General features: G+C 70.1%; 106 protein-coding genes and 2 pseudogenes (2 of these 108 cut by a window edge). 62 read left to right on the top strand and 46 right to left on the bottom strand.

The annotated features are described in order from the left end of the window. The 3 genes from ACIBK4_RS14520 to ACIBK4_RS14510 form a co-directional block, all read right to left on the bottom strand. A protein-coding gene (locus ACIBK4_RS14520; protein ID WP_398995061.1) for a DUF4142 domain-containing protein crosses the window boundary here: on the bottom strand, positions 1-222 show its start. Its footprint begins 468 nt before the window's first position; the window shows 222 of its 690 coding nt (coding positions 1-222); its start codon is at positions 220-222; its stop codon lies off the left edge, out of view. 206 nt (positions 223-428) lie between these two features. Beyond that, positions 429-788 (bottom strand): metalloregulator ArsR/SmtB family transcription factor, encoded by a 360-nt coding sequence (locus ACIBK4_RS14515; protein ID WP_124003527.1) that lies wholly within the window; start codon positions 786-788, stop codon positions 429-431. A gap of 207 nt (positions 789-995) precedes the next feature. Next, positions 996-1,370, bottom strand: coding sequence for a hypothetical protein (locus tag ACIBK4_RS14510; protein WP_398994971.1), 375 nt, complete (start codon positions 1,368-1,370; stop codon positions 996-998). 459 nt (positions 1,371-1,829) lie between these two features. Between ACIBK4_RS14510 and ACIBK4_RS14505 the strand changes: the two genes are divergently transcribed. The 6 genes and pseudogenes from ACIBK4_RS14505 (at position 1,830) to ACIBK4_RS14480 (ending at position 8,376) form a co-directional block, all read left to right on the top strand. Next, positions 1,830-3,233 carry an APC family permease gene (locus ACIBK4_RS14505; RefSeq protein WP_398995060.1) on the top strand — a complete coding sequence of 468 codons (1,404 nt, stop codon included), beginning with the start codon at positions 1,830-1,832 and terminating at the stop codon, positions 3,231-3,233. A gap of 49 nt (positions 3,234-3,282) precedes the next feature. Further along, positions 3,283-4,503 carry an arginine deiminase gene (locus ACIBK4_RS14500; protein WP_398994970.1) on the top strand — a complete coding sequence of 407 codons (1,221 nt, stop codon included), beginning with the start codon at positions 3,283-3,285 and terminating at the stop codon, positions 4,501-4,503. 46 nt (positions 4,504-4,549) lie between these two features. After that, a complete protein-coding gene (gene argF, locus ACIBK4_RS14495) occupies positions 4,550-5,551 on the top strand; it encodes an ornithine carbamoyltransferase (RefSeq protein ID WP_398994969.1) in 1,002 nt (333 codons plus the stop codon). A 3-nt stretch (positions 5,552-5,554) separates the two neighbouring features. Beyond that, positions 5,555-6,478, top strand: a complete 924-nt coding sequence (locus tag ACIBK4_RS14490; protein WP_398994968.1) for a carbamate kinase — start codon at positions 5,555-5,557, stop codon at positions 6,476-6,478. Between the two features lie 148 nt (positions 6,479-6,626). Further along, positions 6,627-7,955 (top strand): annotated as a pseudogene (locus ACIBK4_RS14485) (pyruvate formate lyase family protein); the annotation flags it as partial. Positions 7,956-8,241: 286 nt separating this feature from the next. After that, entirely contained in the window at positions 8,242-8,376 is a 135-nt protein-coding gene (locus tag ACIBK4_RS14480; RefSeq protein WP_398994967.1) for a hypothetical protein, read from the top strand. 484 nt (positions 8,377-8,860) lie between these two features. On the opposite strand, the gene ACIBK4_RS14475 is transcribed toward ACIBK4_RS14480, so the two are convergent. From ACIBK4_RS14475 to ACIBK4_RS14445, 7 genes are all read right to left on the bottom strand, one after another. Further along, positions 8,861-11,650: an AAA family ATPase gene (locus ACIBK4_RS14475; RefSeq protein WP_398994966.1), complete on the bottom strand. Its 2,790-nt coding sequence runs from the start codon at positions 11,648-11,650 to the stop codon at positions 8,861-8,863. 71 nt (positions 11,651-11,721) lie between these two features. Then, the gene (locus ACIBK4_RS14470; RefSeq protein WP_398994965.1) at positions 11,722-12,549 is read right to left on the bottom strand and encodes an esterase/lipase family protein; all 828 of its coding nucleotides are present in this window, start codon (positions 12,547-12,549) and stop codon (positions 11,722-11,724) included. A gap of 220 nt (positions 12,550-12,769) precedes the next feature. Next, positions 12,770-13,639: an aldo/keto reductase gene (locus ACIBK4_RS14465; RefSeq protein ID WP_398994964.1), complete on the bottom strand. Its 870-nt coding sequence runs from the start codon at positions 13,637-13,639 to the stop codon at positions 12,770-12,772. 87 nt (positions 13,640-13,726) lie between these two features. Beyond that, entirely contained in the window at positions 13,727-14,005 is a 279-nt protein-coding gene (locus ACIBK4_RS14460) for a WhiB family transcriptional regulator (RefSeq protein ID WP_398994962.1), read from the bottom strand. Positions 14,006-14,102: 97 nt separating this feature from the next. Continuing rightward, positions 14,103-14,936 (bottom strand): alpha/beta fold hydrolase, encoded by an 834-nt coding sequence (locus ACIBK4_RS14455; RefSeq protein WP_398994961.1) that lies wholly within the window; start codon positions 14,934-14,936, stop codon positions 14,103-14,105. 67 nt (positions 14,937-15,003) lie between these two features. Then, positions 15,004-15,438, bottom strand: a complete 435-nt coding sequence (locus tag ACIBK4_RS14450) for a heme-binding protein (RefSeq protein ID WP_398994960.1) — start codon at positions 15,436-15,438, stop codon at positions 15,004-15,006. Positions 15,439-15,485: 47 nt separating this feature from the next. After that, entirely contained in the window at positions 15,486-15,788 is a 303-nt protein-coding gene (locus ACIBK4_RS14445; protein WP_019064730.1) for a tautomerase family protein, read from the bottom strand. 344 nt (positions 15,789-16,132) lie between these two features. Between ACIBK4_RS14445 and ACIBK4_RS14440 the strand changes: the two genes are divergently transcribed. From ACIBK4_RS14440 to ACIBK4_RS14430, 3 genes are all read left to right on the top strand, one after another. Next, complete coding sequence (locus ACIBK4_RS14440; protein WP_398994959.1) at positions 16,133-16,540, top strand: nuclear transport factor 2 family protein; 408 nt, start codon at positions 16,133-16,135, stop codon at positions 16,538-16,540. Positions 16,541-16,593: 53 nt separating this feature from the next. Beyond that, complete coding sequence (locus ACIBK4_RS14435) at positions 16,594-16,884, top strand: YciI family protein (RefSeq protein ID WP_398994958.1); 291 nt, start codon at positions 16,594-16,596, stop codon at positions 16,882-16,884. A gap of 217 nt (positions 16,885-17,101) precedes the next feature. Then, positions 17,102-18,088 carry a zinc-dependent alcohol dehydrogenase family protein gene (locus ACIBK4_RS14430; RefSeq protein ID WP_398994957.1) on the top strand — a complete coding sequence of 329 codons (987 nt, stop codon included), beginning with the start codon at positions 17,102-17,104 and terminating at the stop codon, positions 18,086-18,088. 64 nt (positions 18,089-18,152) lie between these two features. Here ACIBK4_RS14430 and ACIBK4_RS14425 read toward each other — a convergent pair whose 3' ends face one another. Next, positions 18,153-20,942: an AAA family ATPase gene (locus tag ACIBK4_RS14425; RefSeq protein WP_398994956.1), complete on the bottom strand. Its 2,790-nt coding sequence runs from the start codon at positions 20,940-20,942 to the stop codon at positions 18,153-18,155. Positions 20,943-22,335: 1,393 nt separating this feature from the next. Next, positions 22,336-23,481, bottom strand: coding sequence for a tyrosine-type recombinase/integrase (locus ACIBK4_RS14420; protein WP_398994955.1), 1,146 nt, complete (start codon positions 23,479-23,481; stop codon positions 22,336-22,338). Positions 23,482-24,148: 667 nt separating this feature from the next. Between ACIBK4_RS14420 and ACIBK4_RS14415 the strand changes: the two genes are divergently transcribed. From ACIBK4_RS14415 to ACIBK4_RS14380, 8 genes are all read left to right on the top strand, one after another. After that, positions 24,149-25,171 carry a LacI family DNA-binding transcriptional regulator gene (locus ACIBK4_RS14415; RefSeq protein ID WP_398994954.1) on the top strand — a complete coding sequence of 341 codons (1,023 nt, stop codon included), beginning with the start codon at positions 24,149-24,151 and terminating at the stop codon, positions 25,169-25,171. A 74-nt stretch (positions 25,172-25,245) separates the two neighbouring features. Continuing rightward, positions 25,246-26,928 (top strand): ABC transporter substrate-binding protein, encoded by a 1,683-nt coding sequence (locus ACIBK4_RS14410; protein ID WP_398994953.1) that lies wholly within the window; start codon positions 25,246-25,248, stop codon positions 26,926-26,928. 94 nt (positions 26,929-27,022) lie between these two features. Continuing rightward, positions 27,023-28,000 carry an ABC transporter permease gene (locus tag ACIBK4_RS14405; RefSeq protein WP_366430385.1) on the top strand — a complete coding sequence of 326 codons (978 nt, stop codon included), beginning with the start codon at positions 27,023-27,025 and terminating at the stop codon, positions 27,998-28,000. 11 nt (positions 28,001-28,011) lie between these two features. Further along, a complete protein-coding gene (locus tag ACIBK4_RS14400) occupies positions 28,012-28,941 on the top strand; it encodes an ABC transporter permease (RefSeq protein ID WP_398994952.1) in 930 nt (309 codons plus the stop codon). Between the two features lie 3 nt (positions 28,942-28,944). Next, positions 28,945-29,934: an ABC transporter ATP-binding protein gene (locus ACIBK4_RS14395; RefSeq protein ID WP_398994951.1), complete on the top strand. Its 990-nt coding sequence runs from the start codon at positions 28,945-28,947 to the stop codon at positions 29,932-29,934. Beyond that, positions 29,931-30,983, top strand: coding sequence for an ABC transporter ATP-binding protein (locus ACIBK4_RS14390; protein WP_398994950.1), 1,053 nt, complete (start codon positions 29,931-29,933; stop codon positions 30,981-30,983). Before ACIBK4_RS14395 ends, ACIBK4_RS14390 begins: the two co-directional genes overlap by 4 nt. After that, positions 30,980-32,539: a glycoside hydrolase family 32 protein gene (locus ACIBK4_RS14385; RefSeq protein WP_398994949.1), complete on the top strand. Its 1,560-nt coding sequence runs from the start codon at positions 30,980-30,982 to the stop codon at positions 32,537-32,539. The genes ACIBK4_RS14390 and ACIBK4_RS14385 overlap by 4 nt, the downstream gene beginning before the upstream one ends. Before the next feature lie 306 nt (positions 32,540-32,845). Next, positions 32,846-33,910, top strand: coding sequence for a LacI family DNA-binding transcriptional regulator (locus ACIBK4_RS14380; RefSeq protein ID WP_398994948.1), 1,065 nt, complete (start codon positions 32,846-32,848; stop codon positions 33,908-33,910). A gap of 36 nt (positions 33,911-33,946) precedes the next feature. On the opposite strand, the gene ACIBK4_RS14375 is transcribed toward ACIBK4_RS14380, so the two are convergent. Genes ACIBK4_RS14375 through ACIBK4_RS14360 form a run of 4 tightly spaced genes read right to left on the bottom strand, consistent with a single transcriptional unit; the run spans position 33,947 to position 38,601 of the window. Then, positions 33,947-35,338 carry a glycoside hydrolase family 32 protein gene (locus ACIBK4_RS14375; RefSeq protein WP_398994947.1) on the bottom strand — a complete coding sequence of 464 codons (1,392 nt, stop codon included), beginning with the start codon at positions 35,336-35,338 and terminating at the stop codon, positions 33,947-33,949. Next, entirely contained in the window at positions 35,335-36,216 is an 882-nt protein-coding gene (locus tag ACIBK4_RS14370; protein ID WP_398994946.1) for a carbohydrate ABC transporter permease, read from the bottom strand. Before ACIBK4_RS14370 ends, ACIBK4_RS14375 begins: the two co-directional genes overlap by 4 nt. Before the next feature lie 13 nt (positions 36,217-36,229). Next, on the bottom strand, positions 36,230-37,195 hold the full coding sequence (locus tag ACIBK4_RS14365; RefSeq protein WP_398994945.1) for a carbohydrate ABC transporter permease: 966 nt from the start codon (positions 37,193-37,195) through the stop codon (positions 36,230-36,232). After that, entirely contained in the window at positions 37,192-38,601 is a 1,410-nt protein-coding gene (locus tag ACIBK4_RS14360) for an extracellular solute-binding protein (RefSeq protein ID WP_398994944.1), read from the bottom strand. The genes ACIBK4_RS14365 and ACIBK4_RS14360 overlap by 4 nt, the downstream gene beginning before the upstream one ends. 186 nt (positions 38,602-38,787) lie before the next feature. Here ACIBK4_RS14360 and ACIBK4_RS14355 point away from each other — a divergent pair, with 186 nt between their 5' ends. After that, positions 38,788-40,377: a glycoside hydrolase family 32 protein gene (locus ACIBK4_RS14355; RefSeq protein WP_398994943.1), complete on the top strand. Its 1,590-nt coding sequence runs from the start codon at positions 38,788-38,790 to the stop codon at positions 40,375-40,377. A 165-nt stretch (positions 40,378-40,542) separates the two neighbouring features. Here ACIBK4_RS14355 and ACIBK4_RS14350 read toward each other — a convergent pair whose 3' ends face one another. Next, positions 40,543-40,989, bottom strand: coding sequence for a MarR family winged helix-turn-helix transcriptional regulator (locus tag ACIBK4_RS14350; protein WP_398994942.1), 447 nt, complete (start codon positions 40,987-40,989; stop codon positions 40,543-40,545). 179 nt (positions 40,990-41,168) lie between these two features. Between ACIBK4_RS14350 and ACIBK4_RS14345 the strand changes: the two genes are divergently transcribed. Next, the gene (locus tag ACIBK4_RS14345; RefSeq protein WP_398994941.1) at positions 41,169-42,143 is read left to right on the top strand and encodes an amidohydrolase family protein; all 975 of its coding nucleotides are present in this window, start codon (positions 41,169-41,171) and stop codon (positions 42,141-42,143) included. Positions 42,144-42,205: 62 nt separating this feature from the next. On the opposite strand, the gene ACIBK4_RS14340 is transcribed toward ACIBK4_RS14345, so the two are convergent. The 4 genes from ACIBK4_RS14340 to ACIBK4_RS14325 form a co-directional block, all read right to left on the bottom strand. Further along, positions 42,206-42,619, bottom strand: a complete 414-nt coding sequence (locus ACIBK4_RS14340) for a VOC family protein (protein ID WP_398994940.1) — start codon at positions 42,617-42,619, stop codon at positions 42,206-42,208. Then, positions 42,616-43,206: a dihydrofolate reductase family protein gene (locus ACIBK4_RS14335; RefSeq protein WP_398994939.1), complete on the bottom strand. Its 591-nt coding sequence runs from the start codon at positions 43,204-43,206 to the stop codon at positions 42,616-42,618. Before ACIBK4_RS14335 ends, ACIBK4_RS14340 begins: the two co-directional genes overlap by 4 nt. Positions 43,207-43,289: 83 nt before the next feature. Continuing rightward, positions 43,290-43,415 (bottom strand): hypothetical protein, encoded by a 126-nt coding sequence (locus tag ACIBK4_RS14330; RefSeq protein ID WP_398994938.1) that lies wholly within the window; start codon positions 43,413-43,415, stop codon positions 43,290-43,292. Positions 43,416-43,555: 140 nt separating this feature from the next. Beyond that, positions 43,556-46,303, bottom strand: coding sequence for a helix-turn-helix transcriptional regulator (locus tag ACIBK4_RS14325; protein ID WP_398994937.1), 2,748 nt, complete (start codon positions 46,301-46,303; stop codon positions 43,556-43,558). Between the two features lie 67 nt (positions 46,304-46,370). Here ACIBK4_RS14325 and ACIBK4_RS14320 point away from each other — a divergent pair, with 67 nt between their 5' ends. From ACIBK4_RS14320 to ACIBK4_RS14295, 6 genes are all read left to right on the top strand, one after another. Continuing rightward, complete coding sequence (locus tag ACIBK4_RS14320) at positions 46,371-47,594, top strand: GNAT family N-acetyltransferase (RefSeq protein ID WP_398994936.1); 1,224 nt, start codon at positions 46,371-46,373, stop codon at positions 47,592-47,594. Positions 47,595-47,703: 109 nt separating this feature from the next. Further along, positions 47,704-48,693, top strand: a complete 990-nt coding sequence (locus tag ACIBK4_RS14315) for an aldo/keto reductase (RefSeq protein ID WP_398994935.1) — start codon at positions 47,704-47,706, stop codon at positions 48,691-48,693. Positions 48,694-48,795: 102 nt separating this feature from the next. Beyond that, complete coding sequence (locus tag ACIBK4_RS14310) at positions 48,796-49,743, top strand: helix-turn-helix transcriptional regulator (protein ID WP_398994934.1); 948 nt, start codon at positions 48,796-48,798, stop codon at positions 49,741-49,743. Between the two features lie 209 nt (positions 49,744-49,952). Further along, on the top strand, positions 49,953-50,930 hold the full coding sequence (locus ACIBK4_RS14305) for a hypothetical protein (protein ID WP_398994933.1): 978 nt from the start codon (positions 49,953-49,955) through the stop codon (positions 50,928-50,930). Between the two features lie 43 nt (positions 50,931-50,973). Continuing rightward, entirely contained in the window at positions 50,974-51,885 is a 912-nt protein-coding gene (locus ACIBK4_RS14300) for an MBL fold metallo-hydrolase (RefSeq protein WP_398994932.1), read from the top strand. Continuing rightward, positions 51,882-53,354, top strand: coding sequence for a carboxylesterase/lipase family protein (locus tag ACIBK4_RS14295; RefSeq protein ID WP_398994931.1), 1,473 nt, complete (start codon positions 51,882-51,884; stop codon positions 53,352-53,354). The genes ACIBK4_RS14300 and ACIBK4_RS14295 overlap by 4 nt, the downstream gene beginning before the upstream one ends. A gap of 38 nt (positions 53,355-53,392) precedes the next feature. On the opposite strand, the gene hydA is transcribed toward ACIBK4_RS14295, so the two are convergent. Genes hydA through ACIBK4_RS14250 form a run of 9 tightly spaced genes read right to left on the bottom strand, consistent with a single transcriptional unit; the run spans position 53,393 to position 61,419 of the window. Further along, the gene (gene hydA, locus ACIBK4_RS14290) at positions 53,393-54,814 is read right to left on the bottom strand and encodes a dihydropyrimidinase (protein ID WP_398994930.1); all 1,422 of its coding nucleotides are present in this window, start codon (positions 54,812-54,814) and stop codon (positions 53,393-53,395) included. Positions 54,815-54,845: 31 nt separating this feature from the next. Further along, a complete protein-coding gene (locus ACIBK4_RS14285; RefSeq protein ID WP_398994929.1) occupies positions 54,846-55,226 on the bottom strand; it encodes a gamma-glutamylcyclotransferase in 381 nt (126 codons plus the stop codon). Positions 55,227-55,239: 13 nt separating this feature from the next. Then, positions 55,240-56,403 carry an NAD(P)/FAD-dependent oxidoreductase gene (locus ACIBK4_RS14280; RefSeq protein ID WP_398994928.1) on the bottom strand — a complete coding sequence of 388 codons (1,164 nt, stop codon included), beginning with the start codon at positions 56,401-56,403 and terminating at the stop codon, positions 55,240-55,242. Then, entirely contained in the window at positions 56,400-57,761 is a 1,362-nt protein-coding gene (locus ACIBK4_RS14275) for an FAD-dependent oxidoreductase (RefSeq protein ID WP_398994927.1), read from the bottom strand. Before ACIBK4_RS14275 ends, ACIBK4_RS14280 begins: the two co-directional genes overlap by 4 nt. Positions 57,762-57,765: 4 nt before the next feature. After that, positions 57,766-58,059, bottom strand: coding sequence for a (2Fe-2S)-binding protein (locus tag ACIBK4_RS14270; protein ID WP_398994926.1), 294 nt, complete (start codon positions 58,057-58,059; stop codon positions 57,766-57,768). A gap of 35 nt (positions 58,060-58,094) precedes the next feature. Then, entirely contained in the window at positions 58,095-58,850 is a 756-nt protein-coding gene (locus ACIBK4_RS14265) for an amino acid ABC transporter ATP-binding protein (RefSeq protein ID WP_398994925.1), read from the bottom strand. Continuing rightward, entirely contained in the window at positions 58,847-59,566 is a 720-nt protein-coding gene (locus tag ACIBK4_RS14260; protein ID WP_398994924.1) for an amino acid ABC transporter permease, read from the bottom strand. Before ACIBK4_RS14260 ends, ACIBK4_RS14265 begins: the two co-directional genes overlap by 4 nt. A gap of 19 nt (positions 59,567-59,585) precedes the next feature. Continuing rightward, positions 59,586-60,461 carry an ABC transporter substrate-binding protein gene (locus ACIBK4_RS14255; protein WP_398994923.1) on the bottom strand — a complete coding sequence of 292 codons (876 nt, stop codon included), beginning with the start codon at positions 60,459-60,461 and terminating at the stop codon, positions 59,586-59,588. Positions 60,462-60,468: 7 nt separating this feature from the next. Then, a complete protein-coding gene (locus ACIBK4_RS14250; protein WP_398994922.1) occupies positions 60,469-61,419 on the bottom strand; it encodes a dihydrodipicolinate synthase family protein in 951 nt (316 codons plus the stop codon). 241 nt (positions 61,420-61,660) lie between these two features. On the opposite strand from ACIBK4_RS14250, the gene ACIBK4_RS14245 reads away from it, so the two are divergent. Next, positions 61,661-62,698 carry a LacI family DNA-binding transcriptional regulator gene (locus ACIBK4_RS14245; protein WP_398994921.1) on the top strand — a complete coding sequence of 346 codons (1,038 nt, stop codon included), beginning with the start codon at positions 61,661-61,663 and terminating at the stop codon, positions 62,696-62,698. A gap of 16 nt (positions 62,699-62,714) precedes the next feature. Here ACIBK4_RS14245 and ACIBK4_RS14240 read toward each other — a convergent pair whose 3' ends face one another. After that, on the bottom strand, positions 62,715-63,761 hold the full coding sequence (locus ACIBK4_RS14240; protein ID WP_398994920.1) for a LysR family transcriptional regulator: 1,047 nt from the start codon (positions 63,759-63,761) through the stop codon (positions 62,715-62,717). An 82-nt stretch (positions 63,762-63,843) separates the two neighbouring features. Here ACIBK4_RS14240 and ACIBK4_RS14235 point away from each other — a divergent pair, with 82 nt between their 5' ends. The 8 genes from ACIBK4_RS14235 to ACIBK4_RS14200 all read left to right on the top strand — a co-directional run bounded on the left by ACIBK4_RS14235 (position 63,844) and on the right by ACIBK4_RS14200 (position 71,573). After that, the gene (locus ACIBK4_RS14235) at positions 63,844-64,584 is read left to right on the top strand and encodes an amino acid ABC transporter ATP-binding protein (protein ID WP_398994919.1); all 741 of its coding nucleotides are present in this window, start codon (positions 63,844-63,846) and stop codon (positions 64,582-64,584) included. A gap of 154 nt (positions 64,585-64,738) precedes the next feature. Then, positions 64,739-65,695, top strand: coding sequence for a glutamate ABC transporter substrate-binding protein (locus ACIBK4_RS14230; protein ID WP_398994918.1), 957 nt, complete (start codon positions 64,739-64,741; stop codon positions 65,693-65,695). 8 nt (positions 65,696-65,703) lie between these two features. Beyond that, positions 65,704-66,351 carry an amino acid ABC transporter permease gene (locus ACIBK4_RS14225; RefSeq protein WP_398994917.1) on the top strand — a complete coding sequence of 216 codons (648 nt, stop codon included), beginning with the start codon at positions 65,704-65,706 and terminating at the stop codon, positions 66,349-66,351. Further along, positions 66,348-67,169 (top strand): amino acid ABC transporter permease, encoded by an 822-nt coding sequence (locus tag ACIBK4_RS14220; RefSeq protein WP_398994916.1) that lies wholly within the window; start codon positions 66,348-66,350, stop codon positions 67,167-67,169. Before ACIBK4_RS14225 ends, ACIBK4_RS14220 begins: the two co-directional genes overlap by 4 nt. An 83-nt stretch (positions 67,170-67,252) precedes the next feature. After that, positions 67,253-68,059, top strand: coding sequence for a class II glutamine amidotransferase (locus tag ACIBK4_RS14215; RefSeq protein WP_398994915.1), 807 nt, complete (start codon positions 67,253-67,255; stop codon positions 68,057-68,059). Between the two features lie 22 nt (positions 68,060-68,081). After that, complete coding sequence (locus ACIBK4_RS14210; RefSeq protein WP_398994914.1) at positions 68,082-68,435, top strand: ArsR/SmtB family transcription factor; 354 nt, start codon at positions 68,082-68,084, stop codon at positions 68,433-68,435. 12 nt (positions 68,436-68,447) lie between these two features. Next, a complete protein-coding gene (locus ACIBK4_RS14205; RefSeq protein WP_398994913.1) occupies positions 68,448-69,920 on the top strand; it encodes a substrate-binding protein in 1,473 nt (490 codons plus the stop codon). A 129-nt stretch (positions 69,921-70,049) separates the two neighbouring features. After that, on the top strand, positions 70,050-71,573 hold the full coding sequence (locus ACIBK4_RS14200) for an amidase (RefSeq protein WP_398994912.1): 1,524 nt from the start codon (positions 70,050-70,052) through the stop codon (positions 71,571-71,573). A 299-nt stretch (positions 71,574-71,872) separates the two neighbouring features. Here ACIBK4_RS14200 and ACIBK4_RS14195 read toward each other — a convergent pair whose 3' ends face one another. Further along, positions 71,873-72,373, bottom strand: coding sequence for an SDR family oxidoreductase (locus tag ACIBK4_RS14195; RefSeq protein ID WP_398994911.1), 501 nt, complete (start codon positions 72,371-72,373; stop codon positions 71,873-71,875). Positions 72,374-72,739: 366 nt separating this feature from the next. Here ACIBK4_RS14195 and ACIBK4_RS14190 point away from each other — a divergent pair, with 366 nt between their 5' ends. Then, positions 72,740-74,206, top strand: coding sequence for a WGR domain-containing protein (locus ACIBK4_RS14190; protein ID WP_398994910.1), 1,467 nt, complete (start codon positions 72,740-72,742; stop codon positions 74,204-74,206). A 424-nt stretch (positions 74,207-74,630) separates the two neighbouring features. On the opposite strand, the gene ACIBK4_RS14185 is transcribed toward ACIBK4_RS14190, so the two are convergent. Further along, a complete protein-coding gene (locus ACIBK4_RS14185) occupies positions 74,631-75,302 on the bottom strand; it encodes a TetR/AcrR family transcriptional regulator (RefSeq protein WP_398994909.1) in 672 nt (223 codons plus the stop codon). Between the two features lie 337 nt (positions 75,303-75,639). On the opposite strand from ACIBK4_RS14185, the gene ACIBK4_RS14180 reads away from it, so the two are divergent. Together ACIBK4_RS14180 and ACIBK4_RS14175 are read left to right on the top strand one after the other, a co-directional pair. Continuing rightward, positions 75,640-76,785, top strand: coding sequence for an FAD-dependent oxidoreductase (locus tag ACIBK4_RS14180; RefSeq protein ID WP_398994908.1), 1,146 nt, complete (start codon positions 75,640-75,642; stop codon positions 76,783-76,785). Positions 76,786-77,204: 419 nt separating this feature from the next. Further along, positions 77,205-77,387: a hypothetical protein gene (locus ACIBK4_RS14175; RefSeq protein WP_398994907.1), complete on the top strand. Its 183-nt coding sequence runs from the start codon at positions 77,205-77,207 to the stop codon at positions 77,385-77,387. Positions 77,388-77,571: 184 nt separating this feature from the next. On the opposite strand, the gene ACIBK4_RS14170 is transcribed toward ACIBK4_RS14175, so the two are convergent. Together ACIBK4_RS14170 and ACIBK4_RS14165 are read right to left on the bottom strand one after the other, a co-directional pair. After that, positions 77,572-78,504, bottom strand: a complete 933-nt coding sequence (locus ACIBK4_RS14170; protein WP_398994906.1) for a M56 family metallopeptidase — start codon at positions 78,502-78,504, stop codon at positions 77,572-77,574. 6 nt (positions 78,505-78,510) lie between these two features. Next, positions 78,511-78,900: a BlaI/MecI/CopY family transcriptional regulator gene (locus ACIBK4_RS14165; RefSeq protein ID WP_398994905.1), complete on the bottom strand. Its 390-nt coding sequence runs from the start codon at positions 78,898-78,900 to the stop codon at positions 78,511-78,513. Between the two features lie 215 nt (positions 78,901-79,115). Here ACIBK4_RS14165 and ACIBK4_RS14160 point away from each other — a divergent pair, with 215 nt between their 5' ends. The 3 genes from ACIBK4_RS14160 (at position 79,116) to ACIBK4_RS14150 (ending at position 80,674) form a co-directional block, all read left to right on the top strand. After that, positions 79,116-79,691 carry a TerD family protein gene (locus ACIBK4_RS14160; RefSeq protein ID WP_398994904.1) on the top strand — a complete coding sequence of 192 codons (576 nt, stop codon included), beginning with the start codon at positions 79,116-79,118 and terminating at the stop codon, positions 79,689-79,691. A gap of 25 nt (positions 79,692-79,716) precedes the next feature. Then, a complete protein-coding gene (locus ACIBK4_RS14155; RefSeq protein WP_398994903.1) occupies positions 79,717-80,301 on the top strand; it encodes a TerD family protein in 585 nt (194 codons plus the stop codon). Between the two features lie 181 nt (positions 80,302-80,482). Then, on the top strand, positions 80,483-80,674 hold the full coding sequence (locus ACIBK4_RS14150) for a hypothetical protein (RefSeq protein ID WP_398995059.1): 192 nt from the start codon (positions 80,483-80,485) through the stop codon (positions 80,672-80,674). A 20-nt stretch (positions 80,675-80,694) separates the two neighbouring features. On the opposite strand, the gene ACIBK4_RS14145 is transcribed toward ACIBK4_RS14150, so the two are convergent. After that, positions 80,695-80,853, bottom strand: a complete 159-nt coding sequence (locus ACIBK4_RS14145) for a twin-arginine translocase TatA/TatE family subunit (RefSeq protein WP_366430446.1) — start codon at positions 80,851-80,853, stop codon at positions 80,695-80,697. A gap of 204 nt (positions 80,854-81,057) precedes the next feature. On the opposite strand from ACIBK4_RS14145, the gene ACIBK4_RS14140 reads away from it, so the two are divergent. Beyond that, a complete protein-coding gene (locus ACIBK4_RS14140) occupies positions 81,058-82,080 on the top strand; it encodes an LLM class flavin-dependent oxidoreductase (RefSeq protein WP_398994902.1) in 1,023 nt (340 codons plus the stop codon). 133 nt (positions 82,081-82,213) lie between these two features. Here ACIBK4_RS14140 and ACIBK4_RS14135 read toward each other — a convergent pair whose 3' ends face one another. After that, the gene (locus tag ACIBK4_RS14135) at positions 82,214-82,588 is read right to left on the bottom strand and encodes a YybH family protein (RefSeq protein WP_398994901.1); all 375 of its coding nucleotides are present in this window, start codon (positions 82,586-82,588) and stop codon (positions 82,214-82,216) included. A gap of 59 nt (positions 82,589-82,647) precedes the next feature. Between ACIBK4_RS14135 and ACIBK4_RS14130 the strand changes: the two genes are divergently transcribed. The 6 genes from ACIBK4_RS14130 to ACIBK4_RS14105 all read left to right on the top strand — a co-directional run bounded on the left by ACIBK4_RS14130 (position 82,648) and on the right by ACIBK4_RS14105 (position 88,917). Then, positions 82,648-83,247, top strand: coding sequence for a YdcF family protein (locus ACIBK4_RS14130; protein ID WP_398994900.1), 600 nt, complete (start codon positions 82,648-82,650; stop codon positions 83,245-83,247). A gap of 284 nt (positions 83,248-83,531) precedes the next feature. Then, complete coding sequence (locus ACIBK4_RS14125) at positions 83,532-84,857, top strand: aminotransferase class I/II-fold pyridoxal phosphate-dependent enzyme (protein ID WP_398994899.1); 1,326 nt, start codon at positions 83,532-83,534, stop codon at positions 84,855-84,857. Between the two features lie 42 nt (positions 84,858-84,899). Beyond that, positions 84,900-85,793 (top strand): dihydrodipicolinate synthase family protein, encoded by an 894-nt coding sequence (locus ACIBK4_RS14120; RefSeq protein ID WP_398994898.1) that lies wholly within the window; start codon positions 84,900-84,902, stop codon positions 85,791-85,793. A gap of 12 nt (positions 85,794-85,805) precedes the next feature. Beyond that, positions 85,806-87,071 (top strand): MFS transporter, encoded by a 1,266-nt coding sequence (locus tag ACIBK4_RS14115; RefSeq protein WP_398994897.1) that lies wholly within the window; start codon positions 85,806-85,808, stop codon positions 87,069-87,071. A gap of 88 nt (positions 87,072-87,159) precedes the next feature. Beyond that, positions 87,160-88,494 (top strand): cytochrome P450, encoded by a 1,335-nt coding sequence (locus ACIBK4_RS14110; RefSeq protein WP_398994896.1) that lies wholly within the window; start codon positions 87,160-87,162, stop codon positions 88,492-88,494. Between the two features lie 144 nt (positions 88,495-88,638). Beyond that, complete coding sequence (locus ACIBK4_RS14105) at positions 88,639-88,917, top strand: hypothetical protein (RefSeq protein ID WP_398994895.1); 279 nt, start codon at positions 88,639-88,641, stop codon at positions 88,915-88,917. Between the two features lie 38 nt (positions 88,918-88,955). On the opposite strand, the gene ACIBK4_RS14100 is transcribed toward ACIBK4_RS14105, so the two are convergent. Both ACIBK4_RS14100 and ACIBK4_RS14095 read right to left on the bottom strand, forming a co-directional pair. Continuing rightward, positions 88,956-89,591 carry an HAD family hydrolase gene (locus tag ACIBK4_RS14100; protein WP_398994894.1) on the bottom strand — a complete coding sequence of 212 codons (636 nt, stop codon included), beginning with the start codon at positions 89,589-89,591 and terminating at the stop codon, positions 88,956-88,958. Between the two features lie 82 nt (positions 89,592-89,673). Further along, complete coding sequence (locus tag ACIBK4_RS14095) at positions 89,674-90,876, bottom strand: MFS transporter (RefSeq protein WP_398994893.1); 1,203 nt, start codon at positions 90,874-90,876, stop codon at positions 89,674-89,676. A gap of 89 nt (positions 90,877-90,965) precedes the next feature. Between ACIBK4_RS14095 and ACIBK4_RS14090 the strand changes: the two genes are divergently transcribed. Then, positions 90,966-91,730, top strand: coding sequence for a DeoR/GlpR family DNA-binding transcription regulator (locus tag ACIBK4_RS14090; protein WP_398994892.1), 765 nt, complete (start codon positions 90,966-90,968; stop codon positions 91,728-91,730). 24 nt (positions 91,731-91,754) lie between these two features. On the opposite strand, the gene ACIBK4_RS14085 is transcribed toward ACIBK4_RS14090, so the two are convergent. The 3 genes and pseudogenes from ACIBK4_RS14085 to ACIBK4_RS14075 all read right to left on the bottom strand — a co-directional run. Continuing rightward, positions 91,755-92,030, bottom strand: a complete 276-nt coding sequence (locus ACIBK4_RS14085) for a hypothetical protein (RefSeq protein ID WP_398994891.1) — start codon at positions 92,028-92,030, stop codon at positions 91,755-91,757. Between the two features lie 111 nt (positions 92,031-92,141). After that, positions 92,142-92,975: a PIG-L family deacetylase gene (locus tag ACIBK4_RS14080; protein ID WP_398994890.1), complete on the bottom strand. Its 834-nt coding sequence runs from the start codon at positions 92,973-92,975 to the stop codon at positions 92,142-92,144. A 189-nt stretch (positions 92,976-93,164) separates the two neighbouring features. Next, positions 93,165-93,584: pseudogene (locus ACIBK4_RS14075) on the bottom strand (alkene reductase); the annotation flags it as partial. A gap of 93 nt (positions 93,585-93,677) precedes the next feature. On the opposite strand from ACIBK4_RS14075, the gene ACIBK4_RS14070 reads away from it, so the two are divergent. The 9 genes from ACIBK4_RS14070 to ACIBK4_RS14030 all read left to right on the top strand — a co-directional run bounded on the left by ACIBK4_RS14070 (position 93,678) and on the right by ACIBK4_RS14030 (position 103,658). Beyond that, positions 93,678-93,884 carry a hypothetical protein gene (locus ACIBK4_RS14070; protein ID WP_398994889.1) on the top strand — a complete coding sequence of 69 codons (207 nt, stop codon included), beginning with the start codon at positions 93,678-93,680 and terminating at the stop codon, positions 93,882-93,884. Positions 93,885-94,206: 322 nt separating this feature from the next. Further along, a complete protein-coding gene (locus ACIBK4_RS14065; protein WP_398994888.1) occupies positions 94,207-96,066 on the top strand; it encodes a beta-ketoacyl-ACP synthase 3 in 1,860 nt (619 codons plus the stop codon). 89 nt (positions 96,067-96,155) lie between these two features. Beyond that, positions 96,156-97,004 carry an SDR family NAD(P)-dependent oxidoreductase gene (locus tag ACIBK4_RS14060; protein WP_398995058.1) on the top strand — a complete coding sequence of 283 codons (849 nt, stop codon included), beginning with the start codon at positions 96,156-96,158 and terminating at the stop codon, positions 97,002-97,004. 52 nt (positions 97,005-97,056) lie between these two features. Further along, a complete protein-coding gene (locus tag ACIBK4_RS14055; RefSeq protein WP_398994887.1) occupies positions 97,057-97,833 on the top strand; it encodes an AfsA-related hotdog domain-containing protein in 777 nt (258 codons plus the stop codon). Next, on the top strand, positions 97,830-99,695 hold the full coding sequence (locus ACIBK4_RS14050; protein ID WP_398994886.1) for an acyl-CoA dehydrogenase: 1,866 nt from the start codon (positions 97,830-97,832) through the stop codon (positions 99,693-99,695). The genes ACIBK4_RS14055 and ACIBK4_RS14050 overlap by 4 nt, the downstream gene beginning before the upstream one ends. 5 nt (positions 99,696-99,700) lie before the next feature. Further along, on the top strand, positions 99,701-100,765 hold the full coding sequence (locus tag ACIBK4_RS14045) for a beta-ketoacyl-ACP synthase 3 (RefSeq protein WP_398995057.1): 1,065 nt from the start codon (positions 99,701-99,703) through the stop codon (positions 100,763-100,765). Beyond that, positions 100,738-100,977 (top strand): acyl carrier protein, encoded by a 240-nt coding sequence (locus ACIBK4_RS14040; protein WP_398994885.1) that lies wholly within the window; start codon positions 100,738-100,740, stop codon positions 100,975-100,977. The genes ACIBK4_RS14045 and ACIBK4_RS14040 overlap by 28 nt, the downstream gene beginning before the upstream one ends. Further along, complete coding sequence (locus tag ACIBK4_RS14035) at positions 100,974-102,209, top strand: beta-ketoacyl-[acyl-carrier-protein] synthase family protein (RefSeq protein WP_398994884.1); 1,236 nt, start codon at positions 100,974-100,976, stop codon at positions 102,207-102,209. The genes ACIBK4_RS14040 and ACIBK4_RS14035 overlap by 4 nt, the downstream gene beginning before the upstream one ends. 183 nt (positions 102,210-102,392) lie before the next feature. Next, a complete protein-coding gene (locus tag ACIBK4_RS14030; RefSeq protein WP_398994883.1) occupies positions 102,393-103,658 on the top strand; it encodes a hypothetical protein in 1,266 nt (421 codons plus the stop codon). Here the strand turns inward: ACIBK4_RS14030 and ACIBK4_RS14025 are convergent. Next, positions 103,648-104,754, bottom strand: a complete 1,107-nt coding sequence (locus tag ACIBK4_RS14025) for an FAD-dependent oxidoreductase (RefSeq protein ID WP_398994882.1) — start codon at positions 104,752-104,754, stop codon at positions 103,648-103,650. The two genes, ACIBK4_RS14030 and ACIBK4_RS14025, sit on opposite strands and share 11 nt — an antisense overlap. A gap of 106 nt (positions 104,755-104,860) precedes the next feature. Here ACIBK4_RS14025 and ACIBK4_RS14020 point away from each other — a divergent pair, with 106 nt between their 5' ends. Beyond that, positions 104,861-105,481: a TetR/AcrR family transcriptional regulator gene (locus tag ACIBK4_RS14020; RefSeq protein WP_398994881.1), complete on the top strand. Its 621-nt coding sequence runs from the start codon at positions 104,861-104,863 to the stop codon at positions 105,479-105,481. A gap of 52 nt (positions 105,482-105,533) precedes the next feature. Here the strand turns inward: ACIBK4_RS14020 and ACIBK4_RS14015 are convergent, their stop codons facing one another. Beyond that, on the bottom strand, positions 105,534-106,646 hold the full coding sequence (locus ACIBK4_RS14015; protein WP_398994880.1) for a hypothetical protein: 1,113 nt from the start codon (positions 106,644-106,646) through the stop codon (positions 105,534-105,536). Between the two features lie 210 nt (positions 106,647-106,856). On the opposite strand from ACIBK4_RS14015, the gene ACIBK4_RS14010 reads away from it, so the two are divergent. After that, positions 106,857-107,999, top strand: coding sequence for an NAD(P)/FAD-dependent oxidoreductase (locus ACIBK4_RS14010; RefSeq protein ID WP_398994879.1), 1,143 nt, complete (start codon positions 106,857-106,859; stop codon positions 107,997-107,999). Between the two features lie 940 nt (positions 108,000-108,939). Further along, a complete protein-coding gene (locus ACIBK4_RS14005) occupies positions 108,940-109,938 on the top strand; it encodes an Ig-like domain-containing protein (protein WP_398994878.1) in 999 nt (332 codons plus the stop codon). Between the two features lie 70 nt (positions 109,939-110,008). Here ACIBK4_RS14005 and ACIBK4_RS14000 read toward each other — a convergent pair whose 3' ends face one another. Together ACIBK4_RS14000 and dacB are read right to left on the bottom strand one after the other, a co-directional pair. Next, on the bottom strand, positions 110,009-110,296 hold the full coding sequence (locus ACIBK4_RS14000) for a DUF6355 family natural product biosynthesis protein (protein ID WP_398994877.1): 288 nt from the start codon (positions 110,294-110,296) through the stop codon (positions 110,009-110,011). A gap of 223 nt (positions 110,297-110,519) precedes the next feature. Then, positions 110,520-111,854 (bottom strand): D-alanyl-D-alanine carboxypeptidase/D-alanyl-D-alanine-endopeptidase, encoded by a 1,335-nt coding sequence (dacB, locus tag ACIBK4_RS13995; RefSeq protein WP_398995056.1) that lies wholly within the window; start codon positions 111,852-111,854, stop codon positions 110,520-110,522. Between the two features lie 210 nt (positions 111,855-112,064). Between dacB and ACIBK4_RS13990 the strand changes: the two genes are divergently transcribed. Both ACIBK4_RS13990 and ACIBK4_RS13985 read left to right on the top strand, forming a co-directional pair. Beyond that, positions 112,065-112,919, top strand: coding sequence for a DUF1206 domain-containing protein (locus ACIBK4_RS13990; RefSeq protein ID WP_398994876.1), 855 nt, complete (start codon positions 112,065-112,067; stop codon positions 112,917-112,919). A gap of 206 nt (positions 112,920-113,125) precedes the next feature. After that, positions 113,126-113,548 carry the 5' portion of an RNA polymerase sigma factor SigF gene (locus ACIBK4_RS13985; RefSeq protein WP_398994875.1) on the top strand. 450 nt of this gene lie beyond the right edge of the window, so the window shows 423 of its 873 coding nt (coding positions 1-423); the start codon lies at positions 113,126-113,128; its stop codon lies off the right edge, out of view.

The raw sequence follows: 113,548 nt of genomic DNA, 5'->3' as shown, positions 1-113,548 counted from the left end.
CCTGACGGCTTTCGTCGTGCCCTTCCTCAACGCCATCCGACCGACGGGGTACTCCCACAGTCCGGCGGAGCGCACCTCGACCACGAAATCCCGGTCGGCTTCGGTCAGCGGTCCGGTCGCCGGGGTGGCGATGACCCGCTCGGGCGCGCTGCGGACCTTCTGGACTCCGAGCATGGCGGGGTAGAGGAGCGACCCGAGGGTGAGGCTGAGCGCACCACCCACGAAGAGAGTTCCCGCCGCTTTGCGTGAAACGAGCACGATGTCTCCTGTCCGGTTCGGAAACCGCACGTACAGGAGTACGGATGCGGGGTGCCGCGGAGCCTCTCGGGCTCGCAACGGGTTCGTAAAGCCGATCGGCGTTCGGCATCCCGGCTGAAGGGCGCGCGGAACCTTGCCCCGCGGCCTTGGACTCGCCGGTGCCGCGGACGTCACCGAGGTGTGGGCAGCGGTTGCTCCGGGGTGTCCGCCTGCTGGAGTTCGGCGAGGATCTGGTTCTGTCCGGTGAGGAGTTCGGTGAGGATGCGGCGCGCGGCGCGCAGGAGGTCGGCGACGTCTCCGCCGGCGAGCGCGTAGCGGACCGTGGACCCCTCCCGCATGGACACGACGATGCCGGAGCGGCGCAGGACGGCCAGTTGCTGCGACAGGCTGGACGGCTCGATCTCGATGTCGGCGAGCAGGTCCCGCACGGACACCGGCCCGTGCTGGAGGAGTTCCAGCACCCTGATGCGTACGGGGTGCCCGAGCATGCGGAAGAAGTCCGCCTTGACCTGGTAGAGGGGGACCTGCATGGATGCTCGCTCCTTGCCGGGTGGGTGGGAATGCGGCTCGCGGGACGTGGCGGCTTCCGGGGGCGGCGTCACACCACAGTCCGCCCTCGGAAGCCGATCCTTCACGCCCCTGGCCCTGCACGGGCGCACCTTGTGACCATGCTGATGTGATGAGTTGAAGAAGTCTTCACATCAAGGGCAGGCGTGGTCCCCGCACGTCAGGGCGGGCTAGATCTCGATCGCCTCCTCCACGCGCTTGAGTTGGTGGCGGGCCATCGCCAGGTTCGAGCGGGCCTTGTCGAGCACGAGGTACAGGAACAGGCCGTTGCCGTTGCGGCCGGTGACCAGGCGGATCAGGTGGTACTGGCTGTCCAGCGTGATCAGGATGTCCTCGATCTGGCCCTTGAGGCCCAGTTGCTCCATGGTGCGCACCTTGGACCGGATCACATCCGTGTTCCCGGCGGCGGCGACCGTCAGGTCCAGGCTCTTGCTGCCGCCCAGCGTGCCCAGCGCCATCCCGCTGGTGTAGTCGACGACCGCGGCCCCCAATGCCCCCTCGGTCCCGGCCATCATTTCCTTCAGCGACACTTCCACATTCGCCACTGCGCCACCCCTTGTGTTCCGTCGGCTACGGCGGACCGGTGCCGATCCGCCTCGGTGCCGGGACCGTACGCAGGTGGCTCTCGCGTCCGGGGAGTCTCTTCGGGACTGATCTGCGACGACCGGACAACGCCACGACGGGACCTGTTGATGGTCCACAACTGGTCCGACCGGTAAGGAAGTTGACGCCTTTTCCGGCGCGAGCGGAACACCGGTTGCACATTCTGGGGCCCGTCCACGAGGCGAGTCGGTGGGCCGATCGGGACCTGACAGCCGGGACCAATGGCCCCGGGTGGGGATATTCGGCCACTGACCACGCTCACCGCCGCCGAGAAGGATCAGGCACAGATCGATTCCCCCGCAGCCACGCGCACAAGGAGCACCACGATGCCCAGGACCCCAGGAAGCAGTGAAGGGGCGGTTCCCAAGGCGGCACTCGGCCTTTCCGGTGCGACAGCGCTCGTGGTCGGCACCATCATCGGGACCGGGGTGTTCGCGCTCCCCTCGGCCTTGGCGCCGTACGGGCCGATCGCGCTCGTGGCGTTCGGGGTCGTCACCCTGGGTGCCCTCGCGCTGGCGGTGACCTTCGGGGCGCTGTCGAAGCGCGTTCCGGGGAGCGGCGGACCGTACGTCTACGCCCGTGAGGCGTTCGGTGAGTTCGCCGGATTCCTCAACGCCTGGTCGTACTGGATCACCGCCTGGGCGGGGAACGCCGCGATCGTGGTGGCCTGGGTCGGCTACGTGGAGGTGTTCGTCAACAGCGGCCACAAGACGGCGATTTCGATAGGCATTGCGCTGATCGGGCTGTGGATACCCGCCGCGATCAACCTCACCGGCGTACGGAACATGGGCGCCTTCCAGGTGTTCACCACGGTGCTGAAGTTCCTCCCGCTGCTCTTCATGGCCACCATCGGGCTGCTGTTCGTCGACCCGCACAACTTCGGTGCGTTCAACGCCAGCGGCCAGTCGGCGATGGGCGCGATCTCCGCCGCCGCACCCATCGCCCTGTTCAGCTACATCGGTCTGGAGGCGGCCTCGGTGGTCGCAGGCCGCGTCCGCGAGCCGGGCCGCAACGTGCCGCGCGCCACCGTGTACGGCACCCTCGCCTGCGCCGTCATCTACATCCTGGGCACCCTCGCCGTCTTCGGCACCGTCTCGCACGGTCAACTCGGTGTCTCCACCGCGCCGTTCACCGACGCCGCCAACAACATCCTCGGCGGCACCTGGGCCGGCGACACGGTCGCCGTCGCCGCGATCGTCTCCGGCATCGGCGCCCTCAACGGCTGGACCATGCTCTGCGCCGAGATGCCCTACGCCGCCGCCCGCGACGGACTCTTCCCCGGTGCCTTCGCCAAACTGCGCGGAGAGAACGGCGTCCCGGTGTTCGGCATCATCGCCTCGACCGTCCTCGCCTCCCTGATCACGGTCTTCAGCTACACGCGCTTCGACGACGTCTTCACCAAGATCGTGCTGCTGAGCGTGCTCACAGCTGTGATCCCGTACCTGTTCTCCGCCGCCGCCCAGCTGTACTGGCTGCTGGTGCGAGGACGCGAGAGCATCGCCGGCCGACGGCTGGCCCGCGACATCACGGTCTCCGTCCTGGCGATGGTCTTCTCGTACTGGGCGATCCTGGGCAGCGGCTACCAGACCGTGTACTACGGCCTGTTCGTCCTGCTGCTCGGCATCCCGGTGTACGTGTGGCTGAAGCGAAACCAAGGGGTCTACGGCGAGGAGCCGGCCCCCGAGCCCGTCGGCAAGGGCAGGACCCCCGAGATCGCGGCCCCGCCGGCCAAGCGGATCTCCCGCGCGCTTCCCACCAGCCGCGCCGGGGCCTTCCTGCGGAACCGCCGCCGCAACCACCGCTGACCGTGCGCCTCAGCCCTCGCACCCGTACGACCAGAGGAGCAGCCCCGCCATGAACGCCACCACCTTCCACGTCGACTCCGAGGTCGGCCGCCTCCGCCAGGTGATCCTGCACCGCCCCGGCCTCGAACTCTCCCGGCTGACCCCGCGCAACGTCGACGCCCTGCTCTTCGACGACATCCTGTGGGCCAAGCGCGCCCGCGAGGAGCACGACGCCTTCGCCCAGGTCCTGCGCGACCACGGGGCCCGCGTCCACTACTTCGCCGACCTGCTCGCCCAGACCCTCGCCGATCCCGAAGCCCGCGACTGGCTCCTGGAGCGGATCGTCACCCCGGCCACCGTCGGCCCGGCACTGATCGACCCCCTGCGCGAGCTGTGCGTCGACCTCGACGGGGAGACGCTCGCCGGCCACCTCATCGGCGGCATCCTCAAGAGCGACCTGACGCTCCCCACCCCGCACAGCCTGGTCTGGAACACCCTCGACGCCGAGGACTTCGCGCTCACACCGCTGCCCAACCACCTCTTCCCGCGCGACAACTCCTGCTGGATGTACGGCCGTCTGTCGGTCAACCCGATGGCCAAGCTCGCCCGGCGCCGCGAGAGCCTGCACGCCGAGGCCATCTACCGTTTCCACCCGATGTTCGCCGGCACCGTCACCACGCCACTCCTGGACGGCGCGGTCGGCACCCTGGAGGGCGGCGACGTCCACGTCCTCGGCAACGGTGCCGTCATGGTCGGCATGGGGGAGCGCACCACCGCCCAGGCCGTGGAGAACCTGGCCGCCCGGCTCTTCGCCACCGGCACGGCGAACCGACTGCTGGCCGTCCAACTCCCCGCCGCCCGGGCCTACATGCACCTCGACACCGTGCTCACCATGGTCGACCGCGACGCCTTCACCGTCTACCCGGGCCTCGCGGACTCCCTGCGCTCGTGGACGCTCACGCCCAGCGACGCCCGCGAGACCGGCTTTGAGGTCACCCTCAACTCCGACCTGGCCGGCGCCCTGGCAGAGGCCCTCGACCTGGACAAGGTCCGGATGCTGTCCGCGCCGCAGGACATCCGGAGTGCCGAGCGCGAGCAGTGGGACGACGGCAGCAACTTCCTCGCCCTCGCCCCCGGCGTGGTCGTCGGCTACGAGCGCAACGTCACCACCAACACCTACCTCCGCAAGCAGGGCATCGAGATCGTCACCATCGCCGGCGCCGAACTCGGCCGCGGCCGGGGCGGACCGCGCTGCATGAGCTGCCCCATCGAACGCGACCCGGCTACCTGAGCCGGCAACGCGACCCGGCCGCCTGACCCAGCAAGGGGACTTCACCATGACCGTCGACCTGCGAGGCCGCTCCTACCTGAGCGAACTCGACTTCACAGCAACCGAGATCCACCACCTCCTCGACCTCGCCACCGACCTCAAGGCCGCCAAGCGCACCGGCACCGAACAGCCCCGGCTGACCGGCAAGAACCTCGCGTTGATCTTCGAGAAGACCTCCACCCGCACTCGCTGCGCCTTCGAGGTCGCCGCCGCCGACCAGGGCGCCCACACCACCTACCTCGGCCCCGGCGACACCCACATCGGCGCCAAGGAGTCCATCGCCGACACCGCCCGAGTGCTGGGCCGCATGTTCGACGCCATCGAGTACAGAGGCTCCGACCAGGCCCTCGTCACCGAACTCGCCGCCCACTCCGGCGTCCCCGTCTACAACGGCCTGACCGACACCGCACACCCCACCCAGAGCCTGTGCGATGTCCTCACCATGCACGAACACAGCTCCAAGCCCCTGCCCGATATCGCCTACTGCTACCTCGGCGACGCCCGCAACAACATGGGCAACTCGCTGCTGTCGATGGGTGCCCTGCTCGGCATGGACGTACGGATCGCGGCACCGAAGGCACTGTGGCCGGCGGCCGAACTCGTCGCCGCCTGCCAGGTGTTGGGCGAGAACAGCGGAGCCCGGATCACCCTCACCGAGGACGTCGAAACCGCCGTGCACGGTGCCGACTTCCTGCACACCGACGTGTGGGTCTCCATGGGCGAGCCCGCCGACTCCTGGCGGAAGCGGATCGAACTGCTCCTCCCGTACCAGGTGAACGACAAGACGCTGGCCGCCACCGGAAACCCGGACGTCAAGTTCATGCACTGCCTGCCGGCGCTGCACGACCGCCGCACCCACCTCGGCCAGGACCTCTTCGACACCTACGGGCTGGACGGCCTGGAGGTCACCGACGACGTGTTCTCGTCCCCCGCCTCGATCGTCTTCGACCAGGCGGAGAACCGCCTGCACACCATCAAGGCCGTACTCGTCGCCACCCTGGAGGACTGAACCATGCGCATCGTCATCGCGCTGGGCGGCAACGCTCTGCTGCGCCGCGGCGATCGCCCCGACGCGGCCGTGCAGGAGGCGAACATCGACCGGGTGACCACCGCGATCGCCGCCCTCGCCCACGACCACGAGATCGTCATCACCCACGGCAACGGCCCCCAGATCGGCCTGCTCGCCGTGGAGAGCGCCGCCGACCCCGCCCTGAGCGCCCCCTACCCGCTCGACCTGCTCGGCGCCCAGACCCAGGGCATGATCGGCTCCCTGCTGGCGCGCACCCTGCACGACGCCCTGCCCGGCCGTCGTATCGCCGCCCTGGTCACCCACACCCTCGTGCGGGCCGACGACCCGGCCTTCGAGCACCCCACGAAGTTCGTCGGTCAGGTGTACTCCCACGACGTCGCGTCTGCGCTCGCCCGCCGACGAGGCTGGCTCATCGGCGCCGACAGCACCGGCTGGCGCCGCGTGGTTCCCTCCCCGGCACCCGAACGGATCCTGGAGACGGACACGATCCACGACCTGCTGGGCTGCGGCACGCTCGTCATCTGCGCGGGCGGTGGTGGCGTTCCTGTCACCGCGGACTACGACACCGGGGCGCTCACCGGGGCGGAAGCCGTCATCGACAAGGACCTCACGGCAGCCCTGCTCGCCGAGCACCTGAAGGCCGACTTCCTCCTGATCCTCACGGACGTGCCCTGCGTCTACTCCGGCTACGGCACCCCCGACCAGCAGCCCGTCCTCGGCGCCACCCCCGCGCAACTGCGCGGCGGCGACTTCCCGGACGGCTCCATGGGACCGAAGACCGAGGCCGCCGCCCGGTTCGTCGAGCGCACCGGGGGACTGGCCGCGATCGGCGCCCTGGACGCGGCGTACGAGATCGTCCACGGCCGGTCGGGCACCCTCGTCCGCCCCGACCTGCCCGTCGTATGAGCGTCCGCAGTGGGGAGGGCCGTTCGGCCCTCCCCATGGGTCGGACGGCCAAGGTCAGGGCCCTGACCGGCCCTCCCGACGACCGGAGCATCGGACCAGCATGGAGTCAGGGAGACATCCCCGTGCGGAGCAAGGGAGAGAACCGGCGATGACAACGACAGCGGTAGTCGGAACACGCGCATCCGAGGCATGGCGCGGCTTCGCCGGCACGTCTTGGCGCGAGCGCGTCGAGGTGCGCGACTTCATCCAGGCCAACTACACGCCGTACGAAGGCGAGGCCGGCTTCTTGACCGGTCCCACAGACCGCACGCGAGCCGTGTGGGAGAAGGTCAGCGCCCTGTTCCCGGAGGAGCGCAGCCGGGGCGTCCTCGACGTCGACGCCGCCACCCCTTCCACGATCACCTCGCACGCGCCCGGATACATCGACCGGGAACGGGAGTTGATCGTCGGCCTGCAGACCGACGCCCCGCTGAAGCGCGCGATCATGCCCAACGGCGGCCTGCGCATGGTCGAGAACAGCCTGAAGGCGTACGGCTATGAGCCCGACCCGTTCGTCACGCGGGTCTTCGGTACCTACCGCAAGACCCACAACGACGGTGTCTTCGACGCGTACACGCCCGAAATGCGGGCGGCCCGCAAGGCCGGCATCATCACCGGACTGCCCGATGCCTACGGCCGCGGCCGGATCATCGGCGACTACCGGCGCGTGGCGCTGTACGGCACGGACCGCCTGATCGAGGCCAAGAAGGCCGAGCGGGCCATCCTCGACGCCTGTGCGTCCTCCACCGAGGTCATCCGCGACCGGGAGGAACTCGCCGAACAGACAAGGGCGTTGGGCGAACTGACGCGAATGGCGGCGACGTACGGCTGCGACGTCTCGCGCCCCGCCGCCACCGCCCACGAGGCCGTGCAGTGGCTCTACCTCGGCTACCTGGCCGCCGTGAAGGAGCAGAACGGCGCGGCGATGTCGCTGGGCCGCACCTCCACCTTCCTGGACGTCTATCTCCAACGGGACCTGGACGAAGGCGTGTTGGACGAGTCCCGGGCCCAGGAACTGATCGACGACTTCGTGATCAAGCTGCGGATCGTACGGTTCCTGCGCACCCCCGAGTACGACGCCCTGTTCTCCGGCGACCCGACCTGGGTGACAGAGTCCATCGGCGGCATGGGCGAGGACGGACGCACCCTGGTCACCCGCACGTCCTTCCGGTTCCTGCAGACGCTGTACAACCTCGGCCCCGCCCCCGAGCCGAACCTGACGGTCCTGTGGTCGCCCCAACTCCCCTTCGCGTTCAGGGAGTTCTGTGCCCAGGTCTCGATCGACACCAGCGCCGTCCAGTACGAGTCGGACGAGCTGCTGCGCCCGTGCACCGGCGACGACACCGCGATCGCCTGCTGCGTGTCGGCGATGCGGGTCGGCCGGCAGATGCAGTTCTTCGGCGCCCGGGTCAACCTCGCCAAGGCGCTGAACTTCGCGACCCGCCTCGACCGGCTCGGCGTCCCGATGTGGATCCGGTACGTCCTGGTTCCCGGCTGGACCGACGATCCGGAAGCCGTGGACGCCCTGGCCGGTTTCGTGGCGGGACTTGGCATGGTGGAGCGGGTCGATGTCCTGCCGTTCCACAAGCTGGGCGCCTCGAAATACGAAGCCCTCGGTGTGCCCTTCCCGTTGGATGACACCTTGGTTCCCGCCCCAGCTCTGGTCGAGAGCGTCCGCGCACGCTTCGGGAAGCATGGAGTCCAGGCTTACTGAGCGCCGAGCCATGGCCGGCATCAGCTTCATGTGCGGCGGTTTGACGGTGACGACGATGATCGTGGACGCCGTCATGGTCGGCCGTAACGCGGCCTTCCCCACCGGATCACGGGGCGCCCGGCATTCGATTGTCGGCCGCGCTTGACGTCGCCCGAAGCTAAGAGCGAGCAGCCCTGGGTCGACTCTCTGTCTGCGACGGGATGTCCATGACTTGTGGCGTTACGACAACGGGTGCGGCGGGTGAATGACGGTGGCAGCGCCTGCGGCCATGGCGGTCGTGGTGGCCATTTGGTGGCCAAGCGTGCAAAGGGGCTCCCGCTCGGCTGCGCAACTGGGGGCCCAGGGGAACGGTTGTTGTGCCGACCCGACCATCGCGCGTTCCAACTGCCCCTCGTTTGGTTGCCGGCCCTGGCAGACCTTCTCGGCCTCTGCCGGCCCGCCTCCGGCGAAGTCAGGCCAGCGCCTGAATGGTTCGGCGACGACGGTGCCGACACTGACGCGATGTCCGAGATCCTGCTGGATGCTCAGGCGGATCAACCACCTTCTCGCCCGCCCCGATGGGACAGGTGCGGATGTCTTGGCGTGATTCGACGGAGACTGGTCTTGGCCGGGACTTGTCCGGCGAGACGTCAAGGCGGCAGCTCCTCGTTTGCCGTGAGGGCGGTGAGTGCGTCGCGCAGGCCGGCGCGGGCGGTGATGCCGAGTTTTGGGAACACGTTGTAGAGGTGGCCGCTGACCGTGCGGGCGGAGAGGTGCAGTCGTTCGCCGATGGCCTTGTTCGTCAGGCCCGAGGCCGCGAGTGTGGCGATCTGCAGCTCCTGGGGTGTGAGCCGGGTGTCCGTCGAACCGGTCTGCCGTCGGGATACGCCGGTCGCTCCCAGTTCGTTTCTGGCGCGCTCGGCCCATGGTGCGGCTCGCAGCCGATCGAAGATCGTCAGCGCGGCGTTGATGCGGATGCGTGATTCGACGGTGGCCCGTTCCCTGCGCAGGTGTTCGCCGTAGGCCAGCAGTACGCGTCCGCGTTCGAAGGGCCACAGGTTCTCGGGCGCCGCTGCGAGGGCCCGGTCGAAGTGGGCGTTCGCCGCCTCGCCCTCGGACACCAGCGCCTGCGCTGCGGCCACGAGCATGGCCCAGCGGGTGGAGATCTTGGTGATGTCCATCCGGAGCATCGCTTCGACGTAGTCGCGTGCCTGGTCCGAGCGGCCGGTTCGGACGGCTGCCTCGACGAGGTCGTAGGCGACGAAGAGTTGGAGTTGTCGGGCGGTGCCGGGTTCCAGTCCGTGTGGGCTGATCTTGGTCGCCTCGGTGTATGCCGTCTCGAAGTCGCCGCGGCCGATCGCCGCGAGGGTCCGTACGCGGTACACGTGCTGCGGCACGATGAAGGCCTGGCGCGGGATCGACCAGGCCAGCATTTCCTCCAGCGGTTCTTCCGCCTCGTCCTGCTGCCCGAGCGCGGCTGCGGCGAGAGCCTTGCTGTAGTGCAGGAACCAGACGAAGTTGACGTATCCGTAGGACTCGGCGCGCTCCAGTCCCTCTTCCGCGAAGCGCTGGGTGTCGTCCCATCGGCCGGCGAGGTAGCTCTCCGCGCACAGCAGCATGAGCGCGTTGGTGACGGAGGCGACGGCCCCGGTGCGGGCGGCGTCCTGCCAGACGCGCAGCAACGGCTCGCGCAGGTCAGCGAGGCGGTCGACGTCGTTGGCGACATACCCAACGCGGATGATCTGCCCGGGGTCGAGCTCTGTCGTCAGGGTCGCGATCTCCTGGTCCAGGGCGTGCAGGGCCTCGGGGGAGACGAGGGCCGGATTGGACACGACCTCGGAGCGGATGAGCAGGCCCTCGGGCAGCAAGTCGCGATACTTGTCGACCAGTTCGAGGTAGGGGTCCCACATCTCCTTGCGTCCGTTGAGCGAGGCGATCACCGAAAGGACCCAGATCGCGGCGTTGATCTCCTCCGCTGTCGGCTCCGCCCCGGGGGCCCGCAGGGCGGTGGTGAGCACCCGAAAGGCCGAGACGACATCCGCGTCGGAATACAGCATGAGCGAGGCCGCGGCCGAAGCCGTCGCCAGCGAGCCGACGTCGGCGTCCAGGCGGCGCGCGTCGGTGAGCAGCTGCGAGACCGACTGGAGGTCTCCCATCACCTCGGCCGCGAAGTACGCGGCCCCGGCCAGGCGTTGTGATCGGTGCTCGGGATCGGGGCTCAGATCGGCCGAGCGTGTCATGGCCGCCACCGCCGCGGAGGGGTCTCCGCGTTTGAGTGCCTGGATCGACTCGTGCTGGAGGAGGGTGGCCACCTCCTCGTCGGGGCCGAAGGAGGCATCGGCGAGGTGCCAGGCGCGCCGTCCAGGATCGGCGCGTCGGCAGCCGGCGAGTGCCCGGTGGGCCCTGCGCCGTTGCTCGGGCCGGGCCAGTTCTACGACGGCGGAGCGCACCAGTGGGTGGCGGAAGACGATCGAGTGGCGGCTGTCGACGACGATGATGCGCTCGCGTTCGGCGATGTCGAGGTGGTCGGCGGCATCGGGTCCCACCACGCTCGCGGCGGACAGCGCCTGGCCCGAACCGTCCAGGGCGAGCAGCAGGAGCAGGTCCCGGGTCTCCGGTGCGAGCGCGGTGATCCGGGCGGTGAACATCCGGGTGAGCCGTTCGGTCAGCGGCAGCACGGTGGGAAGCATGTCCGCCGTGGGGTACCGGTCCGAGGCCAGCGTCGTCGGCAGTTCGACCAGGGCGAGCGGGTTTCCCTGGGCCTCGGAGACGATGCGCCGGCGCACGTGCTCGGCCAGGTCCGGGTAGCGGGCGAGCAGGAGGGCCTCGGACTCCGCATCGTCCAGGGAACGCATGGTGAGGCTGTTGACGTCGCCGCGAACGCGCAGGGGCTCCCCGGTCGTACGGACTGTCGAGAGCACCCGCACTCGGGTTCCGGCGACCCGCCGGGCCACGAAGGACAGGACGTCGGCGCTGGCGTCGTCGAGCCACTGGGCGTCGTCGACGATGGCGACCAGCGGCTGTTCTCGTGCGGCGAGCAGGAGCAGTGACAGGGCCGCGGTCGAGATGAGGATGCGCGAGGGCGTCGCGCCCTCGCCGAAGCCCAGTGCCACCCGTAGAGCGCTTTCGTGGTCCGGGCCGAGTTCCGCGAACAGCGGGACCAGCGGCACCAGCAGCTGGTTGAGGCCGGCGAACGCGATATTGGCCTCGAACTGGGCGCCGGCCGCCCGCAGCGTCCTCATGCCCCGGGCGTGGGCGAGATCGGCGGCGGCGTCGAGCAGGGCGGACTTTCCCACACCGGGATCACCGAACAGGGTCAGCGAGCCGCCGAGTCGGGCGGTGTCGTCGATCACTGCTCGGATGAGGTCCAGTTCGCTGGACCGGCCGGTCAGGCCGGTTCCGACGTCCTGGCCTTCGGTGCCCAGGTGCTCTGCGCTCATGAGGAGGCGCCTCTTTCCCCTGTCCGTCCCGACTCTATTCGACGCCCCGCCGCACCGCGTCGTCGTGTTCTCTAGGGGGCGGTGGTCGTGGCGGCGTCCTCGATGAGGTGGGTGACGGTGCCGGGGTGGGAGATCAGCGCGACGTGGGAGCTGTTGATCTCGATGGTGTGCGAGTGGGCGCGCCGGGCCTCGAACCGCTCCAGCGGTGCGCCCAGCGCCTCGTCCTGCCGGGCGACCAGGGCCCAGGAGGGGATGGTGTGCCAGGCGGCGGCCGTGGCCGAGGAGGCGAACGCGGCGGCGGCGACAGGGCGCTGTTCGGCGCCCATCACGACGGTCTGGGAAGCGGGCAGGTCGGCCGCGAACACGGCCCGGAAGCGGTTGGAGTCGACGTACAGGTCCGAGCCGCCGGTGCCGTCGGAGTTGCTGAAGGGCACCGGGCGCAGGGCGGGGGCCAGTTCGTTGGTGCCGGGGAACTTGTCCGACAGCGCGCTCAGCTTCTCGCCCTTGTCCGGGACTAGCGCCGCGATATAGACCAGGGCCTTGACCTGAGGGTCACCGGCGGCGGCCTGGGAGATGACGGCGCCGCCGTAGGAGTGGCCCACCAGGATGACCGGACCCTTGACACTGGCCAGGACGCTGGCGACGTAGGTGGAGTCCTCGGCCAGGCCGCGCAACGGGTTGGCCGGAGCGATGACCGGGTAACCGTCGCGCTGTAGGCGCTCGACCACGCCGTTCCAGCTCGAAGCGTCGGCGAAGGCGCCATGCACCAGTACCACCGTGGGCTTGGGGGCGGCGCGGCTGGTGTGGGCGGAGGCCAACGGGATCAGGGACAGGCTGGCCGAAGCGGTGACAGCGGCGGTGATGAGCAAGGTGCGCAGCCGGGGGCGGGGGATGGACATGATGGATCTCCTTGGGAGGGGGTGGGGGTGAGCGGGTGAGGGGGAAGCCAGGGCAGGCGGTGCTCCATGGGCTGTCAGGACGAGGTCCAGCAGGTCGGTCGTGCCATGCAGTCGCTTGCGTGTGGAACCCCCTGGGCCGGAGGCTCGTGCGACCCGGCCCAGAGGGTGGCTGCGGGGAGGGGAGGGGAGTGCACAGGGCCTGCCAGGGGCGGGGCGCTGGTCAGACGGCCTGGCCGAGTGCCTGGAACTGGGCGTCGGTCAAGGTGACCTGCGCGGCCCGGGTGTTCTCCTCCAGGTGGGCCACGCGGGAGGTGCCGGGGATGGGCAGCATCACCGGGGAGCGCCGCAACAGCCAGGCCAGGGCCAGCTGGGAGGGGCTCGCACCGTGCTCCTTGGCGAGCGTGTCCAGCGGGCCGCCCGGGCGCGCCAGCCGGCCGGTGGCCATCGGGAACCACGGGATGAAGCCCAGGTTTTCCCGCTCGGCGTACTCCAGGATGTCCTCGGCACCGCGATCGGCCAGGTTGTACAGGTTCTGCACGGAGACGATGTCCGCGATCTTCCGGGCTTCCTCGATCTGCTCCACGGTCACCTCTGACAGGCCGATGTGGCGGATCTTGCCCTCCTGCTGCATGAGGAGCAGTTCACCGACCTGGTCGGCCAGCGGGACCTTGGGGTCGACGCGGTGCAGCTGGTAGAGGTCGATCCGCTCCACGCCCAGGTGGCGCAGGCTCAGTTCGGTTTGCTGCCGTAGGTACTCGGGGCGGCCGAGCGCGCGCCAGTCGCCCGGGCCCGAGCGGGAGAGTCCGCCCTTGGTGGCGATCACCAGGTGCTGGGAGTACGGGTGGAGGGCCTTGCGGATGAGCTGCTCGCTGACGAACGGGCCGTAGGAGTCGGCGGTGTCGATGAAGTTCACGCCGAGTTCGGCGGCCCGGCGCAGCACGCGCACGGCCTCCTCGGGGTCCTTGGGGTCGCCCCACACTCCGGGGCCCGTCAACTGCATCGTGCCGTAGCCGAGCCGGTTGACGGGCAGGTCGCCGCCGAGGCGGTGGACCCCGGAGGAGTCGGCGGGACGTGCGGTCTCCTGTGACATGGTCTGCCTTCCTTATCGAATAAGGGTTCGTCTAAAACTTCGGGCGGGGCGGCGGGTGCCTCTGTTGCCGGGGCGGGTCGGCCGCGTTCACGCGGCCCTCGACTCGGGGCGTGGGATGTCACGCTGGTGTTCGGTCAGGCCGCCCCAGATTCCGTACGGCTGGCGGGTGCTCAGCGCGAATGCGGCGCATCTGTCGAGGACCGGGCAGGCCCGGCAGACTTCTACGGCGCGTTGTTCGCGCCTGCGTCGGCGGTGGCCGCGTTCGCCGGGAGGCGAGAAGAACACGGCCGATGCCATGCCCCGGCAGGCGGCGTCTGCCTGCCATTGCCAGGTGTCGAGCAGGGGGACGAGGGGACTGGCGTTCATGGTTGATTTCTTCTCCGCGGAGTAGGAGTGGCGGGCGGGTGGTGTGCGGGCGGGCAGGAGCCGGCAGTGGCCGGGCTCCTGACCGCCCGCGTGACGACTACGAAGCGAGGAAGTCGACGAGCGCCGCGTTGACCTGGTCCGCGTGGGTCCACAGCAGCCCGTGGGGGGCGTCGTCGATCTCGACGTACTGCGCGTCGGGCACCGCCTTGGTGAACTGTCGACCGGTGGCGTCGATCGGCAGGATCCGGTCGGCGGTTCCCTGGAGGATGAGCGTCGGCACGTCGATCTTCGCGATGTCGGCGCGCATGTCGGTGTGCCAGCTGGGCACCACGGCCGAGGACGCGAACGGGGACATGCGCGTGGCGGTGACCCAACTGCCGCGCACCGCCTCCTCGCTGATGCGGGTGCCCAGGTTCACGTCGAGGTTGTAGAAGTCGTTGAAGAAGCTGGTGAACCAGGCGTACCGGTCCGACTCCGCGGCCGAGATGATCCCGTCGAACACGCTGGCGGGAAGGCCGGTGGGGTTGTCGGGAGTCTGAAGCAGGAACGGTTCGATGGGTGCCAGGAACGCGACCTTGCGCAGGTTGTCGGTGCCACGGGTGCCGATGTAGCGGCCTATCTCGCCGGTGCCCATCGAGAAGCCGACCAGGGAGACGTCCTTGAGGCGCAACACGTCGAGCAGTACGTCGAGGTCGTTGGCGAAGGTGTCGAAGTCGTAGCCGGTGGTGGGCTGGCTGGACTGGCCGAAGCCCCGGCGGTCGTAGGTGATGACGCGGTGTCCGGCCTTGAGGAGCACCGGGATCTGCAGCTCCCAGGACTTGCCGTCCAGCGGGTAGCCGTGGATCAGCACGACGGGCGAGCCCTCGCCGTGGTCCTCGTAGTACAGGTCCACGTCGGTGGTGTTTTCCTTGGCGACGGTGATGTAGGGCATGGCTTCGCTTCCTGATGGGGAGGGGGTGGACGTGACGGTGTGACGGGGCGGGGGTAGGGCCGCCGGTTCAGGGCCGGCGCAGGGCCTGGACCGCGAAGGCGGCGACCTCGTGGTCCTGCGCGGGTGATCCGCCGCCGGCTCCCAGCGCCCCGACGACGACGCCGCGGGCGTCGGTGATCGGGACGCCGCCGGCGACGAAGGCCAGCGGGAGCGTGGTGGCGGTCTGGATCGAGGACAGCGGGGCGCCGGACTGCACGGCGGGGGCCAGGTCCGCGGTCGCGGCGCCGAAGTACACGGAGGTGCGGGCCTTGGCCTGGGAGGTGTCGATGGAGGCGAGCGCCGCGCCGTCCATCCGGGTCACCAGCACGGTGTTGCCGCCGCCGTCGAGGACCGTGAAGGTGTACGGGACCCCGAGCTCAGTGGCCTTGTGGACGCCTGCGGCGGTGGCCGTGGCCGCGTCGTCCAGGGTGAGGATGACGGGCGAGATCTGCGTGATGGGCATGGCCGTTCCTCTTCAGGTCGTTCCTCTTCAGGTCGTGCCGGGTGGGGTCACTTCTCCTGGTAGGGGGCGGCCTTGGCGAGGTCGGGGCGGGTGACGGGGTGGCCGTCGATGGTCTGGTAGGTGGCGGCGGAGCGGCCGAGGGTGTCGAGGAGGGTGGCGGGGCCGGCGAAGGGCTTGCCACCGATGTGCCAGCCGTCGGTGTGGAGTTCCTCGATGAGGACCCAGACGATCTCGCGGAAGGCCTCGGATCCCTCGAACTTGACCATGACCTCGGTGAGGGCGGCGGCCATGTCGTGCTTCTCCTGGGTGGTGAACACTCCGTCGACGAGCTTGACGTTGACGAACGGCATGGGGTGCTCCTTGGTTCGGGATGCGTTGTCCCTGCCGAGCGGCGGGGACAACTGAAGCGTCGCCCCGGGGGCATCCGGACCGCACCAGTCATCCGACCTGACTCCACGGGGTCTTTGTGCGGCGCCGCCCTCGCACCGGAGCCGTGCGGCCCGCGGCGACACCACCGCACTGGGTGTGCCGGGTGCCAGTGACGAGCGCACCGGGCCGCTGCCCGTACCCGCCCAGGTGGGACCGGGTCGGTGAAACCCGGGTCGAATGACTCATGCCCGGCCGCGGGGCGGCGACGACCATGGGTAGGGACGGCGCAGCCGCCGAATCCCCCACCGATGAAACGAGAAACCCCATGTCCGAGAAATCCAACAAGCAGCTGGTCGCGGAGGCGTTCGACGCCTGGGCCGCCGGTACCGGCGGGGTGTTCGACCTGCTGGCCGAGGACGCCGACTGGACCATCGTCGGCAACAGCGTCGCCTCCGGCACCTACCCCACCCGCGAGGCGTTCCTCGACGCGGTCATCTATCCGTTCAACGCCCGGATGAGCAGCCCGCTGGTGCCGTCCGTCCGCGCGCTGTACGCCGACGGGGACACCGTGGTCGCCCTGTTCGACGCGAGCGCCACGGTGCGGGACGGGTCGCGCTACGACAACACCTACGCCTGGTTCCTGACGATGCGTGAGCAGCGCATCGTGAGCGCGGTCGCGTTCTTCGACAGCGTCGAGTTCAACGACTTCTGGGCCCGGGTCCAGCCCGCCTGACCCCTGCCACCGCCCCCCTTGACCGCTCCGTTCGAAGATCGGAAGTGCCCGCCATGTTCATCGTGATCCTTAACTACACCGCGCCGCTCGAAGAGATCGACGGCCACTTGGAGGCCCACAACGCCTGGCTGGAGGAGAACTACGCGGCCGGCCACTTCCTCGCCTCGGGCCGCCAGGACCCCAGGACGGGCGGCGTCGTCCTGGCCCGGGCCGCCGACCGCGAGGCACTGGGCCGCGTCCTGGCCCTGGACCCGTTCGGCATCGCCGAGGTGGCCACGCACACGGTCATCGACTGGCGCCCCTCACGCGCGAGCGCCGAGGCCCAGTGGCTGCTGCAGCCGTGATCCCCGCGGCGACGACGTCCGCAGGATCTGCCGGGCTCGGCACCCCGCGCACCCACCGCCGGGTGCCGCACGCAGGGCACAACCTCCCCGAAGAGAATCCCGCCGCCTTCAGGGCAGCGGTCCTCGACCCGGCGACCCCGGCGCGAGCAGCCCGACCCCAGCTCCACCGCCCCGTATGACGGCGGCCACCACCCGGACCCACCGAAAGACAGTGACAATGCGCGCAGCCGTGCTCAGACAATTCGCCACCCCACTGGACCTGGCCGACATCGCCACACCGGTGCCCGGCGCCGGCCAGGTCCTGGTCAGGATCGCCGCCAGCGGGGTGAACCCCCTGGACACCAAGATCCGCGCCGGTCAGGCCGCACATGCCCGTGCTGTCCTGCCCGCGGTGCTGGGCCTGGACCTGGCCGGCACGGTCGAGGAGGTCGGGCCGGAGGTGACCGGCTTCGCCGTCGGCGACGAGGTGTACGGGCTGAGCGGCGGCGTCGGCGACCTGCAGGGATCGCTGGCGCAGTACGCCGCCGCCGACGCCCGCCTGCTCGCCCACAAGCCCGCCGCTCTGACCATGCGCCAGGCCGCGGCGCTGCCGCTGTCGGTCGTCACCGCATGGGAGGGCCTGGTGGACCGGGCCCGGGTCGGCGCCGGGCACAAGGTCCTGGTGCACGGCGGAGCAGGCGGCATCGGCCACGTCGCGGTACAGATCGCCCGCGCCCGCGGCGCCGAGGTCTTCGCCACCGCCTCGGCCGCCCACGCCGAGACCGTCCGCGGGCTCGGCGCCACCGCGATCGACTACGCCGGCACCGAGGTGGAGGAGTACGTCGCCGCCCACACCGGCGGCGAGGGCTTCGACATCGTCTTCGACACCGTCGGAGGCGCCGTCCTCGACAACTCCTTTGCCGCGGTGCGCACTTACACCGGCCACGTCCTGAGCGCCCTGGGCTGGGGCAGCCACAGCCTGGCCCCGCTCTCCTTCCGCGGCGCCACCTACTCCGGGGTCTTCACCCTGCTGCCCATGCTCACCGGCAAGGGCCGCGAGCACCACGGCGAGATCCTGCGCGAAGCCGCCGCCCTGGCCGACGCGGGCCTGCTCAAGCCACTGCTGGACCCCCGCCGCTACACCCTGGACACGGTCGCCGAGGCCCACGCGGCCGTCGAGGACGGCTCGGCCCACGCCAAGATCGTCGTCGACATCGAGCCCTGACCCGACGGCGAGGAGCCCGGCAGCGCGACCACCGCGCCGCCGGGCTCCTCGCCGTTCTCCCTGGCTACGGAAACTCCGGACCGTCGTGTGGCTCGCCCAGTTTGGTGAGCGCGTCGCGCAGGCCGGCGCGCGCGGTGACGCCGAGCTTGGGGAACACGTTGTACAGATGCCCGCTGACGGTGCGCGCGGACAGGTGCAGCCGTTCCCCGATCGCCTTGTTCGTCAGCCCCGATGCCGCGAGCGTGGCGATCTGCAGCTCCTGCGGGGTGAGTTGGACCTGGCTCATGTCGGCCGGGCGGCGCGACAGACCGGTGGCGCCCATCTCGTTCCTGGCGCGCTCGGCCCACGGTGCGGCCCGCAGCCGGTCGAACAACGCCAGTGCCGCGACCAGGTGCACACGCGACTCGACGGTGGCCCGCTCCCGGCGCAGGTGCTCGCCGTACGCCAGCAGCACCCGTGCCCGCTCGAAGGGCCACAGCTCCTCGGGCGCCGCCGCAAGGGCCCGCTCGAAGTGGGCGCTCGCCACCTCGCCCTCGGACACCAGCCCCTGGGCCCCGGCCACGAGCAGCGCCCAGCGGGAGGAGATCTTCGCGATGCCCATGCGCAGCATCGCGTCGACGAATTCCCGGCCCTGTTCGGTGCGGCCGGTCCGTACGGCCGCCTCGACCAGGTCGTAGGCCACGAACAGCTGCAACTGCTGGGCGGTGCCGCCTTCCACGCCGCGCGGGCTGATCCTGACCGCCTCGGTGTACGCGGTCTCGTAGTCGCCGCGACCGATGGCGGCGAGTGTCCGCACCCGGTACACGTGCTGCGGCACGATGAAGGCCTGGCGCGGGAGCGACCAGGACAACATCCACTCCAGCGGCTCCTCCGCCACGTCCTGTTGGCCCAGTGCGGCGGCGGCCAGGGCCTTGCTGTACTTCAGGTACCAGACGAACTCCAGGTATCCGTAGGCCTCGACAAGTTCCAGGCCCTCCTCGGCGAAGCGCATCGTGTCGTCCCAGCGCCCGGCCAGGTAGCTCTCCCCGCACAACAGCATCAGCGCGTTGGTCACCGAGGCGACGGCACCCGCCTGCCTGCCTTCGCGCCACACCCGCAGGAGCGGTTCGCGCAGGTCGGCGAGGCGGTCCACGTCGTTGGCGACGTAGGCGACGCGGATGATCTGCCCGGGGTCGCGCTCGGTGGCCAGGGCGGCGATCTGCCGGTCGAGGGTGGCCAGTGCCTCGGGCGAGGCGGTGGCGGGGTTGGTGGCGATCTCGGAGCGGATCAGCACGGACTCGGGCAGCAGGTCGCGGTACCGCTCCACCAGCTCGCGGTAGGAGTCCCACATCTCCTTGCGCCCGTTGAGGGCGACGGTCAGCGACAGGATCCAGATCGCCGAGTTGACCTCCTCCGCGGCGGGCTCGACGTCCGGGGCCCGCAGCGCGGCGCTGATCACCCGGTACGCGGAGATGACGTCCCCGTCGGAGTACAGCAGCAGTGAAGCCGCCGCGGAGGCGGCGGCCAGCGAGCCCACGCCCGCGTGCACCCGCCGGGCATCGCTCAGCAGGCTTGACACCGACCGCAGGTCGCCCAGGACCTCTGCGGCGAAGTAAGCGGTCGCCGCCAGCCGTTGCGAGCGCTGCTGGAGGTCCGGACTCAGGTCCGCCGAGCGGGTCATCGCCGCCACCGCGGCCGTAGGGTCCCCGCGCTTGAGGGCCTGGATCGCCTCGCGTTGCAGCAGGCTGGCCACCTCCTCGTCGGGACCGAAGGAGGCGTCCGCCAGGTGCCAGGCCCGGTGCCCCGGATCCAGCGCCCGGCCCTTGGCGAGCGCCCGGTGGGCTCTGCGCCGGGCCTCGGGCCCGGCCAGTTCGACCACCGCGGAGCGCACCAGCGGGTGACGGAAGACCACCGTGTGCTGCTGGTCGACCACGACGATGCGTTCGTGTTCGGCGATGTCCAGCTGGGCCGCGGCACCGGAGCCCACCACACCCTCGTCGGACAGCGCCCGCCCCGAGCCGTCCAGAGCGAGCAGCAACAGCAGGTCCCGGGTCTCGGGCGCGAGTGCGGAGATGCGGGAGGTGAACGTCCGGCTGAGCCGCTCGGTCAACGGCAGTACGGCGGGCAGGGCATCGGCGGTCGGGTACCGGTCCGGGGTCAGCACGGCCGGCAGCTCGACCAGGGCGAGCGGGTTCCCCTGCGCCTCGGTGACGATGCGCCGGCGCACAGGCTCGGCCAGATCCGGGTAGCGGCCGATCAGCAGCGACTCGGCCGCCGCGTCGCCGAGGGAGCGGACGGTGAGGCTGCTGCCGTCACCGGTCGGCGGCTGCCCGGTGGTGCGGACCGCCGTCAGGACACGCACCGCGGTGTCGGCGACCCGTCGGGCCACGAACGCCAGCACGTCGGCGCTCACGTCGTCGAGCCACTGGGTGTCGTCGACGATGACCACCAGCGGTTGATCCTGCGCGGCGAGCAGGAGCAGCGACAGTGTCGCGGTCGCGATCAGGAGGCGCGAGGGAGTCGGACCGTCGCCGAAGCCCAGTGCCACCCGCAGGGCGCTCTCGTGGGACGAGTCGAGCCGAGGGAACATCGGAGCCAGCGGCACCAGCAGTTGGTTGAGCCCCGCGAACGCGATATTGGCCTCGAACTCGGCCCCGGCCGCCCGCAGCGTCCGCATGCCGTTCTCCAGGGCAAGATCGGCGGCTGCGTCGAGCAATGCGGACTTGCCCACTCCGGGTTCGCCCAAGAGTGTGAGCGAGCCGCCCGACTTACCGGTGTCCTCGATGACGGCCTTGATGAGGTCCAGCTCGCCGGCACGTCCCGTCAGGCCGGACGCGGCCCGGCGGTGCTCGGGCCTTTCCCGCTCCGCGGTCATCGGGATGGCTCCTCTTGCCGTGTGAAACCTGTTGTCGATCACCTCACGGAAGCGCAAAGAGGTTGCGTAAGCGCACCGTGCGCAGGTCCTGGACGAGGCGCGACCAGGGCGCCTCGCCGTCGCGACAGCTGCATGACCATCCGCCGTGTTCGAAATCCCCCTTGGTTGTGCCAACCCTATGCGACGGCGCGCCGCACAGTCCCTCTGTCCGCGGGGTCGGGGAAGCGGGTGATTTGGCCCAAGCAGTGTCCGGTAGGTCCTGAACCGCCTGACGCATGCCCCGGCCAACGGGGTCGTCCGAAGGTCCCAGCGACCGAGACTGGTCTTTCCTCAAGACCCTGCATCGTGGACGGGCCGTCACGGGAACCGTGACCGAGATCGCTGAAATGGGGGCCTCTCTGGAGCGACCTGCGGGACATCCGGCATGTGTGCGAAGGGGTTGTCGAAGGCCGACAATCTCGGTGAACCTGCTTCCCGTCACCAGCAAGGGCCCTCCCGGTGGCCGGCCGGTGGCCGGACGCCTTTGGACGGCGCGGCATCAGGCGGTACGGGTCAACCTGCCACGCATGATCTGATCAGGCACAACGTCACCACGCGGCACGACGAATCACAGGACGACACGATCGCTCATGGTCTCGTAATGCGTAGGTATCGTTACCTCCCGCAGGTGCGGGGAGCAGAGCAACGTTGACGCCATCTGGCCGGTTGCCTGGGGACTAACCCCGCGCCCGCGGGGATGGTCCCCAGAACCGGGCGGTGCGCCTGCTCACGGAAGCGCGCTCCCTGGCCGGATGCACTCTCTACCAGCCTCGGAACCGGTCCCAGGCCATGGACATCCCAGGGACTTTTGAGGGACTTTCCGCCGCGTAAGGAGGGAAGGCCCTGACAGCGCTGAAAGATAAGAACGCGCTGGTCAGGGCCTATATCGTCAGCATTCGATGATGTTCACCGTGAGGCCCCCGCGCGCGGTCTCCTTGTACTTCACGTTGATGTGCAGCCCGCGCTGGCGATTCGATGCTGGCCGGGCGGCGTGGTCTGGCATCCGTGTCTGATGGTCTTTCCGGTGGTGTGGCCGAAGACTGGGGCGACTGATGGGGCGCTGAGACGGCGCGACGCTTGTTGGACGCGGTGGGTGCTGCCGGAATCCTCTTGTATACCTCCTGTCAAGGTCGATTGGGAGGTATGGGTTGGAGCGCCACTATGTAGGGGTTGCCGAAGCGGCAAGCTATCTCGACATGACCGAGCGTTGGATGTATCGAAGAGTCCCAGCGGCACGGCATTCCGCGGTACTACTTCGGCGGTAAGTTGAAGTTCAAGATCACGGATCTTGATCGCTGGGCGCGACAACAGAAGGTGGTGTGAAGGGCCGGGCATCGCGCCCGGCCCTTTCGCCTTACAGGCCCCCGTTGAGGAGTCGTGCAGCCCGACCGACCGAGGCCGGCATGAGGTGGCGGTAGATCTTGAAGGTCATGTTGATGTTTTTGTGCCCCATCCACTCCGCCACGTCCGTGATGGGTATCCCATTGGACAGGCAGTTGGACGCGAAGAAGTGACGCAAGGAATAAGGAGTGAGCCGCTTTGTGATGCCCGCCCTCTTCTTCGCCGCCTCCCACTGGTAGTTGAGCGTTGTGTGTGCCCAATGATCCGCACGCTGCGTCCGGAGAAGATATCCGTTCGCACCAACGCCGTGGTTCCTCTCGAATCGGAGGATCGACTCGCGGACGGTCCAGGGCATCGGGGATTCGCGGAATTCGCCGGGCTTGCGATGCTTCAGACGTGCTGGCTGCCGTGTCCGTCCGTCGATCTGCTCGGTGATCCGATAGACGTCGTCCGCGACCATCCGATCGGGATGGGTGGCGTAGGCCTCTCCGTTCCGGAGTCCGCAGCCGGACATCTGGTCGATCAGCAGGACGAGTTCGTCGCTTCCGGCAGCCTTGAGGGCATGGATCTCGTCCAGCGTCGGGATGGTGATCTTGCGAGGGATGTACTCGGGCGGGATGACCCCGTCCAAAGGGTTCTCGGTGATTCCGCCACGACGATGGGCATCGAGAAGGATCTTTTTGAGGGTGTCGAAGGCGTTCTGCTGTGCGGCCAGCCCGACGGAACGTTCCTCCATCGACATGATGAAGTCTTCGACCACGGTCGGCGTGAACGTGTTCATCCGGCGGGATTCCAAGACCGGAAGTACATGGCAGTTGAGCACCTGATTGACCGAGCGGACGCTGCCCGGGACGTAGTGGCGCTGTCGGGGGAGCCAAGTGGAGGCATATTCGCCGAAGCGCTGCTTCCCGACCTGGCGCTTGAGGTCTGCCTTCTGGCGCGGGGTGTTGCGTTTTTCGTCGTAGACCTTGTTCAGCCGGTCGAGTGCCGCTGTCTGGTTTGCGTATCCCGTCTCCTCGCACTGACGGCCTGTTGCGTCGCGATAGCGAATGGCGTACGGGTGGGGGCATCGGCTCTGGCGGGAGCACTCGCAGTTCTTGAAGAAGCTGCCCATCCCACGGACGAGTTGAGTCGCCAACGTGCACGTCTCCTGACTCATGCTGGGAGTTTGCTGACCAACGGCCCCTTAGCATGGCGCTGACCTGCGGCCGCACCAAACTACGAGACGTTGATCAGCATCTTCATGGGTACCTCCTGGCGAGACTGGAAGGTGGTCTCTGGCCGGTGTCTTCGCTGGTCAGAGAGGGTTCTATCGGTCATCAACCTTGACGGTCGACGATGGTCCACGGCGGTCGGAAATGGGTTCCGGCGGGGCTGATGCTGACCTAATGCTGACGTTGGCGACGGGGTGTCAGGTCTCTGGAGTTGGTCGGACGAGGGTGGCTGGAACGCCCTTGCGGCAAGTATCGACCTTGCGGCGGTGAAGGTCACGGGCTGGGACGCTCATGGGGGTGCCAGGGAGCTGGGCGGGTGCCGGGCCGGGCGGGCTCGGTGAAGGCGTCGGCGACGCACTCGCCGAGGACGGTGACGCTGCTGGGGGCAGGGAGGGGCGGGCCACGGTGGCTGCTGCCTGTCTCGGGAAGAGTGCGGGCGCGAAGGGCACCGGGTAGGGCACCCGGATCCGTGGCCTGATGCGGCCCTTCCGCAGGTATTGACATGCCGCTCAAGACGGACGTAACTTCCCTGCCACAAGGAAGTAACGCGCGTTACTAAAGCGCGAAACCGGAGGCGCCGTCTCGTCTTCGGTTGGCCGAAAGGGACTGGAAGTGGCCACGAACAAGTCGCATCGCGTGACCATGAGCGATGTGGCCCGCCGTGCGGGTGTCTCGCGGACCACGGTCTCCTTCGTCCTCAACGACAAGCCCGGTGCCGTCATCCCCGAGGAGACCCGTCGGCGGATCCTGGAGGCGATCGAGGCGCTCGGTTATCGGCCCAACGCCGGGGCGCGGGCGCTGGCCGCGAACCGCAGCGGGTGGTACGGGCTGATCACCGAGATCGTGACCGGCCCGTTCGCGGGGGAGGTGATCACGGGCGCGCAGAGCCGCGCCTGGAGCGACCGGAGGTTCCTGCTGATCGCCGCGAGCGAGGGCGATCCCGCCCAGGAGGCCGCCGCGCTCGACCAGATGCTGGAGCACCGGGTGGAAGGGCTGCTGTACGCCACGACCTGGCACCGCGCCGTCACGCTCCCCAAGGCCGTCCGTGAGGTGCCGACGGTGCTCGTCAACTGCTATGACGCGGAACGGGAGTTGCCGTGCATCCTGCCCGACGAGGTGTCGGGCGGATACAAGGCGACCCGCCGGCTCCTCGACGCCGGGCACACCCGGATCGGCTTCATCAACCTCGATCCGGCGATCCCGGCAGCCATCGGCCGGCGCGAAGGATACGAACGTGCCCTTCGCGAGGCCGGGATCACCCCCGACCCCTCCCTCGTCGTCCCCGGCTGGGCGACCGCCGACAGCGCCTACACCGCCGCCTGCGAACTGCTGGACCGTCGCTCCGGCGACCGGCCGACCGCGCTGTTCTGCGGCAACGACCGGATGGCGATGGGCGCGTACGACGCGATCAAGGAACGTGGGCTGCGCATCCCGCACGACGTGGCCGTGGTGGGGTTCGACAACCAGGAACTCATCGCCGCCTATCTGCGGCCGAAGCTGACGACGCTCGCCCTGCCCTTCGAGGCGATGGGCACCAAGGGCATCGACATGCTCGCCGCTCTCGCAGCGGGGCAGCCGCTCGACACCCGTCAGGTGACGATCGACTGCCCGCTGCTCGAACGCTCGTCGGTCTGACTGCGAATCAGTCCGCCGAGTAATCCCGTCCCGTCTTCGCCCTGTGTGTTGAAGAGAGGAAAAGAGTCTCCATTATGGCACCCTCCCGCATACCTTCACGGCGGCCCCGAGCCGTCCTGAGAGCGGTCACCGCGACCGCCGCCGCGGCCCTGGTCCTGTCCGCGTGTACGAGTGGCTCGGGCGCCGCCGGTGCCGGTGACACCTCCGGCAACCAGCTGCTCACCATCCCGCGCGAGGATCTGGCGACGTTCACGCGCAACTTCAACCCGCTCTCCCCGCAGGCCGCGCCCATGACCCTCCAGTCGGTCTACGAGCCGCTGGTGGTGCACAGCATGGCCGACGCCAAGGACACGCCGTGGCTGGCCACCAAGTGGGAGCGGGCCAAGGACGGCAAGTCCCTCACCTTCACGCTGCGCGACGGCGTCAAGTGGTCGGACGGTCAGGCGCTCACCGCCGACGACGTCGTCTACACCTTCGAGCTCCAGAAGAAGGTGCTCGGCGGCTTCGACTACCTGGACAAGGTCACCGCGGTCGACGCCCACACCGTGAAGTTCTCCTTCAACAAGGCGTATTCGACCGCCTTCTACGAGATCAGCGGCCACTACATCCTGCCGAAGCACATCTGGTCCAAGGTGAAGGACCCGGCGAAGTTCACCAACCCGAACCCGGTCGGCACCGGCCCGTACACCAAGATCGAGAAGTTCCAGAGCCAGTCGTACGAGCTGCTCAAGAACCTCGACTACTGGCAGCCCGCGAAGCAGCGGATCGCCGGCATCCAGATGCTCGCCTTCTCCGGCAACGACAGCGCCAACCTCGCCTTCACCAACGGTGAGGTGGACTGGACGCAGTCGTTCATCCCGGACATCGAGAAGTCCTTCGTCGCCAAGGACAAGAAGCACAACCACTACTGGTTCCCGGCCACCGGCGCCATGATCAACTGGCAGCTGAACACCACCAAGGCACCCTTCGACGACCCGGCCGTGCGCAAGGCGCTCAGCATGGCCGTCGACCGCGACCAGATCACCAAGGTCGCGATGAACGGCTACGCCGAACCCGCCGACTGCACGGGCCTGGCCCGTACGTACGACAAGTGGCGTGACACCTCGCTGGCCGCCTCCTGCACCTGGACGAAGTACGACGCCGCCGCGGCGGCCAAGGCCCTCGACGCGGCGGGCTACAAGGAGAGCGGCGGCGAGCGGAAGCTGAAGAACGGCAAGAACTTCACCCTCGACATATCCGTCGGCTCCGCCTCCTCCGACTGGATCTCGGTCGCCAACATCATCAAGCAGGACCTGGCGAAGGTCGGCATCACCGCCACCGTGAAGACGCCCGACTGGGCGGCGGTGCAGTCGTCGTACAACACCGGCACCTTCGACACCGGCATCGTGTGGAGCAACAACGGCGCCACGCCGTACGAGTACTTCCGCGGCGTGATGTCGACCAAGATGCTCCAGCCGGTCGGCAAGCAGGCCACCGAGAACTACCACCGCTTCGGCGACAAGAAGGCCGACAGGCTCATCGACGCCTTCGCCGCCGCCACGGACGAGAAGACGCAGGCCGAGCAGATGAACGGCCTGCAGGAGCTGTACAACGAGGACGCGCCCGTCGTCCCGCTGTTCACCGGCCCCGAGTGGGGCGCGTACACGGACGCCCGCTTCACCGGCTGGCCCACCGCGGAGAACCCGTACGCCACCCTCGGCAACCGCAACAGCAGCACGGTCCTCGTGCTCACCTCGCTGAAGCCAGTCAAGAGCTGACGCCGCCCGCGGACCGGCGGCCGCCCTCCTCCCCGGACGGCCGCCCCCGCGCACCGAACCACACGTTCACCCCCACCGACAGGGAGCACGACCCGTGCGTCTGATCCTGCGCAACCTGGGGTTCTATCTGCTCGCCTTCTGGGCCTCCATCACCCTGAACTTCGTTCTCCCGCGCTTCATGCCGGGCGACCCGGTCTCCCGGATGTTCGCGCAGGCCCAGGGCACCATGCAGCCCGACCAGATAGCCCAGCTGCGGAAACTCTTCGGTCTCGACAACCGCCCCCTCTGGGAGCAGTACGTCTCCTACGTCAAGAGCGTCTTCACCGGCGACCTCGGCATCTCCATCTCCCGCTTCCCGACCCCGGTCTCCGACGTGATCGGCGCGCAGATCGGCTGGACCCTGCTCCTCGGCGGCGTCGCCCTCGTCATCGCCGCCGTGCTCGGCAACCTGCTCGGTATCGTCGCCGCCTGGCGGCGCGGGGGCGTCCTCGACTCCGCCTTCCCGCCCCTGCTGATCTTCGTCGGCTCGTTCCCGTACTTCTGGCTGGCCATGGGCGCGCTGTACCTGTTCGGGGTGAGCCTCGGCTGGTTCCCGATGCGCCACGCCTACGACGTCGGACTGACGCCCGGCTTCAACGCCGAGTTCCTCTCCAACGTCGCCACCCACCTGGTGCTGCCCGCGCTGACCATCGTGCTGGTCTCCATCGGCGGCTGGATGCTCGGCATGCGCAACACCATGATCGCCACGGCGGCCGAGGACTACATCACGATGGCCGAGGCCAAGGGGCTCAGCCCCGCGCGGATCATGTTCCGCTATGCCGCCCGCAACGCCCTGCTGCCCTCCGTCACCAACTTCGGCATGGCGCTCGGCTTCGTCGTCGGAGGCGCCCTGCTCACCGAGGTCGTGTTCGCCTACCCCGGCATCGGCTACCAGCTGCTGATGGCCGTCCAGGGCCTGGACTACCCGCTGATGCAGGGCATCTTCCTGACGATCACGGCGGCGGTCCTGATCGCGAACTTCCTCGTCGACCTCGTCTACGTCCGCCTCGACCCGCGTGTCCGCGTCCGCTGAGGAGGGCCGACATGACCGCCATCGACATCGCCACGGCCACCACGCCGACGGCACCCGCGCGTGCCTCCCGTCGGCGCGGACTGCTGCGCCAACTCATCGACAGCAAGAAGGCGTTGAGCGGACTCATCCTGCTCGCTCTCTTCGTCCTGCTCGCCCTGCTGGCACCCGTCCTGGTACCCGGCGACCCGTCGTTCATCAACTCCACGGGCAGCCAGGCCCCTTCGGCCGCACACTGGCTCGGTACGACGGCCAAGGGGCAGGACGTGCTCGCCCTCACCCTGTGGGGTGCGCGCAGTTCCCTCTTCGTCGGGTTCACCGTGGGGCTCGTGGCGACCGTGGTCGCCATCGTCGTCGGCCTCGCGTCCGCGTACTTCGGCCGCGTCGTCGACGACGCGCTGACCCTGGTCACCAACATCTTCCTGCTGCTGCCCGGCCTGCCGCTGCTCATCATCCTGGCCGCGTTCCTGCCGCCCGGGACCTCCACCGTGATCCTGGTCCTCGTCGTCACCGGTTGGGCGGGCTCGGCCCGGGTTCTGCGCGCGCAGGCCAAGTCGATCCGCGGCAAGGACTTCGTGGCCGCCGCCGTCGTCACCGGAGAACGCCCCCTGCGGATCATGTTCCGCGAGATCCTGCCCAACATGGCGTCCGTGGTGATGACCACGCTGCTCGGCTGCGTGATCTTCGGCATCGGCGCCCAGGCGGGCCTGGAGTTCCTCGGCCTGGGCGACAGCAGCGTCGTCAGCTGGGGCACCAACCTGTACTGGGCCAGCAACGACGGCGCGCTGATGACCGGAGCGTGGTGGGCCTTCGTCCCCTCCGGGCTGTGCATCGCCCTCGTCGCCTTCGCCATCGCGCTGGTCAACTACGCGGTCGACGAGATCACCAACCCCAGGCTGCGCAACCGCCGTGCCCGCCGTGCCCGCCGTGAGAGGAGGGGCTGAGCCATGGAACCCGTCATGCAACCCGCAAGGGAACCCGTACTTGAGGTGAACGGCCTCCGCGTCGAATACCGCGGCGACGGACGCACCGTCGTGGGCGCCGACGACGTCTCCTTCTCGATCGGCGCCGGTGAGATCTTCGGCCTCGCCGGAGAATCCGGCTGCGGCAAGTCGACCATCGCCAACGCGGTGATGCGCCTGCTCAAGCCCCCGGCGGAGATCACCGCGGGCGGCATCCGCTTCCAGGGCCGCGACGTACTCGCCCTGGACGCACGGGAGTTGCGCGCCTTCCGGTGGCGGGAGATCGCCATGGTCTTCCAGTCCGCGATGAACTCGCTCAACCCCGTCCTGACCGTCGGCGAGCAGATCGTCGACATCTTCACCACCCACGAGAAGATGAGGAAGCGGGCCGCCCGGGAGCGGGCCGGCGAGCTGCTCCAGCTGGTCGGCATCGACCCGGGACGGCTGAAGGCGTACCCGCACCAGCTCTCCGGCGGAATGCGCCAGCGCGTGGTCATCGCCATGGCCGTGGCCCTGAAGCCAAGGCTGCTGATCATGGACGAGCCGACCACCGCGCTCGACGTGGTCGTGCAGCAGGAGATCATGGCGCAGATCCGCGACCTCCAGCGGGAGCTGGGCTTCTCCGTCCTCTTCATCACCCACGACATCTCCCTGATGATCGAGCTGTCGGACCGCATGGGCGTGATGTACGGCGGCCGGATCGTCGAACTCGCGGGCGCCAAGGACCTGTTCGCGGAACCGCTGCACCCCTACACCGAGGCGCTGATGAACGCCTTCCCGCCACTGACCGGCCCGCGCCAGGAGCTCACCGGCCTCTTCGACGCCCCGCGTACCGCCGACAGCTGCGGCTTCCACGTGAGTTGTCCCGAGGACCGTTCGGACTGCTCCATGAACATCCCGGACCTGCGCGAGATCGCGCCCGGCCGCTGGGTGGCCCGCAGCGATGCCCGCAACGCGCAAGGAGCCTCCCGATGACCGAACCCCTGCTGTCCGTACGGGGTCTGACCAAGGACTTCCAGGTCGGCACCGTCTTCTCCCGGCGCCGCGTCCGAGCCGTCAACGACGTCTCCTTCGACCTCCCCGCCGGCCGGATCACCGCCCTGGTCGGCGAGTCCGGCAGCGGCAAGTCCACCATCGCCCGTTGCCTCGCCCGCCTCGAACAGCCCACGTCGGGCGAGGTGTTGCTGGACGGCGAGAACATCCTGCGCACCGAACGGCGCCGGGCGTCACGGGCGTACCGTCGCAAGGTCCAGATGGTCTTCCAGGACCCCTTCGGCTCACTCAACCCCGTCCACCGCATCGAGCACTTCCTCACCCGGGCCCTCGTCCTGCACGGCCACCCCGCCACACCGGAGGCGCTGCGCGAGCTGGTGGAGACGGTCGGCCTGACCGAGGACATGCTCCAGTCCTACCCGCACGAACTATCCGGCGGCCAGCGCCAGCGCGTCTCCATCGCCCGCGCGCTGGCGGTGGATCCGCGCCTCGTCCTGGCCGACGAACCGACGTCGATGCTGGACGTCTCCGTGCGCGTCGGCGTGCTCAACCTGATGCGACGCCTGCGCGACGAGCGGAACATCGCCATGCTCTACATCACGCACGACCTGGGCTCCGCCCGCTACCTCGCCGACACCACGATGGTCATGTTCGCCGGTGAACTCGTCGAGGGCGGCGACGCGTTGGCCGTGATGGACGCCCCCGCCCACCCCTACACCCGCCTGCTGCTGTCCGCCGTACCCGACCCCGAACGGGCCGTCGGCTACGACCCCGTCGAGCGCGCCAGGCTCCGCGAGGCGATCCTCAACCCCACGTCCTGCCCCTACGGCGACGACGGCACGTGCAGCCGCACCGAACCCGTCCGCCACATCATCGGCGAAGACGACGGACAGCCCCACTGGGTGCGCTGCCATCTGCGCGCACCCGCCTCCGACACCGCCCACCGAGTCCTGAAGGCCACGGACCGGTCGGACGACGAGGCCACCGACGCCACCGACGCCACCGAGAAAGCGGAGACCACCGCCGCATGACCCACGACCTCACCCTCCCCTCCGGTAGCCACACCGCCGAGGGGCTGGCCGAACTCGCCCCGCGCGACCCCCACCGACCCCGCTTCCACTTCACCTCGCCCGGCGGCTGGCTCAACGACCCCAACGGGCTGAGCCACTGGAACGGCGTCTATCACCTCTTCTACCAGTACAACCCGCTCGCCGCCGCGCACCACCGCATCCACTGGGGCCACGCCACCAGCACCGACCTCGTCCACTGGACCGACGAACCGGTCGCCCTCGTCCCCGGCACCACCGGCCCCGACCGCGACGGCTGCTGGTCCGGTGTCCTGGTCGACGACGGCGGTGTGCCCACGCTCGTCTACTCGGGCAGGCGCGGCGAGCGTGAACTCCCGTGCGTGGCAAGGGGATCGGCGGATCTGAGGTACTGGACCAAGGACCCGGCCAACCCGGTCATCACCGCCCCGCCCGAGGGCATCGACATCACGGCCTTCCGCGACCACTGCGTGTGGCGGGAAGGTTCCGGCGAGAACAAGGTGTGGCGCCACCTGGTGGGCTCGGGCATCCGCGGCGTCGGCGGAACGGCCTTCCTGTACGAGTCCGACGACCTGCGCAGCTGGCGCTACGTCGGCCCCCTGCTGACGGGTGACGCCTCGCGGAACCGGGGCGAACTCGACTGGACGGGCACGATGTGGGAGTGCGTCGACCTCTTCCGGCTCGGCGAGGACGAGGAGGCCGGCAAGGAGGAGACCGGCGGCACCGACGCACTGGTCTTCTCCGCCTGGGACGAGGGCACCACCCACCACCCCCTCTACTGGACCGGCCGCTACCAGGGCGACACCTTCACCCCGACCGCCCTCCACCGCCTCGACTACGGCGGCCGCTACTTCTACGCCCCCCAGTCCACCCGCGACGAGCACGGCCGCCGCATCATGTTCGGCTGGCTCCAGGAAGGCCGGACGGACGAGGCGAACGCGCGGGCCGGTTGGTGCGGCGTGATGTCCCTGCCGAGGGTCGTCACGCTTGCCACGGACGGTGGCCTGCACCAGGCCCCGGTACGGGAGTTGACCGGGCTGCGGCGAGAGCACGTAGAGGTGGCTCCGGGCCGGCTGGCCGCCCCGTACACCCAACTGCCCGCCGTACGCGGGGACCAGCTGGACATCGAGACGACCCTGCGTCTCGCTCCCGGAGCGACCGCCCGGCTCGTGCTCCGCGAGACACCCGACGGTGCCGAACGCACCGTGGTGGAGGTGAGCAGGGCGCCCGACGGAACGAGCGGCATGCTCCGCCTGCGCCGCGAGACCAGCAGCCTCGACCCGACGGTCGACACCGAACCCCGGTACGGCGAGCTGCCGTTGGACCCCGACGGCCGGGTCGACCTGCGCGTCCTCGTCGACCACTCAGCACTGGAGATCTTCGCCAACGGGCGTGCCCTGACAGCCCGCATCTACCCCACCCGCCCGGCCGAGGCCGTCGGCGTCGGTATCGGTGCCGACGGTGACGCGGCCCTGGAGGGGTTCGACGCCTGGCAGATGGCGTCGGCGTTCACCGACGGATCCCGGCCGCTGTGGCCGTGACCGTCTTACGCTCGGCTACGGCCCGGGGGCGGATGTCCGCCGGGGCCGTAGCCCACTGTGCCCGATCCCATCCCCGTCACCTGGACCCGTACCTCTGACGGCGGCCGAAAGACGACTGCCGGGCGCGGTGGGCCCACCCTCGCTGCCCTCCACCGGGCCGGCGGGTAGGCATCGCCGGCGGGCGACGTGCTGACGCCCGGTCCGCAACGGTCCCTGCCCTGCGGTTCTCCTGTGTGCTGCGGCGCCGCCCGCGGATAGGGTGGGCGGTGATCGACAGGGACGGGCTGGGCGAGGGCGGCGGGCAGCGTGGGCGGTGCCGAGGAGAGCGGGAACACGGGCACCGGGCGCCCGACGTCACGGGACGTCGCCCGGATCGCCGGTGTGTCGCACACCGCGGTGTCCTTCGTGTTCAACGGCCGAGCCGACGGCAACCTCTCGCCCGCCACCCAGGAACGCATCCGGCAGGCCGCGGCCCAGCTGGGCTACCGCCCCGACCCGGTGGCCCGGGGTCTGCGCCGTCGCCGTACGGCCGTGATCGGGCTGGTCACCGACGAGATCGCGTCCTCGCCGTTCGCCGGTCGCCTGCTGCGCGGTGCCATGGAGACCGCCTGGGACCGGGACCATCTCGTCCTCACCGTCGACTCCGGCGGTGACCCGGCCAAGGAGGACGCGGCCGTCGCGGAACTGCTCAACCGGCGCGTGGACGGCATCATCTACGCGGCCATGTCACTGCGCCGGGTACGCGTCCCGGAGGGCCTGCACCGCACCCACTCCGTGCTGGCCAACTGCCTCCCCGAGGACGACTCCCTGCCCGCCGTGGTCCCCGCCGAGCGCGCCGGTGGCCGTACCGCCGCCCGGCTGCTGCTCGCCGCGGGCCACCGCCGGCTCGCGGTGATCGGCGGTCTGGACGACATCGCCTCGGTGGAACGGACCCGCGGCTTCCGGGACGCGCTGCGCGCCGAGGGCGTCACTGTGCCGGGGGAGTGGATCGTGCGCGGCGGCGGGGAGATCTCCGCGGGATACGCGGGCGCGCTGCGCCTGCTCGACGGGGTCGAACCGGGCCGTCGCCCCACCGGTGTCCTGTGCTACAACGACCGGGTCGCGGCGGGAGTCCTGCACGCCGCGACCCGGCTCGGGATCGACGTGCCCGCCGATCTGTCGGTGGTCGGCTACGACGACCAGGAGCACATGGCCGAGTTCCTCGCCCCACCGCTCACCTCGATCGCGCTCCCACACCGGGCGATGGGCGAGGCGGCGACCCGGCTGCTCCTGGACGCGATCGAAGCCGGCCCCACGCCGCCCGCGACCGTCCGACGGTTGGCCTGTCCGGTGGTCAGCCGTGCTTCCGTGGGGCCGGTGCCGATCCGGTGACCTGGGCGCCGGGGCCGTGCCTGCCCCGGCCCACGGTCAGCCGCGCTCCCGCAGGTCCAGCGCCCACCCGGTGACCCGGGCACCCGGCCCGTCGACGATCAACTCGGCGGTGTCGTCCGGGCGCCGGTAGACGCGCTCGGTGACCATCGCCCGGTCCGCGACGAAGAGTTCGAGGAGGGAGCCGTCGACGAGTAGCCGGAAGGTGAGTTCCGGTGTCCTCGGCACGCGCACGGTGATCGGGGCGGAGCCCTCCCTGCCGGTTCGGGGCCAGGCGTCGCGGTCGAGGACGACGGTTCCCGAGGCGGGGTCCGCGCGGATGGTCAACTCCCGGCCCGACGCGGCCCGGAGAAGGCTCACCGTGGTCTGTTCGTGTGCGGTGACCGTCAGGTCGTACGCCTGTGGAAGCGGCACCCGGCCCGGCGCGGTGATGAACGGCTCGGCCGGGCGCAGTAGTTGGAGCTCCGGGGCCGGACTCACCCGCAGGGAGCCGTCGGGGTGGACGTCGACCTCCCGTGGCGCGGTCAGTACGCCCGCCCAGCCGGCCCGCAGTACTTCCTCCTCCGGGCGGGACTCCCACGACCAGCCCCACAGCAGTGCGCGGTCCGGCTCCTGGAGTACGGCGGGGGCGTAGAAGTCCCGGCCCTGGTCGAGTCGGCCGCCGGTGCGCGGCACCAACCTCAACTCGCCCTGGGCGTCGGGTTCCAGACGACCCGTCAAGTATCCGGTGGAGCAAGGGTCTCCGTCCCACAGGGACACCAGGAGTACGTGGTCGCCGCCTCCCGTCCGGTACAGGTGCGGGCACTCCCAGCCCACCGACTTGTCGCCGAACACGCCAGCCGCCACCGGGTCGTTGCCGTCCAGCAGCACGCCGGCGAACCGCCAGTCGGTCAGGTCGTCGCAGTCGTAGAGGAGGACCGACGGTGTGCCGTCGGCGTGCCCGGCGCCGACGAGGGCCCAACGCCGGTCCGCGTGGCGGAAGATGAACGGGTCGCGGAACATCACCACGTCCAGTCCCGGTGGTGGTCCTGTCACCACCGGTGTCGGCAGCGGCTTCCACTCGGTGAGCCGGTCGTCGTCCGGGTCCGCCGCCCGGGCGAGGCAGATGGTGCCGAGGCCGGTGTGGGTACCGTCAACTCCCGTGTATACGGCGGTCGGTGTGCCGGCGTCGTCGGTCACGCAGCCCGACCAGCAGCCGGCCTCGTCCGGGCCGCCGGGCGTCGGGGTGAGCGCGATCGGGTGGTGCTCCCAGTGCGCGAGGTCGGCGCTGGAGGCATGGCCCCAGTGGACGTTCGCGTGCACCGGTGCGTCGGGGTTGTGCTGGTAGAAGAGGTGGTAGCGGTCCCGCCAACGGAACGGCCCATTGGGGTCGTTGATCCAGTTGGCGGGCGGACGGACCCTGAAACGCGGTGCGTTGGGGTCATTGCTCAACGGTTGACTCCTGCAGAGGTGATGCCCTCGCGGAGAGGGCGCTGGCCGACGGCGAACACGGCGACGGCGGGGAGCATCGAGAGCACGACTCCGGCCAGGACCACCGAGATGGACCCCGTGCCGAGGTTGCCCTGGAGGGAGACCAGACCCAGCGGGAGCGTGTAGTTCTGGCTGGAGGTCTCCAGGATCAGCGGGCGGAAGAACTCGTTCCAGTGGTAGTTGAAGGCCAGTACGCCGACGATCGCCAGGCCGGGTGTGGCCAGCGGCGCGTACACCGAGCGGAAGATCCGCCAGGTCCCCGCGCCGTCCAGCATGGCCGCCTCGCCCAGGTCCTTCGGCATGCCGAGGAAGTACTGGCGCATCAGGAAGGTGCCGAAGGCGGTCGGGAAGGCCGGGATGATCAGGCCGAGGAGCGTGTCGGTCAGGCCCATCGTCTTCAGCACCAGGAACACCGGCACGATGGTGACCTGCAACGGCACCATCATGGTCGCCAGGACCAGGCCGAAGAGCGGCTTCTTGAAGCGGAACTCCAGGCGCGCGAAGGCGTATCCGGCCAGGCCCGCCGTGATCATCTGGCCGACGGCGACCAGGGCCGTCACCAGCGTGGAGTTCAGGGCGAGCAGCCACACGTCGATCTGCTGGAAGACCCCGTGGTAGGCCGCTGTCGTCGGGTGCGTCGGGATGATCTGCGGGGGCAGGTCGAACGACTCGGCCGGGGTGCGCAGCGAGGTGGCGACGGTCCAGATGACCGGGCCCAGCGTCAGCAGGGCGCACACCGTCAGGCCGGCGATCCGGGCCCAGGGGGCGAGTGAGTAACGGACGCGACTCAGGGTCGGGGTCGCTTTCAGGGGCGGGGTTGCTTGGCTCGTGGCGCTCATGCGGCTCACCGGCTCACTGGTAGTGGACGAAACGCCGGCTGAGCCGGAACTGGACGGCGGTGACCGCCATGATCATCACGAAGAGCAGCACGCCCACCGCGGATGCCTCGCCGAAGTCGAGCTGCTCGAAGGCCCTCTCGTAGATCACCATCACGACGGTGCGGGTGGAGTCGCCGGGGCCGCCGTCGGTGAGAACGTAGGGCTGTTCGAAGACCTGCAGGGCGTTGATGATGCCGACCACCGACGCGACGAGCAGCGTCGGCGACAGCAGCGGCAGCGTGATGCCGAGGTGCTTGCGCAGGCCGGTCGCGCCGTCGAGGGCGGCGGCCTCGTGGATCTCCTTGGGGATGTTGTTCAGACCGCCGATGAACAGCAGGAACGAGAAACCGAACTGCTGCCAGACGTAGACCAGGATCACCGTGGCCATCGCCGCGTGCTCCGAGGTCAGCCAGGGCACGGGCGCGATGCCGACCAGGCCGATCAGCCAGTTCACCACCCCGAAGTCCTGGTTGAACAGGTACTTCATCACCACCGAGATGGACGCGGCGGACAGCACCAGCGGGAAGAAGAACGCCGAACGGAACACCGATCGCAGCCACACCGGCATCCGACCGTTCAGCGTGATCGCCAGCGAGAGCGCGATCAGCAGTTGCAGCGCGACCGCGAGGACCATGAAGACGAGCGTGTTGCGGAAGGAGACCAGGACGGTCGAATCCGTGAACGTCGTACGGTAGTTGGCGCCGCCGGCGAAACGGGGCGGGTCGATCACGTTCCAGTGGAACAGGCTCAGTACGACGGACCCGATGATCGGCACGACCGTGAAGACGACGATGCCGACGACCGTGGGCGCCAGGAACAGCGCGGCCAGCAGCCGGGAGCCGCGGTCGCGGACGGACGGCCGTACGGCGGAGGCCGGTGGTGTGGCGGGCTGTGAACTCACCGCCGGGGCCTGGGAGTTCGGGACCTGAGTGTTCGTCATACCGCACGCTTCATGGCCTGCTCCAGGTCGCCCTGCATCCGGCGCAGCGCGGGACCCACCGCACGCGGCGAGGCCAGCGCGGTGCCGGTGTACTTGAGAAGGACGTCGGTCACCTCGGCGACCTGCGGCGGCGCGGGGATCGGGCCGGTGTCGGGGAACCGGTCGAGGGTGTCGTAGAAGACCTTCCAGTGCGCCGGGCCGCTCTCGGCGTAGCGGGCGGCGTTCAGCATCGAACGGCGGGCCGGGGTGGTCTGGTTGCTGCGGAACAGCCGGGTCATGGTGTCCTTGCGGGCCGCGTACTTGATGAACTCCCAGGCGGCTTCCTGCTTCTTGGAGGTGCGCAGCAGCGCGTAGCCCGCCGCGCCGAACTGGTGGCGCTGGGTGCGCCAGCGCGGGAAGTACTGCACGTCGTAGTCGGTGGCCCGCATGCCGGCCAGTTGTAGGCCGCCCGCCCAGAAGCCGCCCGCCGGTGTGACGCCGACGTGGCCGGTGGAGAACACGCCGACCAGGTTGTTGCCGTTGCCGCCCTCGGGCCGGGTGCACAGGTCCTCCTGGACGAGGGAGGCGAGATAGTCGTACGCCTCCTCGACCCGGCCTGCGGTGGCCTGCGGGGTCGTCCAGCGGAAGCCGCCGCCGCGCCCCTTCCGGTCGGCGGCCGAATAGAAGGTGTCCCACAGCCAGGAGCCGCCGGGCGCCTTCGACTCCTTGAGCAGGTTCGTGCCGTTCGCGAAGAGCCAGGGGACCACGCCGCCCCACAGGCGGTTGGTCCAGAAGTACGGCGTGAAGTGCGAGCCGCCGGAACGCATCAACTGCCGTAGCAGCGCGGTGAATTCGTCGCGGGTCCAGTCGGCCGCCGGGAACTCCGCGCCCGCCCGCTTCAGCACCTGCTTGTTGAGGTACATGTCGGCGGCGTTGAACTCCATGGGCAGTTGGTAGAGGTTGCCCTCGTACATCATCGACTCGACCAGCGAGGGGTGGACGTCGGCGAAGTACTCACGCAGTTCCGCCGCGTCCCGCCGCACCCAGCGGTCCAGGGACACGCCGAGCCGCTGGGCGAACAACTGCACGCCCTCGGTGGCCACATACACCAGGTCGGGGGCGGTGCCCGCGGCGATCTGGGTGAGGATCTTCGCGAAGAAGTCCGACCAGTCGACGGCCTGCACCGCGTTCACCCGCAGCGGGATGTCGGGGTGCAGCTCGTGGAAGCCCTTGGTGAGCGCGGCGACGGTGGCTGGGTCGAAGGCGGAGCCGAGGGTGGCGACGACGAGGGAGCCGTCGTCACGGCCGGGGATGTCGGCTCCCGTGAGCCGGTCCCAGCTCGCGGCGGTACCGGCCAGGGCGGCTGCCCCGGCCCCGTACGCGCCGTACCGCAACAGCGTGCGGCGGGGGAGGTGCGAGTCAGTCATCTAACGGGCCTAACTCGTGTTAGTTCAGGGGTGATGCCCCAGATGATGGGAACCGGGCAGTAGGCCTGTCAAGGGTCGGGAACGCTTGACCTTTAACGAGTTAGGTCTACAGTCCTCGTTCGCAGGAGCCGATTTTTCACGCCCTCTGCTCTACTCCGTGAGCCGCCACGAGAGGAACGATGTGCCATGCCCGGAACCTCGGGGATTTCCAGGAGATCACTGTTCGCGGGATCGGCGGCGGGCACCGCCGCCGCGCTGCTGTCCGCTGGAACGGCCACGGCTGCCCCAAAGCCCAAGCCCAAACCCAAGGTCGAGGGCGCCGCCAAGTCCGCGGCGACCGGGGCGAGTTACCGCGCCGCCTACCACTTCACGGTCCCCGACCAGTGGAAGAACGACCCGCAGCGGCCCGTCTGGATCGACGGCGAGTACCACTACTACTACCTCTACAACGCCGACTACTTCACCGGCGTCGTCGGCACCGCGTGGCGCCTGGCCACCACCAAGGACCTGGTCTCCTTCACCGACCGCGGGGTCGCCGTACCCAAGGACACCACGGTCAACGGCGACCTCTGGTCGGGCTCGGTGGTGGTCGACACCGGCAACACGGCCGGGTTCGGGGCGGGCGCGGTGGTCGTCATCGTCACGATGTCCCCCGGCGGCGGCACGAACGACCAGGAACAGTTCCTCTACTACTCGACCGACGGCGGTCTCACCTTCACCAACTACGGGACCGACCCGGTCCTGCCCAACCCCGGCGTCGCCGACTTCCGCGACCCCAAGGTGATCCGCGACGAGGACCGGGGCCGCTGGGTGATGGCCCTCGCCGAGAACGACAAGGTCGGTTTCTACCACTCCGACGACCTCAAGTCCTGGACGTACGCGGGCGGTTTCGTCCATGACGGCATCGGCGTCCTGGAGTGCCCCGACCTGTTCCGCGTCACCGCGGGCGACGGCACCGTGAAATGGGTGCTCGGCGTGAGCGCCAACGGGAAGAGCTCGGGGCTGCCCAACACGTACGCGTACTGGACGGGTTCCTTCGACGGGAGCGCGTTCACCGCCGACGCGAGTGACCCGCAGTGGCTCGACCACGGCTGGGACTGGTACGCCGGCGTCACCTTCGAGAAGCGGGACACGAGCGGCGCGGTGGACGTGACGGCCCGGTACGCGCTCGGCTGGGTGAACAACTGGGACTACGCCGACACCACCCCCACCATCGACTGCGACGGCTTCAACGGCACCGACTCCGTCGTCCGCGAGATCACGCTGGAGAAGGCGTCCGACGGCACGTACTTCCTCGCCTCCCAGCCCGTCGCCGACCTCGACGCGCATGTCTCCCGCCAGGTGAACCTGGGCGACGTGACCGTGGACGGCACGAAGGTGCTCGACTACACCGGTATCTCCTACGAGGTCACGACCGAGATCACCTGGTCCCAACTCACTGGCGCGGGCCTCCAGTTGAGGCGTTCACCCAGCGGCGGTCGGCACATCGACGCCGGTGTCTACTCCAACTACGCCTTCCTCAACCGACGCAACACGGTGAACGCCGACACGTCCGGCAAGTGGCAGGAGAGCCACACCCCGTTCGACCCGTCCGCCGGCACGGTCAAGCTGCGCATCCTGGTGGACCGCACGTCGGTGGAGATGTTCGTCGACGACGGCCGCTATGTGCACACCAGTCAGGTGTTCCCGTATCTGCTGGACACGGGGCTCGCGCTGTTCACGATCGGCGGCAGTGCGGTGTTCCGGAACACGGTGATACGGGAGTTCTCGATGTGAGGCGATAGGCGAATTACCGGTCCCCGAACCTTGCCCCGGCCGGACCTGGAGTGCGTCCTGAACTGGCGTGCGTCCTGAACTGGTTTGGGTGGCTTGCGAGTTGGTCGACATGGCCACCTGTCACCTTCCCTGTGCCGCAGATCGGACGCGGCACGGGTGCCGGATTCAGCGGGCCCCGGGGCGGGTTCGGGCGACCAGCCGGGTCTCGATGGTGCGCAGGGTCGCGATCACGGCGTCGATGTCGTCGGAGTCGGTCACGGCGTCCTCAAGAAGGCGACTCCAGAGCTCACGCAGACGTCGCAGGTTCTCCCGCGCCTTCTCGGTGGGATACAGGCGCACCCGTCGCGCATCGTGCGGATCGGTGTCGCGCCGTACCAGGCCCGCCTGCTCCAGGCCCCGTACCGCCCGGCTGAAGTTGCTGGAGATCATCTGGGTGGCTTCGGCGGCCTCGCGGGCCGTCGTGCCCGGATGGCGGTCGATGTAGCGCATCACCGCTCCCTGCAGCGGTGTTCCCGACTCGACCTCGCCCTCCTTCGACGCCCCGATGTGGCGACCCACCGCCAGGATCCGGTCGGCGAGTTCGAACAGCCTCGACGTCTGTTCCTCGTCCATGCGCCAGGACCTCCGTCGTCGCCACTCGATTGCTGTCAGTTGACAGCTACTTTAGTCCGTGCGTTAGTTTGCTGTCATCTGACAGGTATCGAGGAGCGAAGCCACCGGACGTGCCGCCCGACCGCCCGACCGCCCGACCGCCCGATCGAACCGGTCGAACCGATCGAAGGACGAAGACCATGACCCTCATCGCCATCGAAGAACACTGGATCGCCCCGGACCTCACGTCCGCCCTCAAAGCCCTGCCGCGACCGGACGAGAGCCTCGCCTTCAACGAGCTGGGTGACCACCGGCACCGCCTGGAGGACCTGGGCGAGGAGCGGATCGCCGCGATGGACGCCCAGGGCATCGACATCTCGATCCTCGCCCTGACCCCACCCGGAACCCAACCGCTCGACCCCGAACAGGCCCGACACCTGAGCCGCGCCGCGAACGACACGGTCATCGAGGCCGTCGGCCAGAACCCGACACGGTTCCGGGCGCTTTCGACCCTGCCCATGTCCTCCCCGGAGCACGTCGTCGAGGAACTCGTGCGCGCGAAGGGTCTGGGCCACGTCGGCACGATGGTCTACGGCCGCTCCGGCGACCGCTTCCTCGACGACCCGGCCTACGACGAGTTCTTCGCCGCCGCGGCGGAACTCGGCCAGCCGGTCTTCATCCACCCGCAGATCCCCTCGGACGCGGTGCGCGACGCCTCCTACCGAGGCCTCGGTGAGCTGACCGATCTCGGCCTGGCCACCTTTGGCTGGGGCTGGCACCTCGATACCGCGACCGCGGCACTCCGGCTCATCCTGCGCGGCACGTTCGACCGCCATCCCGACCTGCAGATCGTGCTCGGCCACTGGGGTGAGATGCTGCTGTTCTGGCTCGACCGGGCCGACAGCCTCTCCCGCCTCGCCGGCCTGCAACGGCCCGTCTCGGACTACATCCGGACCAACTTTCACATCACCGCCTCCGGCATGCTGAACCCCGCGCTGCTCCACCACGCCCTGTCCGTCACCACCATCGACCGGCTGATCTTCTCCACCGACTACCCGTTCCAACACCCGACCCAGGACGAGATCAACTCCTTCCTCGGCCACTTCACTTCCGACGAGGACCGACAGAAGTTCGCCTCCACCAACGCGGCAACGCTCTTCGGCCTCGCGCTCTAGACCTGTCTTTCAACCCCTGAGGCTGTCACTCCCTCAAGGACGAGGACCTCGACCCGCGCACCTCAGGCGAAGTCCGCCGCTGTGATGCCGCCAGGGTGTCCGGACGGCCACTCCACCAGCTCGATCCGGTAACCGTCCGGGTCGGTGAGCCACGACGTCTTCGGGCCGTCAGGGCCGCCCGGAAACTGGACGGGCTCCGGCGCCAGGCCGGCTTCGGTCAGTGCCTTCAGGGTGTCTGTCAGCGTGTCCACCTGGATCGCGAGGTGGTCGAAACCGTTGCCCACGTCGACGCGGCCGTCGGCCGGACGGTGGACCAGTTCGAGGGAGGCGGCCGGTTCGCCGGGGAAGCTGAGGATCACGAGGCGAGCTCCGCCGCCGATGTCGACCCTGCCCAACTCGACGTAGCCCAAGGCGGTGTAGAAACCGAGCGAGCGGTCCAGGTCGGTGACGCGGTAGGAGACGAAGAGCGTCTTCACGCGGCCTCCCCGGCCCCTGCTCGGCGCACCCGGTAGCGCAGGTGCGTGACGTCCCGGTCCTCAAGCCGTCGGACGAGGTCGAGTTCGATGTGATCACCACCGAGGTGGTCGAACAGCCGGCGGCCGTCGCCGAGGAGGACCGGCACCAGATGGATCTCCATCTCGTCCAACTGCCCGGCCCGGAGCAGCGCTTGGGCCGCCCCCGCCCCATGGACCATGACCGGCCGGTCGCCCGCGGCGGCGCGAGCCTGACGGGCGCAGTCCTCGACGTCGGTGACGAAACGCGCGTGGCCGGGCGGTACGTCCCCGTCGTCCACCTGGTGGGTGAGGACGAGAACCGGCACGCCGTCGTGGTGGTCGCCCTGCCAGCGCCCGGCGAGTTCGAAGGTCCGTCGGCCGGAGATCAGCGCGCCGGTCGCCAGTGCTTCGCGGTAGATCTGGCCGCTCGGGCCGTCGGACTTCCGGTCGTCGAGCCAGTTGAACAGGCGTCCGCCGTCGCGTCCGAGTTCCTGCCCCGGCCGATCGTCCGGCCCGGCGATGTAGCCGTCGAGCGACATCGACATGTAAAGCCGAATCGGGGTGTGCATCCTGGCCTCCTTCTCTTCGCCGTGACATCGGGACCCGCCGCATCCTTATTCGTCGGTGGGGCGGAGACGTCACAAGGAAGACTTCACGCAACCGGCAAACTCATCGGCCTGACGCGCCGACGACCCTGCCCTCGGGCAACCTCGTCGACAAGCGAGAAGCCCTCGGCACCGCTGCCGACCGCATTGACCACGCCGATCTCGCCGTCCATGCGCGTGCCTTTCCGGCCGCCGTTCGCGGCGCCAGCCCTCCAGACGGCCATCGACCGATCACCCGGCAGGGTGCGCCGCCCTCCGCGTCCAACTCCAGGCCGATCCACGGGTCTTGAGGAGTGCCGCACCGGCCCCTTCGTCACCTGTCGCCGCCGTAGGCCCCGGCCAACCCCTCCCGCAAGGCGATGGCCGCCGCCTCGGTCCGTGTCGTAGCGCTCAGTTTCGTCAGGATGTGGGAAACGTGCACGCCCGCCGTACTCGGCGAGATGTGCAGTCGGGCGGCGATCTGCCGGTTGCTCAGGCCGTCGGTGATCAACCGGAGCACCTCAAGCTCACGTTCGGTGAGGCCGTCCTGGGTGGGGCGCGGGCGCAGGACCTGGGTGATCTGGCGGGCGAGCGGAGCGGCGCTCAGGTCTTCGGCGAGCACAGCGGCCTCTCTGAGGCGGGCCGTGGCGCCGGGGCGGTCGCCCGCAGTCAGCAGGGTGCGCGCGCTGTGGAACAGGCACAGCGCCAGTTCGTACGGCTGCCGTAGCTCACGCCAGGAGGCCACCGCCTGATCCCAGCCGGCGTCCTCGATCAGCGCCCGGAGCATGGTCCGCCAGGCCCGGTCGAGCTTTCCGTCCACGCCGAACTCGGCGTCGAACGCGGCGAGTTGGGACTGCCGGGCCGCCACCCGCTGCCGTAGCTCCGTGTCGGCGCGTGCGGACAGCCGTGCCCGCTGCACCAGGGCGCCGGCTACCAGGACCGGTCGGGCGTCGCTGCTGTAGATCCGGGTGAGTGCGGGGTCGGTCAGTGCGCGGTCCAGGAGCAGGTCGGCGCGCTCGGGGTCACCCTGGGCCACGGCGAGCAGGCACAGCAGCTGATGGCGGGAGAACAGGCTTCCGGCGTCGGGGTGGTCCAGGGCTGCCGCCGCCTCGGCCGCCGTCGTCAAGTCGCCGCGCAGCAGCGACAGTTGGCCGACCAGGGCGCGCAGGCCTCGCCGTGACTGCGGTGGTGCGTCCGCTCGGAGGCTCTCCTCCAGTACGGCGGTTGCCTCGTCCCATCGCCCGGCGAGGATCAGGGCGCTTCCCGCGTAGCGGGCGAGTTCGGCTCCCCGGCTGCGGGCCAGGCCGTAGCGGCGGGCGAGGCGGATCCCGTCCCCGGTGACCTCGATGGTGCGCTGGTGGTCGCCCGCTCTGGTGTGCAGCATCGCCTCGTACATGGGCACGGTCATCAACAGGTCGTTGCTGTCGAGTCGTTCGGCGAGTGTGCGGGCCTCGGTCAGCATTCCGAGGTCGTTGGTCATGGAACCGACGCCCAGCAGTCCGCGGACGGTGACCATGGCGTCACCGGTGGCCCGGCCGATCGCGAGCGCCTCCTCGAACGACGGACGGGCCCGGTCCACATCAGGAAGAACACCCATCGCCAGTACGCCGAGCAGCCGACCCCGCTGGGAGCTGCCGGGCGGCAGCAGCTCAAGGGCGTGTTCCCAGTCGGAGCTGCCGGTGGTGTCCAGCCGGTGCCGCAGTCTGCCCCGGTGTTCGAGGAGCAGGGCGGCTCGCTCGGGCTCGCGTCGTTCGTCCACTACCGCCAGTCCGGCGGTCGCGTACTCGACGCCGCGGGCGTAGTCGCCGCTGAGCATGCAGGCCTCGGCGGCTTCCGTCAGCACGCCGATCCGGTCGGCGCCCAGCGGGACGTCCGGATCCCACAGGTCGAGGACCGTGCCGAGCAGACGGACCTGTTCGGCGTAGGCGTACGAGCTGCGTGCCTGTCCGGCGGCCCGGTAGGCGGCCGACAGGGCAAGGCCGCGGTCGCCGGCCGCGTGGGCGTGTGCGGCCAACTCCGCCGGGGCATCGCCCTCGCGCAGGGCCTCGGCGTAGCGGGCGTGCAGGCGCGCACGTTCGCCGGGCAGCAGGTCGTCGTAGACCGCGTCCCGGATCAGGGCGTGGCGAAACGCGTAGCCGTCGCCGGCCGTGACGAGCAGGCTGCGGTCGACGAGCTCGCGCAGCAGGGCGTCGAACTCGGGCCCGTCCTGCCCGGCCACCTCGGCCAGCAGGCGGTGGCCGACCCGTCCGCCCGCCACGGAGGCGAGGCTCAGCAGCTCGCGAGCCGGGGTCCGCAGCGACCGCGGGCCGTCCAGCAGCAGATCGCGTACGTCGTCCGGGGTCCGTTCACCGGCGCGGGCGAGCGCTTCGACGAACAGCGGGTTGCCGTCGCTGCGTTGATGGACGCGGCCCACCGTGACCGGGTCCGGTTCGGTGCCGAGGATCGCGGCCAACTGGCGGCCCACGTCCCGTTCGTCGAGGTGGCCGAGGCGCAGTCGGGTCGTGCCCGGCCGACGGGCGAGCTCCGACAGCAGAGGTCCGACTTCGGGCGGCCGGTGGGTGATGACGAGGAGCACCCCGGGCCGGGTCAGGTTCCTGGCCAGGAAGCCGAGCAGTTCGCAGGTGGCCGTGTCCGCCCAGTGCAGGTCCTCGATCGTGACGACGAGCGGCTGGACGGCGGCCACCCGTTCGACCAGCGTCAGCACCTCCTCGTACAGCCGGTGCCTGCCGCCTTCGAAGTCGTCGCCCGGCGCGCCGAGTTCGGGGAACCAGCGGGCCAGCCGGGGGTAGGGGCCGGGCGTCACGCCCTCGACCCGGATCAGGGAGCGCAGGACGGTGACGAACGGCGCGTACGGCACGGAGTCACGCCCCAGCCCCGCACACACTCCGCCGACCACCCGCACCCCCGGGTCCAGCGACCGCGCGAACTCCGCGAGCAGCCGTGACTTGCCGATCCCGGCCTCCCCGGCGATCAGTGCCACACCCGGCCCCTGCTCGACGGCCGTGTCCAGAGCCGCCGTCAGCCTCGCCAACTCCTCGCTCCGGCCGACCAACACCGGACTGACCACGCGCTGCGCCACCACGCCGCCAGCATATAAACAGGGAGATCGCCCGATGTGCCGCAGCTGTTTATCCGGCCACGCTCGACGCATGACGACGATCTACCCGTTGCGCACGATCGGCGCCCACGAACTCGACGCGTGGGCTCACATGGTCACCACGACCTACGGCCAGGACTGGCAGGAGGGCGGCCTGCGGAACGCCGCCTCCTCACTCGAACCGGACCGCACGATCGCCGCCCACGACGGCCACGAAATCGTCGGTGGGGCGTCGATCTACGGCCGTGTCATGACGGTCCCCGGCGGGACCGTGCCCGTCGCCGGCATCACACTCGTCGCGGTCCTGCCCACCCACCGCCGACGCGGCATCCTCACCGCGATGATGCGCGAACAGCTCACCGACCTCCACGACACGGGCGGCGAACCGATCGCCGCGCTCAACGCCGCCGAAGCCACGATCTACGGCCGCTTCGGGTACGGCATCGCCGGCCACGTCGCCGAGATCCGGGCCGACAAGAGGTCCCTGGCCCTGCGCCCCGGCACGGACCTCGGCGACGGGATGGTCCGCCTGCTCGACCGCGAGGAGGCCCGGCCACTCCTGGAGAAGGTCTACGAATCCGTGCGCGGCACCGCCGTCGGATGGGTCGACCGCACGGAGAAGTTCTGGGAGGCCCGGCTCGCCGACGGCGAACGCGCCCGCGACGGAGGCACGGCACTGCGCTTCGCCGTCCATCTGGAGCCCGGCGGAACGGCCACCGGCTATGCCGTCTACCGCTCCCGGCAGGGTTCGGTACAGGTCATCGAGGTCGCGGCCACCACCCGGCCGTCGTACGCCGCCCTGTGGCGCTTCCTCATCGACCTCGACGCGCACGACGGCCTCGTCTACGACGGTGCCGTGGACGAACCGCTGAAGCATCTGCTGGTCGATCCGCGCGCCGCCCGCACCACGGTGACCGACAACCTCTGGGTCCGCCTGGTGGACATCGACCGGGCGCTGACGGCACGCCGTTACTCCACCCCGCTGGACCTGGTCCTGGAGGTCCAGGACACGTTCTGCCCCTGGAACGCCGGACGCCACCACCTGTCGGCCGACGGCGACTCCGTCACGTGTGAACTCACGCGGGCCCGGGCCGACTTGAGGGTGACCTCCACGGAACTGGGCGCGGCCTATCTGGGCGGCACCACCCTGTCGTCGCTGGCCGCGGCGGGACGCGTGGAGGAACTGCGGCCGGGGGCGGTCACCGCCGCCTCCCTCGCCTTCCGCGGCGAGCGCGCGCCGTTCCACCCCTCGGGCTGGGCCTTTCCCGCCTTCTGATTCCCGCCTTCTGATTCCCGCCTTCTGATTCCTGCTTTCTGAATTGGTGTCCGGCCGAGGTCACCACGCCACGACCAGTCCACGTAGCCCGTACCCGAAGGAGAACCGCATGGACACGCACCGGCTCGGCAGCACCGAGGTCGCTGTCACCCAACTGGGCTTCGGCGGCGGCCCGTTGGGCGGGCTGTTCGAACCGCTGGACGATGCCACCGCAGCCCAAGCCCTCGACACCGCCTGGGAGTTGGGCATCCGCTACTTCGACACCTCACCGCACTACGGCATCGGCCACTCGGAACGCCGTATCGGAGAGCTGCTGCGCGGCAAGCCCCGGGGTGAGTTCACGCTGTCCACCAAAGTCGGGCGGCTGCTCGTGCCGCAGGACCCGCAGGGGCGGATGGACGAGTCCTTCGCCGTCCCGGCCACCCACCGCCGGGTATGGGACTTCACCCGCGACGGCATCCGCCGCAGCGTCGAGGACTCCCTCATCCGACTCGGCCTCGACCGCATCGACATCCTCTATCTGCACGACGCCGAGCGGCACTTCGAGGAGGCATTGCGGCACGGCTACCCCGCGCTCGCCGAACTCCGCGCCGAGGGCGTGGTCGGGGCGATCGGCGCGGGCATGTACCACCCCGGCCAACTCGCCCGCCTGGTACGGGAGTCCGACCCCGACGTGGTGATGCTCTCCGGCCGCCACACCCTGCTGGACCACAGCGCCCTGGACGAGTTGCTGCCGGCCTGCACCGAGCACGGGGTGTCGGTGGTGGCCGCCTCCGTCTTCAACTCCGGCCTCCTGGCCACCGATCGGCCCGTTACGGGCGCTCGGTACGACTATGGCGAAGCCGGCCCCGAGCTGGTGGAGCGGGTCCACCGGATCGCCGACGTCTGCGAGGCACACGGCGTGACGGTCCCGCAGGCCGCGATGGCCTTCCCGTTGCTCCATCCCGCTGTCGCCTGCATCGCGGTCGGCATGCGCACGGAACAGGAGGTACGGCGCAACATCGCCGCGTTCGCCGCACCTGTTCCGCCGGAGTTCTGGACCGACCTGCGGGGCGAGGGGCTGTTGGACGAACGTGCGGTGCTGCCTGCGGCAGGGTGACTCGCCCCAGGGCACAGGCCTTCCCATCTGTCCCGGCGCCGTTCGTAGCCTGCCCTTGTCAGGGGCAGGCTGTCCGGCGACCCGTTGGCGGATACTCGGGGCATGAACAAGAAGCCGCGGTTGGGGGAGTTCCTCAGGACACGCCGAGCTCAGTTGCAGCCGGCGGATGTGGGGCTCCCGGATTTCGGGGAGCGCCGTCGGGTGCCCGGTCTGCGCCGCGACGAACTGGCCCAGCTCGCCGGGGTGGGCCTGTCCTACTACACGCGGCTGGAACAGGGCAGTTCGCTCAACGCGTCCCCCGAGGTCCTGGAGGCGCTGGCCCGTGCCCTCGGTCTCGACGAGGTCGAGCGCGCCCATCTGCACGACTTGGCCGGCGCACCACGCCGTACCACCACCCGGCGCAGGCCCGCGCCGGAGCGGATCGGCGACGCGACACGGCAGTTGGTCGACGCGCTCGGCGACACACCCGCGATCGTCCTCGGCCGCCGAAGTGACGTACTGGCCTGGAACCGCACCGGACACGCCCTGTTCGCCGGGCACTTGGACCCGCTGATCCCCGAACAGCCCGATCTGCGCCCGAACATGGCACGGCTGGTGTTCCTGGACACGCACACCCGGGACCTGTTCGTGGACTGGCCGAAGAAGGCCAGGAACGTCGTCGGCAAACTCCGGCTCGCCGCCGGCCGGCACCCCGACGATCCCCGACTGGCCTCGCTCATCGGCGAACTGACCATGAAGAGCCCGGAGTTCGCCACGATGTGGGCCGAGCACGGGGTCAGGAAATGGGCTCTCGCGGAGTACCGCATGCACCACCCGGTCGTCGGCCGCATGGAACTCAACCTGCAATCCCTGAACGTCCCCCAGGAAGAGGGCCAACGCATCGTGGTGGCCACGGCGGGCTCCGACACCGCGTCCGCCGCCGCGCTCTCCCTTCTGGCCCGACTCGACACCCTGACCGTGCCGAGCACCGACCCCGCCGGCGGCGCCGAAGCCACCGAAGTCACCAAAACTGCGGAACGCAGGCCCACGGTCACCAACAGCCCTCGCTGAAACCGACTTTGAGAGCATCCTGACCGGCGACCGGCGACCGGGCCTCTGGCAGGCGCCCCGCGACCGGTGGACGCTGCGCGCGCCCACGCGCGTCCCGCCACCGTGCTCAAGCGGCCCAACTCACGCCGCATGCCTCCCTGTTACTGACCTCACCGCACCTACCGCCAGGCCGCGCCATGTCCGCGCGCGCCGGAACGGACGAGAACACCATGAGCAAGAAGCTTTCAGGAGCAGCCCTGACGGTCGCGGCCGTCGTGATCGGAACCTTCGGTCTCGCCTCGGTGCCCGCCGCCGCGACCCCATCCGGTGGGGCGGCAGCCCAAGTCGCCCACGTCGCTGCGCACTTCGACCTGGCCAAGGGGCAGACGCCGGAGAACGGCGCGCTGGAACCCGACGGCAGTCTCGACGTGACGTTCTCGGTGGCCCGGCAGGTCGCCCGGGTCGGTACCGACGGCAGGACGCACATCCTGGCCACCATGCCGCTGCCCGCCGACGGCGGGGTCAACACGCCCGTCCTGCACTTCGCGCCCACCATGGGCATCGTCCGGACCGACGACGGAACCCTCTACTTCCTTTACGCGACCGGCACTTCGGACCTGACCGGAGTCTGGCGGCTGAAGCCGCACGGCACCCCGGAACGCATCGCCGCCCTGCCCGCCGCCGGCCTGCCCAACGGCATGGCCCTGGACCGGCGCACCGGCAGGCTCTACATCGCCGACTCCGTACGGGGCGCCATCTGGACCGTCCCCGTCACCGGCGGAACCCCAACGGCGTGGCTCAACGCCCCCGAACTCGCCTACTCCGCCATCGCCGGTGCCAACGGCGTGAAGGTCCACAACGGCGCGCTGTGGGTGTCCAACACGGACGACGGCACCATCCTCCGCATCCCCTTCATACCAGGTGGCCGCCCGGGTCAACTCCAGGTCAGGGCAACCGGGTTGACCACCGTCGACGACTTCACGTTCACCGGCGCCGGGGACGAGATACTCGCCGCGCTCAACCACACCAACACCGTCGTGCGTATCCGCCCCGACGGGCACCAGACCACCGTCCTGACCGCGGCGGACGGCCTGCAGAACCCCACGGCGATCGAAGTGCGCGGCAACAGCGTCTACGTGCTCAACGCCGCCTACGTCACGGCCGAAGACCCCAATGTCCTGGTCGCCGGACTGCGTGAACTCCGCTGAAGCTCCGGCGAGTTGAGACTTGAGATCTGAGAGAGGACACCCTGTGGATTCCTTCGGCCTCGGTGACGTCGACGTGATGCGGGTGGTGGAGTTCGAGACCCACACCCGCCCGCCGGCGACCATGTTCACGGACATCGGCCCGGAGGTGTGGGACGACAACCGCTCCTGGCTCGCCCCCGACCACTGGGACCCGGACGCGGGGCTCCTGATGACCCGGATGCAGACGTTCGTCCTGCGCAGCGGCGGCGCGACGATCCTCGTGGACACCGGCGTCGGCAACGACAAGTCCCGCCCGGCCACACCGGCGTTCGACCATCGCGACACCGACTTCCTGGCCCGGCTGGCCGCTGCCGGAGTCCGTCCGGAGAACGTCGACCTGGTGGTCAACACCCACCTGCACGCCGACCACGTCGGTTGGAACACCCGTCTGGTGGACGGGAATTGGGTACCGACGTTCCCCAACGCCCGCTACCTGATCCCGCGCGCCGACCACGACTTCTGGCACCCGGACAGCGCCCGACGCACCCGTCCCGCCCGGACGGCGGCGGCCAACGCGAACGTCTTCGACGACAGCGTGGCACCGGTCCTAGCGTCCGGCCGGGCCGTGCTGTGGGAGGACGCCTACGACATCGACGGCGCCCTGCGTCTGGAGTACGCACCGGGACACACCCCGGGCTCCTCGGTGCTCACGCTGCGGTCGGGCGGCGAGTCGGCGGTGTTCGTCGGCGATGTGCTGCACAACCCGGTGCAGTTCATCGAGCCGGACGCCAACAGCTGCTTCTGCGAGGACCCGCTCGCCGCGCGCGTGACACGGCGACGCGTGCTGGAACAGGCCGCCGACCAGGGCGCGTTGGTCTTCCCCGCGCATCTGCGGGGCGGTTCGGGGGCCCGGGTGCGGAGGACCGGTTCGGTGTACGCGATCCAGTCGTGGGCGCCGTTCGAGGAGCGGGTGTGAGCGGCGCGCCGGTCGTCCGCACGACCGGCGGACTGGTCAGGGGCACTCTCCACGCCGGTGTCCGCACCTTCGCGTCGATCCCCTACGCCGCCCCGATGACCGGTCCCGCCCGGTTCGCCGCGCCAGCCCCGGCCGCACGGTGGGACGGCGTACGGGACGCGACCGTGCCCGGCGGAACCGCGCCCGCCCGGGCCCGTTCCGGCTTCGGCGGCCTGGACCTGTCCCCGGTCCTCGGCACCGGCTGGATCCCGGACTCCGGCTACCTCACCGTGACGGTCACCGGCCCCGCCGACCCCTCTGGCGGGCTGCCGGTGCTGGTCTTCGTGCACGGCGGAGGCCTCATCTCGGGCTCGGGTCAGGCGCCGCTCTACGACGGTTCGTCCTTCGCCCGCGACGGCGTCGTCACCGTCACCCTCAACTACCGTCTGGGGGTCGCCGGTTGGCTCGACATTCCGGGAGCGCCGGCCAACCGCGGACTGCTCGACGTCGTCGCCGCGCTCCGCTGGGTGGCCGAGAACGCGGCGGCCTTCGGCGGCGACCCGGGCAAGGTGACCGTCGCGGGACAGTCCGCCGGGGCGATGATCGTCGCCGCACTGCTCGCCAACCCCCACGCTCGACGCGAACGCCTCTTCAGCCGGGCGATCAGCCAGAGCGGCAGCGGTACGGCGGCGATCAGCGCGGAACAGGCCGCGCTGACCACCCGGGCGGTGGCCGAGGCACTGAACGTCCGGGCAACTCCCGCCGATCTGGGCGCCGTTGACGACCGGCGGCTGACGGAGGCACTCGGCGCGATCGGCCCGGTCGTCGTCATACCGGACGGTCCGCTCGACACGTCACTCGGCGAGAGCCCGGCGAAGTGCGTCATCGACGGCCGCTCCCTGGACCGACAGCCCGCCGACGCGGTGTACGGCGGTCACGGCGCAGACGTGGACCTGCTCATCGGCACCAACCGAGAGGAGGCCAACCTCTACACCGTGCCCTCGGGCGCCCCCATGACCGAGACCCAGCTCCTCGCCCTCGCCGAACGGCGCCTGACCAACCCCCGGGAACGGCTCACCGCGTACCGTTCCCACGAACCGGTCGCCCAGCCGAGCGAGTTGGCGAGCCGACTCATCACGGACACCTTCACCCAGGGCAGCCGACTCCTCGCCGACGCCCACGCCCGTCACCGGCAAGCCCGCACCTTCGCCTACGAGTTCGCCTGGCGTTCACCCGCCTTCGGCGGCACCCTCGGCGCCTGCCACTGCGTGGAACTGCCGTTCGTCTTCCACCGCACCGACCTGCCCACCCTGTACGGCGACACCGCCCTGCTCGGCCCGCACCGCCCCCCGGCCGACCTGGCGGACCGCACACACGCGGCGTGGACCGCGTTCATCCGGGACGGTGACCCGGGCTGGCCCCGGTACGACCTCGCTGATCGCGCGACCGCTGTCATCGACGAAGTGTGGAGCATGACCAGCGCGTCCTGAGCCTGTCCTGGCGCCGGGTGGCCGTCGGCTTCGCGGGGTCAGCAGACCAGGGACCGGCTCAGTGGGCCCGAGCGCAGGTGGCGGCCCCGGGGTTCGGTGTCCGTCAGACGGCCGGACTCCACGACGGGACGGCCGCCCACCACGACGGTCTCGGGCCAGCCGGTCACGGACATGCCCTCGTACGGCGTGTAGTCCGTGGCCATGTGCAGGGCGGTGCTGTGGACGGTGCGGGTGGCCGTGGGGTTCCAGATCGCCAGGTCCGCGTCCGAACCGGGTGCGATGACTCCCTTGCGAGGGTAGAGGCCGTTGAGCCGGGCCGGGTTGGCACACGTCAACTCGACGAAGCGGCCCACCGGCAGGCCGCCCTTGACCACCAGCTCGCTGAAGATCACCGGCATGCGTGTCTCAACTCCCGGCAGGCCGTTGGGCATTGACCGCACGTCGTGGCTCACCGACTCCTTCTGGGCCGTGTCGTAGCAGCAGTGGTCGCTGCCGATCGTCGCCACCTGGCCCATGAGCAGCCGTGAGCGCAGTCCGGCGACCGTGCCGGCGTCCCGCAACGGCGGGCAGCACACGAAGCGTTCGGGGTGCGGGCCCGCGTACGCGGTGTCGTCCAGGACCAGGTGGTGGGCGACCGTCTCCGTGAACGCGCGCACTCCCCGGCCACGCGCGCGGGCCACCAGGTCGACCGCCTCGGGTGTCGACTGGTGGACGAAGTACACCGGGGCCGACACCGACTCCGCGATGGCGAGGATCTCGGCGACCGACGCGTTCTCGGCCAACTCCGGCCGCGTACCGGCGTGATGGGACGCGCTGATCGACCCGGCCGCCTCGCCGCGCTCCTGCGTGTCCGCGATGATGTGGTCGGCCTCGCAGTGGATGACCACCATGCCGCCGAGATTGCGCAGCGTCGTCATCACGTTCAGGATGGTCTTCTCGTCGGCCATGGTCTCGCCGCGGTAGGTGGTGAACATCTTCACCGTGACGATGCCGTCGGAGGCCATCGATCGCAGCTGTTCCGGCACGGTGTCGTCCCACTCGACCACACACCCGTGCAGCGCGCTGTCGCACAACCCCTGGGCCGCTTTCGCGCGTTGGGCGGCGGCGACGTCGGCCGGGTTCTCGCCGGGGCGTGGGATGGCGAAGTCCACGATGGTGGTCGTACCGCCGAAGACGGCCGCCGTGGTCGCCTGACGGTAGTCGTCGAGGGAGGTGAAGTCCCCCGAGGTGAAGCCGACATGGCAGTGCGGGTCGACGCCGCCGGGCAGCACGAGGCGGCCGGAGGCGTCCAACTCGACGGTGCCGGGGGACTGTTGGGCGCGGTATGCGCCCGGCTCCACCACCCCGAGCACCTTGCCGCCGCCCACCAGGACGTCCGCGGCGCCCTGCCAGTCGGCGTTGACCACTGTGCCGCCCCGGACGACGAGGTCGACGGGCTGGATCGATGAGGGGTGGGACACGGCAGACCTCCAGCGAGTGAGCGAGTAGGTGTCAGAGCGAGGCGAGGTAGGCGTGCCAGCCGCCGTGGGTGGTGATGTCGACGACGCCGGGGGCCGTCAGCGCGGAGGCGCGCATCCGCATCGAGAAGGAACCCGAGCCGTCCGCCAGCGCGATCACACCGAGTTCGAGTTCCTCGGGCTCCTTGGGTAGCAGTTGCTCGCGCAGCACCTCGTAACTGACTTCGTACACCTCGCCGTTGATCGCCGCGCCGCCCTCCGTGAGGGGGTGCAGGCCGGGGAACTCGTCGCGTACGGAGAAGAACTGGTACGTGGGTGCCGTGCGGGCGGGGCCGAGGAGGCGGGCGTCGCTCAGCGCGTGGTTGAGGGTGCCGCCGGACATGGCCTGGCCGTTGACGAACATTCTCAGGGTCATGGGGGAGTGCCTTTCAGGGTGATACGGGAGTGGTGGCGTCGTCGTGCAGCAGGCGGCCGGGGCCCAGGTCGTCGACCGGGTCGGCCGGGGGCTCGCCGGCGATCTGGCGGGCCAGCGTGTCGCCCCACACCGGGGCGAGGGTGAAGGCGTAGGTGCCGCCCGCGACGAAGAACCCGGGGTGGCCCGGGACTTCACCGATCACCGGCATCTCGTCCGGGGTCGCGGCCAGCGGTCCGGCCCACATGCGCAGCAGCCGCAGGTCGCCGAGGAACGGCAGGATGCGCCCGGCCTGCGCGAGGTTGCCGGCCATGCTGGGCACGCTGACGGTGCTGCGGCCCTCCATGTCGAGCTTCGCCGCGGGCCAGCCGCCGCCGATCAGCAGGTTGCCCGCGCTGACCTGCTTGACCGACATGCCCTCGCCGATGTGCTGGACCAGATGGTGCATGACCGGCGGGACCCGCACGGTCACATGCATCTGGATCGCGACCGGGGACATCCGGATCCCCACCCCGGCGAGTGCGGAGATCCCGGTGATCCACGGCCCGGCCACGTTGACGACCACCGGTGCGGTCCAACTCCGGTCTCCCGAAAGCACCTTGTAGTCGTCGCCGACCCGCTGGATGCCGGTCACAGGAGTGAAGGCATGCAGTTCGGCACCGAGACGGCGGGCCGCGGCCAGATAGGCGGGGGTGATCAGGAGCGGGTTGGCGTAACCGTCCAGCGGACACCAACTGGCCGCGCGTACCCGGTCGGAGAGCAACGGCAGTTCCTTGCGCGCCTCGTCACCGGTGAGCACCTCGGTGGGGATGCCGGCCTCCCGCTCCCACTCGTGCTTCTCCCTCAACTCCTCTTCCTGGAGCGCTGTTTCGGCGACCATGAAGCCGCCGCCACGCCGCAACTCCACGTCCGCGCCGAGCCGTTCCTCGATCTGCGCCCAGTGGTCCGACGCCCGGCGTTGCAACGGCAGCAGACGGGCACTGTCGACCGGGACCTCCTGGCCCGGGCGGCGGGTGTGGATCGCCTGGATGTGGAGGTTGCCCGCGGTGGTCCCGGAGCCCTCGCGGTTGGGCGCGCCGCGCTCCAACACCACGACCCGGTAACCGCGTTCGGCGAGATGGAAGGCCGCACTGGCGCCGAGGATGCCGGCGCCGATGACGATGACGTCGGGCCGGGTCACGGGACCTCCTGCCCTTCGACCGTCGCGGCCATCGGCAGCGGCCGTATCGGCATACGGGCCGCGAAGCACTCCAGCCCGCCCTCGCTCCGTCCGGTCAACGCTGCGACGATGTGGCCGCATTCGCGGCCCTGGCAGGGGCCCATGCCGGCGCGGGTGGCGGCCTTGGTGCCGTGCAGGTCGTTCCAGCCGGTCGCGGCGGCCTGCCGGATCTCGCCCGCGCTGACGCCCTCGCAGCGGCAGATCTGGGTGGCGTCGGGGAGGTCGGTCGTGTCCGGCAACGGGTAGAGGCGGTCGGCCAGTTCGGCGAAACGGTCCAGAGAGCGGGCCCGGCGGCGGAGACCGGACAGCCGCACGGGCGCGCGTTCGGGTGCCAGGCGGCGCAGGATCGCGTGGGCGGCGAGCTGCCCCCGTACTCCCGCCGCGTGCACGCCCGCGATACCGGCACAGTCCCCGGCGACGTACAGGCCGTCCACCGAGGTCGCGCCGTCCGGGTCCACGACCGGGAGTTGCTCCGTGCCGGTCGGGTCCGGCTCGGTAAGGCAGCCCAGGAGTCGGGGGAGTTCGGTGCTGGGGCGGAAGCCGAAGCCCACGCACAGTGCGTCGGTCTCCAACCGCCGTACGCTGCCGTCCTCTTGGCCGATGTCCACCGCGGTGACCCGGGTGTCGCCGTGTGCGGCCAGCACACGGGCGCCCTGTTCGACGCGGACGCCGTGCCGGGCCAGGGTGAGCAGATAGCGGGCCGCCTCCGCGAGCCGGGCGGGCTGCCGCAGCGCCCCGCCGATCGAGGAAACCCCGGGCCGGTAGGGGTGGTTGAGCTCGACCAGTGCCTCGATCCGGGCGCCCACCTCCAGCAGCGCGCACGCGACCGGCAGCAGGAACGGCCCGGTTCCGGCCAGCACGACCCGTTGGCCCACGGGAACCCGGTCCATGGTGGCCAGGTGCAGGGCGAACCCCGGGGTGACCACACCCGGTAGCGTCCAGCCCGGGAAGGGGAGAGTGCGTTCGTAGGCGCCGGTGGCGGCGAGTGTGGCCCGGGTGCTGACGCGGCCGAGGGCGCCCGTGCGGACGTCGGAGGTGAAGAGGGTGCGGCCCGCGTCCTCGGCGCCCCAGACCAGGGTGCCGGTGCGGACGTCGACCCCGGAGTCCCGTACCTGGCCGATCAGTTCGGTGCCGCGCGGGCGGAAGTCGCCGAAGGCGGCGGTGAGTTGCTCGGCCCGGCGCTTGTAGTACTGCCCGCCCAGGGTGTCGGACTCGTCGAGCAGGACGACGCTCAGACCGCCCCTGGCCAGGACCAGCGACGCGTGCAGTCCCGCCGGTCCGCCCCCGATGACCGCGACATCCGCCTCCGACTCCGCCATGACGTCAGCCATGGGCGGCCGTCGGCAGGGGCTCGGTGTGGGTGCGGATGTCCATGCCGTCGGTGACGTGCGCGGTGCAACTCCGGGTGCCGGGGCGGCCGTTGATGGTCACCTCGCACTCCAGGCAGACGCCCATCCCGCAGAAGGGGCCGCGCAACTGGCCGTTGACCGGGTTGCGGCGCAGCGGCCAGATGCCGGCCGCGACCAGGACGGCGGTCACGGACTGGCCCGCCCAGGCCTGGCCGGGGGTGCCGTCGATGGTCAAAGTGACCGTCTCCGGCCGGGAGTTGGTGCTCATGGCTGTGCTCACAGGGATCGAGAGGGGTGGGGGGTTCACAGGACGCGGTCCAGGAACTGGCGGGTGCGTTCGTGTTCCGGCGCGGAGAAGAAGAGGTCCGGGGACTTGTCCTCCACCACCAGGCCGTCGGCGATGAACGCCACCCGGTCGGCCGCCGCCCGGGCGAAGCCCATCTCGTGGCTGACGACGATCATGGTCATCCCCTCCTCGCGGAGCCGGACCATGACGTCGAGGACCTCGCCGACCATCTCCGGGTCGAGCGCGGAGGTGGGCTCGTCGAAGAGCAGCAACTCCGGGCGCATCGCCAGGGCACGGGCGATGGCCACCCGCTGCTGCTGGCCGCCGGAGAGCTGGGACGGGTAGGAGCCGGTCTTGTCGGCGAGTCCCACCATGGCCAGCAACTCGCCCGCAGCGCCGCGTGCTTCGGACTTGGAGACACCGTTCACATGCACCGGACCGGACGCCACGTTGTCCAGCGCGGTCATGTTCGGGAACAGGTTGAACTGCTGGAACACCATCCCGGTACGCCGCCGTTGGACGGCGATGCGGCTTTCCCGCAGGGCGCCTTTCTCGCCGTAGCCGATCCGTTCGCCGCAGATGGTGACGGTGCCCGAGTCGGGGGTCTCCAGGTGGTTGAGGGTGCGCAGGAAGGTGCTCTTGCCGCCGCCCGAAGGGCCCAGGACGAGGACGACCTCGCCCTGCCGGACGGTCAGGTCGATGCCTTTGAGGACCTCGACTCCGCCGTAGGACTTGCGTACTTGGCGCGCTTCGACGACCGTCTCGGTGTTCATCGGGTCTCCAATTCGAGGACCGCGCTTTTTATGCGGCGGCTGCTGCTCGGCCTGTTTTCGTGACCGCGGCCCACCCGGATCTCCAGCCACCGCTGGACCAGTCCCCACAGGGTGGTCATCGCCAGGTAGTACAGGGCGGCCGCCGTAAGGCCTTCCAGGACACGGAAGTTGGTCTGGACGGCGAACTGGGTGCGGCGCAGCAGTTCTTCGACGGAGATCACCGAGACGAGCGTGGTCGTCTTGAGCAGACCGTTGAAGCTGTTGCCGAGCGGCGGGACCATCACCCGCAGCGCCTGCGGCATGACCACCACCCGGAACACCTTCCAGGGTGGCATGCCCAGCGCGCGGGCGGCCTCGGACTGGCCGCGCGGGACCGACATCACCCCGGCGCGGACGATCTCCGAGAGGTACGCCGCCTCGTTGAGGACCAGACCGGTCAGGGCCGCGCTGATCACGCCGAGGCGCAGGCCCAGTTGGGGCAACCCCGTGTAGATGATGACCAGTTGGACCAGGAGAGGGGTGCCGCGCATCAGCCACACGTAGAAGCCGGTGACCGCCCGGACCGGTGCGATGCGCGACGCCCGGCCGAGCGCCACGAGTACGGCGAGCGGCAGGGCGAGCGCCATGCTGACCGTGGTCAGCCAGATCGTCGTCCAAGCTCCCTGAATGAGCTGGGGGTTGGTGAGGAAGGAGAAGAAGGCATCCCAGGACCACATGGCTCTCGCCCTTCGATCGCTACTTCGCGCTGATCGCGCCGGTGGTCACCTTGAGGTCGCCGGTGTAGGCCGTGACGCCGTACTTCTTGAACAACGTGGCCAAGTACCCGTTGCTGCGAAGGGTGTTGAGCGCCTCCGAGACCGCGTCGGCGGGCTTCTGCTTGCCGAAGCCGAGGGCGAGCGGGGCCGGGTTCATGCCCTTGACCGCCGTCTCGAAGCGGCCGTCCTTCTGGTAGTAGCTGGTGACCGCCTCGACGATGGCCACGCCCTCGACCTGGCCCGCGGACAGTGCCTGGTAGGCGTCGGCGGTGGTGGTGAAGGTGCGGACGGTGACCTGCTTCTTGCCGGCCGCCTTCAGTTCCTTGTTGAGCGCGGTGAGGGTGTCGAACTCGTAGCCGGGCGCCTCTACGGCGATGGTCTTGCCGGAGAGGTCGTCCTCGGAGGTGATCTTCTTCGGGTTGCCCTTGGCGACGGAGATGGAGACGCCCTGGATCTCGTACGGGACGAGCTTGACGGTCTTGGCGCGCTCCGGTGTGTAGAACATGCCGGTGTCGATCATGTCCCAGCGGCCGGACTGCACGCCGGGGATCTGCGCGTCGAAGGGGATGTTGACGAACTTCGGGGTGAGACAGAGGAGTTTGGCTATCTCGTCGCCGAGGTCCACCCGCATGCCGACGATCTTGTTGGAGGAGTCCAGGTACTGCATGGGCGGCAGGGTCGCGTTGGTCGAGATCGTCAGCGTGCCCGCCTTGACCAGGTCCGCCTTGCCCACCTTGGGCGTGCAGCCGGTCGGGGCCGCGGCGGCGGACGAGGAGGACGAGTCCCCGTTGCCGCAGGCCGTCAGGGCCAGGAGCAGGGCGGCTGCGGAGGAGGCCGCGATGAGAAGTCTGCGCACGGTCGGTTCACCTTTTTCCGGTGCTGGTGGAACAGGGCTGCAGCCCGGCCTCGTCGAGCGCCTCGGACAGGCCGAGCAGCGCGGACGGGTCCTTCAGGGGAAGCAGCGGGGGGCGTACATGCCCTCCGGGCTGCCCGAGCAGCCGCATGGCGGCTTTGAGCTGCGAGGTGGGTGAGGCGAACCGTGAGCTGTAGTCGTCGTTGACGAGCAGGTTCACAAGCCGTTCGTAGCGTGCGGACCATTCCCGGGCGAGGGCCAAGTCGCCCGCCCAGTAGGCCTCGTAGAAGGGGACGGCGAAGGGGGCGCCGAGGCCGCCGCCGTCGATGTTTCCGGCACCGCCGAACTCGGCCATGACGGCCATGCCCCGGCGGTGGATGAAACGGCCGAAGACCTGGACCTTCCCGGCCAGCGCGGCGCAGGTGTCCGCGACCTTCAACTCGTCGCCGGAGCTGTCCTTGACGGCCACCACGGTGTCCAACTCGGCCAGTTCGACAAGGGTGTTGACGCTGATGTCGACGGCCGTGCCGCGCGGCCAGTTGTAGACCATGAGCGGCAGGTCGACCGCCCCGGCGAGGGTGGCGTAGAAGGCGTGGATCTCGTCCTGGCTCGGGTGGACGTAGGGCGGCGGGGTGGTGAGGATGCCGTCCGCGCCGATCGAGCGGGCGTGCTCGCCGTAGCGGGCGGACTCGGCCGCGGTGTACGCGCCGCAGCCGATGACCACCGGTATCTGTCCGGAGAGTTCGGTGACCGCGATCTCGGCCACCCGGCGGCGCTCCTCGGGGGTCTGGGAGAACCACTCGCCGGTCGTGCCGTTCACCAGGACTCCGTGCACGCCGTGCTCCGCGTACAGCGTGAGCAGTGCGCGCCAGGCGTCCTCGTCGAGGGAGCCGTCGGCGGTGAAGGGGGTGGGTGCGGCCGGCCAGTAGCCGCGCCAGGGGGCGGCGACCGAGGTGTTCATGGTGAGCTCCGATCGAGTGTCCGTCCCGTCAGGCCAACACCTTGTGGGACGACTCCGTGGGATCGATTGCACAGCACCGTGACATCGGTCCGAGGCGAGGGTCAACCTCGTTCTGGCCGGAAACTGCTGACGAAACGCACTGTTTACGCCACCGACTCGACCGCGTCTGACATGATGGCGATCACGGCTCGGCGTGCGGGAAGGGCCGTATGGGATCGATTTCATGATCGGGGGTGGGCCGGTGTCCGTCACCTTGGACCAGGTGGCCGAGGCGGCAGGGGTCTCCAAGAGCACGGCTTCGCGGGTGCTCAGCGGTTCCAGTCGGGTCAGTGCGCAGACGAAGCGCGCGGTGCAGTCCGCGGCGGAACGGCTCGGCTACCGCCCCAACCGGATCGCCAGCGGACTGCGCACCCGGCGCAGCAATCTCGTCGGGCTGGTGATAACCAACCTGGTGAACGCCTCGTTCCACCGCATCACCGAGGTGCTCCAGCAGCGGCTGGACGAACGCGGCTACCAAGTGCTCCTGTGCGTCACCGACTCGGACCCCGCGCGCGAACGCCGTTACCTGGACATGCTGTTGGACCACCGCGTCGACGGCCTGATCATCGTGGGCACCGGCGACAACACCGCGACGGTCCGCGAGGTGAGCGCGGCCGGCATCCCCGTGGTCAACCTGATGCGCACCCCCGACAGCGCCCCCGGCGACTCGGTGATGGCCAGCGACCGGGACGGCGCCGAACTGGCCGTCCGCCACCTGCTCGACCTCGGGCACCGGAACATCGCCTTCATCGGCGGCCCGCCCCACGTCGACTCCGGACGCGACCGGTACGCGGGATTCGCCGCGGCCCTGGCGGCCGCCGGACTCGAACCCGATCCCGCCCTGTGCGCACGCGGCCCGTACACCGTGCCGTTCGGCGCGGAGTCGGTCATGCGGCTGATGGCCGCGGGCAACACGCCCACCGCGCTGTACAGCGCCAACCACGAAGCGACGTTCGGGGTGCTCGGCGGCCTGGTGCAGCTCGGGGTCCAGGTGCCGGAGCAGCTCTCGCTCGTGTGCCACGAGGAAGCCCCCTGGTTCCCGTACTGGCACCCGCCGATCACCGTCGTCGACAACGGAGCCCGCGACCTCGGCGAACTCGCGGCGGAACAACTGCTGCGCCGCATCGACAGCCGCCCCGACAACGGCGACCCCGACCCGGAGAGCACCGGCCGGCTGATCCGCGTCGGCTCCCGGCTGGTGGTACGCGAGTCGACAACGGCCCCGCGCCGGGTGGAGTAACGGCCGGCTCTTGGTGTCAGTTGGCCTGTCGGCTCGCTGGTGAGTCGTTCGTCGGCCCAGCCGTGTCGCGCAGCGCGTGAAGGAGTGCGGCGGCCGCCGGGATCCGCAGCGTGTCCGGCCAGAGCAGGGCGAAGACGCGGCGGACCGGCCAGTCGGTGAGAGGGCGGGCGACGACCCGGGGGTCGAAGTGGGCCGTCACACCGAGTTCGTTCATCACCGCGAGGCCGATGCGGTTGGCGACCAGGCTGTGCAGGGTCAGTTGGTCGTCAGCGGTGGCGGCGATCCGGGGCGCGAACCCGGCGTCACGGCACGCGGCCAGGAAGCGCGTACGGCCGGACTCCAGCACCCAGCGCTCGCCCGCGAGGTCGGCCAACGACACCGTCGGCGAGGCGGCGGCGGGGTGGTCGGCCGGGAGCAGGACACAGCGGCGGTCGGTCAGCAGCGGGACGCGACGCAGGCGGGGGTCCACGGCGACGGACGGATCACCCGTGCTGTCGGGGGTGCCGGCGCTGTCACGTGTGCCCGTGCTGTCATGTTTGCTGGTGCCGTCACGTGCGCTGGTGCCGTCACGCGTGACGCCCGAACTCCCGGACAGAGCCGTGTCGTTGAAGTCCAGGTCGCACATCACCGCCAGTTCGACCGCACCCTCCAGCAACAGCCCGTGCGAGACGTGGCACTCGGCCTGGGTGACCGTGACCTCCAGTTCCGGGCGGGTCCTGCGGAGGGTGCCGAGGGCGCGGGGGACCAGGCTGACGCAGCTGCTCTGCATCGCGGACAGGCGGACCCGGCCGGCCTCGGGGGCGGTGAGCGCGGCCAGTTCGTCCTCGGCGGTGCGCAGCGCGGCCAGCACCGTTCCCGCGTGGCGGGCCAACGCCCGTCCCTCCGGGGTGAGTTGAACGCCCCGGCCGCGACGGGTGACCAAGGGCGCGCCGACCGACCGCTCCAGCATCCGCATCTGATAGCTGATCGCGGGCTGCGTGTAGCCGAGGGCGTCGGCCGCGGCCGTGTAGGTGCCGGTACGGGCGACCTCGGCCAGGACCTGCAACTGTCGGGGGTCGTACATCCGGCAAGCATAAAGAGCCTTTATTAATTCCGGGTGACATTCGAATTGGACGGCCGCTAGTGGCGCCGACGATGCTGATCGCGTGCCTGATGTTCTCGTACGTATAGAAAAAGTGAACAAGCACTTCGGGGATAACCATGTGCTGCGCGACATCGACCTCGACATCCACACCGGCGAGGTCGTCGTCCTGCTCGGCGCGTCCGGTTCCGGGAAGTCGACGCTGTGCCGGTGCGTGAACCGGCTGGAGACCGTCGACTCCGGCCTGATCAGTCTGGCGGGCGTTCCCCTGCCCGAAGAGGGAGGCGAACTGGCGCGGTTGCGGGCCCGGGTGGGGATGGTCTTCCAGTCGTTCAACCTCTTCGGGCATCTCAGCGTGCTCGACAACATCACCCTCGCCCCGACCCGCGTGCGCGGCCTCTCCCGCCAGGAGGCCGTCGAGCGCGCCCGGCAGCTCCTCGACCGGGTCGGACTCGGCGACAAGGCGGACGCCCGGCCCGCGCAGTTGTCCGGTGGGCAGCAGCAACGGGTCGCCATCGCACGGGCGTTGGCGATGGACCCGCAGGTCCTGCTCTTCGACGAACCAACCTCGGCACTGGACCCGGAGACGGTCGGCGAGGTGCTCGACGTCATGGCCGCGCTGGCGGCCGACGGGATGACCATGCTCGTCGTCACCCATGAAATGGGGTTCGCGCGACGCGTCGCCGACCGGATCGTCTTCCTCGACGAGGGCCGCGTCCACGAGACCGCCACCCCCGACGAATTCTTCGACGCGCCCCGCACCGAACGGGCCCGTGAATTCCTGTCGAAGGTCCTCAGCCACTGAAGCCACTGAAGAGCCACTGAAGCCACCGGAGCTACCGGAGTCACCGAGTCCGGCAGCCGCCGCACCCCCCGTATTCGCCGCACCCCGTATTCACTGCACCTCGTATTCGCCACCCCGCCTCGCATTCGCGCAATGACGAAAGGGATTCCGCCCGATGAGACTGTCCCGGTCCCGCCGTGTCCTCGGTGCCGCCTCCGCCACGGCCACGCTCGCCCTGACCCTCACCGCCTGCGGCGGGTCCACGACCCTGCCGGCCGCCTCCGGTTCGTCCGGCTCCGCCGCCGCGGACGCCTCGAAGTCGTACGACGAGATCCTCGCCGCCGCCCCTGTTGCGTCCGCCGACCAGATACCGGCCGGCAGCCTCATGGCGAAGATCAAGAAGCGCGGGACGCTGATCGTCGGCGGCACCGACACCTCCGCGCTCTTCTCGCTCAAGGACCCCGTCACCGGCGAACTCACCGGATTCGACGCCGGGTTGGCCGCGATGCTGGCGAAGTACATCACCGGGAAGACCTCCACCAAGCTGGTCCAGGTCAGCGTGGCCACCCGCGAGCAACTGCTCCGGAACGGCACCGTCGACACGGTGTTCGCCACGTACTCCATCACCCCGGAGCGGGCCAAGAAGGTCGACTTCGCCGGGCCGTACTACTCCTCCGGCGACGCGATCCTCGTCAAGAAGGCCAACACCGGCATCAAGTCGGTGGCCGATCTCAACGGCAAGACCGTGTGCACGCAGAGCGGTTCGACGGCGGCCAACGACATCAAGGACTTCGCCCCGAAGGCGAAGGTGATCCTCTTCGACGGAAACAGCCAGTGTGTGCAGGCCGTCAAGCAGGGCCGGGCCGACGCCTATGTGATCGACCAGGCGATCCTCGTCGGCACGCAGTACCGCGACCCGTCGGTCAAGGTGGTCGGACAGCCCTTCACCACCGACCCCTACGGCATCGGTACGCCGAAGGCCGACCCGGAGATGAAGAAGTTCGTCGACGCCTGGCTGAAGAAGATCGAGGCCAGCGGCGCGTGGGCGAAGCTGTGGAAGGCGACCCTGGGCACCGCCGTCACCGGTGCCGCGCCCAAGCCGCCGGTGATCGGCTCGGTCGAGGGCAGCTGACCGACCCCATGTTCACCCATGTCGACGCCATCGCCGGGCAGTTGGGGCGAGGACTGCTGCTGACGCTCGCCATGACCGCGCTCGCCTTCACGGGCGCGGTCGCCGGCGGCCTCGTGGTCGCCGTGCTGCGGATCTGCCCGGTGGCACCGCTGCGGGCGTTCGGCGCGGGCTATGTCACGGTCTTCCGCAACATCCCGCTCCTCGTCCTGCTCGTGCTCTTCGTGTTCGGGCTGCCCGATGTCGGGCTGCTGTACCCGCTGTTCGCCACCGTGAGCACCGCGATGGCCCTGTACTGGGCCGCGTTCGTGTGCGAGGTCGTGCGCTCCGGCGTACGGGCCGTACCGCGCGGCCAGGCCGAGGCCGCCCGCGCGCTCGGACTCGGCTTCGGGCAGTGCCTGCGCCATGTGATCCTGCCGCAGGCCGTGCGCCCGATGGTACAGCCGCTGGGCAGCATCTTCATCGGCTGCGCCCTGAGCACCTCACTGGCGGCGGCGGTCGGCGTCGCCGAACTCACCGGCCAGGCAGAGTTCCTGACACTCCGTTATGACCAGCCGCTGACCAGCTTCGCCCTCACCACCGTCATCTACGTCGCCCTCACCCTCACGTCCGGCTTCGTCGCCGGCCGTGTGGAACGGAAGTTGGCGGTGGCCCGATGAAGCCGGTCACGAGAGCGCGCCGCGACGACGACATCCACCTCCTCTTCGATCCGCCCGGACCGCGCGCCCGGCGCCGGATCAGGATCGCGACGGCCGTCTCCCTGGCCGTGTTCGCCGGCCTACTCGCCTTCGCCGTACGGCAGTTCGCGGCGCACGGACAGTTCGATGCCGACCAGTGGCGGATGTTCGGCGAGTGGCCCATCATCCGCTTCCTGCTCTCCGGCTTGGGCCAGACCCTGCTGGTCACCGCGGTCGCCGCCGCACTCGCCTTCCCGCTGGGCGGCCTCGTGGCGCTCGGCCGACTGGCCCGCAACCGGCCGACGCGCGCGCTCGCCCGGACGTACGTCGAACTGTTCCGGTCCGTACCGCTGCTGCTCCTGCTGTACGTGTTCCTCTTCGGGCTGCCCGGAGTCGGCCTGACGTTCCCCGTGTTCTGGCAGTTGGTCATCCCCATCGTGCTCGGCAACGCGGCCGTCGTCGCGGAGATCTTCCGGGCGGGGGTGCTGAGCCTGCCGCGCGGACAGACGGAGGCCGCGTACAGCCTCGGTATGACACACCGTCAGACCATGGCGTGCGTGGTCGTCCCGCAGGCGCTGCGAGCCGTAAGTCCGGCGCTGGTCAGCCAGTTGGTCCGGCTGCTCAAGGACTCGACGCTGGGCTATGTGGTCAGCTACCTCGAACTGCTCCACCAGGCAAAGGTGTTGGGCGAGTACTACCACGCCGTGCTCTCCACCTACCTGGTCGCGGCGGCCTGCTTCATCGCCGTCAACTCCGCCCTGTCCGGGGCCGCTTCATGGCTGGAAGCGCGCCGCGCCTGACACCGGCGTACGAGAAGAACCGCAAGCAACGCGAGACGTAATCAACGCAAGCCGTAAGCAACGCGAGAGAGGAGCGAACCGGCATGTGCCGCCTGCTCGGCGTGGTCACCCGCGCCCCCCTGCCGCTCGACACCGCACTGGACGGCCTGATCGGGCCGTTCACCGAGCTGAGCCTTGAGCACCGTGACGGCTGGGGCATCGCCGCCGGGCGGGGGAGCGGGTCAAATCCCTTGGTCGTCAAGGGACTTGAGCCCGCCGCCGCGACCGACTCCTGGGAGCGGACCCTCACCGGCACGGTCACCGACGCCGCCCTGCTGCACCTGCGGCTGGCGAGCCCCGGGCTGCCGGTCGTCCCCGGCAACACCCACCCGTTCACGGCCGGCACCGTGGCCTTCGCGCACAACGGATACTTCACGCCGTACGACATCCTCGACGACCTGATCGCGCCGGAACCGCTGGCCGGGGCGGCCGGGAGCACCGACTCCGAGCGGTACTTCCTGCGTGTGCTCACCCTGCTGCGCGAGACGGGCCCCGTCGACGCACTCGCCCGCGCAGCTGCGGACGTCCGGGAGCGGGCCGCCGCCTACGCCAGCCTCAACTGCCTGCTGCTCACCGAGGACGCCTTGTACGCGTACGCCGACGAGGACCCGGAGTCCGAGGTCAGCAGGCGGCGCGGCCCCGACTTCTTCCGGCTGCGCTACCGGGTCGACGAGGACCGGGTGGTCGTGGCCTCCAGCGGTATTCCGCAGCCCGACGACCGCTGGACGGTGCTGCCGTACCGGGAGGTGCTGGAAATCAGCCGCTCCAGCCTGCGCGTCACGACCACGCGGGCGGCTCCGCACAGTGGTGTGGCACCCTCGACTACGCTGGGACATGTCAACCGTCGCTGACCTATGGAGGGGGCGAACACAGGTGCCCGCAGACCTGGCGTTCGACGCGCTCGCCGACCCCGTACGCCGCCAGATCCTGGGCGTGCTGGCCGAGCGCGAGGAGTGCACCGTGGGGGAGCTGGCGGAGCGGATCACCAGCATCGGCCGTACCGGAGTCTCCAGCCATCTGCGTGTCCTGCGTGCCGCCGGTCTGGTGACCGAGCGGAAGGCGGGCCGGTTCCGGCACTACTCGATCGATCCGGCCGGCCCGGCGCGTGACGTCATCGCTACGTTGCAGGCCCTGTTCCAGGGCGCGCTCGCCGACGCCGGGCGCGCCGCCACCGCGACGGAGGCCGCGACCACCGACCCGGACGTCCAGGACGGCCGGTCCGCCTGATGAGGTGACGTGATGGCCGCACTCCTCCTGCCCGCCGAGGAATGGACCCGGGCATCGCCGAGCGCGACGTTCGGCCTGTTCGGCGCGGGCGCGGGTGCCGGCTGGGTCTTCGACGCCGTGTGCGACCGGGTCGCGGTGGGCGCGGTGGTGCGGATGGGCGCTCCGCTGGGCGGCCCGGTCTCCGACATGGTGGAGATCATCGGCCGCATCAGCGAGGTACGGCCGCCGTCGCCCGCACGCGGGAACGCACGCGGCCACGCAGGCCAGGGCGGTCGTATCGAGATCGTGCACGACCAGCCGTGGCGGGGCCGGATGAAGCTGCGCTTCGACGCCGACCGGGGCGGGACGAGGGTCCGCCTGTTCGCCGAACTCGACGAGGCCGGGCTGGAGTGGCTGTTGCGCCGCCGCGGCCTGCCGGCCGGTCGCGGGTCCACGCCGAATCCGAATCCGCGACTCGGTCTGCTGAACAGCAAGTCCGGCCTGGGCAGCATGTTCGGGGCCGCGACGGACCACATGGCCATGCTCGCCGTCGAGGAGATCAACGCCGAGGGCGGGGTGCGCGGCCGCCCCGTGGAACTGCTGGTCGGCGACGACGCCTCGGACCCGGCGGTCGGCGTCGCCGAGGCCCGCCGACTGGTCCGGGCCGGCTGCCGCACGATCCTGGTCGCCACGACCTCCGCCACCTACTTCGCGGTCTCACGGGCCCTCGCCGGAACCGAAGTGCTCCTGATCCAGCCCCACATGAACGAGGGCGGCGGCACCGGCCCGCTGCGCGTCCAGCTCGGCGAGCACCACGAGGACCAACTGGCCACGGCGGTACGGCCGTTGATGCGGGCGGCCGGTGGGAAGCGCTGGTTCCTGGCCGGCAACGACTACTGCTGGCCGCGCAGCACACACGCGGCCGCCCGTCGCATCCTGCCGCGATCGGGCGCGCGGGTGGTGGGGGAGCGGTACGCAGCCCTGGGCACGCGCGACTTCACCCAGGTCATCGACGCGGTGACCGCTTCGGGCGCGGACATCGTGCTCTCCACGTTCGTCGGCGCGGACGCCGCCGCGTTCGAGCGGCAGTGCCACGCGACGGGCCTGCGCGAGCGCTGCGTCACGCTCGCACCGGCCATGGACGAGTCGACCCTGGAACACGTCGGAGCCGACGCGGCCCCCGGCCTGTACGCCGTCTCCGGCTACGTCGGGCAACTGGCGTCGCCCGGCAACGCCGTACTCCTGCACCGCTATCGGGAGGCATACGGCCGCTGGGCCCCACCCCTGTCGACCCTGAGCGAGTCGGTCTTCGAGGCCGCGCACATCTGGTGGTCCGCCGCGCGCCGGGTCGGCGCGGACGAACCACGCCTGATCGCCGAGGCGATGCGTCCCGGGAGGTTCCAACTCCCGCGCGGGACCGTCACGTTGGACGACAACGGCCGGGTCACCCAGCACCTCTTCGTCACCGAGGCGACCGCCACCGGACTGCGACCGGTCTCGCTGTAGCACCGTCGATCCGCTCGGCACAGTTCCACGCGGCCCGGGCCGGTTAACGGCGAAGTTACGTCAATAAGTATTGACCTATTGGCGCGATGTTCTAGGTTGATGACTGTCCAGCCGAAAAGGAGTCGTCCCTTGTCATCACTCCCCGCACCCGATGCCACCCGCCTCGCGGCGATCGCCCAGCACTTCCATTTCGGCCTGTCCGCCGAGGAGTTGGAGGAGTTCGCGCCCGCGGTGGCGGGCTCCCTCGCCTCCTCGGCGGTGGTCGAGCAGCTCTACGAACGCACGGCCCCCACCGCCCCGGACCGCTCCTGGACATCACCCGCACCGGCCGAGAACCCACTCGGCGCCTGGTACGTGAAGACCTCGCTCACCGAGTCCACCGAGGGCCAACTGGCGGGCCGTACCGTCGCGGTGAAGGACAACATCGCCGTCGCGGGCGTCCCGATGATGAACGGTTCGCGCACGGTCGAGGGCTTCGTCCCGCGCCAAGACGCCACTGTCGTACGGCGGTTGCTCGACGCGGGTGCGACGATCGCGGGCAAGTCGGTGTGCGAGGACCTGTGTTTCTCCGGCGCCAGTTTCACCTCGCAGCCGGCACCGGTGCGCAACCCCTGGGATACGGACCGGAACGCGGGAGGTTCGTCCAGCGGCAGTGCCGCACTGGTGGCGACCGGCGAGGTCGACGTCGCCCTCGGTGGCGACCAGGGCGGCTCGATCCGGATGCCGGCCGCGTTCTGCGGCATCGTCGGACACAAGCCCACCCACGGCCTGGTGCCCTACACCGGCGCCTTCCCCATCGAGCGGACCATCGACCACGTGGGCCCGATGACCCGTACCGTCACCGACGCGGCCGCGATGCTGGGCGTACTGGCCGGCGCCGACGGCTTCGACCCGCGCCAGCCCGACGTGATCGAACCGGTCGACTACCTGGCCGCCCTCGCCGAACCCGCCTCGGGTCTGCGCGTCGGAGTCGTCACGGAAGGCTTCGGAACGCCGGTGTCGGATCCGGGAGTTGACGACGCCGTGCACGCCGCGATCGACGTCCTGGCCTCGGCCGGACTCACCGTCGAGAAGGTGTCGATCCCCTGGCACCTGGACGCCCTCCACGTGTGGAACGTGGTCGCGACCGAGGGCGCCGCGTATCAGATGCTCGACGGCAACGCCTACGGCATGAACGCCGACGACTTCTACGACCCGGAGCTGATCGCCCACTACGCACAGGGCCGCGTCGAGCGCGGCGCCCTGCTCTCCAAGACCGTCAAACTCGTTGGCCTGTCCGGCCGTTACACCTTCGAGGCGGGCGGCGGAAAGTACTACGGCATGGCCCGCCGCCTCCTCCCGCAGGTCCGCGCGGCCTACGACGCGGCACTGGACCGGTACGACGTGCTGGTCATGCCCACGGTCCCCTACACGGCCAAGGAGATCCCACCGACCGACGTCTCCCTGCCCGACTATCTGCACCTCGCGCTGTCGATGGTCGGCAACACCGCACCCTTCGACGTCACCGGCCACCCGTCGTGCAGCGTGCCGACCGACCTCGTCGACGGTCTCCCGGCCGGCCTGATGATCACCGGCAGGCGCTTCGACGACGCGACCGTGCTGCGCGTCGCGCACACCTACGAGCGGGCGGTCGGCGGGTTCCCGACACCCTAGAGACGCGCCCCTGTTCCTGCCCCGAGGGGCGGCGCCCGACATGAGCCGGCGGACCACTTCGGTCGGCAGGTCGATGCCCGCGCTGATGTCGTGGCCAGCGATGGTCGTCATGGTCTGGTGGCCGAGGTCCAGTTCGTCGGCGAGGCGGACGGCGGGTTCGACGCCGGCCGCCGGGAAGGGTGCCACGCCCCAACTGCACGTCTGCACCTGCTCGTTGGAGACTGGCGCGCGTTCCTCGATGCCGGGGTTCGCGGCGCGGTCCGCCATGGGGTGGGCGGGCGGCGCCGCGTCGCGGTTGGTCAGACCTGGACCTGTCCGCCGTCGACGAAGTGTTCGGCGCCGGTGATGAAGGAGCTTTCGGGGCCGGCGAGGAAGGCGGCGAGTGCGGCGACCTCCTCGGGACGGCCCATGCGCCGCAGCGCGGTGTCCGCGGCCAGCGCGGCGTGGAGGTCCTGCGTGCTCTGGCCGAACCGGTCGGCGAGGCCGTCGATGGCGGGAGTGGCGATGGGGCCGGGCGTGATGACGTTGACACGGATGCCGCGCGGGGCCAGTTCCGCGGCCCAGGTCCGGCCCAGGCTGCGCACGGCGGCCTTGGACGCGGCGTAGACGCCCATCCGGTCGACGCCCTGGTGGACGGTGGTGGACGCCAGGAGAATCACCGACGCGGACTCGGTGAGCAACGGCAGCGACTTCTGCACGGTCAGCAGGCTGCCCTTGGTGCCCGTGGACCGCGCGGGAGCTCGCGGCCCTGGACGCCGCCTACTCGATCGTCCTCGCCGCGCGGACCGACGACGGACCACTCCGGGACAGCGTCGAGATCGGCCTCGTCGTCATCCCGGACGGTGCGTTCGTCCGCGCCCACGTCCGTAAATACGTCGGCGAGTCAGGCGGGATCACCACCGACCGGGCCCGCGCGGCCACCGTGCGCATCACCCCCATCACCGACGAGGCCCCGATTCCGCACGAGACACCCGGACGACCGGCACCGTGACCACCCGCGACATCCGTGACCGCTGGCGACATCCATGCCCGTCTGCCGGCAGGGCGCGAGGAAGGCTCAGGGCCCCCGGATCAGGCCGGGGACGGCGATGTCAGTGGTCACCGCTAGTTTGGAATCACTGAAGATCGGCCGTCCCGGTCGACCGGGCCTTGGGGAGGGATGCGCTGTGTCCGCTGCGCAGACACGACAGTCGGGGAACACGACTTATCTGGAGCTGTCCCAGGAGAGTGGTGGCGCCCACAAGTTCTACGAGGTGACTGTCGAGGGCACCACCGTCTCCGTGCGGTACGGACGGATCGGCGTGGACGGGCAGCACCAGACCTCCGCTTTCCCGACCGTCGAGAAGGCGCAGGCGGCGGCCGCGAAGAAGATAGCCGAGAAGGTACGGAAGGGGTACGCGCCCGCCGTCCAGGGCCAGCGCGCGGCCCGCCCCGTGACGCGCCGTCAGGTCACGTCCGCCCCGTCGACCGCGCGGGCGACCGCCCCGGTGCTGTGGCGGTTCCGCACCGGCGCCTCGGCGTTCGGCATCCACGTGGACGAGGACCGCTGCTGGGTCGGCAACCAGCACGGCAGCGTCTACAACCTGAGCCACGACGGCGAGGTGCTCGCGCACTACTCCCTGCCCGACGGGGTGAAGTGCCTGGTGGCCGACGACTTCTGGATCTACGCGGGCTGCGACGACGGCCGGGTCTACGACCTCTCCTCGAAGGTGCCGTTCGCGGCCTACGACATCGCGGCCGAGGTGGACATCTTTTGGCTGGACATCCACGCGGGCGTGCTGAACGTCTCCGACCGCAACGGCGGACTGACGGTCATCGACCACGAGGACGAACTCCAGTGGTCCCGCAACTCGTCCGGGGACAACGCGTGGATGGTCCGCGCCGACGACCACGCCGTCTACCACGGGCACAGCCAGGGTGTGACGGCGTACGCGGCGGACGGCGCCAGACAACTCTGGCACACGGCGACCAACGGCAATGTGCTCTTCGGCTGGCAGGAGGAGCACGCGGTCTACGCCGGGACGGGACGGCGGGTCGTCCAGCGCCTCGCGAAGTCCTCCGGGGCCGTCGAGGCCTCCTACCAGTGCGATGCCGCCGTGTACTCGTGCGCCACGTCCGCCGGTGGCCGGTACGTCTTCGCGGGCGACTCGGCGTCCTCCGTCTACTGCTTCACCGCCGACGGCACCCGGCTGTGGAAGCTCGGCACGGGCGGCGGCTCGGCGCTCTCGATGCAGTACCACGACGAACGGCTGTACATCGTCTCCACGGACGGCTCGCTCGCCTGCATCGACGCGAGCGAGGCCGCGATCACCGCCGCCCAGTCGGGCACCGTCCCGGTCGCCGCGGACATCAAGCTGGCGGCCGCACTGCCGACGTTCGCACCGCTGACCACCGCCGCCTCCGTCGCCACGGTCAGCGCTGTCCCCGCACCGGGGAGCGGAGTCGTCGTGGAGTGCTTCGAACAGGGCGGCCGGGTGCGGGTGCATGTCGTCTCCGACGGCTACGAGCCCGGTTGGAACGTCCAGTTCCCACGTGCGATACGCGAGCCCGGGGCGCGGTATGTGGTGGACGCGCTGCACTCCTCCTCGGCCGGCTTCTACCGGGTGCGCGGGGAGATCCGGCGCCTGGTGTGACATCGGTCGTGCGTGCGTGAGCGGGGCGGACTCCTGCCGGGCAGGGCGGATCAACTGGTCTGCCGTGCCCGGTTGTTGCTCGGGGACCGCCAACGTGCCGAGCGTGTTGAACGGGCGCAGTGATCGGCGAGCGGGACCGCTATGACCTGCGATGATGAGCGAGCGTCAGACTGACCGGGCTGTCCTGGATCGCCAACGCCTACATCCTGGCGTTCGGCGATTTCCTCCTGCTGGGCGCCCGGCTCGGTGACATCTTCGGCCGCCGTTCGGTCTTCATGACCGGGCTGCTGGTCTTCGGCGCGGTCCCGCCGGCCGGCGGCACGGCGTCCGATGCCTCCGTCCTGGTGCCCCCCCGTGCCGCCCAGGGGCTGGCGGCCGCACGCCGTCCGGGTGAACGGGACGGTGCTGAGCCGGCCGGCGTGGCTCAACTACCCTGCCCCTGCCCGGCGTTGAGGGCATCAGCATCACCCTGTCCGTCCGGGGCGGGTGGGCGCGAACTCTCCCAGCCGTGTTCGAGCAGGTCGAAGGCGCGGGTGACGGCCTGGCGTGGGTCGTCGTGGCCGCGGGCCGTGCGCGGGGCTTCGAGGGCGAAGTGGGCCAGGGCGGCGCAGGTGGGATCGTCCGCCGGCAGGCCGCTGTCCTCGGCGATGGCGCGAGCCAGGGCGTGGGCGTGGCGCAGCCACATGCCCTGGACGTAGTCGCGCAGCGCCGGGGTGCTGTCGACCAGTGCGAAGAACGCGGTGTAGCGGTCGTCGCCGCCCGTGGCAGCCATGCGGTAACGCAGGGCGTGTTCGCGCAGTGCGCCGGGGATCGACTGGCCCTGCGGGCGTTCGCGTACGGCGGCGAGCAGTCGCGCCTCCTGGTCGGCGTCCTCGTCGAAGACAAGGGCTTCCTTGACCGGGAAGTGCTTGAAGAGGGTGGTGGTGGACACGTCGGCGGCATCCGCGATCTCGCGGATGCCCACGTCGTCGTAGCCGCGTTCCAGGAACAGCCGCAGGGCGGCGTCGGCGATGGTCTGGCGGGTGGCTGCCTTCTTCCGCTCGCGGCGCCCCAGCGGTGCCGCCGGGGTGGGGGTGGTGGTGTCCGTGTCGGGCATGCCTGGGATCTTACTCTTCGGTGAAGCGAATGCGAAAGTGGAGCAGACTGGAAAGTGCAACGGTTGCACTTAGTGAGTCGGTGTGCTCTTCTGGAGTGGCGGTTCGCGGATCACCGCCGGTTGAAGCGTTCCGGTGTGCCCGCGCCCGCCGACCCTGCCGAGACCGCGCCGGTCGCCACGGTCACCTGACAGAACTCCCGCGCACGGCATCGCAGTTGAGGGGGCTCGGCATGCCGGCACTCGCCGACCCCACCGAGAACCCCCAGGTCACCACCATCACTAGCCCCAACCCCCGTGCGCAGCAACACAGTTCGCGCAACCCGAACGGAGCGCCACCATGAACACCACCACGAACCCCACCCCCACCCCTCGAATCGCGATCATCGGCGCCGGCCCCGGCGGCCTGACCTGCGCCCGCATCCTCCAGCGGCACGGCATAACCGCCACCGTCCACGACCACGAAACCGGCCCCGACGCCCGCAATCAGGGCGGAACCCTCGACCTGCACGAGGACAACGGCCAGATCGCCCTGCGTGAAGCCGGCCTGCTGGAGGAGTTCTTCCGACGTTCCCGCCCCGAGGGGCAGGAGTCACGTCAGTTGGACCCGGCAGGCACGCTCCTCTTCCACCACACCCCCGAAGAAGGCGAAAGCTTCAAGCCGGAGATCGACCGCGGCCAACTCCGCGACCTCCTCCTCGACTCACTCCAGCCGGGCACCGTGCACTGGGGACACACCCTCCATTCCGTCGACGGCCCCGCAGCCGGACCCCGCCGACTGCACTTCACCGACGGCACCACCACCGAGGCCGACCTCGTCATCGGCGCCGACGGCGCCTGGTCCAAGGTCCGGGCCGCCATCTCCCCGGCCACTCCCCGCTATACCGGCGTCAGTTTCCTCGAAGCCTGGTTCGACGACGTGGAGAACCGGCACCCCGACATCGCCGACCTCGTCGGCCAGGGCAGCGCCGCCGCGGCCGACGGCGACCGAGGCCTGTTCGCCCAGCGCAGCAGCGGAGACCACATCCGCGTCTACGCCATCCAGCGCGTCTCCGCCGACTGGATCACCGCCCAGGGACTGGCCGCCCAGGACACCGACGGCATCCGCGCGTACCTCCTCGACCAGTACCGCGACTGGTCACCCCGCCTGCGCCGACTGATCACCGACAACGACGGCCCCTACGTCGACCGGCCCATCCATGCCCTCCCCGTCCCGCACACCTGGGCCCACAACCCCACCATCACCCTCCTCGGCGACGCCGCCCACCTCATGCCCCCGCTCGGCGTCGGCGTCAACCTCGCCATGCTCGACGCCTGCGAACTCGCCCTCGCCATCGCACACCACGAGACCGTCGACGACGCGATCCACGCCTACGAGAAGACGATGCTGCCCCGCTCCCACGAGATGCAGCGACTGCTCGACAACGGGGCCGAGCACCTGCTGTCCACGGAACTGCCCGACTTCGCCACGGAGGCCGGCAACTGACTTACCGCGTAAGGTCCTTGAACTTCGCGGCGCCGAGGCAGCGCTCCCGACCCGGGGGACCGGGAGGGGAGAGAGGCTCCGCCTGCGGTGCGGCGAAGGTGGTCGTACGGGAGCGCGGCTGAGGGCGATGGCGCAGTGCCGCTTGCTGCCGATGGCGTCCCGCCAGTTCAGGAGTCACCTCCGATCTGGGGACGAGAGCATCGGTGACGTCCACGAGGTCACCGACGGATTTGCCGAGGCCTTGAATGGGCCGAAGTCGGCGGAGTCGTAGTCGATCTCGATGTCCCGGAAGACCGGGCGGAGGTCGTACATCGCATCCGGGATGGCTGCTCCATCAGCAACTACTGGCTGCAGTTCGCCTTTCGGACGAGTCACATGTTCGCCTGACACCGGACGGGCTGTGCCGCAACGATGACCGTATGACGTCACTTCAAGACCCGGTCATGGAATTGGTGCGCGCATCACTCGATCCGGCCGTCAGGACAGCGCGCCTGGTCCTCAAAGCCCTCGACTACGGCCCCGCCGACGAGAAGATCACCTTCGGGCAGCTCCTCGACAGCATCCAAGCCCTGGACCCCGCCCCGGTCGGCACAGCCCGATGACGCCGCCCCCAAGTCAGGAAGCAGTCGCATGTCGCCGGACGGGCCGGACGGTGTTGTATGCGGGCGGCCCTCGCGGCGGTCGTCCGGTTCGGCCGATCACGGAGCGGGCGAACGCAACTGCACGGTGGCCGAAGGGAGTTGGACCCTGTCGGTCATGCGCCTACGGCCTGCGCGGACCCGCTGCCTACAGTGGGGTCGCCGCGTGCAGGAGGAGCAGCAGTGTCACGGCCGAGTTCGCGGAGAACGTCGCGGACAGGGCGGCACCCGCCGCCGCGCTCCACAGGGCCAGGCTCACGGCCGTGAAGAGCGGCGGCCAGGTGCGTGCCGGGGGCGGCGGGGCCAGTAGGGCGGCGACCCTGCGGGGGAGCGGGCCCGGCGCCGCGAGGGCCGCGAGGGTCGGCGCCGGCGTGGCGCGGGAGACGAGGGCCGCCTTGCCGATCGCGCGGGCGACGGCTTTACGGCTGCCGACGGACTGGGCGGCCTCTTCGTCGGCCCAGCGCTCCGTGACGTAGGAGACCGCCGTGCGCAGTGGCAGCAGGAACGGGTTGGCGCGGGCGGCGAGTTGGGCGATCAACAGGTGGCGGTGGTGGCGGGCGGTGAGATGGGCCCGTTCGTGGGCGAACAGGGCTTGGCGTTCACGGGAGTTGAGGCAGGCGAGCAGGGCGGTGGTGACCACGATGCGGTCGCGCGGGCCGCCGGGCAGGGCGTAGGCGTACGGCTCGTCGTCGGGGAGGACCGCGACCGGGGTGTCGCGCAGTCCGGCGAGTGCTGCGTGGGCCCGGCGCCGAACTCGGCGGTGGCGCCGGAGAGTTCGGGCGCAGCTCACGACCACGGCGAGGAGGACGGGGATCGCTGCCTTGCCCACGATCTCGTCGTGGGGCACGCTCTCGCGCACCTCGGGGTCCGACCAGCCGTCCGGCAGGGGATTGCCCGGGAGTTGGGCGGTGCCGACCACCATCAGCAAGGCCAGGCACAGCGTGCTGCACAGGGCCATGACGGCGGCCATCGCGCTCAACAGGCCTGTGGCGGTGCGGGGATGGAGGTGCTGGGCGGCGAGGTGGGCGATCGGCCAGGCCGTCAACGGCAGGACGAGGGGCAGGAAGACGAAGACGCCCACGGGACGTCAGCCCGCCGACTCGTCGGTGGCCTGGTCCAGCAGATCGCGCAGCAACTGCTCGTCGTCCTCCGGAAGAGCGGTGATGAAGCTGGCCAGCACCGCCCGGCGATCCTGCTCGCGATCGAGCACCTTGCGCATCTTCAGCGCGGCCAGTCCCGCCTCGTCCGCGGCCGGCGACCACGCGAACGAGCGGCCCTCCCGCACCCGGGTCACGGCCTGCTTCTCCAGCAACCGGCTCAGCACGGTCATCACGGTCGTGTACGCGAGCTCGGCGTCCAGCCGCTCCTGCACCCAGGCCGCGGTCACCGGCGCGTCGGCCGTGCGCAGGACGCTGAGCACCTGTGTCTCCAACTCGCCCTGTGCCCGCCGCTGAGGGCGCGCATCCGGTCTCGCCATGCTCCGTCTCCCTCCTGTGTACGTCCGTGGGGTCGCGTGCGCCGTTGCGGGTTCGCGATCGTCCCATCGTATCGACGCGGTGCGATTCGGCCGCGCCGTCCTGTCCTCCCCGTACCCTTCTCTCCATCCTCCGCGATTATTTCTACAGTGTTGTAGATTCGAGTTCGGGTCCGAGCCGCGGACCCGGACCGTCGGTATGCGTGGAGGAACGAATCATGGGTGTTTCCCTGTCCAAGGGTGGCAACGTTTCGCTGAGCAAGGAGGCACCGGGGCTTACGGCGGTGCTGGTCGGCCTGGGCTGGGACGTGCGCACCACGACCGGCACCGACTTCGACCTGGACGCCTCGGCGCTGCTGCTCAACGCCTCGGGCAAGGTCGTCTCCGACCAGCACTTCGTCTTCTACAACAACCTCAAGAGCCCCGACGGTTCGGTGGAGCACACCGGCGACAACACCACCGGTGAGGGCGAGGGCGACGACGAGTCCATCAAGGTGGACCTCGCCGCCGTACCGGCCGAGGTCGACAAGATCGTCTTCCCCGTCTCGATCCACGACGGCGAGAACCGCCAGCAGTCCTTCGGCCAGGTCCGCAACGCGTTCATCCGCGTCGTCAACCAGGCCGGCGGCGCCGAACTCGCCCGCTACGACCTGTCCGAGGACGCGTCGACCGAGACCGCGATGGTCTTCGGCGAGCTGTACCGCAACGGTGCGGAGTGGAAGTTCCGTGCCGTCGGCCAGGGCTACGCCTCCGGGCTGGCGGGTATCGCGTCCGACTTCGGCGTGGGCGTCTGAGAACCGGTACGGGGAGGGATCACGTATGTCGGTCGACCTGGGCAAGGGCCAGCAGATCAGCCTGAGCAAGTCCGATGGCAGCGCGCTGAGTTCGGTACGGATGGGGCTCGGCTGGCAGGCCGCACCCCGCAAGGGTTTCCTGGCCAGACTGACCGGTCCCCGCGAGGTCGACCTCGATGCCTCGGCGCTGCTCTTCGCCGGCCGCGAGCCGGTCGAGGTCGTCTTCTTCCGGCACCTGACCAGCGACGACGGGTCCGTCCGGCACACCGGTGACAACCTGACCGGGGGCGCGGGCGCGGGCGGTGACGACGAGACGATCCTCGTCGACCTCGGCCGCGTCCCCGCCCGTATCGACCAGATCGTCTTCACGGTCAACTCCTTCACCGGGCAGACCTTCGCCGAAGTGCAGAACGCCTTCTGCCGGCTGATCGACGAGACCACCGGGCAGGAACTCGCCCGGTACACGCTCAGCGGTGGCGGCACCAGTACGGCGCAGATCATGGCGAAGCTCCACCGGGTGGGCGGCGGCTGGCAGTTGAAGGCGATCGGCGAGCCCGCGACGGGCCGGACGTTCCAGGATCTGATGCCCGCTGTCGCCGCCCATCTGTGACAGGGCTGCCGAACTGCCGGGAAGTTCTTGGGAGTTGGTGACCGGACGGCGAGTCGCCCGTCTCTCCGGCGGGCGACTCGGCGGGGTGGTCCTGTCCGACGTCCCAACTCCGGGTGTCGGACAGGGCGTTGAAGGGAACCGTCCCTCGGTGAACAACATACGGTGCACCCAATGCGGTGCGGTGGGGCTGGAGCCGGGCTTCGTCGAGGACTCCGGGCAAGGCTCCCGCGGGTTCGCGCGGTGGATCGCGGGTCCCCTGAAGCGCGGCCCGCTCGGCAACGCCAGGAAGATGGGCCGACTGCGTTGGCAGATCGACGCCTTTCGCTGCCCGGCCTGCGCGCATCTGGAACTGTTCGCCGGTCAGCCGGAGTAGGGGGGCTGCCAGGGTTGCTGTCAGGGGCGCCGGGGATCGTCCTCCCTGAGCGCCCTGGCCTCGCTCTTGAAGATCCGGGACGCCTTGCCCGCCGAACGCGTCAGCTCCGGCAGCTTCTTGATCCCGAGGACGACCACGACGACGAGAAGGATCACGGCCAGTTCGCTCAAGCCGAACATCAGGTCTGCTTTCTCACGGGGGCAAGGCCGCTACAGCGTACCGGCCACACGTTTCAATCTACAGTGCTGTAGAAGTCTCTCCCGAGGTGTGATCGCTCGACAACCCCGCCCTGGATTCCGTGACGGTCGTCCCGTCGGCCGGACGCCTGGTCACACCGTGCGGGCGCGGGGAATCAATCATGGCGGCGGAACGCTTCAGGCTGTGTGAAGAAGATAGGTTTTCTCTCCTTTGGGCACTGGTCGCCGAGTCCGCACTCCAAGACCCGGTCCGCCGCGGACTTCCTGCACCAGTCCATCGACCTCGCGGTCGCCGCCGAGGAACTCGGCGTGGACGGCGCGTACTTCCGCGTCCACCACTTCGCGCAGCAGGCGGGCAGTCCCTTCCCGCTGCTCTCGGCGATCGGTGCGCGGACGTCGAAGATCGAGATCGGTACCGGCGTGATCGACATGCGCTACGAGAACCCGCTGTACATGGCCGAGAACGCGGGCGCCGCCGACCTGATCTCCGGCGGCCGACTGCAGCTCGGCATCAGCCGTGGGTCACCGGAGCAGGTGATCGACGGGTGGCGCTACTTCGGCTACGCGCCCGCGGAGGGTGAGACCGGCGCGGACATGGCCCGCCAGCATGCCGAGGCTTTCCTCAAGGTGATCGAGGGCGAGGGTTTCGCGCGGCCGAATCCGCGGCCGATGTTCCCCAACCCGCCGGGGCTGCTGCGCGTCGAGCCGTACTCCGAAGGGCTGCGCGAACGGATCTGGTGGGGTTCCAGCTCGAACGCGACCGCCGTCTGGGCCGCGAAGCTGGGGATGAACCTGCAGAGCTCCACGCTGAAGGACGACGAGACGGGCGAACCGCTGCACGTCCAGCAGCGCAAGCAGATCGAGGCGTACCGCGAGGCGTACAAGGAGGCGGGGCACACGCGCGAGCCGCGGGTGTCCGTCAGCCGCAGCATCTTCGCCCTGACCGACGACATGGACCGCGCGTACTTCGGCCACGACCGCAACTCGCAGGACCAGGTCGGCATGATCGACGACACGACCCGGGCGATCTTCGGCCGCTCGTACGCCGCCGAGCCGGAGGTACTCGTGAAGCAACTCCGGGACGACGAGGCCATCCAGGCGGCGGACACCCTCCTGCTGACCGTCCCGAACCAGCTCGGGGTCGACTACAACGCCCATGTGCTGGAGAGCATCCTGACCCAGGTGGCACCGGAACTCGGCTGGCGCTGAGCGTTCCGCCCTGCGGCGCCGTCCGTCATGTGTCGGGCGGTCCGCGGTCGGTCCGGCATCAGGGCACGGGACGTCTGTGCCCTCCCGGACCCTGACGCCGCGGGTTCCACCGTGCTGGGAACGGACCCACAGATCAGGGGCTCAGGTGCTCGTGGCGCATCCTCCACTCGCCCGCCCGTTTCACGAGCACGTTCGTGCCCCGTCCCTGTCCGGACCGAGGCCGGCCGTCGACCACGCCCGTCCAGGAGAAGCGGTACCGGCATACGGCGTGGTCGGCAGCCAGGACAACCCACTCGAGATCCTGGATCTCGTACACCTCGTCGTGGATGGTCGCGAAGGTCCGCTCGATCGCTCCCGTGATCTCGCCCAGGCCCCGATGGGAACCGTCGGAGAACCAGTAGACGGCGTCCGTATCGATCAACGGCGCCACACGGCTGATGTCGTGACTGTTGGTGGCCTGCTCATACCGAGTCATGAACGCCGTGAGCTCGGCGGCGAGATCTGACATGGTGACGGTCCTCTCCTGGCGCTCGATGGTCCGTTCCCGAGGTGTCCTAAAGTCTCCGCATGCGGCGAAGGACGGTACTGGCCATGGCCGGGGTGGCGACCCTGGCCTGGGGTGAGTGGTTGAACGGGCGCTGGTCCCGGGTTCTGGTGGGGAACAGCGAGGGCGCTTCGGAGGCCGTGGTGGTGTTGGGGTACCGGAATCCCCAGGCTACGGCGAACTTGATCAACCGGTGGCGGGTCCGTGCCGGCATTCGCTCCATCGCCGCTGACGGCGGGCGACGGACGTGCGTGATCTTCAGCGGCGGTGCGCCCGGCAAGGGTACCGCGGAGGCCCAACTGATGGCCGGCTACGCGAAGTCGGTGCTCGAGTTCGACGGCACGGTGCTCCTGGAGGACCAGAGCGCGACGACATGGGAGAACATCACGAACGTGATCCCCCTGCTCGAAGACGTGGACCGCATCAAGATCGCCTCCCAGCCGGCTCATGCGCTCAAGGCCCGTGCGTACTTGCGGAGACAGCGCCCCGATCTTGCCCAGAGGCTGGTGCGCGCGGACGACTACCGCCTTGGCGAGTGGACGGTCGTCAAACCGCTGCTGGCTTTGTACGGACTCTGGACACTTCGCGGCCTCAAGGCCGACGAACGGAAGGTCTCGCGGTAGACAACCGCCGTGCTTCATAAGGGTGTTCGGGCTCCGCGAGCGTTTGCTTGACGGTACCGATCGCCGCTTCGGACGCGGACGGGACGGCGGCGTGGGCGTGGAGTCGTAGCCGGGGCGTGCTCGTCGGACCAGCTCCCGGTGGGCGCGCACAGTGACGGCCCCCGCTTACCCACTCAACCCGAACCCGAGACCCAATGAAACCTCACCGCCGCCCATGCCTTATCTTTGGCCTAGGACAAACTTTGGCATAGGACGAAACCCTCACTTCGAGCGGAGCCGATCACGTGCGTATCAAGGGCACCACAGCCGCCGAGATCGCGGGCAGCGTGCGGGACCAGGTCGCCTCGGGCGAGTTGGCGCCGCAGGCGAGCCTGCCCCCGGTGCGCGTGCTCGCGGCCGAGTTGGGGGTCAACCGGAACACGGTCGCCCTCGCGTACCGGCGGCTTGTCGAGGCGGGCGTGGCCGAGACGCGGGGGCGGGGCGGGACAGTGGTCGCGGCGGTGCCGCAGCTCGCGCGCGAAGGTGTCGCGGCCGGTGTCGGGGGCGACGGTGTCGACCTGGCCAGTGGGAATCCCGATCCGATGCTGTTGCCCGATCTCCTGGGCGCCGCCCGGAGTGGGGAGTACAGCCCGCCGCTGTACGGCGCGCCCGCTGTCGACCCTGCGCTGGACGAATGGGCCCGCGCCGACTTCGCCGAGGACATCGACCAGCCGTTCCGCACGCTGGTGACGCACGGCGCGGTGGACGCCACCGAGCGGCTGCTGAACGCTCACCTCACCCGCGGAGACCTGGTCGCGATCGAGGACCCCTGCTTCCTGGCGAGCATCGGGACGCTACGGCTGAGCGGCTACCGCTCCGCGCCCGTCGCGGTCGACGGCGCCGGCATGCGCCCCGACGCGCTGCGGGCCGCCCTGCAAGCCGGTGCCCGCGCGGTCGTCTGCACGCCCCGCGCCCACAACCCGACCGGCGCGAGCCTCACCGAGGAACGGGCGGCCGATCTGCGGGCGATCCTCGCGGAGCACCCCCAGGTTCTCGTGATCGAGGACGACCACTTCTCGGCCGTCTCCGCGCGGCCATACCACCGGGTCACCCCACCGGGCAGTACCCGTTGGGCGCTGGTGCGGTCCGTGTCCAAGTTCCTCGGACCGGATCTGCGCCTCGCCCTCGTCGCCGCCGACGCCGAGACCACCGCGCGCCTGGAAGCGCGGTTGAGCGCCGGCACCACCTGGGTCAGTCGTCTGCTGCAACACGCCGCCCGTGAGCTCCTGTTGGATCCCCGGGTCCACGAACTCCACGAACGCGCCCGCGAGTTCTACGCCCAGCGCAGCGGCCTGCTCGTCGAGCGGCTGCGCGCCCAGGGCATCGAAGTCCCGTACCGGCCCGACGGGTTGAACGTCTGGATCGAACTCGACGTCGACGGACGGGCCGTGGTCGCGGGCCTGGCGCGGCGGGGCTGGGCGGTGCGGTCGGGTCACCTCTTCGCGCCGGATCCGGCCGCCCACCAGGGCGCGATCCGGGTCACCTCCTCCACCATCACCGAGCCGCAGGCCGAGACCTTCGCCGCCGAACTCGCCGCAGTCGTCGCGGAGTTGCGCTCGACGGCCGACTGACCAAAAACCCGATCACCCACCCACTCGACTCAAGGAGCCACCATGTTCCGCGGCCTGAGCGCCTTCCCCCTCACCCCCACCAACGACCAGGGCATCGACGAACCGGCGTACGCGGCACTCGTCGCCCGACTCGCCGCCGCCGGCGTGGATTCCATCGGCGCGCTCGGCTCCACCGGCAACTACGCCTACCTCACCCGCGAACAGCGCGCCCACGCCGCGAAGATCGCGGTCGAGGCCGCCGCCGGGACTCCCGTGATCGTCGGGATCGGCGCCCTGCGCACCTCGCACGTGCTGGAGCTGGCCGAGGACGCGCAGAAGGCCGGTGCCTCCGGGGTGCTGCTTGCCCCGATGACGTATCAACTGCTCACCGAGGACGAGGTGTTCGGGCTCTACGAGGACGTCACGCGCGAGCTGTCCGTGCCGCTCTGCGTCTACGACAACCCGGGCACCACGCATGTGCACTTCACCGACGAACTGCACGGCCGTATCGCGCAGTTGCCGAACGTCGGCTCGATCAAGATCCCCGGAGTGCCCGACGATCCGCGCGAGGCCGAGCACCGTGTCGCCGCCTTGCGCGCGCTGATTCCCGACTCCGTCACCATCGGGGTGAGCGGTGACTGGACGGCCGCACGCGGCCTCAACTCCGGTTGCGACGCCTGGTATTCGGTGCTCGGCGGCACCTTCCCGGAGACCGCCCTCGCCATCACTCGCGCCGCCCAGGCCGGCCACGCGGACCAGGCGGTCGAACTGTCCGACCGGCTCGAACCACTGTGGGTGCTGTTCCGCCGCCACGGCAGCCTGCGTGTCATCTCCGCCGCCGCCTCCCACCTCGGCCTGACGGGCGAGCCGAACCTGCCGCGCCCCCTGCGAGGGTTGGACGAGACCGCCCGCCAGGAGGTCGCCGCCGCGCTGGACACCCTCGGCCTCACCTCCTGAGCGCGAACCGCCATGCGACAGCAGCACACAGCAAGTACGCCCAGGGCGTGGGGAGTTGCGCCCTCGCCCGGAAGAGAGGGCGGTACGGGTGGCGACGGCCTGGCGCGCTACGTCGTCGCCGCGGCCCTCGCCCGTACCGCCGACGGCGGGGCCGTAGTAGCCGTCGTCCTGCTCGTCACCTCGTCCGGCGGATCCGGGACGCTCGCCGGGGTGCTCGGTGCCTGCATCACCGCCCCGCACCTGCTCGGCCCTTTCGTGGCACGGCCGTTGGACCTCGCCCGCGACGGCCGGAAGGTCATCGCGGCGGCCTGCCTGCTGTACGCGACCGTGTTGACGGCGGGAGTACTGACGTACGGCCACGCGCCTGCCTTACTCACCGGGTTGCTCCTGGCCGGGGCCGGCACCTGCGGGCCGTTGCTGACCGGGGGTATCAGCAGCCGGCTGCCTGCCATCGTCGGACCGCGGCCGCGCCTGCGCGCGCAACGGCGGGCCCAGGGCTGGGACGTGGCCACCTACGGCATCGGCGGCACCGTCGGTCCGTCCCTGGTGGCCGCCCTGTCGGGCTGGGTCTCGCCGACGGCGGCGGCCCTCACCCTCGCGGTGGGCGCGGCCACGGCCGCCGGGGGAGTCCTGCTCCTGCCGTTCGCCGCTCCGTCCCACGGCGGCGACAGGTCGGCGATCCTCAGGCCGGGAGCCACCCTCGCGCTGATGGCCCGCACCGGCCCGCTGCGGCGCACCGTCTACCTGACCATGACCGTCGCCCTGAGCGTCGCCGCGCTGCCGATCACCGCCGTCCACATGACGAAGATCCTCGGCGTCGAACCGGCCACCGCGGCCGTACTGACCGCCGCGTACGGCCTCGGCAATCTCACCGGGTCCATAGCCGTCATGGTCTTCCCGCTCACCGGCGACCCGGACCGGCTGATGCGCCGCCTCGCCCTGGGAGTCGCCGCCGGCCTCCTCACCGTCACCGCGAGCCCCGCCTTCACGGTGACCGTCTCGGCGTACGCCCTCACCGGGATCCTCAACTCCTTCTTCTTCGCCTCCACCCTCGCCGCCCGCACGGAGTACGCGCCGAGCGGAGCGCGCGGACAGGTCTTCATCTGGGTCGCGGCCCTGAAGATCACGTCAGGCTCCGCCGGAACGGCGCTGGCCGGTTCCCTGACGGGCGTGACCGTCCAACTGCCGCTCGTCGTCGGTCTTTTGGCCGTCTCCGCGGCTGTCGTCGCCGCGACCGTCGAGACACGCTTCGGAAGAGCGGGCGAGAAGCAGCCGTGACGGCGACCGCGATGTGCGAATCGAACCGGCACAGCCTGTTTCCGGAACGGCAACTCCGCCATGTCCGTACATGATCTAGCCTGGCGCGATGCGCACCACTACTTCGTTGTTGCCGGCCTTTCGCCCCCAGGTCCAGGAGCGCCTCTACGACTTCTACGAGGAGCTGCGGAACACCGACGAGCTCTTCTGGGACCGTAACCTCGGCGCCTGGATCGCGCTGGGGCACGGAGTGGTCAGCAGCGCGACGGGCAACCCGGCGCTGTCCTCGGTGCGTTATCCCGACATCGAGGCCGTGTCCGAGGAACTGCGGCCGCTGGCCCGGGTGTTGAGCCGCCAGATGCTCTACAACGACGCCCCGGACCACTCCCGGCTGCGGGGCTTGATCAGTAAAGCCTTCTCCCCGCGGGCAGTTGAGACACTCCGCGCCCGGATCTCCGAGGCCGTCGACCGGATCATCGACGAGGCGGCGCCGACCGGGCGGATGGACATCGTCGCGGACCTCGCCCGCCCGCTGCCGCTGACCATCATCTGCGACCTCCTCGACGTACCGCAGCAGGACCGCCCCGCCCTCACGGCCTGGTCCGAGCCGGTCGCCGAGGCCATCGGCAACTCCCGCCTCGACGCCGACCGCAACCGCGAGGCCTCGCAGAGCATGGAGGACATGCTGGCCTACTTCCATGAGCTCCTCACCAGTCCGGAAATGCCGCCGGCCCCGGACAGCCTGCGCGCCCTGGTGACCGCACAGGCCGAGAACACTGGCCAGGACACCGACGAACTGCTCGCCAACTGCGCCCTGTTGCTGATCGCCGGCCACGAGACCACCACCCACTTCATCGGCAACGCCACCCTCGCCCTCCTCCGCAACCCGCACGCGGCCGAGCAACTCCGCAAGCGGCCGGACTTGTTGCCCGCCGCGGTCGAGGAACTCCTGCGCTACGACGCCCCCGTCCAGCTCATGCTGCGCCGGGCCCGGCACGATCTGGACCTCGCGGGCCGCACCATCACCGAAGGGCAGACGGTGCTGTTGGTGTGCGGCGCCGCCAACCGGGATCCGGCCGTGTTCCCCGATCCCCATGTGCTGGACTTCGAACGGCCCGGCGGCGGACGGCACATGGCGTTCGGACACGGCCCGCACTTCTGCCTCGGCGCGGCGCTGGCCCGGCTGGAGGGCGCGATCGTCCTGGAAGCCCTCCTCGCCCGCCTCCCCGACCTGCGCCTCGACGGCACCGAGCCCCCGAAGTGGCAACGCAGCCTCAACTTCCGCGGCCTGACCCGCCTGGACGTCGCCTTCACCCCGCCGTCGGACGAGACCGGCGACACGCGCGCCACGCCGGCCGAGGGTTCCCCGAGGGCCCTTGCCCCCGCGACCCACGTCGGTGAGTGCCCCTTCCGTCCGGAGCCTGGAGACGCCCCGGGCGTGTGACCCGGCCGGACATCGTGCTGCCGTCGACCCGAGGTCGCGCCTTCCCAACGCGGTTTTCCCGTACGCCTGTTGCACCCGTACGGGCGCCGGACGCGCGGCGATGTGTCGGCGTGCTGCCTGGCCGGTTCGGACGGGGGTACGTCGATGGGCATCTCCCCGGTGCGCGAGCAGCCCGACGGGCACATCAAGGTGGACACGCCGGGTTCCCGGGGCAGCGGTGACGAGGAGCTCAACTACGTTGTGGGATGGGCGGGTTCGGCCGTCACGGGCATCACCATCCGGGACCACGGGCACACCACCGAGGCCACGATCCAGGACGGCCGCTTCACCGCCTGGTGGCCCGACGGCGCGATCACCGGCACCGTCACCCTGCACCTGGCCGACGGCTCGACGCGCACGGTGAAGGGCGACACCCTCGACTGACCGGACCGGGCGAGCCGCCTCGCGGCGTACGTGGACCGTCAGACCTGGCCGGGGCTGACGGTCCGTCCCAACCAGGGGCCGACGACCGCCGCCAACTCGTCGCGACCGGTGAAGACGTGGCCGTTCATGCCCATGACCCGCGCGGCGCCGACGTTCTCCTCGCGGTCGTCGACGAAGAGGAAGTCGGCCGGGGCGGCCCGCAGGACGTCGACGCAGTGCCGGAAGGCCGCCGGGTCCGGCTTCGCCGCCTTGATCTTTCCGGAGAAGGCGACGTGGTCCAGGTGGTACAGCCAGGGCTGCGCGGCGAGGAAGGCGTCCGCGTGGTCCGCGGGGATGTTGGACAGCAGGGCGACCTCGGCGACGTCGCGCAGGGACAGGACGTAGGCGACCATCCGGTCGTCGACGCGCGACCAGCTGTCGATGTCGGTGAGGCGCAGCTCCTCGATCGTGTCGGGGTCGGCGGACAGGGTCAGCCGTCGTAGTACGGCGGTCCAGTACTCGGACGCGGACTGGCGACCGGCGTCGTAGGGCGGGCGGCAGTCCCAGTAGGCCATGGTGAAGGTCTCGACCGGGGTGTGGCAGCGGGCGGCCATCTTGCCCAGGGCGCCCGGGAGTTGGTGGCGGGCGATGACCCCGAAGAGGTCGAACAGCACGATGCTGCGGGCGGTCGGCATGGTGGGAGTTCCTCCGGGTTCTGGTGGCCGGGGCGGGCGGCGAAGCCTGTGCGGCACGGAGTGAGCCGTGCCGCACAGGCGGTCAGGGGGTGCCGTGTGCCGGCTCGGGTGTGCGGGCGGAGTCGGTGCGCAGGATCCCGGCGGCCACGGCGGTGGTCGCGCACAGCAGGATCAGCAGGACGAAGGCGTGGTTCAGGGCGACGAGGTGGGTCAGCCAGCCGATGACGGCGGGGCCGGCGAGCATGCCGACGTAGCCGAGCCCGGCGACCCGCGAGACGTTGGCTCCCGCAGCGGAGGGGTCGGCGTGCCCGGCCGCGCTGAACAGTTGCGGGACACAGCCGGACAGCCCCAGACCGAACAGCGCCCACCCCGCGAACGCGGCCCATGTCCAGGGGGAGACCGTCACGATCGTGATGCCGACGCCGGCCGTGGCCGCGCCGTAGCGCAGGATCGCCATCGAGCCGAACCGGGCGACGAAGCGGTCGGCGAGCAGTCGGCCGATCGTCATGGTCGCGGCGAAGGTGCCGTAGGCGAAGGCGGCGGTGCTCGCGGGGGCGCCGAGGACGTCCTTGAGGTGCAGGGCGCTCCAGTCGTTGGCGGCTCCCTCGCACAGCATGACCATCAGGGCCAGGCCTGCGAGGATCCAGATGCGCCCGCCGGTGCTACGGCGCCCGGGGCCCGGCGTCTGTCCGGTATCCCGCGTGGACGCGGCCTCGGCAGGGGTGGGTGTGGCCGGCAGCAGGGCGCGTGCCGTGACCAGGGCGATGACGATGCCCAGGGTTCCCATGGCGCCCATGCCCGCGGCCGGGCTCAGGCCGGCGCTCGCCGTAGCCGCTCCGACCAGCGCGGCGAGGACGCCGCCGACCGAGAACGTGGCGTGGAAGGCCGACATGACGGGGCGGCCGTAGGCCTTCTCCACGTGTACGGCGTGGGCGTTCATGCTCACGTCCAGGCAGCCGTTGCAGAACCCGAAGAGCAGCAGGGCGCCGGCCAGTGTCCACGGGTCCCGGGGGAGACCGGGGAGCACCAGGGCCGCGCTGCACAGCACGGCGGTGGCGGGGACGACGACGCGCGCGCCGAGACGGTCGGTCAGACTCCCGGCCACCTGCATGCCGATGAAGGCGCCGAGGCCCAGCAGTACGAGCAGCCCCCCGAGCGTCGCGTGGGTGATGCCCACGCGCTCCTCGATGGCCGGGATGTTCACCACCCAGGTGCCCATCAGGGTGCCGCACAGGCTGAAGTAGACAAAGGTCGCTATGCGGGCGCCTCGCAGCGAATCATTCATGCCGACCACGGTAACGAACATATATAGCGATTGAATACTGTCGTTTCGCACACATTGCATGTTCGTTTTGGGTGGTGTTCAATCGCGGCATGAGCAGCAGCGCAGACCGGCACGGGGCGATCGCGCAGACCGTCCGGGAGTCGGGACGGGCCTCGGTCCAGGAACTCGTGGAACTGACCGGCGCCTCCGAGATGACCATCCGGCGCGACCTCGACGCGCTGGCCGCGCAAGGTGTCCTGGAGCGCGTCCGCGGCGGCGCGCGCACCCTGCTGCTCAGGGGCGAGGAGCCGCCCTTCGCGCTGCGCGCCCACGAGTCCCTCGACGCCAAACGCCGTATCGCCGCCGAGGTGTCCTCGCTCATCGCCGACGGCGAGACCGTCCTCCTCGACAGCGGCACCACCTGCCTGGAGGTCGCCCACCTGCTGCGCCGACGGCCGGTCACGGTGATGCCCCTGTCGCTGCAGGCCATCCACGTACTCGGCGAGAACCCGGGCCCGGCCAAGCTCATGGTGCCCGGCGGCCGGCCCCGGGCCGCCGAGGGCGCCCTCACCGGCCCCCTCGCCCTCGCGTCCCTCGCGGCACTGCGCTTCGACACCGCCGTCATGGGCTGCTGCGGTCTCAGCGCGGCTCAGGGCCTGACCGCCTACGACCTCGACGACGCGGCCGTGAAGAAGGCGGGCATCGCCGCCACGCGCCGCATCGTCGTCGCCGCGGACGGCAGCAAACTCGGCCACACCGCCTACGCCTACGTCGGCCCCTCCACCCTCCTGCACACCCTCGTCACCGACACCGCGGCACCCGCCGACGAGGTCACCGCGCTCGAAGACACCGGCACCGTCGTCAAGACCGTCTGACGGACGAGGTCCGCCCGGTCCTCCTCATCCGGCACCGCCGCAGCCGAGTTGGGCGTCGATCTCCGCGGCGGTCCTGGGCCCGTCGGCGGTCCAGTACTGTCCGGCCGTCAGCTTCGCCGCCGATATCGTGCGCGGCGCGAAGACGCCGTCCCGGCCGTCACCGGACGGATCCGAGTACCCGATGTCGAGGGTGCGGGGGATGGCGGACCGGGCCGGCTCCGGCGCGTGGCGCGCGAATCCCTCGCCGGACCAGAGCCTGGCGATCCCCTCCTTGGCCGATGGTGTCGTGGGGTCCGACACGCTGTAGGCGCCGTACACCCAGGTACCGACTGGCCGTGAGGACGGCCAGGGCGACTACCGAGCCCCCACCGCGAAGGGCCACACACCTCGTTTCCGGGGTGGGCTCAACGGTCAGCGCAGTCCGGCGAAGAGGTCGGTCTCGGGTACGTCCGCGCCGGTGGTGTCCTGTACGCGTACGAAGGTCTCCACGCCCATCAACTCGCCGAACCTCTCCTTGCCCATCTTGAGGAAGAAGATGTTGTCGCCCTGACTGGCGTGCGCCGCCAGCGAGTCGAACTTCTGGCCGCTGAACGCGGTGGCGTCCACCCAGGTGGTGATCTCGTCGTCGGGAAGGCCGATCTTGGCCAACTCCGCGAGCTCGGCGGGGTCCGGCTCCGGCATGTCCGGGTTGAACTCCCGCATGAGCTCGCCGAACCGCCGCATCGTCGAGCGGGGCATCGTCGTCCAGTACACCTTCGGCGTCAGCTCGGTCAGCTCCAGCGCCGCCATCGTGATGCGGTGGGCCTGGATGTGGTCGGGGTGGCCGTAGAAACCGTTCTCGTCGTACGTGACGACGACGTCGGGGCGGTAGTGCCGCATGAGTTCGGCGAGCCGGGCCGCGCCCTCCTCCACCGGGGTCTGCCAGAAGGATCCGGGGGCGTCGTTGCTCGGCCAGCCCATCATTCCGGAGTCGGCGTAGTCCAGCATCTCCAGATCGCTGATCTTCAGAACGTCACAGCTCGCTTCGAGTTCCTGACGACGCATCGCGGCGACGGCTGCCGGATCGTGCCCGGGATCACCCGGCTTGACACCCCCCGGTCCGTCACCGCAAGCGCCGTCGGTACAGGTCACGAGCACCGTGCGGATGCCTTCCGCCGCATACTGCGCCAGGACCCCTCCGGTGCTGGTGGCCTCGTCGTCGGGGTGGGCGTGCACTGCCATCAGCGTCAACGGCCGGTCAGTCATGAAGCGGTCCTCCTGTAGAAATACGTCTTCCCTCAGCCGGTGCAACCGCGCCGGCTGCACCGGCTGTTCCCGTCACGGAGGCCCAGCTTTCCAGGTGGCGGCGATTCGACGCGAACGTCGTGATACCCCGGCCACGTTCTACGGAGGAGGCGAACGATCACGAGTCGTACGGCGCCGCTGTGCCCGCCGTCAGCCGCCCTGGTTCCGGGCAAGAGCCGGGTGGTCGGTGTATCCGCGCTCGTCTTCGCCGTGGAACGTGGTCGGGGCGGGTTCGTTCAGGGGCCAGTCGTCGCGGATGCGCTTGAGCAGTGCCTCGCTGCCGCGGTGGGCCACGTGCAGGTAGGCCAGACCCAGTGGCGCCAGAGCCGGGACGAGATGGCCGTACAGGTCGTCTACGTCGTGCTCGACGACGTAGTTGAAGGGGTTTCCGGCTGAGATACGGAAGCCGGTCCTCCCGCCCCCGATCTCCTCGGCGACCGCGGTCGCCACTTCCAGCGGGAAGCGGACACGGTTGCTTATGGAGCCGCCGTACTGGTCCGTGCGCCGGTTGGCGTTGCTGGACAAGAACTGGTGTGGAAGGTAGCCGTTGGCGCTGTGGATCTCCACACCATCGGCACAGCGTGCGCCAGCGTTTGGCGCACATCACTGAACCCACCATTGGTGATCAGAAGATCCGTGTGCGGCAGCAGAAGTTCGAAGGGGATGAACGCGGTGACGCGTGCGTTGGCGCGCCGACTCCCCATCGCCGGTACGGAGGTGGCGGCCGGTTCGAGGGTCATGTTGTGCCTCGGCGCGGCCAATCGCGACACCGTCCGCTACCTGGGCGCGGGCCGCCTGTTGCTCGACCGCACCGACATCGCCACGCTGCCGTTCGACTGGGCGAGAGGTATGAGGCAGCCGTATCGGTAAATTCTTCCCTGATGTCGATTCCGGTGTCGATTCCGATGAGGCGTCTTAACTCACGTTAGGCAAAAGGAGAGTTGGCGCAAGCAGGATTCAACACGCTCAACATGTAAGGGACTTGGTCGGTATCCCGTGGTGAATCGGCGTGGATCAGCGTGAATTGGAGTGTTCGGAATCGCGGGGGGTGTAAACCGAATTCGGCGAGTGCTTCGACGCCTTCCTTCGCGCCCTGATGGACATCGGGCCCGGCGGGCAATCTGGCGGAAGCCGGCCGTTCGTACGGAAACCGGCGAACTCGCGATCCCTGCCTGCCATTTGGAGGTACACGGTGTCCCCAGCGCCGAGCATCGGCGTCCTCGCCACCGGCACGTGCTTACCCGAGCGCATCCTGACCAACGACGAGGTCGCCGAGGCGGCCGGCGTGGACCCCGAATGGATCGTCCAGCGCACCGGCGTACTGCGCCGACACATCGCGGAACCCGCTCAGGCCGCTTCCGATCTCGCCGCCGAGGCCGTGCGGAAGGCGCTCACCGCGGCGGGTCTGCCGGCATCCGCGCTCGGACTGCTCATCCTCGCCACCTCCACCCCCGACGAGTTGGGGCCATCGACCGCATGCCGGGTCCAGGCGCTGGTGGGCGCGGACCAGGCGGTCGCCTTCGATGTGGCGGCGGCCTGTTCCGGCTGGCTGTTCGCCGCCCGGGTCGCCCACGACTGGCTCCGTTCCGGCACCGGCGAACGGTATGCCGTCGTGGTCGGCGTCGAGGTCTACTCCCGGTTCGTCGACCCGGCAGACCGGGCCACGGCGGTGCTGTTCGCCGACGGTGCGGCGGCGACGATCCTCGGGTCCGTTCAGGGAGGGAAAGGGTTCGCCTCGATCCGGCTCGGGTCGGACGGTACAGCGGCGGGCGATGTCCTCATCCCGGCCGGCGGCAGCCGACTGCCCGCCTCCCCGCAGACCCTCGCCGACCGGCGCCACAAGGTTCACATGGACGGGAAGGCCGTACGGGACTTCATCCTGCGGATCTTCCCGAAGGTCCTCGGCGACGCCCTGACCCGCAACGGCCTCCGCCTGACGGACATCGACCTGCTGATCTCCCACCAGCCCAATCCCCTCCTCCTACGGCGTGCCGCGCTCGACGCCGGAGTGCCCGAGGACCGCGTGGTCATCGTCGGCCACGAGATCGGCAACATCGGCGCGGCCTCCATCCCGTACGCCCTGGCCACCGCGGACCACGACGGCCGGCTACGACCCGGCAGCCGGGTGCTCGTCACCGCGTTCGGCGCGGGTCTGACTTGGGGGAGCACGGTCCTTACTTGGACCAGGGCCCAGCGACGCGGGGTCGTCCCCGCACCCCGAACCGAGGCGCCTCGCAGGCAAGCGCCGGGCGTCGAAGTGCCCCGTACGGAAGTGCCGCGCGAGGAAGTGCCGAGCGCGGAGGTGCCCGGCGCCGAAGTGCCCCGGATCGAGGCGTCTCGCTGGGAGGCGCTGGGCGTCGAAGTGCCTCCTGCGGAAGTGCCACGGGCAGAAGTGCCGAGCGCGGGGGTGCCGAGCGTCGAAGTGCCCCGGACCGAGGCGTCTCGCAGGGAAGTGCCGAGCGTCGAAGTGCCTCGCGCCGAAGCGCCCCGTAGAGAAGCGTCGGGCGTCGAAGTGCCCTGCACGGAAGTGCCTCGCACGGATGCGCCCCGCGTCGAAGTGCCCTGCACGGAAGTGCCTCGCACGGATGCGCCCCGCGCCGAAGTGCCCGGCGCCGAAGCGCCTCGCACGCAAGCGCCCAGGGCCGGAGCATCCGGCACCGAAGCGCCTCGCACCGAAATCCCGCGCCCCGACGTCCGCCGCTGGGAAGCGCCACGCAGGGAAGCGTCGGGCGCCGGAGTGCCTGATACGGACGTGCCACGCGCGGAAGTATCGGGCACGGAATTGTCTCCCGCCGAAGCGCCACGCAGGCAAGCGCCGAGCGTCGAAGTACCCCGCACGGAAGCGCCCCACGCCGAAGTGCCCGGCGCCGAAGCGCCTCGCAGCCAAGCGCCCAGGGCCGGAGCATCCCGCGCCGAAGCTTCTCGCGCCGAAATCCCGCGCCCCGACGCCCCCAGCCCCGACGCCTCCAGCACCGAAACCCCTCGCACCGACGCCCCCGGCACCAAAGCCCCTCGCACCAAAGCCCCCCACACCGAAGGAGCCCAGCTGTGACCGAGCCCCTCACGCCCGCCGACTCCAACTCCACCGACACCGAGTCCGCCACCCCCACCAACCCAACCACCCCCACCAACGTCAACTCCATCGACCCCGCCCCCCTCGCCTCCCTCTTCCGACTCGACGGTGCCCGCGTCCTGGTGACCGGCGCCTCCCGTGGCATCGGCCGCGCCATCGCCGTCGCCTGCGCGGAGGCCGGAGCAGACGTCGCGCTGGCCGCGCGGAGCGACGACGCGTTGCACGACGTGGAGCAGGAGGTGCGCAAGCTCGGGCGGCAGGCCGTGCTCACGTGCGGTGATCTCGGCGAGCCCGGGACGGCCGCGCGCCTCGTCGACGAGGCGGCCGCGGGGCTGGGCGGAATCGACATCCTCATCCACAACGCCAGCGTGTTCCCGGCCGACGACACCGGCACCTCGTACCTGGTGCCCTTCGCCGAGAGCAGTTCCGCCGAGTGGGATCCCCTGCTCGCCGTCAACATCGGCGCCACCGTCGACCTGTGTCGCGCCGCGCACCCCCACCTGGCCGCCTCCCGGAAGGCGGCCGTCGTCCTGGTGTCGTCCGTGGCCGGGCTCATCGCCACGCCGGCAATGGAGGCGTACGCCGTCACCAAGGCCGCCCAACTCTCCCTGATGCGCTCGCTGTCCGTCGGCTGGGCCCGGCAGGGCATCCGCGTCAACGCCCTGTGCCCCGGCTGGGTGCGCACCGACATGACGGGGCCGATGCAACAGCACGCACCGCTGTCGGACTGGCTCATGAGCCATGTACCGCAAGGCCGTTGGCTGACGCCCACCGAGGTCGCCGCCGCCGCGCTCTTCCTGGCCGCACCGGCCGCCTCGTCCGTCACCGGACACGCCCTCGTCTGCGACGGCGGGGTGTCCGTCCCGGACGGCGGCCTCGCCGGCATCCCCAAGCCCGCCTCGCCCTTCGCCGCCTGACCCCGCACGCACCCCGTCCCGAGACCCCCAACTGTGCCAGCAGGAGCGATAGATGACGGCCAATCAGATGCCCTCGTCGGAGACGAACGACGACGATTCCCTCCACCAGTGGGTGGTGGGCGAGTCCTTCCAACACGCCAGCGTCCAGCCGGACTTCACCACCGCGGCCCAACTCCGCGACCGCCTGCGCCGCCAACCACCCGACCAGGACAGTCCGTTACGCATCCGCCCCGGACTCGGGGTCGACGACACCGAGTGGAGCGACCTCACCTCCGAACTCCTCAAGGCCTATGGCGCGGCCGTGCTCCCCGAGGGCCGCCCGCCGACCGCCGTGCCCCGGCACAGCGTCCTCAAGCACAGCCGCGACAACGTCCTCATCGGCGACGCACACGTCGAAGGTGACGCGTTCCAGGCGCAGTTGGCGGTCGTCAACGACACCGAGATGCTCCGGGACCACACCGCCGACCAGCAACACGTACCCGGCATGCTCCTCATCGAGGCGTCGATCCAACTCGTCACCTGGGCCGTGTCGGAGATCTGGCTCCCACCGGCCGGCCATCCCCCCTACTACGCCGTGATGCACGCCAGCGCCTTCGAGTTCAGCCGGTTCGTGTTCCCGCTGCCCACCCTCCTCACCGGCACATTCACCCGCACCGGCCCGGCCGAGGACGACAAGATCCCCCTCAGCGCCGAGGTACGGGTCAAGCAAGCAGGCCAGGACTGCAGCCGGGTCCGCATCGACCTGCACGCCTTCCGCCCCGCCCTCGTCTTCGCCATCGAGGACGGCCAGGCCCGACGCACCCTGCTCCGCGCCACCCCCGCCGCATGACCCCCGACCAGGCGGACACCGACACCGCCCGACTGTTACGGCAACTCGTCCACGGCGACACCCGGTTCGACGTCGACGCCCTGGACGGCCTGCTCGACACCCCGCCGTTCAAACGGTCCGCCCCGCCCTGCGGCCCCGAACGCCACACCCGGACCTACGACCGGCTGCGTGCCCTGGGGGAGTGGGTGGGCGGCGCCAACGCGCTGCAGCACGACCCGGCCCGACTCCTCGCCGTACTGGAATGGTCCGCCACCGTCGACCCACCCCTCTTCCTCGCCGGCACCGTGCAGTACGCGGTGTGCGTCGCCGCCATGACCCAACTCGGCAGGCCCGGCGCCTACTTGGACCCCCTGATCGACGAGGTCGACCGGCACGAGACCTTCGGTTCCATCATGATCACCGAAGTCGGCCGCGGCAACAGCCACCTCGCGACCCGCACCGAGGCCCGATTCGACCCCGCCACAAGGGAGTTCACCCTACGGACCCCCGACCCCACCGCGGCCAAGTTCATGTCCCACGTCGCCGGCACGGGCCGCGCCCACATGGCCATCGTCTACGCCCGCCTCCTCCTCGCCGGCCAGGACTGCGGGGTGTTCCCCTTCGCGGTCCGCGTCCGTGACCCCGACCGGATCACGGACGGCATCCACATCACCGAACTCCCCGAGACCACCTCGGTCCCGCTGAACTACGCCCTCGTCACCTTCGACAACACCCGTGTCCCCTACGACGGTTGGCTCCGCGACGACGCCTCCATCGCACCCGACGGAGAGTTCTCCGATCCCCTCGGCGACCCGGACCGACGCCTGATGCGCTCCCTCTCGGTCTCCTCCAACGCCTCCACCGGCGCGGCGGCCGCCCTCACCGCCGCCGCCCGCGCCGCCGTCACCATCGGCATCCGCCACAGCCAACACCGCCCGACCATGGGCCGGTTGCGCACCGACCTCCCCGTCCTGGACTACCGCACCCAGCAAGACGCCCTGTACGGCGTCCTCGCCGAGGTGTACGCGTGCAGCTTCCTCGCCACACGGATCAAGGCGCAGTACGTACGACAGTGCAGCGCCCCCACGGACCTCTCCGCCGCGCATCGCCCGGTGTGGGCGCCCTGGGCCTCGGTCAGCCGCGAACAGGCCCTGACCAAGGTGGCCGCGACCCGCATCCTGCAGAACGCGGCCGGAGTCTGCCGCGAACGCGCGGGTGCCCAGGGCCTGTTGACCGTCAACCGGCTCCTTGAGTACGAGGGCATGGCGCAGGTCTACCAGGCCGCCGCGGGCGACAACCTCCTCATCCGGCTGGACGCGGGAAAGCAACTCGTCGAGGACCTCACGCACACCGTCCCGGCTCCGGCAGAGATGGGCGAACTGATCTCCCCTGGTGGGGTGTTGGCGCTGACGCTCCTCCGCGAACGCGGCCTCCTCGCCGAACTGCGCGGTCGTATCGAAGGCGTCCCGGTGGACGAGAAGACCGCCTTCGAGACCTGGAACCCCCTGCTCCCCGACATCGTCGTACTCGCCGACGCCCACCAACAGCGGCTGTTGCTCCAGGCGTTCACGGAGGCGGTCGCCGAGGTCGAGTCGACCGCCACCGACCAGGCACCCCACCTCCCGGCGTTGCACGCTCTCCACACCCTCTATGCCATGAAGTCACTGGAACAGACGCTGAGTTGGCACCTGGAGAGCGGGTCGCTCACGTCCTCGGACGCCCTCCGCGTGCACCGGGAACGCGACCGTGCCCTGGACGACGTACACCTTCATCTCGCCGTTCTCCTGGACGGATGCGCGCCGCCGGACGTGCGGCTGAGGGCTCCGATGGCCGAACAGGACGTCGTGGCGGCCCTGTTCGCGAGCGGCGGGCCGACGACGTGAGCGCCATGGCCGCGGTGATCACCGGGCTGGGGGCGGCCCTGCCGCCCGACCGGATCACCAATGAACAACTCGTGCGCGAAGGCCTGGACACCTCGGACGCCTGGATCCGCAGCCGCACCGGAATCCACAGCCGCCATCGCGTCCGCCCAGGCACCTCGACCGGCGATCTGGCCGTGGCCGCCGCACGTGGCGCACTGGAGTCGGCCGGCGCGCACGACGCCGGTCTGCTGATCCTGGCGACCACCACACCCGACCGCCGATGCCCGGCCACAGCACCGGAGTTGGCCGCCAGGCTCGGCCTGGCCGGCACTCCGGCGTTCGACCTCGCGGCCGTCTGCTCGGGCTTCGTCTACGCGGCCGCCGTCGCCTCGGCGGTGCTCATGGCGGGCACGTACGACAGCGTGCTGCTCGTCGCGGCCGAGACGTACTCGACGATCGTCGATCCGCGCGACCGGGAGACCGCCGTCATCTTCGGCGACGGCTCGGGCGCCGCGTACCTGACGCGAGGAGACCGACGGGATCCCGGAGCCCTGGTCCACTTCGACCTCGGCAGCGACGGCACGGGCAGCGACCTCATCACGATCCCGGCGGGCGGCTCCCGTTCGCCGTGCTCCGACGAACTGCCGCGCCAGGAACGGTACTTCCGTATGCGCGGCCGGGAGGTGTACGCCCGGGCCGTACGGCAGATGGCCGCCTCCTCGCGCGCGGTGCTCGACCGGGCGGGGTGGTCCACCGACTCCGTCGCCGCCTTCGTCGCGCACCAGGCCAACCAGCGCATCCTCGACTCCGTGGCCGACCGGCTGGGCATCCCGCCGGACCGCTGCCACGGAAATCTGCGCGAGGTCGGCAACACCGCGGCGGCCTCGCTTCCCCTCGCCCTCGCCGACACCGCCGCCCGCGGGGTCGTACGCCCGGGCGCCCGCACCCTCCTCACCGCCTTCGGCGGCGGCCTGACCTGGGGCTCCATCGCCATGACGTGGCCCGAGGCGAAACCCGTACGGCACACACCCCAACCCCGCGCCACACAAAAGGAGTTCGACTCATGTCTGCCGTCTACGACCACCTCGTGACCACCCTGAGCGGCAAGTTCCAGGTGCCCGCCGATGCCATCCGGCCGGACACCTCCTACGACGAACTCGGCCTCGACTCCCTCGCGGTGATGGAGCTGTTCCTGACCCTCCAGGAGGAGTGGGCGGTACCGCTGGAGGACTCCGAGGCCGTGGGTACCCTCACCGTGCGGGAGACCGCCGACCTGATCGACAAGCTGAAGGCGGAGTCGTGACAGCCGTCGGCGGCAGGCCGGAAGTGGTGGTGACCGGGATCGGCCTGGTCACTCCGGCGGGCATCGGGCGCGAACGGACCTGGGAACGCGTCCGCTCGGGCCGCCCCACGGCCACGGACGATCCCCGACTCGAAGGCCTGCCAACGGGTTTCTCCTGCCGCGTCCCCGGCTTCGACCCGGCGACCCTGGTGCCGGGAGTGCAGCACTGGCGCGTCGACCGCTACACGCTCCTCGCCCTCGCGGCGGCGCGGGAGGCGGTCGCCGACGCCGGGCTGGCGCCGGGCGGTTGGGACGGCGACCGGGTCGCCGTGGTCATGGGCTCGGCCGCCGGCGGTGTCGCCACGCTCGAAGAGCAGCAGGACCGGTTACGGGAGCGGGGGCCGGGCCTGGTCTCCCCGCTCACGCTGCCGATGTTCCTGCCCAACATGGCGGCCGGTCACATGGCCGTCGACCTGCGCACCCGCGGGCCGAACCTGCACACGGGCACGGCCTGCGCCTCGGGCGCCACGGCGATCGGCATCGCCCTGGACCTGCTCCGCTCGGACGCCTGCGACATCGCGCTGGCCGGCGGCGCCGACGCCATGGTGACCCGGCTCTGCGCCGCCGCCTTCGCCCGCATGGGAGCCCTCTCCCGACGCGCCGAGGACCCGGCAACGGCCTCCCGCCCCTTCGACGCGGACCGCGACGGATTCGTCCTGGCCGAGGGCGCGGCCGTCCTCGTCCTCGAACGCGCGCCCGACGCCGCCGCCCGCCGCGTCCGCCGCTACGCCACACTCGCGGGCCACGGCGCGTCCGCCGACGCCCACCACCAGACGGCACCCCACCCGCAGGGAGCCGGTGCTCAACTCGCTTTGCGCCGCGCCCTGTTGGACGCCGACGCCTCACCCGCAGACGTCGACCATGTCAACGCCCATGGGACCAGCACCCAGTTGAACGACCGGGTGGAAGGAGCGGTGATCGAACGGCTGCTGACCGGCCACCCCTCCGTCACCGCGACGAAGGGCGTCACCGGGCACACGATGGGCGCCGCCGGAGCGATCGAGGCCGCGCTCACCGCCCTGACGGTTTTCCATGAGATCACGCCGCCCGTCGCCAACCTCCAACACCCGCTCGACGAGGCCGAGTTGGACTTGGTGAGCGGAACGCCCAGAATCGGCAAGGTCTCCCTGGCCGTCAGCAACTCGTTCGGCTTCGGCGGCCAGAACGCGGTGCTGGCCTTCCGGCCGGCCTGAGCTGGCGGGGTCGGCGTAGTAGCGCATGTCGAACGGATCAATCACCGTGATCGTGCCCCTCAATGCTGGAAACGGTGGGTGGGGGAGTCGAGAAAAGGATAATGATCACTATCTTTTTGATGGATCGAGGCGCGGCGCGTTACCGCTGAACGGACGACCCGGCTCGCCCGACAGGAGACGTGGATGGCGCGAACGCGCATTCCCAATACCCGGCTGCGCGCACTGATCGAGGAGACGGACTGGACCCAGGGCGGCCTCGCCCGGGCGGTGAACGCGGTGGCGGCCGAATCGGGGCTGGTCCTGCGGTACGACCGCACCACGGTGGCCCACTGGCTGACGGGCAGCCACCCCATGCCACGCGTCCAGCCACTGGCCTGCGAGGCACTCAGCCGGCGCTGCGGCCGTGTCATCACGACCGAGGAGGCGGGCTTCGCGGGCCAAGACCCGGTTGTCCCGGCGCAGTTGGCACCTCCGGACGCCAATGACCTCGTCAGTCTCCTGCACGAGCTGTCGGGCCCGGTTGCCTACCGGCCCGCGCGGATCCGGTCGGCGAGCAGGGCCACGGGAACGGCGACCGGTGCGGTGCGGGCGTCGGGCACGAGGAACTTGGCGTCGCTGTTCTTCACCCGGACCCTTCAGGCACAGGGCGGCGGCTTCGCCCGCGGCACCCTGCGCACCTATCTGGCGGAGGCGGTCGCCGGTCAACTGCGGGGCGTACGAGGCGAGTTACGGCGGGAGCGGTACGCCGAGGCCTCCCAACTCGCCCTCGTCCTGGGCCGTATGTACGCGGACGACCTGCGCAACGGCGAGGCCCAACGCTGCTACCTCGCGGCACGGGAGTTGGCGATCACCGCAGGGAACCGGGAGTTGACCGTGATCGCCCTGCGCACCCTGAGCGTGCAGGCGTACGGCCTGGGGCACCTGCGCATCGCCGACGAGACGGCCCGCGCCGCCGTCCGAATCGCACAGGCCACCCCACGCGCCGTACGGGCCTTCGCCCAGGCCCAGTTGGCGGTGACCGCCGCGAGCCGTGGCGAACGCGCGGACGCGTTGCGGGCGCTCTCCGAGGCTGAGAGCGGCGTAGGTCCGGAGGAGGCCGGGCGGCACCCGTTCGAGTCCTACGCGCGCGCCGACTTCGAGTTCCAGCGGGGTGAGGCGCTGATGGCATTGCGCGAGCCCGGGGAGGCGGTGCCCGCCTTCGAATACGCGCTGGCGGCCCGTGCTTCGGACGATCGCCGGGGTGCCGCACTGACGCGGCTGCGCCTGGCGGACGTACTCCTGCCGCTGGGGCGTGTGGATGAAACGCGCGCTCTGGACCGGGAGTTGAGTGAGGACGGGGACGGTCTGCGGTCGGTGGCGGTCACGCGCCGGAGGCAGGAACTGCGACGGTCGCTGTTGCGGTTCGGCGGGGGCGGCGCGCGGTGTAGTGGCAGCCGGGTCAGGTGGTGATGGGCTGGAGCCGTGCGTTGCGGGCGTCGATCGCTTCCTGTGTGGACGGCACGATGAGTTCGCCGCCGTCCGTCACGGTGTTCTGGGCGAACTCGACGTAGGGGCGCTGGCGTTGCTCGTAGCGCTCGAACGCCACCGTGTGATCGCCGCCCGCGTCGTCGAGTTCCGCGGCCAGGATGTGCGCGCCGCTGAGGGCGAGTGAGGTGCCGCGGCCGGAGAGCAGCGCCGCGCAGTACCCGGCGTCGCCGACCAGGGCGATCCTGCCCCGGTGCCAGGTGGGCATATGGATCTGGCTGACCGAGTCGAAGTAGAACTCGGGGTCGGCGCGGACCGCGTCGAGCAGCTGCGGGATCCTCCACTCGGTGTGTCCCGCGAAGGCGTCCACGAGGATCTGCTTCTGGGCGTCGAGGTCGCGGTGGTCGTAGTCGAGGAGTTCGGAGCGGAAGAGGAACACTCCGAAGGCCTTGTTCCTGTAGCGGGCGATGCTCGCAAGGTGGCCGGGGTAGTTGTACAGCGGGTTGGTCCGGTCGGCCCGGGCTTCGCCGGGCAGGTCGGTGAGCGCGACGTAGAGGCCCAAGTGGTGCAGGTAGTCCCGCTCGGGTCCGAAGGCCAGCCTGCGGGTGACCGAGTGCAGGCCGTCGGCACCCACGACGAGATCGAAGCGGTCGGCGCGGCCGGAGACGAAGTGGACGTCGACGCCCTTGCCGTCGTCGGCGAGCGCATCGATTGAATCGCCGAAAACCATGTCGGTCGACGCCGGCAGTGCGGCGGCGAGAATGTGTGTGAGGTCCTCGCGCGCGATCTCGATGTCGTCCCCGGAATCGCTCATCTCCGCGACCGGCAGACGGGCGGCCACGGAACCGTCGGCCTGCACGAACACGCCGTGCTCCGACATTCGGATGCGCTGCTCACGGATCCTGGGCAGCACCCCCATCCTGTCGGCGAACGCGACGGCGTCGCCGCGGACGTCGATCGGAGCGCCGTTGACACGCAGGTGCGCGGCGCGTTCGACGAGCGTCACCTGGTGGCCACGGGTGCCGAGTTCCAGTGCCGTGGCCAGGCCGGCGATGCCGCCGCCGGAGACAAGGATGTTCATGGGAGTCCTGTTCGGGCGATTGCGGGGGACAGCGGACCGCGCATCCAAAAGCGTCAATCTGTTGCGTTAACGCTAACACGTCAATCTGTTGCATTAAGGTGAGCGTGTGACGGCGACCCGAAAGCAGGAGACAGACGGCGCACCTCAACCGGTGACCGCGCGGCGGCCAGGGGGGCGCACGGCCCGCACCCGTGACCGGATCCTGGAGGCCACGTTGCACCTCGTCGCACGGGACGGCATCGCCGGCCTGCGCTACGAGGAAGTCGCCGAGCTGGCCGGAGTGCACAGGACGAGCGTCTACCGCAACTGGCCCGACCGCGAGGAGCTCGTCAACGCGGCACTGCTCCGGTACGCGGGCTCGGTGGAGCTGGAAGACACCGGAGATCTACGCCACGATCTGGTCAACTATCTCGTGGCGCTGGCCGACTTGTTGTCCACCACGACCGGCCGTGCCATGCGGCGCGCCATCGAGTCCGCACGGGAGAACCCCGAGGCCGCCCGGCCCGTCAACCGGATCTTCGAACTGCGTCTGGCCGACCTCCAGCAGGTCGTCGACCATGCCGTGGCACGCGGTGAACTGCCCCCGGTCGACGCCTACTTCCTCGCCGAGCTGCTGACCGGCCCGGTCCACCTGTACGTCAGCCGCGGCCTGCGCCCCTTCACCCGCGCCGAGGCGGAAAGAATCACGGACGTGGTCCTGGCCGGACTGCGACACACGGCCGGGTAGCGTCCGCAGCCAACAGCGGGGCGGTGGACGGGAGTTCACTACCTCGCCATGGTCAACGGGCCGGGGTGCGCCGTACGACCTCGCCCTTGCCGTTCGCCTCCGGCGAGACCGCACCGTCGGATCCGGTCACGCCGACGCGGATCGTGAGGAAACCGGTGAGGCGGTCGGTGGTGATCTGCCAGGTCTGCGGAGAGCGGATGCCCAGGGTGGACCTGGCCTCCTCGACCAGGGCGGGAAAACGCCCGTAGGGCACGGCAGTTGGGTCGAACCGTGGCGCCTGTGAGCCGGTGGGGGCGAACACGACCGACAGCAGGCGTTCTTGTACGACGACGGTGAGTGCCTTGCCGGTGTCCTTGCCCTTGCCCTTGGTCAACGAGTCGACGGCACGGCGCAGTTCACCCTTGTCGAGGAGCGACTGGCCGGCGCCGAGGGCGACCGTGCCGGACGCCGACGACACGACCGTGGCCGACGAGGTGGAGGAGACGGAGGGCTCGGCGGAGGACGGCGGCTGCACGGAGGTTTCCTTGTCGAAGAGGTCGGCGCGGAACACGAGGACGACAGCGGCTGCGGCGAGCAGGAGCGCGAGTAGCGTGACGAATCCGACGGCACAGCCTTCCGAGGGCTCTTTCACCACGGCCGGGCCGGGTGCCGAGTCGAGGCGGGCGTCTGCCGCGCGGTCCTTCCACTCCGGTGTCGGCGGCTTCACGATCCGGACCTTCCACAGCCGGTCCGGTGGGTACTGGACGACCACGACGACGCCGGGGCGGTAGGCGGGCAGGTCCGCGAGGTTGATGTGCTGCGTGAACTCGACGCGGTACGCCGGTATGTCGTCGTCCGGGGCGACCGTCACGTCGAAGCGGACCGCCACGTCACTCGTCGCCTCGCCCCCGACCGCCGTCAGGCTCTCGATCCGCGCGAGAGCCGTGCGCGGCGGGATCGCCGCCTCCCGGACACGCCTCGGCACACCGGCGAGGAAGAAGAGCAGACCGTAGACCGCGGGCAGTCCCACACCCGTGACGCACAACGGCACGCTCTCGATGACGCAGCCGACGACGAAAGCGGCCAACGACGCCCCGATCACACCGCCCGTGAGAATCCCTCGGGCAAGGGCGAGAGAGAGGGGGGTGTTGCGCGTGGGTTGCGGCGCGCCCTTGGTGATCGTCACACGGGGGATTGTGCCGGGCGCGGGTGATCGCCAGTAGGCGTGGAGGTGTCGATACCGGCACGTATGCGGCACCACACCGGCATGTACGTGGTGCCGTTTCAGCCGTCGATCGCGGTGCTTTCTTCGGCCCGCGCATAGTGCTTGCCGTTCCCCATCTTGCATGCTGGGAACGGGAGTTGAGTTCGCCCGAGCCCCGGGAAGGGGGCGTACGTGAGGAGCGAGTCCGGGAAGTCGCCTGTACGTGTCGCTGTCATCGGCGTGGGCGTCCTGGGCGCCTGTGTGGGCTGGAACCTGTCCCGGCGGGGTGCCGAGGTGATCCTCATCGACGCGGGCCGGCCGGGTGAGGGCGTCACCAACTGGTCCTTCTCGTGGGTCAACGCCAGCAACAAGACCGTGCGCAGGTCCTACTTCGACCTGAACGTCGCCGGCATCGCAGCACACCGTGAGCTGGCCGGGACCATCGGGCCGGACGCCTGGTGGTACCCCAGCGGCCATCTGCGCTGGGCGGACGATCCCGCGGTGGAGGCGAAGTTCCTGAAAACCGCCGAGTTGCTGGGCAGTTGGGGCTACCGGGTCGAGATGTCCACGGGGGCCCAGGTGCGCCGCCGCCTCGAACCCGCTCTCGCGCTGCCCGACGAGGTTCCCGTCCTCCTCTACCCCGACGAGGCCTGGGTGCACGGACGTCATCTCGTCGACCGCCTGGTCGGCCAAGTCGTCGCAGCAGGCGGGGAGTTACGGTCCGACACTGAGGTCCGTGACATCGGCACCGGTGCCGACGGGAGCGTCCGGACGGTCGTTCTGTCCGACGGCAGCCGTCTCGACGCAGACATCGTCGTGAACGCGGCGGGCCCCGGCGCCTCCCACGTCGCCGGGCTCGTCGCACGGCACCTGCCGATGCGTCGGGAGCCCGGCATCGTCACCCGGATCGACTGTCCTCAGGTACCGATTCACCGGGCCATGCACGCGCCTCACATCGAGATGCGTCCTGACGGAGACGCTGCGATGGTCCTCCACAGCCGCGAGATCGACGCGCTCATCGACACGATGGACACGCTCGACACCGGTGAAGCGGCGGCGGAACTCGCGCGGCTGCTCCACGACTTGGCGCGGCAGGTCGTCCCGGAGCTCGCCAACTCCCGTATCGCACAAGCCCGGGTGGCCCACCGGCCGATCCCGGCCGACGGTTTCCCTTCGGTGGGAGCGGTGCCGTCCGTGCCCGGCTACTACGAGGCCGTTTCCCATAGCGGCATCACACTTGGGCCGGTGATCGGCCGACTGCTTGCCGCCGAGATCCTCGACGGGCAGAGGGACGAGTTGCTCGCGGACTTCCGGCCGGAGCGGTTCCCTCGGTGACGGACAGCCCGGGTGCGGTTGTCTGCGCCCGGTGTCGACGTGACGCGTCGCGGTGATCGTCTGCGGCGTGCGACGGCGCCGGAGTCGCTCGCGGATACGCCGACGGTGCTCGTCGTCGGTGTCGTCCACGGGCAGCACGGGCGCCGGGACGCTCGGCCCGGCCCGCAACTCGGCGCCGTAGACGTCCGTCTGTTTGTGGACCGTGTCCGGTCGGGGCTCGGCCGGCCAGGCGATGAGCAGGTAGTCCTCGACGGGTTTGAAGGTGACACCGTCGGGCGCGGTGTCGCGGCCCCTTGCGTGGACCCGGATGCGGTAGGTGCCGGGGCCTTGGGGCGTGAGGTGGGGGAGGTCCGGGGGGTCGTTCATGACGCAGGTGACGCGGAGAGCGCCCGTGAGGGTTTCGACGCTGTGGTCGACGACCTCGTCCCATGCGCCGGAATCCACGTGTGTCGGCGAACACATACGTGACTCGACACTCACATTGACCGGACCCCCGCTGATGCCGGTGCAGATCACGCTGTGGCCGGGCCGGGAGAAGATCAGCCCGTTGGAGGCGTCGAACCCCATGGGGGCGCGGTTGTCGGAGTCGGTCAACTCGAAGGCGTGATAGTCCACTTGAACCTTGCTGGAGGCCCTGGTGGGGTCTGGTTCGGGCATGCGGCCAGGGTAGGACCGGTGTCGCCGGTGTCTCGAACTGATGCTCAGGTTCGGCATACCCGGGCCCGATCGTGGTAGACGCCAGGGCGGTGGTAGAGGTCGCGATCGGATCGGGCGGGGTGCGGCAGCCGGGGGCGGCGGGCACTCGTAGTCACCTGGTCGTCACCGATCACTCGGGGCGTACGGAATCTTGAGACACGCTTTACGCGGCGTACGCAACTGGCACCCCCACTGTCGATGTCTGACAGTGAGTCGGGCCCGTCGGGGTCATGGAGCGAGGGAAGTGGGGCACGTCGTGGGACGGCGCAAGGGCAGCATAGGGATCGCACTTGTCACGGGTGCGGTGCTGGTGGGCGCGACTGCCTGCGGCGGGGGTGGCAGCGACAAGGCGAGCGGGTCCGACGCGAAGGCGTCGGGCAAGGCGAGTGCGAGTGCCTCTCCGTCGCCGACGAAGCCCCTGGGCCCGCCGATGCTGCTGGACACGATCACCCCGCAGACCGGCACCACGGTCGGCGTGGCCATGCCGATCTCGGTGATCTTCACGAACCCGGTGGCGTCCTCGGCGCGGGCCACGGTCGAGAAGCACATGAAGGTCAGCGCCTCGCAGTCGGTCGTCGGCGCCTGGCACTGGATGGGCGACAAGCGCGTCGACTGGCGCCCGAAGACGTACTGGCCCTCCGGCACGACGGTGAAGATCGACGCCGACATGAAGGGCGTCAGCAACGGCAACGGCCGCTACGGCGTGCACAGTTACACGCACACCTTCAAGGTCGGCGACGACGTCCGCGCGGACGTCTCCGTCACCAACCACACCATGAAGGTGACCAAGAACGGCCAGGCCGTGCGCACCCTGTCGATCAACGCGGGCAGCGCCGAGTACCCGACCTGGGACGGCACGATGGCCGTCATCGACAAGCAGAAGAAGGTCCACATGACCTCCTGCAGCGTCGGCATCAGCTGCGACAAGGGCAGCCCCAACTACTACGACCTGACGCTGCCCTGGGACATCCACCTCACCCAGTCCGGCACCTACGTGCACTACTCGACCGGTGACCCCAACCCGGGCAGCGGCAGCGCCCGCGGCTCGCACGGCTGCGTCCACCTGTCCCTGTCGGACGCCGAGTGGTTCTACGGCCAGGTCAAGCAGGGCGACCCGATCACCATCACCGGTTCACCCCGCGGCAAGGCCCCGGCCGACAACGGCTACGCCGACTTCAACCTCGGCTGGGACCAGTGGCTCGCGGGCAGCGGCTCCGGCGAGGGGACGACCGCGGCGCTGTGACGCACCGCTCCGACGAACTCAGGGCCGCCCATCGACATACGGGCGGCCCTGAGCCGTATGCAGACCGGTGTCAGCAGGTGCGTCCCGCGTAGTGGGCGCCCTGGATCTTGCGGGCGGAGCCCAGCCAGGTCGTGCCGTGTCCGACGCACCGCTCGTAGTCGCGGGCCCGGGCGACCTCGACCTTGATGACGACCCGCGAGCCGTCGGTCGTGCAGTGGCGGTAGAAGGCGTCGGACCCGGTCTCGTAGAACCCGCAGGGGCCGGCCGAGGCGGGACTCGCGGCGGCCGCCGCGCCCAGCGAGGTGAGCACGAGCGCGGCGGCACCGAGGGCGCCGGTCACCGTACGACGAAAACGCAAAGGGACTCCTTGGTCGGCGAGTTGGCAGTCCTGGAAGGGCTGTCGCTGTCGAGCGGGCCGACAGCCGTTCCAGGATTGCCGCGCTGACCTGCGCGGACGGTCGTATGCCGCCGCGTTCACCCGGCGAATCGATTTGTCGCTCCGTCGATCGGATGGTTCCGGCACCGGGGCCGCATGGGCCGCCGATGCCGGGAACCGATCAGCGCGGGCCGGGTCGGGCGGGTTACGCCCAGCAGCCGTTGACCGTGGCCGCGAGTCCGTCGAGGGCGTCCTTGGTGGCGTCCGGGGCGGCGGTGGAGTTGTTCTCGATGAAGGAGAAGATCTTCCAGCGGCCGTCGCCCGCCTTGGTCAGCCCGCTCAGCGCGATCGCGCCGGTGAGCGTGCCGGTCTTCGCCATGACCTTGCCGACGGCGCACTGCGAGTCCGCGGTGTCGAAGCGGCCCCACTCGGGACCCAGCGTCGAGCCCGCCTCGCCCGCGACCGGCAGGCCGTCGACGATGTACTTCAGGGTCGCGCTGTTGGCCGGGTCGTCGGCCACGTCGAGGATGTCGGCGATGGTCTGGGCCGGGATCCGGTTGGAGCGGGAGAGGCCGCTGCCGTCGTAGATCTCGTAGTTGGTCAGCGATACGCCGTACTGGGTGAGCACCTGGCGTACGACCGCCGTGCCGTCCTCGAAGGTGGCCGGGCGGCCGGAGGCGAGCGCGGTCATCCGGAGCAGGGTCTCGGCGATATCGTTGTCACTCACCTTGAGCATGTGCTCCACGATGGCCGACAGCGGGTCGGACTCGTGCTCCGCCACGGAGACGGCCCCGGTGGCGGCGGTGCCGTGGGTGACGCTCCCGGTGACGGTGACCCCCTGCTGGGCAAGGATCCGCGCGAAGGTCTGGCCGGCGTCCAGGGACGTGTCCGTGACGTGGTGGCCGTCGACTACCAACGCCCGTACGGGAGCGATGGAGTCGGGGTAGTAACCGTCGTTCCAGCCGGTGGCGAGGGACGGCGCGGGGAACAGGCTGTCGTCGACCACCACCTTCACCGTGGTCAGGCCCGCGTTCTTCAGGCCCGCCACGGCAGTTGTGGCCATCGCGGTGAGGTCGGCGGAGGTCAGGGTGCGGTCCCCGCCACCGACCAGGGTGAGGGTGCCGTTGTCGTAGACGACCTTCGTGGTGAAGCGGTGATCGGGGCCGAGGACCGTCAACGCGGCCGTCGAGGTGCCGAGTTTGGTGTTGGACGCTGGCATCAGCGCCGTGGTCGCGTCATGGCCCCATACGGCCTGGCGGGAATCCGCGTCGATCACGACGCCGCTGAGCGTGCTGCCCAGCCGGACGTCCTGGATGCGGGTGTCGAGGTTGTCCGCGATCTGCTGCTCCGCGGGGTCGAGCGTGGCCGCGGTCGTCTTGGCGACGGTCTGCTCGGCGGCGAAGGCGGACGTGCCGAACAAAATCGTCCCGGCGACCGGAGCGGTCACCGCTATGACGGCGACCCGGAGAAGCGCCGGACTGAACGGTCTGCTCTTGCGGTGACGTCCGCTGGTGCCGTCTACGGAGGGGGAGTTGGGCATGTAGGCCTCGCCGCGGGGTGTGTGGGTGGGGGACAGGATCCAGTGGATCACGCAAAGGAAACTAACAGTTCCGAGTGGCCCGCCGCCGGGCGATCGGCCGATGCCGTCCCTCGCGTCGCACATCGAAGCGCGCTCCGGGGGCACGCGGCACTACGGGACGCGAACCGTGCGTCCGCGTTTCCGCTCGTCCAGTGTTTTCAGGAAGGCATCATGACCTCGTCGCAGACACACAAGTGGGGCCTGAGAAGGGCGAGTTCGACCGCCCGCAACCGTGCACCGGGAGAGGCCGAGGGGAAGCAGGCACTGGCCGTCACCGGGCGCGCCGGATTCGTCGCACGAGGCGTCGTGTACGTCCTCGTCGGCGCCCTCGCCCTGCAGATAGCGTTCGGCGGCGGGGGCCGCGAGGCGGACCGGCAGGGCGCGTTGCAACAGGTAGCGGCGCAGCCCTTCGGGAAGTGGATGCTGTGGCTGCTCGTCGTCGGCTTCGGCTGCATGACGATCTGGCGGGCGTCCGAGGCCCTGCTGGCGAACGGCCCCAACAACAAGGTCGGTTCACGCCTGATGAACGCCGGCCGCGCCGTGTTCTACGGCTTCGTCTGCTGGGGTACGGCCTCCTTCGCCGCCGGCACCGGCGGGTCGTCCGGCAGTGACGCCAAGTCGCAGGACTGGACCGCCTCCGCGTTGAAACTGCCGGGCGGTCAGGTACTGGTGGGCATCGCCGGCTGCGTCCTGATCGGCGTCGGCGCGACCCTCGCGGTGCGCGCGGTGATGCGGCGTTTCCTGCGGAAGCTGGAGACCGGGAAGATGAGCCGCCGGGTACGGCAGGTCGTCACCGTCCTGGGCGTGGGCGGCGGCGTCGCGCGCGGTGTCGTGTTCGCCGGGGTGGGTGTGTTCGCGCTCGTGGCCGCGATCCGCTTCGACCCGCACCAGGCCAAGGGCATGGACGCCACCCTGCGCACCTTCGCGCACACTCCGGCGGGGCCGTGGCTGCTGGTCGCCGTCGCCGTCGGCCTGGTCCTGTTCGGCGGTTTCTCCTTCGCCTCGGCACGCTGGCGGCGGCTGTGAACCCCGGCACCCGGCATCGTCGTAGAGCCGCCGAAGAGGTGTGAAGATCCCCTGAAGTGGTGTGAAAGTGCGCGCACTTCTCGTGTCGGCGGGGGACAGCGGGGCAGGTTTTCAGGTCGGCTGCGGAATTGTGAGGTCCGGGGAGACATGGTTGTGCCCGAAGGGGGCACGCGACGTTCGTCCTGTTCTCCAGTTAAGGCGGCACCGTGACTTCCTCCGTGAAGGCTCTCGAAGGAACTGCTCCTGTCCGCGCGGGAGCACCGGATGTCGGGGACGACCTCCCGTGGATCGAGGACGGGGCCAAGGTCGCTCCCAAGGACGCGCGCGTGATGTCCCGGATGTTCCTCGACCGGCTCCAGGAGCTGGAGGAGGGCACCCAGGAGTACCAGTACGCGCGGAACACGCTGATCGAGATGAACCTGTCGCTGGTGGCCTTCGCGGCCCGCCGGTTCCGCAACCGGGGCAGCGGCGACATGGAGGACGTCATCCAGGTCGGCACGATCGGGCTGATCAAGGCCATCGACCGGTTCGACCTGACCCGCGAGGTCGAGTTCACCTCGTTCGCGATCCCCTACATACTCGGCGAGATCAAGCGGTTCTTCCGCGACACCACCTGGGCGGTGCACGTC

Source organism: Streptomyces sp. NPDC050528, from assembly GCF_044457795.1.
Classification (GTDB): Bacteria; Actinomycetota; Actinomycetes; order Streptomycetales; family Streptomycetaceae; genus Streptomyces.
This window is presented reverse-complemented; position numbering and strand designations above follow the sequence as displayed.

Bases quoted from the DNA above. Each gene is read 5' to 3' on its own strand.
- ACIBK4_RS14515 (WP_124003527.1), bottom strand. From the start codon at position 788: ATGCAGGTCCCCCTCTACCAGGTCAAGGCGGACTTCTTCCGCATGCTC.
- ACIBK4_RS14500 (WP_398994970.1), top strand. From the start codon at position 3,283: ATGAACGCCACCACCTTCCACGTCGACTCCGAGGTCGGCCGCCTCCGC.
- argF (WP_398994969.1), top strand. From the start codon at position 4,550: ATGACCGTCGACCTGCGAGGCCGCTCCTACCTGAGCGAACTCGACTTC.
- ACIBK4_RS14490 (WP_398994968.1), top strand. From the start codon at position 5,555: ATGCGCATCGTCATCGCGCTGGGCGGCAACGCTCTGCTGCGCCGCGGC.
- ACIBK4_RS14480 (WP_398994967.1), top strand. From the start codon at position 8,242: ATGGCCGGCATCAGCTTCATGTGCGGCGGTTTGACGGTGACGACGATG.
- ACIBK4_RS14475 (WP_398994966.1), bottom strand. From the start codon at position 11,650: ATGAGCGCAGAGCACCTGGGCACCGAAGGCCAGGACGTCGGAACCGGC.
- ACIBK4_RS14470 (WP_398994965.1), bottom strand. From the start codon at position 12,549: ATGTCCATCCCCCGCCCCCGGCTGCGCACCTTGCTCATCACCGCCGCT.
- ACIBK4_RS14465 (WP_398994964.1), bottom strand. From the start codon at position 13,639: ATGTCACAGGAGACCGCACGTCCCGCCGACTCCTCCGGGGTCCACCGC.
- ACIBK4_RS14460 (WP_398994962.1), bottom strand. From the start codon at position 14,005: ATGAACGCCAGTCCCCTCGTCCCCCTGCTCGACACCTGGCAATGGCAG.
- ACIBK4_RS14455 (WP_398994961.1), bottom strand. From the start codon at position 14,936: ATGCCCTACATCACCGTCGCCAAGGAAAACACCACCGACGTGGACCTG.
- ACIBK4_RS14450 (WP_398994960.1), bottom strand. From the start codon at position 15,438: ATGCCCATCACGCAGATCTCGCCCGTCATCCTCACCCTGGACGACGCG.
- ACIBK4_RS14445 (WP_019064730.1), bottom strand. From the start codon at position 15,788: ATGCCGTTCGTCAACGTCAAGCTCGTCGACGGAGTGTTCACCACCCAG.
- ACIBK4_RS14440 (WP_398994959.1), top strand. From the start codon at position 16,133: ATGTCCGAGAAATCCAACAAGCAGCTGGTCGCGGAGGCGTTCGACGCC.
- ACIBK4_RS14435 (WP_398994958.1), top strand. From the start codon at position 16,594: ATGTTCATCGTGATCCTTAACTACACCGCGCCGCTCGAAGAGATCGAC.
- ACIBK4_RS14430 (WP_398994957.1), top strand. From the start codon at position 17,102: ATGCGCGCAGCCGTGCTCAGACAATTCGCCACCCCACTGGACCTGGCC.
- ACIBK4_RS14425 (WP_398994956.1), bottom strand. From the start codon at position 20,942: ATGACCGCGGAGCGGGAAAGGCCCGAGCACCGCCGGGCCGCGTCCGGC.
- ACIBK4_RS14420 (WP_398994955.1), bottom strand. From the start codon at position 23,481: ATGAGTCAGGAGACGTGCACGTTGGCGACTCAACTCGTCCGTGGGATG.
- ACIBK4_RS14410 (WP_398994953.1), top strand. From the start codon at position 25,246: ATGGCACCCTCCCGCATACCTTCACGGCGGCCCCGAGCCGTCCTGAGA.
- ACIBK4_RS14400 (WP_398994952.1), top strand. From the start codon at position 28,012: ATGACCGCCATCGACATCGCCACGGCCACCACGCCGACGGCACCCGCG.
- ACIBK4_RS14395 (WP_398994951.1), top strand. From the start codon at position 28,945: ATGGAACCCGTCATGCAACCCGCAAGGGAACCCGTACTTGAGGTGAAC.
- ACIBK4_RS14390 (WP_398994950.1), top strand. From the start codon at position 29,931: ATGACCGAACCCCTGCTGTCCGTACGGGGTCTGACCAAGGACTTCCAG.
- ACIBK4_RS14385 (WP_398994949.1), top strand. From the start codon at position 30,980: ATGACCCACGACCTCACCCTCCCCTCCGGTAGCCACACCGCCGAGGGG.
- ACIBK4_RS14370 (WP_398994946.1), bottom strand. From the start codon at position 36,216: ATGAGCGCCACGAGCCAAGCAACCCCGCCCCTGAAAGCGACCCCGACC.
- ACIBK4_RS14365 (WP_398994945.1), bottom strand. From the start codon at position 37,195: ATGACGAACACTCAGGTCCCGAACTCCCAGGCCCCGGCGGTGAGTTCA.
- ACIBK4_RS14360 (WP_398994944.1), bottom strand. From the start codon at position 38,601: ATGACTGACTCGCACCTCCCCCGCCGCACGCTGTTGCGGTACGGCGCG.
- ACIBK4_RS14355 (WP_398994943.1), top strand. From the start codon at position 38,788: ATGCCCGGAACCTCGGGGATTTCCAGGAGATCACTGTTCGCGGGATCG.
- ACIBK4_RS14350 (WP_398994942.1), bottom strand. From the start codon at position 40,989: ATGGACGAGGAACAGACGTCGAGGCTGTTCGAACTCGCCGACCGGATC.
- ACIBK4_RS14345 (WP_398994941.1), top strand. From the start codon at position 41,169: ATGACCCTCATCGCCATCGAAGAACACTGGATCGCCCCGGACCTCACG.
- ACIBK4_RS14335 (WP_398994939.1), bottom strand. From the start codon at position 43,206: ATGCACACCCCGATTCGGCTTTACATGTCGATGTCGCTCGACGGCTAC.
- ACIBK4_RS14330 (WP_398994938.1), bottom strand. From the start codon at position 43,415: ATGGACGGCGAGATCGGCGTGGTCAATGCGGTCGGCAGCGGTGCCGAG.
- ACIBK4_RS14320 (WP_398994936.1), top strand. From the start codon at position 46,371: ATGACGACGATCTACCCGTTGCGCACGATCGGCGCCCACGAACTCGAC.
- ACIBK4_RS14315 (WP_398994935.1), top strand. From the start codon at position 47,704: ATGGACACGCACCGGCTCGGCAGCACCGAGGTCGCTGTCACCCAACTG.
- ACIBK4_RS14310 (WP_398994934.1), top strand. From the start codon at position 48,796: ATGAACAAGAAGCCGCGGTTGGGGGAGTTCCTCAGGACACGCCGAGCT.
- ACIBK4_RS14305 (WP_398994933.1), top strand. From the start codon at position 49,953: ATGAGCAAGAAGCTTTCAGGAGCAGCCCTGACGGTCGCGGCCGTCGTG.
- ACIBK4_RS14285 (WP_398994929.1), bottom strand. From the start codon at position 55,226: ATGACCCTGAGAATGTTCGTCAACGGCCAGGCCATGTCCGGCGGCACC.
- ACIBK4_RS14275 (WP_398994927.1), bottom strand. From the start codon at position 57,761: ATGGCGGAGTCGGAGGCGGATGTCGCGGTCATCGGGGGCGGACCGGCG.
- ACIBK4_RS14270 (WP_398994926.1), bottom strand. From the start codon at position 58,059: ATGAGCACCAACTCCCGGCCGGAGACGGTCACTTTGACCATCGACGGC.
- ACIBK4_RS14265 (WP_398994925.1), bottom strand. From the start codon at position 58,850: ATGAACACCGAGACGGTCGTCGAAGCGCGCCAAGTACGCAAGTCCTAC.
- ACIBK4_RS14260 (WP_398994924.1), bottom strand. From the start codon at position 59,566: ATGTGGTCCTGGGATGCCTTCTTCTCCTTCCTCACCAACCCCCAGCTC.
- ACIBK4_RS14250 (WP_398994922.1), bottom strand. From the start codon at position 61,419: ATGAACACCTCGGTCGCCGCCCCCTGGCGCGGCTACTGGCCGGCCGCA.
- ACIBK4_RS14240 (WP_398994920.1), bottom strand. From the start codon at position 63,761: ATGTACGACCCCCGACAGTTGCAGGTCCTGGCCGAGGTCGCCCGTACC.
- ACIBK4_RS14230 (WP_398994918.1), top strand. From the start codon at position 64,739: ATGAGACTGTCCCGGTCCCGCCGTGTCCTCGGTGCCGCCTCCGCCACG.
- ACIBK4_RS14225 (WP_398994917.1), top strand. From the start codon at position 65,704: ATGTTCACCCATGTCGACGCCATCGCCGGGCAGTTGGGGCGAGGACTG.
- ACIBK4_RS14220 (WP_398994916.1), top strand. From the start codon at position 66,348: ATGAAGCCGGTCACGAGAGCGCGCCGCGACGACGACATCCACCTCCTC.
- ACIBK4_RS14215 (WP_398994915.1), top strand. From the start codon at position 67,253: ATGTGCCGCCTGCTCGGCGTGGTCACCCGCGCCCCCCTGCCGCTCGAC.
- ACIBK4_RS14205 (WP_398994913.1), top strand. From the start codon at position 68,448: ATGGCCGCACTCCTCCTGCCCGCCGAGGAATGGACCCGGGCATCGCCG.
- ACIBK4_RS14185 (WP_398994909.1), bottom strand. From the start codon at position 75,302: ATGCCCGACACGGACACCACCACCCCCACCCCGGCGGCACCGCTGGGG.
- ACIBK4_RS14180 (WP_398994908.1), top strand. From the start codon at position 75,640: ATGAACACCACCACGAACCCCACCCCCACCCCTCGAATCGCGATCATC.
- ACIBK4_RS14175 (WP_398994907.1), top strand. From the start codon at position 77,205: ATGACGTCACTTCAAGACCCGGTCATGGAATTGGTGCGCGCATCACTC.
- ACIBK4_RS14165 (WP_398994905.1), bottom strand. From the start codon at position 78,900: ATGGCGAGACCGGATGCGCGCCCTCAGCGGCGGGCACAGGGCGAGTTG.
- ACIBK4_RS14160 (WP_398994904.1), top strand. From the start codon at position 79,116: ATGGGTGTTTCCCTGTCCAAGGGTGGCAACGTTTCGCTGAGCAAGGAG.
- ACIBK4_RS14155 (WP_398994903.1), top strand. From the start codon at position 79,717: ATGTCGGTCGACCTGGGCAAGGGCCAGCAGATCAGCCTGAGCAAGTCC.
- ACIBK4_RS14145 (WP_366430446.1), bottom strand. From the start codon at position 80,853: ATGTTCGGCTTGAGCGAACTGGCCGTGATCCTTCTCGTCGTCGTGGTC.
- ACIBK4_RS14135 (WP_398994901.1), bottom strand. From the start codon at position 82,588: ATGTCAGATCTCGCCGCCGAGCTCACGGCGTTCATGACTCGGTATGAG.
- ACIBK4_RS14130 (WP_398994900.1), top strand. From the start codon at position 82,648: ATGCGGCGAAGGACGGTACTGGCCATGGCCGGGGTGGCGACCCTGGCC.
- ACIBK4_RS14120 (WP_398994898.1), top strand. From the start codon at position 84,900: ATGTTCCGCGGCCTGAGCGCCTTCCCCCTCACCCCCACCAACGACCAG.
- ACIBK4_RS14115 (WP_398994897.1), top strand. From the start codon at position 85,806: ATGCGACAGCAGCACACAGCAAGTACGCCCAGGGCGTGGGGAGTTGCG.
- ACIBK4_RS14110 (WP_398994896.1), top strand. From the start codon at position 87,160: ATGCGCACCACTACTTCGTTGTTGCCGGCCTTTCGCCCCCAGGTCCAG.
- ACIBK4_RS14105 (WP_398994895.1), top strand. From the start codon at position 88,639: ATGGGCATCTCCCCGGTGCGCGAGCAGCCCGACGGGCACATCAAGGTG.
- ACIBK4_RS14100 (WP_398994894.1), bottom strand. From the start codon at position 89,591: ATGCCGACCGCCCGCAGCATCGTGCTGTTCGACCTCTTCGGGGTCATC.
- ACIBK4_RS14095 (WP_398994893.1), bottom strand. From the start codon at position 90,876: ATGAATGATTCGCTGCGAGGCGCCCGCATAGCGACCTTTGTCTACTTC.
- ACIBK4_RS14090 (WP_398994892.1), top strand. From the start codon at position 90,966: ATGAGCAGCAGCGCAGACCGGCACGGGGCGATCGCGCAGACCGTCCGG.
- ACIBK4_RS14080 (WP_398994890.1), bottom strand. From the start codon at position 92,975: ATGACTGACCGGCCGTTGACGCTGATGGCAGTGCACGCCCACCCCGAC.
- ACIBK4_RS14070 (WP_398994889.1), top strand. From the start codon at position 93,678: ATGAACGCGGTGACGCGTGCGTTGGCGCGCCGACTCCCCATCGCCGGT.
- ACIBK4_RS14055 (WP_398994887.1), top strand. From the start codon at position 97,057: ATGACGGCCAATCAGATGCCCTCGTCGGAGACGAACGACGACGATTCC.
- ACIBK4_RS14050 (WP_398994886.1), top strand. From the start codon at position 97,830: ATGACCCCCGACCAGGCGGACACCGACACCGCCCGACTGTTACGGCAA.
- ACIBK4_RS14045 (WP_398995057.1), top strand. From the start codon at position 99,701: ATGGCCGCGGTGATCACCGGGCTGGGGGCGGCCCTGCCGCCCGACCGG.
- ACIBK4_RS14040 (WP_398994885.1), top strand. From the start codon at position 100,738: ATGTCTGCCGTCTACGACCACCTCGTGACCACCCTGAGCGGCAAGTTC.
- ACIBK4_RS14030 (WP_398994883.1), top strand. From the start codon at position 102,393: ATGGCGCGAACGCGCATTCCCAATACCCGGCTGCGCGCACTGATCGAG.
- ACIBK4_RS14025 (WP_398994882.1), bottom strand. From the start codon at position 104,754: ATGAACATCCTTGTCTCCGGCGGCGGCATCGCCGGCCTGGCCACGGCA.
- dacB (WP_398995056.1), bottom strand. From the start codon at position 111,854: ATGCCCAACTCCCCCTCCGTAGACGGCACCAGCGGACGTCACCGCAAG.
- ACIBK4_RS13990 (WP_398994876.1), top strand. From the start codon at position 112,065: ATGACCTCGTCGCAGACACACAAGTGGGGCCTGAGAAGGGCGAGTTCG.